The 115,343-nt window shown below is 62.8% G+C and carries 95 protein-coding genes and 1 pseudogene (1 of these 96 running past the window's edge); 56 read left to right on the forward strand and 40 right to left on the reverse strand.

Annotated features, from left to right (window positions below; all coding sequences use genetic code 11):
- The first annotated feature begins 539 nt into the window (after positions 1-539).
- On the forward strand, positions 540-2,147 hold the full coding sequence (locus VFZ97_06190) for a sialidase family protein (protein HEX6393012.1): 1,608 nt from the start codon (positions 540-542) through the stop codon (positions 2,145-2,147).
- 147 nt (positions 2,148-2,294) lie between these two features.
- On the opposite strand, the gene VFZ97_06195 is transcribed toward VFZ97_06190, so the two are convergent.
- Together VFZ97_06195 and VFZ97_06200 are read right to left on the reverse strand one after the other, a co-directional pair.
- On the reverse strand, positions 2,295-2,711 hold the full coding sequence (locus VFZ97_06195; protein HEX6393013.1) for a hypothetical protein: 417 nt from the start codon (positions 2,709-2,711) through the stop codon (positions 2,295-2,297).
- A complete protein-coding gene (locus VFZ97_06200) occupies positions 2,711-3,709 on the reverse strand; it encodes a hypothetical protein (GenBank protein HEX6393014.1) in 999 nt (332 codons plus the stop codon). The genes VFZ97_06195 and VFZ97_06200 overlap by 1 nt, the downstream gene beginning before the upstream one ends.
- Positions 3,710-3,909: 200 nt before the next feature.
- On the opposite strand from VFZ97_06200, the gene VFZ97_06205 reads away from it, so the two are divergent.
- The 4 genes from VFZ97_06205 to VFZ97_06220 all read left to right on the forward strand — a co-directional run bounded on the left by VFZ97_06205 (position 3,910) and on the right by VFZ97_06220 (position 8,558).
- Positions 3,910-5,178 carry a CocE/NonD family hydrolase gene (locus tag VFZ97_06205; GenBank protein ID HEX6393015.1) on the forward strand — a complete coding sequence of 423 codons (1,269 nt, stop codon included), beginning with the start codon at positions 3,910-3,912 and terminating at the stop codon, positions 5,176-5,178.
- Between the two features lie 43 nt (positions 5,179-5,221).
- Positions 5,222-5,491, forward strand: a complete 270-nt coding sequence (locus VFZ97_06210; GenBank protein ID HEX6393016.1) for an AraC family ligand binding domain-containing protein — start codon at positions 5,222-5,224, stop codon at positions 5,489-5,491.
- Positions 5,491-6,357: an LLM class F420-dependent oxidoreductase gene (locus tag VFZ97_06215; protein ID HEX6393017.1), complete on the forward strand. Its 867-nt coding sequence runs from the start codon at positions 5,491-5,493 to the stop codon at positions 6,355-6,357. Before VFZ97_06210 ends, VFZ97_06215 begins: the two co-directional genes overlap by 1 nt.
- Positions 6,358-7,166: 809 nt before the next feature.
- Positions 7,167-8,558 carry a hypothetical protein gene (locus tag VFZ97_06220; GenBank protein HEX6393018.1) on the forward strand — a complete coding sequence of 464 codons (1,392 nt, stop codon included), beginning with the start codon at positions 7,167-7,169 and terminating at the stop codon, positions 8,556-8,558.
- A gap of 385 nt (positions 8,559-8,943) precedes the next feature.
- Here the strand turns inward: VFZ97_06220 and VFZ97_06225 are convergent, their stop codons facing one another.
- The 3 genes from VFZ97_06225 to VFZ97_06235 all read right to left on the reverse strand — a co-directional run bounded on the left by VFZ97_06225 (position 8,944) and on the right by VFZ97_06235 (position 12,750).
- The gene (locus tag VFZ97_06225; protein HEX6393019.1) at positions 8,944-10,581 is read right to left on the reverse strand and encodes a hypothetical protein; all 1,638 of its coding nucleotides are present in this window, start codon (positions 10,579-10,581) and stop codon (positions 8,944-8,946) included.
- 178 nt (positions 10,582-10,759) lie between these two features.
- A complete protein-coding gene (locus tag VFZ97_06230; protein HEX6393020.1) occupies positions 10,760-11,656 on the reverse strand; it encodes a glycosyltransferase family 2 protein in 897 nt (298 codons plus the stop codon).
- A 149-nt stretch (positions 11,657-11,805) separates the two neighbouring features.
- Complete coding sequence (locus VFZ97_06235; protein HEX6393021.1) at positions 11,806-12,750, reverse strand: glycosyltransferase; 945 nt, start codon at positions 12,748-12,750, stop codon at positions 11,806-11,808.
- Between the two features lie 1,758 nt (positions 12,751-14,508).
- On the opposite strand from VFZ97_06235, the gene VFZ97_06240 reads away from it, so the two are divergent.
- From VFZ97_06240 to VFZ97_06255, 4 genes are all read left to right on the forward strand, one after another.
- On the forward strand, positions 14,509-15,342 hold the full coding sequence (locus VFZ97_06240; protein HEX6393022.1) for a sulfotransferase domain-containing protein: 834 nt from the start codon (positions 14,509-14,511) through the stop codon (positions 15,340-15,342).
- A gap of 758 nt (positions 15,343-16,100) precedes the next feature.
- On the forward strand, positions 16,101-16,637 hold the full coding sequence (locus tag VFZ97_06245) for a glycosyltransferase (GenBank protein HEX6393023.1): 537 nt from the start codon (positions 16,101-16,103) through the stop codon (positions 16,635-16,637).
- Between the two features lie 542 nt (positions 16,638-17,179).
- Positions 17,180-17,821: a glycosyltransferase gene (locus VFZ97_06250; GenBank protein ID HEX6393024.1), complete on the forward strand. Its 642-nt coding sequence runs from the start codon at positions 17,180-17,182 to the stop codon at positions 17,819-17,821.
- Positions 17,822-18,083: 262 nt separating this feature from the next.
- Positions 18,084-18,914, forward strand: coding sequence for a glycosyltransferase family 2 protein (locus VFZ97_06255; protein HEX6393025.1), 831 nt, complete (start codon positions 18,084-18,086; stop codon positions 18,912-18,914).
- Between the two features lie 45 nt (positions 18,915-18,959).
- On the opposite strand, the gene VFZ97_06260 is transcribed toward VFZ97_06255, so the two are convergent.
- A complete protein-coding gene (locus tag VFZ97_06260) occupies positions 18,960-20,051 on the reverse strand; it encodes a glycosyltransferase (protein ID HEX6393026.1) in 1,092 nt (363 codons plus the stop codon).
- Between the two features lie 385 nt (positions 20,052-20,436).
- Here VFZ97_06260 and VFZ97_06265 point away from each other — a divergent pair, with 385 nt between their 5' ends.
- The 3 genes from VFZ97_06265 (at position 20,437) to VFZ97_06275 (ending at position 23,624) form a co-directional block, all read left to right on the forward strand.
- Positions 20,437-21,453 (forward strand): ABC transporter ATP-binding protein, encoded by a 1,017-nt coding sequence (locus VFZ97_06265; GenBank protein HEX6393027.1) that lies wholly within the window; start codon positions 20,437-20,439, stop codon positions 21,451-21,453.
- On the forward strand, positions 21,450-22,295 hold the full coding sequence (locus VFZ97_06270) for an ABC transporter permease (GenBank protein HEX6393028.1): 846 nt from the start codon (positions 21,450-21,452) through the stop codon (positions 22,293-22,295). The genes VFZ97_06265 and VFZ97_06270 overlap by 4 nt, the downstream gene beginning before the upstream one ends.
- 72 nt (positions 22,296-22,367) lie before the next feature.
- Positions 22,368-23,624, forward strand: a complete 1,257-nt coding sequence (locus VFZ97_06275) for a nucleotide sugar dehydrogenase (GenBank protein ID HEX6393029.1) — start codon at positions 22,368-22,370, stop codon at positions 23,622-23,624.
- A 1-nt stretch (position 23,625) separates the two neighbouring features.
- Here the strand turns inward: VFZ97_06275 and VFZ97_06280 are convergent, their stop codons facing one another.
- The 3 genes from VFZ97_06280 to VFZ97_06290 form a co-directional block, all read right to left on the reverse strand.
- Positions 23,626-24,552: an NAD-dependent epimerase/dehydratase family protein gene (locus VFZ97_06280; GenBank protein ID HEX6393030.1), complete on the reverse strand. Its 927-nt coding sequence runs from the start codon at positions 24,550-24,552 to the stop codon at positions 23,626-23,628.
- Between the two features lie 184 nt (positions 24,553-24,736).
- On the reverse strand, positions 24,737-26,545 hold the full coding sequence (locus VFZ97_06285) for a hypothetical protein (protein HEX6393031.1): 1,809 nt from the start codon (positions 26,543-26,545) through the stop codon (positions 24,737-24,739).
- Between the two features lie 446 nt (positions 26,546-26,991).
- A complete protein-coding gene (locus VFZ97_06290) occupies positions 26,992-28,248 on the reverse strand; it encodes a hypothetical protein (GenBank protein HEX6393032.1) in 1,257 nt (418 codons plus the stop codon).
- A 159-nt stretch (positions 28,249-28,407) separates the two neighbouring features.
- On the opposite strand from VFZ97_06290, the gene asnB reads away from it, so the two are divergent.
- From asnB to VFZ97_06345, 11 genes are all read left to right on the forward strand, one after another.
- Positions 28,408-30,363, forward strand: a complete 1,956-nt coding sequence (gene asnB, locus VFZ97_06295) for an asparagine synthase (glutamine-hydrolyzing) (GenBank protein HEX6393033.1) — start codon at positions 28,408-28,410, stop codon at positions 30,361-30,363.
- Positions 30,364-30,373: 10 nt separating this feature from the next.
- Positions 30,374-31,645, forward strand: coding sequence for a glycosyltransferase family 4 protein (locus VFZ97_06300; GenBank protein HEX6393034.1), 1,272 nt, complete (start codon positions 30,374-30,376; stop codon positions 31,643-31,645).
- A gap of 935 nt (positions 31,646-32,580) precedes the next feature.
- On the forward strand, positions 32,581-33,483 hold the full coding sequence (locus VFZ97_06305) for a hypothetical protein (GenBank protein HEX6393035.1): 903 nt from the start codon (positions 32,581-32,583) through the stop codon (positions 33,481-33,483).
- A 211-nt stretch (positions 33,484-33,694) separates the two neighbouring features.
- Positions 33,695-34,384, forward strand: coding sequence for a response regulator transcription factor (locus VFZ97_06310; protein HEX6393036.1), 690 nt, complete (start codon positions 33,695-33,697; stop codon positions 34,382-34,384).
- Positions 34,385-34,387: 3 nt separating this feature from the next.
- Positions 34,388-35,098: a response regulator transcription factor gene (locus tag VFZ97_06315; protein HEX6393037.1), complete on the forward strand. Its 711-nt coding sequence runs from the start codon at positions 34,388-34,390 to the stop codon at positions 35,096-35,098.
- A complete protein-coding gene (locus VFZ97_06320; GenBank protein ID HEX6393038.1) occupies positions 35,095-35,436 on the forward strand; it encodes a PqqD family protein in 342 nt (113 codons plus the stop codon). The genes VFZ97_06315 and VFZ97_06320 overlap by 4 nt, the downstream gene beginning before the upstream one ends.
- Entirely contained in the window at positions 35,433-37,352 is a 1,920-nt protein-coding gene (locus tag VFZ97_06325; protein ID HEX6393039.1) for a hypothetical protein, read from the forward strand. The genes VFZ97_06320 and VFZ97_06325 overlap by 4 nt, the downstream gene beginning before the upstream one ends.
- A 34-nt stretch (positions 37,353-37,386) precedes the next feature.
- The gene (locus VFZ97_06330) at positions 37,387-37,668 is read left to right on the forward strand and encodes a PqqD family protein (GenBank protein HEX6393040.1); all 282 of its coding nucleotides are present in this window, start codon (positions 37,387-37,389) and stop codon (positions 37,666-37,668) included.
- A 50-nt stretch (positions 37,669-37,718) separates the two neighbouring features.
- A complete protein-coding gene (locus VFZ97_06335) occupies positions 37,719-38,819 on the forward strand; it encodes a nucleotidyltransferase family protein (protein HEX6393041.1) in 1,101 nt (366 codons plus the stop codon).
- A gap of 37 nt (positions 38,820-38,856) precedes the next feature.
- Positions 38,857-39,198, forward strand: coding sequence for a PqqD family protein (locus VFZ97_06340; protein ID HEX6393042.1), 342 nt, complete (start codon positions 38,857-38,859; stop codon positions 39,196-39,198).
- Positions 39,180-40,211: a hypothetical protein gene (locus VFZ97_06345; GenBank protein ID HEX6393043.1), complete on the forward strand. Its 1,032-nt coding sequence runs from the start codon at positions 39,180-39,182 to the stop codon at positions 40,209-40,211. The genes VFZ97_06340 and VFZ97_06345 overlap by 19 nt, the downstream gene beginning before the upstream one ends.
- 13 nt (positions 40,212-40,224) lie before the next feature.
- Here VFZ97_06345 and VFZ97_06350 read toward each other — a convergent pair whose 3' ends face one another.
- Genes VFZ97_06350 through VFZ97_06370 form a run of 5 tightly spaced genes read right to left on the reverse strand, consistent with a single transcriptional unit; the run spans position 40,225 to position 46,329 of the window.
- Positions 40,225-42,027, reverse strand: coding sequence for a PqqD family protein (locus VFZ97_06350; GenBank protein ID HEX6393044.1), 1,803 nt, complete (start codon positions 42,025-42,027; stop codon positions 40,225-40,227).
- A complete protein-coding gene (locus tag VFZ97_06355) occupies positions 42,020-42,670 on the reverse strand; it encodes a sugar transferase (GenBank protein HEX6393045.1) in 651 nt (216 codons plus the stop codon). Before VFZ97_06355 ends, VFZ97_06350 begins: the two co-directional genes overlap by 8 nt.
- Positions 42,667-43,779, reverse strand: coding sequence for a DegT/DnrJ/EryC1/StrS family aminotransferase (locus tag VFZ97_06360; protein ID HEX6393046.1), 1,113 nt, complete (start codon positions 43,777-43,779; stop codon positions 42,667-42,669). Before VFZ97_06360 ends, VFZ97_06355 begins: the two co-directional genes overlap by 4 nt.
- On the reverse strand, positions 43,776-44,429 hold the full coding sequence (locus tag VFZ97_06365) for an acetyltransferase (protein HEX6393047.1): 654 nt from the start codon (positions 44,427-44,429) through the stop codon (positions 43,776-43,778). Before VFZ97_06365 ends, VFZ97_06360 begins: the two co-directional genes overlap by 4 nt.
- A complete protein-coding gene (locus VFZ97_06370; protein HEX6393048.1) occupies positions 44,419-46,329 on the reverse strand; it encodes a nucleoside-diphosphate sugar epimerase/dehydratase in 1,911 nt (636 codons plus the stop codon). Before VFZ97_06370 ends, VFZ97_06365 begins: the two co-directional genes overlap by 11 nt.
- Before the next feature lie 1,114 nt (positions 46,330-47,443).
- Between VFZ97_06370 and VFZ97_06375 the strand changes: the two genes are divergently transcribed.
- From VFZ97_06375 to VFZ97_06385, 3 genes are all read left to right on the forward strand, one after another.
- The gene (locus VFZ97_06375) at positions 47,444-48,343 is read left to right on the forward strand and encodes a hypothetical protein (GenBank protein HEX6393049.1); all 900 of its coding nucleotides are present in this window, start codon (positions 47,444-47,446) and stop codon (positions 48,341-48,343) included.
- A gap of 112 nt (positions 48,344-48,455) precedes the next feature.
- Complete coding sequence (locus VFZ97_06380; GenBank protein ID HEX6393050.1) at positions 48,456-49,076, forward strand: PqqD family protein; 621 nt, start codon at positions 48,456-48,458, stop codon at positions 49,074-49,076.
- Between the two features lie 110 nt (positions 49,077-49,186).
- Positions 49,187-49,936 carry a hypothetical protein gene (locus tag VFZ97_06385; GenBank protein HEX6393051.1) on the forward strand — a complete coding sequence of 250 codons (750 nt, stop codon included), beginning with the start codon at positions 49,187-49,189 and terminating at the stop codon, positions 49,934-49,936.
- Here VFZ97_06385 and VFZ97_06390 read toward each other — a convergent pair.
- The 4 genes from VFZ97_06390 to VFZ97_06405 all read right to left on the reverse strand — a co-directional run bounded on the left by VFZ97_06390 (position 49,920) and on the right by VFZ97_06405 (position 52,989).
- Positions 49,920-50,258 carry a hypothetical protein gene (locus tag VFZ97_06390; GenBank protein HEX6393052.1) on the reverse strand — a complete coding sequence of 113 codons (339 nt, stop codon included), beginning with the start codon at positions 50,256-50,258 and terminating at the stop codon, positions 49,920-49,922. The genes VFZ97_06385 and VFZ97_06390 overlap by 17 nt on opposite strands.
- A gap of 85 nt (positions 50,259-50,343) precedes the next feature.
- The gene (locus VFZ97_06395) at positions 50,344-50,898 is read right to left on the reverse strand and encodes a hypothetical protein (protein HEX6393053.1); all 555 of its coding nucleotides are present in this window, start codon (positions 50,896-50,898) and stop codon (positions 50,344-50,346) included.
- Positions 50,895-51,206, reverse strand: coding sequence for a helix-turn-helix transcriptional regulator (locus VFZ97_06400; GenBank protein HEX6393054.1), 312 nt, complete (start codon positions 51,204-51,206; stop codon positions 50,895-50,897). Before VFZ97_06400 ends, VFZ97_06395 begins: the two co-directional genes overlap by 4 nt.
- 34 nt (positions 51,207-51,240) lie before the next feature.
- Complete coding sequence (locus VFZ97_06405; GenBank protein HEX6393055.1) at positions 51,241-52,989, reverse strand: AAA family ATPase; 1,749 nt, start codon at positions 52,987-52,989, stop codon at positions 51,241-51,243.
- A 205-nt stretch (positions 52,990-53,194) separates the two neighbouring features.
- Between VFZ97_06405 and VFZ97_06410 the strand changes: the two genes are divergently transcribed.
- Positions 53,195-53,770 carry a hypothetical protein gene (locus VFZ97_06410; GenBank protein ID HEX6393056.1) on the forward strand — a complete coding sequence of 192 codons (576 nt, stop codon included), beginning with the start codon at positions 53,195-53,197 and terminating at the stop codon, positions 53,768-53,770.
- A 12-nt stretch (positions 53,771-53,782) separates the two neighbouring features.
- Here VFZ97_06410 and VFZ97_06415 read toward each other — a convergent pair whose 3' ends face one another.
- Both VFZ97_06415 and VFZ97_06420 read right to left on the reverse strand, forming a co-directional pair.
- Positions 53,783-54,511, reverse strand: coding sequence for a DUF429 domain-containing protein (locus VFZ97_06415; protein HEX6393057.1), 729 nt, complete (start codon positions 54,509-54,511; stop codon positions 53,783-53,785).
- Positions 54,511-55,602 (reverse strand): PilT/PilU family type 4a pilus ATPase, encoded by a 1,092-nt coding sequence (locus tag VFZ97_06420; GenBank protein ID HEX6393058.1) that lies wholly within the window; start codon positions 55,600-55,602, stop codon positions 54,511-54,513. Before VFZ97_06420 ends, VFZ97_06415 begins: the two co-directional genes overlap by 1 nt.
- A 173-nt stretch (positions 55,603-55,775) precedes the next feature.
- Between VFZ97_06420 and VFZ97_06425 the strand changes: the two genes are divergently transcribed.
- A complete protein-coding gene (locus VFZ97_06425) occupies positions 55,776-57,398 on the forward strand; it encodes a trypsin-like peptidase domain-containing protein (protein HEX6393059.1) in 1,623 nt (540 codons plus the stop codon).
- Between the two features lie 129 nt (positions 57,399-57,527).
- Positions 57,528-58,565, forward strand: a complete 1,038-nt coding sequence (locus tag VFZ97_06430) for a cyclic nucleotide-binding domain-containing protein (GenBank protein HEX6393060.1) — start codon at positions 57,528-57,530, stop codon at positions 58,563-58,565.
- Positions 58,566-58,596: 31 nt separating this feature from the next.
- Here the strand turns inward: VFZ97_06430 and VFZ97_06435 are convergent, their stop codons facing one another.
- The 3 genes from VFZ97_06435 to treY form a co-directional block, all read right to left on the reverse strand.
- A complete protein-coding gene (locus VFZ97_06435; GenBank protein HEX6393061.1) occupies positions 58,597-61,137 on the reverse strand; it encodes a sensor domain-containing phosphodiesterase in 2,541 nt (846 codons plus the stop codon).
- 408 nt (positions 61,138-61,545) lie between these two features.
- A complete protein-coding gene (treZ, locus tag VFZ97_06440; protein ID HEX6393062.1) occupies positions 61,546-63,279 on the reverse strand; it encodes a malto-oligosyltrehalose trehalohydrolase in 1,734 nt (577 codons plus the stop codon).
- A 15-nt stretch (positions 63,280-63,294) separates the two neighbouring features.
- The gene (gene treY, locus VFZ97_06445) at positions 63,295-65,931 is read right to left on the reverse strand and encodes a malto-oligosyltrehalose synthase (GenBank protein HEX6393063.1); all 2,637 of its coding nucleotides are present in this window, start codon (positions 65,929-65,931) and stop codon (positions 63,295-63,297) included.
- Between the two features lie 41 nt (positions 65,932-65,972).
- Between treY and VFZ97_06450 the strand changes: the two genes are divergently transcribed.
- Both VFZ97_06450 and VFZ97_06455 read left to right on the forward strand, forming a co-directional pair.
- Complete coding sequence (locus VFZ97_06450) at positions 65,973-66,728, forward strand: 5-oxoprolinase subunit PxpA (GenBank protein ID HEX6393064.1); 756 nt, start codon at positions 65,973-65,975, stop codon at positions 66,726-66,728.
- 12 nt (positions 66,729-66,740) lie between these two features.
- Entirely contained in the window at positions 66,741-68,267 is a 1,527-nt protein-coding gene (locus VFZ97_06455) for an urea amidolyase family protein (GenBank protein HEX6393065.1), read from the forward strand.
- A gap of 22 nt (positions 68,268-68,289) precedes the next feature.
- Here the strand turns inward: VFZ97_06455 and VFZ97_06460 are convergent, their stop codons facing one another.
- Complete coding sequence (locus VFZ97_06460) at positions 68,290-69,402, reverse strand: C40 family peptidase (protein ID HEX6393066.1); 1,113 nt, start codon at positions 69,400-69,402, stop codon at positions 68,290-68,292.
- A 61-nt stretch (positions 69,403-69,463) separates the two neighbouring features.
- Between VFZ97_06460 and VFZ97_06465 the strand changes: the two genes are divergently transcribed.
- The 3 genes from VFZ97_06465 (at position 69,464) to VFZ97_06475 (ending at position 72,174) form a co-directional block, all read left to right on the forward strand.
- Positions 69,464-70,573 (forward strand): hypothetical protein, encoded by a 1,110-nt coding sequence (locus VFZ97_06465; GenBank protein ID HEX6393067.1) that lies wholly within the window; start codon positions 69,464-69,466, stop codon positions 70,571-70,573.
- A gap of 48 nt (positions 70,574-70,621) precedes the next feature.
- Entirely contained in the window at positions 70,622-71,815 is a 1,194-nt protein-coding gene (locus tag VFZ97_06470; protein HEX6393068.1) for a PP2C family protein-serine/threonine phosphatase, read from the forward strand.
- Between the two features lie 104 nt (positions 71,816-71,919).
- Complete coding sequence (locus VFZ97_06475; GenBank protein ID HEX6393069.1) at positions 71,920-72,174, forward strand: hypothetical protein; 255 nt, start codon at positions 71,920-71,922, stop codon at positions 72,172-72,174.
- Positions 72,175-72,178: 4 nt separating this feature from the next.
- Here the strand turns inward: VFZ97_06475 and VFZ97_06480 are convergent, their stop codons facing one another.
- From VFZ97_06480 to VFZ97_06490, 3 genes are all read right to left on the reverse strand, one after another.
- Positions 72,179-72,748 (reverse strand): GNAT family N-acetyltransferase, encoded by a 570-nt coding sequence (locus tag VFZ97_06480; GenBank protein HEX6393070.1) that lies wholly within the window; start codon positions 72,746-72,748, stop codon positions 72,179-72,181.
- A gap of 54 nt (positions 72,749-72,802) precedes the next feature.
- Positions 72,803-74,734 carry an ATP-dependent zinc metalloprotease FtsH gene (ftsH, locus tag VFZ97_06485; protein ID HEX6393071.1) on the reverse strand — a complete coding sequence of 644 codons (1,932 nt, stop codon included), beginning with the start codon at positions 74,732-74,734 and terminating at the stop codon, positions 72,803-72,805.
- Positions 74,735-74,843: 109 nt separating this feature from the next.
- Positions 74,844-76,241, reverse strand: a complete 1,398-nt coding sequence (locus tag VFZ97_06490) for an NADP-dependent succinic semialdehyde dehydrogenase (GenBank protein ID HEX6393072.1) — start codon at positions 76,239-76,241, stop codon at positions 74,844-74,846.
- A gap of 125 nt (positions 76,242-76,366) precedes the next feature.
- Here VFZ97_06490 and VFZ97_06495 point away from each other — a divergent pair, with 125 nt between their 5' ends.
- The 3 genes from VFZ97_06495 to VFZ97_06505 all read left to right on the forward strand — a co-directional run bounded on the left by VFZ97_06495 (position 76,367) and on the right by VFZ97_06505 (position 78,894).
- Positions 76,367-77,446: a hypothetical protein gene (locus tag VFZ97_06495; GenBank protein ID HEX6393073.1), complete on the forward strand. Its 1,080-nt coding sequence runs from the start codon at positions 76,367-76,369 to the stop codon at positions 77,444-77,446.
- 320 nt (positions 77,447-77,766) lie between these two features.
- A complete protein-coding gene (locus VFZ97_06500) occupies positions 77,767-78,102 on the forward strand; it encodes a hypothetical protein (protein ID HEX6393074.1) in 336 nt (111 codons plus the stop codon).
- Between the two features lie 171 nt (positions 78,103-78,273).
- Positions 78,274-78,894, forward strand: coding sequence for a GAF domain-containing protein (locus tag VFZ97_06505; GenBank protein ID HEX6393075.1), 621 nt, complete (start codon positions 78,274-78,276; stop codon positions 78,892-78,894).
- Between the two features lie 3 nt (positions 78,895-78,897).
- Here the strand turns inward: VFZ97_06505 and VFZ97_06510 are convergent, their stop codons facing one another.
- Together VFZ97_06510 and VFZ97_06515 are read right to left on the reverse strand one after the other, a co-directional pair.
- Positions 78,898-79,797, reverse strand: coding sequence for a polyphosphate kinase 2 family protein (locus VFZ97_06510; GenBank protein HEX6393076.1), 900 nt, complete (start codon positions 79,795-79,797; stop codon positions 78,898-78,900).
- A gap of 46 nt (positions 79,798-79,843) precedes the next feature.
- Positions 79,844-80,401, reverse strand: a complete 558-nt coding sequence (locus tag VFZ97_06515) for a YbaK/EbsC family protein (GenBank protein HEX6393077.1) — start codon at positions 80,399-80,401, stop codon at positions 79,844-79,846.
- Between the two features lie 70 nt (positions 80,402-80,471).
- On the opposite strand from VFZ97_06515, the gene VFZ97_06520 reads away from it, so the two are divergent.
- Positions 80,472-80,828 carry an STAS domain-containing protein gene (locus VFZ97_06520; protein ID HEX6393078.1) on the forward strand — a complete coding sequence of 119 codons (357 nt, stop codon included), beginning with the start codon at positions 80,472-80,474 and terminating at the stop codon, positions 80,826-80,828.
- A gap of 201 nt (positions 80,829-81,029) precedes the next feature.
- On the opposite strand, the gene VFZ97_06525 is transcribed toward VFZ97_06520, so the two are convergent.
- The gene (locus VFZ97_06525; protein HEX6393079.1) at positions 81,030-82,418 is read right to left on the reverse strand and encodes an NAD(P)/FAD-dependent oxidoreductase; all 1,389 of its coding nucleotides are present in this window, start codon (positions 82,416-82,418) and stop codon (positions 81,030-81,032) included.
- Between the two features lie 100 nt (positions 82,419-82,518).
- Here VFZ97_06525 and VFZ97_06530 point away from each other — a divergent pair, with 100 nt between their 5' ends.
- Positions 82,519-85,299 carry an AAA family ATPase gene (locus VFZ97_06530; protein HEX6393080.1) on the forward strand — a complete coding sequence of 927 codons (2,781 nt, stop codon included), beginning with the start codon at positions 82,519-82,521 and terminating at the stop codon, positions 85,297-85,299.
- Complete coding sequence (locus VFZ97_06535) at positions 85,296-86,333, forward strand: nitronate monooxygenase (protein HEX6393081.1); 1,038 nt, start codon at positions 85,296-85,298, stop codon at positions 86,331-86,333. The genes VFZ97_06530 and VFZ97_06535 overlap by 4 nt, the downstream gene beginning before the upstream one ends.
- Before the next feature lie 4 nt (positions 86,334-86,337).
- On the opposite strand, the gene VFZ97_06540 is transcribed toward VFZ97_06535, so the two are convergent.
- The gene (locus VFZ97_06540) at positions 86,338-87,570 is read right to left on the reverse strand and encodes an MFS transporter (protein ID HEX6393082.1); all 1,233 of its coding nucleotides are present in this window, start codon (positions 87,568-87,570) and stop codon (positions 86,338-86,340) included.
- 219 nt (positions 87,571-87,789) lie between these two features.
- Here VFZ97_06540 and VFZ97_06545 point away from each other — a divergent pair, with 219 nt between their 5' ends.
- Positions 87,790-88,611: an alpha/beta hydrolase gene (locus VFZ97_06545; protein HEX6393083.1), complete on the forward strand. Its 822-nt coding sequence runs from the start codon at positions 87,790-87,792 to the stop codon at positions 88,609-88,611.
- A gap of 423 nt (positions 88,612-89,034) precedes the next feature.
- Here the strand turns inward: VFZ97_06545 and VFZ97_06550 are convergent, their stop codons facing one another.
- Positions 89,035-89,256 (reverse strand): hypothetical protein, encoded by a 222-nt coding sequence (locus VFZ97_06550; protein HEX6393084.1) that lies wholly within the window; start codon positions 89,254-89,256, stop codon positions 89,035-89,037.
- Between the two features lie 983 nt (positions 89,257-90,239).
- Here VFZ97_06550 and VFZ97_06555 point away from each other — a divergent pair.
- Both VFZ97_06555 and VFZ97_06560 read left to right on the forward strand, forming a co-directional pair.
- The gene (locus tag VFZ97_06555; GenBank protein ID HEX6393085.1) at positions 90,240-90,923 is read left to right on the forward strand and encodes a hypothetical protein; all 684 of its coding nucleotides are present in this window, start codon (positions 90,240-90,242) and stop codon (positions 90,921-90,923) included.
- A 121-nt stretch (positions 90,924-91,044) separates the two neighbouring features.
- Positions 91,045-92,592: an alkaline phosphatase family protein gene (locus tag VFZ97_06560; GenBank protein ID HEX6393086.1), complete on the forward strand. Its 1,548-nt coding sequence runs from the start codon at positions 91,045-91,047 to the stop codon at positions 92,590-92,592.
- 1,086 nt (positions 92,593-93,678) lie between these two features.
- Here VFZ97_06560 and VFZ97_06565 read toward each other — a convergent pair.
- The gene (locus VFZ97_06565) at positions 93,679-93,885 is read right to left on the reverse strand and encodes a hypothetical protein (protein ID HEX6393087.1); all 207 of its coding nucleotides are present in this window, start codon (positions 93,883-93,885) and stop codon (positions 93,679-93,681) included.
- A gap of 137 nt (positions 93,886-94,022) precedes the next feature.
- Between VFZ97_06565 and VFZ97_06570 the strand changes: the two genes are divergently transcribed.
- A complete protein-coding gene (locus VFZ97_06570) occupies positions 94,023-95,852 on the forward strand; it encodes a serine/threonine-protein kinase (GenBank protein ID HEX6393088.1) in 1,830 nt (609 codons plus the stop codon).
- 16 nt (positions 95,853-95,868) lie between these two features.
- Here VFZ97_06570 and VFZ97_06575 read toward each other — a convergent pair whose 3' ends face one another.
- On the reverse strand, positions 95,869-96,468 hold the full coding sequence (locus VFZ97_06575; protein HEX6393089.1) for an FHA domain-containing protein: 600 nt from the start codon (positions 96,466-96,468) through the stop codon (positions 95,869-95,871).
- A 212-nt stretch (positions 96,469-96,680) separates the two neighbouring features.
- Here VFZ97_06575 and VFZ97_06580 point away from each other — a divergent pair, with 212 nt between their 5' ends.
- Positions 96,681-97,652 carry a hypothetical protein gene (locus VFZ97_06580; GenBank protein ID HEX6393090.1) on the forward strand — a complete coding sequence of 324 codons (972 nt, stop codon included), beginning with the start codon at positions 96,681-96,683 and terminating at the stop codon, positions 97,650-97,652.
- 791 nt (positions 97,653-98,443) lie between these two features.
- On the opposite strand, the gene VFZ97_06585 is transcribed toward VFZ97_06580, so the two are convergent.
- Entirely contained in the window at positions 98,444-98,938 is a 495-nt protein-coding gene (locus VFZ97_06585; protein ID HEX6393091.1) for a hypothetical protein, read from the reverse strand.
- Entirely contained in the window at positions 98,901-99,134 is a 234-nt protein-coding gene (locus tag VFZ97_06590) for a hypothetical protein (protein ID HEX6393092.1), read from the reverse strand. Before VFZ97_06590 ends, VFZ97_06585 begins: the two co-directional genes overlap by 38 nt.
- Positions 99,135-99,442: 308 nt before the next feature.
- On the opposite strand from VFZ97_06590, the gene VFZ97_06595 reads away from it, so the two are divergent.
- The 6 genes and pseudogenes from VFZ97_06595 to VFZ97_06620 all read left to right on the forward strand — a co-directional run bounded on the left by VFZ97_06595 (position 99,443) and on the right by VFZ97_06620 (position 103,478).
- On the forward strand, positions 99,443-99,766 hold the full coding sequence (locus VFZ97_06595) for a helix-turn-helix domain-containing protein (GenBank protein HEX6393093.1): 324 nt from the start codon (positions 99,443-99,445) through the stop codon (positions 99,764-99,766).
- On the forward strand, positions 99,763-100,251 hold the full coding sequence (locus VFZ97_06600; protein ID HEX6393094.1) for a hypothetical protein: 489 nt from the start codon (positions 99,763-99,765) through the stop codon (positions 100,249-100,251). Before VFZ97_06595 ends, VFZ97_06600 begins: the two co-directional genes overlap by 4 nt.
- A 404-nt stretch (positions 100,252-100,655) precedes the next feature.
- A pseudogene (locus tag VFZ97_06605) lies at positions 100,656-100,790 on the forward strand (helix-turn-helix domain-containing protein).
- A gap of 195 nt (positions 100,791-100,985) precedes the next feature.
- On the forward strand, positions 100,986-101,465 hold the full coding sequence (locus VFZ97_06610) for a sigma-70 family RNA polymerase sigma factor (protein ID HEX6393095.1): 480 nt from the start codon (positions 100,986-100,988) through the stop codon (positions 101,463-101,465).
- Entirely contained in the window at positions 101,452-102,417 is a 966-nt protein-coding gene (locus tag VFZ97_06615; GenBank protein HEX6393096.1) for a PASTA domain-containing protein, read from the forward strand. The genes VFZ97_06610 and VFZ97_06615 overlap by 14 nt, the downstream gene beginning before the upstream one ends.
- Positions 102,418-102,575: 158 nt before the next feature.
- A complete protein-coding gene (locus VFZ97_06620) occupies positions 102,576-103,478 on the forward strand; it encodes a hypothetical protein (protein HEX6393097.1) in 903 nt (300 codons plus the stop codon).
- Between the two features lie 393 nt (positions 103,479-103,871).
- On the opposite strand, the gene VFZ97_06625 is transcribed toward VFZ97_06620, so the two are convergent.
- From VFZ97_06625 to VFZ97_06635, 3 genes are all read right to left on the reverse strand, one after another.
- Complete coding sequence (locus VFZ97_06625) at positions 103,872-104,540, reverse strand: hypothetical protein (GenBank protein HEX6393098.1); 669 nt, start codon at positions 104,538-104,540, stop codon at positions 103,872-103,874.
- Positions 104,541-104,701: 161 nt separating this feature from the next.
- Positions 104,702-105,343, reverse strand: coding sequence for a hypothetical protein (locus tag VFZ97_06630; protein ID HEX6393099.1), 642 nt, complete (start codon positions 105,341-105,343; stop codon positions 104,702-104,704).
- 53 nt (positions 105,344-105,396) lie between these two features.
- Complete coding sequence (locus VFZ97_06635) at positions 105,397-105,663, reverse strand: helix-turn-helix transcriptional regulator (protein HEX6393100.1); 267 nt, start codon at positions 105,661-105,663, stop codon at positions 105,397-105,399.
- Between the two features lie 61 nt (positions 105,664-105,724).
- On the opposite strand from VFZ97_06635, the gene VFZ97_06640 reads away from it, so the two are divergent.
- Entirely contained in the window at positions 105,725-106,318 is a 594-nt protein-coding gene (locus tag VFZ97_06640) for a helix-turn-helix domain-containing protein (GenBank protein HEX6393101.1), read from the forward strand.
- Positions 106,319-106,336: 18 nt separating this feature from the next.
- Positions 106,337-106,996, forward strand: a complete 660-nt coding sequence (locus VFZ97_06645; protein ID HEX6393102.1) for a hypothetical protein — start codon at positions 106,337-106,339, stop codon at positions 106,994-106,996.
- 599 nt (positions 106,997-107,595) lie between these two features.
- Here the strand turns inward: VFZ97_06645 and VFZ97_06650 are convergent.
- A complete protein-coding gene (locus VFZ97_06650) occupies positions 107,596-108,495 on the reverse strand; it encodes a hypothetical protein (protein HEX6393103.1) in 900 nt (299 codons plus the stop codon).
- Positions 108,496-109,089: 594 nt separating this feature from the next.
- On the opposite strand from VFZ97_06650, the gene VFZ97_06655 reads away from it, so the two are divergent.
- The 3 genes from VFZ97_06655 to VFZ97_06665 all read left to right on the forward strand — a co-directional run.
- The gene (locus VFZ97_06655) at positions 109,090-109,605 is read left to right on the forward strand and encodes a hypothetical protein (protein HEX6393104.1); all 516 of its coding nucleotides are present in this window, start codon (positions 109,090-109,092) and stop codon (positions 109,603-109,605) included.
- 747 nt (positions 109,606-110,352) lie between these two features.
- Positions 110,353-113,736 (forward strand): helicase-related protein, encoded by a 3,384-nt coding sequence (locus VFZ97_06660; protein HEX6393105.1) that lies wholly within the window; start codon positions 110,353-110,355, stop codon positions 113,734-113,736.
- On the forward strand, positions 113,736-115,343 hold the 5' portion of the coding sequence (locus VFZ97_06665) for a DUF1156 domain-containing protein (protein ID HEX6393106.1). 1,125 nt of this gene lie beyond the right edge of the window; the window shows 1,608 of its 2,733 coding nt (coding positions 1-1,608); its start codon is at positions 113,736-113,738; the stop codon falls past the right edge of the window. The genes VFZ97_06660 and VFZ97_06665 overlap by 1 nt, the downstream gene beginning before the upstream one ends.

Below are 115,343 nucleotides of genomic sequence, written 5' to 3' on the forward strand. Positions count from 1 at the left end.
CATTCGCATCCTGGAGTGCGAGAATTTCTGGTTTTTCTCGCTGGAAGCTCGTTGTGGCTTCGTTGCGGTCGGATTGATTCTGACGGTTCATCCTCTGCTGTAGGTGAGTTAGATCGTCCCGCCCAAGGGGTGGGGGCAGACGATCTGCACCATCCGGACGGACCCGACCTTGCACCCCTCACCGCCAGGTCGGGTCCTTCCAAACATATAGATCCCTAAATCTCCTCTGCAGGCCTCGAGCAGGGACGAGAGGCCAGTCAAGACCGCAGGAGCGGCCACAAGACCCGTCCAACCTCCGGGTCAGGTGCGACTAGAGAGTCTTGACGGGCCGGGAACCGTAAGAAGACCAATAATCGATTCGCCCCGCCGCCAGGCGGGGCATGGTTGCCGGTCTGGCACGCTCGGCAGATTGCATTCCGGTGTCACGACGGTAAACCGCCGATAGCGAGAACTTCGCGCCCTTCCGCCAGCCGATGCGAGCCATGTGCCCTTCAACTATGTTCGGCCCCAACCTGAACCTAAGCCGATTGGGAGGAGACATGCGTTCACTAGCTGCGGCGGTAGCAGGACGCCGTACCCGGGTTTCGGCCGGCGCAGCCCTCTGCGCCTCACTGCTTGCAATGGCCGGCCCGTCTACGGGGTGGGCTGCGAATCCTCACCAGTCATCTATGTCACCGGGTCCAGAAACCCCTTACAGCGGGATCCGCGCACCCGAACGCGGAGGCAATGGGAACCGGCCGGCACCACCGACTTCGTCCGCCTTCCCTGCTGTCACCTCGTCGACAGCGACTCTCACCCCCGGCACCAACGTGGACGCCATCGGCAACAACGACGTCATCACTCAAGCGACCATCAACGACACCAGCGTGTTCACGTGCACACCCGGAAAGCCCACCCCGCAGAACGAGACCACCATCGCGGTCAACCCCACCGATGACAAGAACCTGGTCGGCGGGGCGAACGACTATCGCCTGTACCAACCGACCGAGAACCGTTACGACGGCGCCGGCGGGTTCTACCAATCAACCGACGGCGGATCGAAGTGGACCGTCGGGTTTCTCCCGGACCTGGTCACTAACAATTCCTCGGACCCCGGACCGTACGACACGGCGGGCGACCCTTCTATCTCCGCTGGACCGGACAACACATTCTGGTACTCGAACCTCGCGTTCAATCGCACCGACCCTGCCAGCGGGGTCGCGGTGAGCCGGTCGACCGACGGCGGGTCGACCTGGACGACGAGCTTCGTCGTGCAGACACCTGCCACGGCTGGAGTGACCCTCTCCAACGACAAGGACTGGATCGCCGCCGACCCGGCCAACTCCAACACCGCCTACGTAACTTGGACCCAGTTCCACACGACTCGCTCGGGCCGCACGCAAAGCTCGCCAATCGTGATTTCGAAGACGACTAACGGTGGCTCGTCCTGGTCCGCTCCCGTCCAAATCTCCCCGCTCGACCAGGATCAGGCATCCACGGTCATTGTCGGTAGCGACGGGACGGTCTACGTCACATTCGAGGCTTTCCGGTTCCACAACCGCGACTGGGCGGCCGAGGCCACATCTACCGACGGGGGCAGCACCTTCACCACCAGACTGCTGTGGCCGATCAGCGACATTCCGAGCCCGCTCCCCGGTGACACATTCAGGGACAACAGCTTCCCCACCTTCGCGGTCGACGGCTCCAACCAGTACGTCGCATGGTCGAACTGGAACGGTCTCAACGCCGACGTCGTGATCATGAAGTCGACCGACGGCGGTACGACCTGGTCCGCTCCACAGACGCTCGCCGGCGGGGCAGGGAACCAGTTCTTCCCATGGCTGTCTGCCCGTGGAGGCACGGTCGCCGCCGCCTGGTACGACGACAACACCAGCGTCGCCGACAACTACGTCGATCGGGCCTCGATGTCCTTCGACGGCGGTTCGAGCTGGGCGCCTCCTGTCACGGTGTCGAGCGCCGCCTCCGACGTTCCCGGCGGGAACCTGTTCGCGTACCCGAGCTGTACGGACGATTTCATCGGCGACTACAACGCGGTCGCACTCGACTCCACCGGAACCGCTCACGCCCTGTGGACCGACATCCGGGACCGGTCGACACCCTTGGCGACCAACCAGGATCCGTACACCGCAACGATCAAGCAGAGCTAAAGGAGCAGCGCCACCCGGCCGCCGGCAGGCGGACCCAGCGGCCGGGTAGGGCGAAGACATCCGAGGTTCAACCTGCCAGAGTTGAGGGCCCGGCCACCGTGGCTCGATCTGGGAACAAGCCGTATTACTGACATCCCTTGATTGGAGTCAAACGACTATGACGAGGGTGTTGGAGTTGAGTCCCGACTCGGGATCCCAGGTCACGGTGTGTGAGCCGGAACCAGACGAGAACGTGTAGGTAGTGACGGCGTAGTTGACGTCGACCGCCGGCCCCGCCAGCACCTCGCCGTCGTAGAGCGCAGGAGCGAGCTCCTCGCCCGCGGGGCCGGTCGGCGTGATCTGGCTGCCATCGACCGACTCGCCATAGACCGGCTTGGGACCCATCACGTATACGTCCACACCGGCCGTCGTTGCCTCGAACACGTGATAGACGTCGATCGGCGTGCCGCCGACAATCGTCTCCCCCGGAAGAGTCAGAACCGTCACGCGTCGCCCGCTGCCATCGGGCACGCCCTTGTCTGGCCACGCGGCGTAAGCGGCTCGCACGTCATCCAGGCTGGCCATCACACGTCCTGCGTCCTCGTGATGCCGCCGGCCGGCGTCGTTGCACCGGCGTTGGAGGTGGTGCCGTTGGCCGTCACGTTGGCACCCTGCTTCGTGGTGGTGATCTGGAAGCCCCCTCCCGCCTTGGCGATAACCGTACGCGTGACCGTATAACCCGAGTTGGTCATCGGGATGTCAGTGGAGATGGACCGCTTGTCTCGGAACTTGCACGTCTGGTTGACCACGCGTGTCCCTGTCGAGGTCAGGATCGCCGTCCCTGTGCTGTGGGTGTCCTTGCTCGGACTGTTCCCTGGCAGGTACCCCGAGGTGTCGGATGGCCCGACGCCGAAGCAGCCGGTCCCGCTGATCGGCTGGACCTCCTCGGAGATGTCGCATTGATCCAGGTCGGCGATGTTGCCACTGTCGGAGGACCAGCCATCCTGCACAACGATGCCCCTTCTCGTACCGGTCACAAGGCTGTCGAACGACTCCGTGTAGTTCAGCGGGATGGCCGACACGGCGAATGGCGGAGTCATGGCGCACCGAGACCCGCCCTGCGAGGCGATCAGGATGAGTTTCGGCCCTCGACCTGCCTCGGTCTGTGTGACCCCGCGCAGATTGGGCATGAAGGTTCCGTTTGCCGCCAGAATCCTGGTGCCACCCCCGTCAATCGTCGCCGTACCGTCGCCTGCCCCTCCTACGATCGACAGGATTATCGGTGGATCCTGGGCATTAAGTCCATTGACGACAACGGTAACGGTGGTGTCGACCCGGGGCGGGATTCGATCGGCCATGGCCGCTGGCGACGCCGTCCCCCGGACGTGGTTGGGCAGCGTGACTGTCGCCGTGCAAGCTCGGACCGGTCCCGAGACGGCGGCGGCCGACAGGGTAAAGGACTCGACGACGGGCGTGACCCAAGCGGCGGTCGCTCCGACCCCCGCTGCCTTGAGGACGGTGCGCCGAGATAGTCCGCGGGAGGGCCCGACCCCTGTCGGCCCCCTTGCGACCCCCTTCGCCACCGTCGTTGACGGTAAGACGCCGCGAAGCCCGATTCAAGGGAAGAAGTCCATTCGGCCAAGTGGGGGTGATTGTCTGATCCGGGGAATTTGAGATGAGTCTTCATCTGAACTCTCGCGAGAGGCGCCGGCGTCCTCGAGGCGCTTCACTGCCCGAGCATGCCGTTCTATGACACCCGTGTCAGGGTAAGTTCTCAACCAGGATGTCCTTACCTCCGGCCGACCGATGGGCGCGAACCGCCTGGCGCGGATTGACCGACCCGCGGTTGGTCGGCATGGCCCAGGCGGTCCCACGGATGGTCGGCGTCCTTCGACGGACCGGCACCCGAACCGAAGACGGCTATCCGGAGCTCGGGCCATCGGCGGGCCTGGCGCTGCAGGTGCTCCTTGACGAGGTCCTCATATCGCTGATGCGCAACCCGGGTCTTTTCCCGAAAGAGGAGGATTACGAACGGGCGGGGCAGGACATCCTCGGCGCCTACGAGATGTGGAGAGAGAACGGTTGGCTGGACGATCCAGCCGCTTATCACGTGACGCCGCAAGCACCCCAAGCCGTCTCCGTTACCCAAGAGCGGACGTTCCGTCGCCAGTCGTACGAGCACCTGTCTTTCGGAAGCGGATACCGTCCCCACGACGGTGAGCCCGGTGGCGAGCGGTGGCTCTCGCACCTCGAGAATCGAACCGCCCACGCATACGTCGTCCGGTCCCCTGAACCGGGACGGCCATGGCTTGTCTGCCTGCACGGGTTCGGCATGGGGGTCCCTTCGATGGATCTCCCCGCGTTCCGGGCCGATCGGATGCAGCGTCATCTGAAGCTGAACCTGGCGCTGATCGTCCTTCCGATGCACGGGCCGCGCCAGACCCCCGGCACCGCCCGCGGCGAAGGCTTCATGTCGATAGACCTGATCGACAGCATCCACGGCATGGCCCAAGCCGCATACGACACCCGATCCGTGATCCGTTGGATCCGTCACCAACACGGCGAGGTGCCGATCGGGCTCTACGGACTGTCCCTCGGCGGTTACGTCGTTTCCCTCGTCGCTTCGCTCGAGGAGCGACTGGCCTGCGTGATCGCCGGTGTACCAGCGACGGATCTGCCCGACCTCTATCGCCGACACAGCCCTAACAGCGTCCGGCTGCGGGCCTACAGGACCGGGGCACTAGGACCCCAGGCAGACGGGGTCAACCGGGTCGTTTCCCCGCTTGCCCTGGCTCCCAAGGTTGCCGCCGAACGCCGCTACATTTTCGCCGGCGCAGGCGACCGTATGTCCACTGCCAGCCAGGCTCGACGGTTGTGGGAGCACTGGGACCGACCCAGCATCGCCTGGTACCCGGGCGGGCATGTTGGCTTCTTCCTGACCGGTTCCGTTCAACGCTTCGTTTCCGAGGCGCTCGAGGAATCCGGCCTGGTCAGCCAGCAGCGCCTAGACGTCGAGGCCTCCTCCGTGGCGCAGCTACCACCCGGGGCTTGAGCCCACTCCCCCTCTACCTCCCGCCCCGGTTAGTCTCGCCCCCGTGACCGAACCAGCAACGGGGTTCGTTGACGAGATGTCTGCCGCCGGCCACCAGGTGACGGAGTGGTCGAACTCCCCTGGCGACACGTACGCCCCACATAGCCACGGCTACCGGAAAGTCCTCTGTTGTCTCGAGGGTTCGATCGTGTTCCACCTTCCCGATGGCGACGTCCAGCTTTCTCGTGGTGAGCGGATGGACCTTCGCCCTGGAGTTGTCCACTCGGCCACCGTCGGACCTACCGGCGTCCAGTGCGCGGAGGCGCACCTTTGATGAAGGTCAGGGGAACCGGAATCTGGAGCGCCGGACTCCGCTACGGGGATGCAGGAGAGTCCTCCGAGGCGGCGGCCGAACTGGAAGAGCTCGGATATACCGCCTTGTGGGTGCCCGATGTCGGAGGCAACCTGTTCGACGTCGTCGAGCGGCTCCTCAACGCGACAAAGAGCGCCATCGTCGCCACCGGGATCCTCAACCTCTGGATGCACGACGCGGGGGAGACGGCCGAATTCCACGCGCGCATGCGCAATCAACACGGCGACCGTTTCCTCGTGGGTATAGGAGTCAGCCATCAATTGCTCGTGGACTCCACCGAACCCGGCCGGTATCGCAAACCGCTGTCTGCGATGTCCGCCTACCTCGACGGCCTCGATTCCGCGGAAACTCCACTCAACCCGGACGACCGTGTCCTAGCGGCGCTCGGGCCGCGGATGCTGGGGCTCTCCCGTGATCGAGCGGCCGGCGCCCATCCATACAACGTCACCCCGGAGCACACGGCCATCGCCCGCGAAGCGGTCGGTCCAGGAAAGCTGGTATTACCGGAGCAGGCGGTCACACTTACCACTGACCCGGAAATCGCCCGACGCCGCGGTCGTCAGCACCTCGAGGTGTATCTGGGTCTGCCCAACTACACCAACAACATCCGCCGGCTCGGGTTCGGAGACGACGACTTCGCCGGCGGCGGAAGCGATCGTCTCATTGATGCGCTGGTCGCATGGGGCGACGAAGAACAGATCGCCGCTCGGATTCGCGAGCACCGAGACGCCGGCGCCGACCACGTGTGTGTCCAGGTAGTCAGCGACGAGGGGTCATTTCCCCGCGCTGAGTGGCGGGCTTTGGCGCCGGCACTGACGGCCCTTTAGCCCTGGCGGACTCCGACCGCCCCTCTTGCGACCTGACACCAGACCGATCCCAACGCCCTCGGCAACGGTGACAGCGACTTGGTACGCGGGCTCGTGGGAGGCAACGCCAGCTACCCTCGACTTTCGATAGTTATGCGAACCGCAGCTGGTTTGTCCGAAAGGACATTTTCCGCCGAGGCCCATCTCCTTCAGCCGCATCATCGGACGGTTCAGCTCAACTAGCAGGGTCCGGGGCGATGGCAGTCAGTTTCCGGACCTTCGCAATCGGAGTGTGGTCGCCACGACGGTCGGCTGAGAGGAAGGGGACGATCTTGGACGGTGACTGGCTGGACGATTCAGCCCGATCGTCGGCACTCCTGTCCCGTCGGGAGATGCTCAAAAAGGGCCTTGTCATCGGGGCTGGTGTCTACGCCCTAGAGTTGATCGGTCTTCGATCCGCAGCAGCCCGAGAGCATCACCCTCCCTCGACGACAACGACCGCGCCGCCCACCACGACGACAACGACAACAACCGTGCCGCCGACTACCACGACAACGACGGCGCCGACGACGACGACGACAACCACGCTGCCCCCTCCCCCACCTGGGTGGAATCCGTCGCAAATTTCCAACGCGATCGCTTATTGGAATGCGGACGACCTGACTGGTGTAAACGGTGCCCCTGTTCCATCGTGGACCGATCGGAAAGCAGGTATCACGCTGTCGCAACCAACCCGCAGCGCACAACCAACACTTGTCACGAACTCAAGCAACACGGGACACCAGGCAGCTCGGTTCAACAACGCCAACAGGCAGTTCCTGTCCTCGACGATGCTGGGCAATCTTCCTGCTAAAGGTCCGGCGTGGATCTGGGTGGTTATGAACGTCGTCGGTGATAGTGGTCAAACCGCGATCTTTGAAGTCGCCACCCCAGGCAACTCGGCGATTGGCTATGCGTTTGAGTGGAACACCCCTCTCGGCGTCGCCTGTTGGGGCGTCACCGAAATAACGGCCAACACGCAGGTCCCCGTGGGTTGCGCAATGTTCCAATGGACGTGGGATCCGGTAACGGCCAAGACAATCGTGACCGACTACAACAACCTGTCCGGCTCGACCTCAGCGGCAATGTCGTCCCAGCCGAACATCGGGGCCACAACAGTCACCATCGGCGGGTCACAGGCGTTCAACGGTTTCTTTCTCGACGCGGAGGTGATCCTGGTTATTGTCGGCACCGGGACGCCAGCAACCTCCGATCTGACGGCGATGTCGAACTGGTTGTGGGAGGTCTACAACATCATCACCGGGCCGAGCTATAACTCACCCAACCACACGACGATGCCCAGCAAGGATTACAACGGGAAATCGGTTACAGACGCAATTGAGCTGGGAGCCATCTACAACTCATCAGGAGTTTTCGGTCACAAGTATTGGATGGCGTCATCGCCCTTCGACAGCAACTTCCCATCCGAGAACCCCAATATCGCTTTCTCCGACGATGGGAATACGTGGTCAGCGACGGGAATCACCAACCCCGTTGTGCCCTATCCGGGGGGCGGTAACTCTGGAAACAACGCTGATCCGTGCCTGTTCGATAACACGGCACGCGACGGCACGCTCTATTGCCTTTATGTGCGAGAGAACGCGAACATCACCAATGGCGTCAGGTACGCCACGTCAACAAACGGCACAGCCTGGACGGACCAGGGCTTCACGCTCACCGGCAACAGCTCGATCGGTCCGTACTACGAGTGCCCGACGATGTTCTACGACTCGGCCAGCAATGAATACTGGCTTTACACGATGAGCATCCAAGTCCCCAGTTCCGCGGTTATCTATCGCCAAACCTCCTCCACGGTCTCTGGCTCATGGTCATCGCAGACCGCCTGCACTCTGACAATCCCAGGCGGCCGGAAACCTTGGCACATCTCGGCACCGATCAAAATCGGCAGCAAATATGTCATTGCGTTCTCGGATAGCGATATCCCACGCAACCTATGGCTGGCATCCTCGACTGATGGGCTGAACTGGACGTGCGCCACCAAACCGTTCGTAGTGCCAGCCACGTCGAACCAGTGGGACGCACCGGGCACAGAAGGATTGTACCGACCATCGATACAAAATGCCGGTGACGGTGTGAACATGCTTCTCTGGTATGTGAGCGACGGCAGCAACGTCAACTACATCAGCGATATGGTCACGGTGCCACAGTCGGTAATCCCATGACGATGGGATGAGCGACTGCGTTCGCCTCGATGGTACCGGCGCTGCCGACCCATTCGACCTCGGCCTTCGGAAGCCGCAGGTTGTAGTCCGAGAAGAACCGCGCCATAGATTCCCCGAGCAGACGCATCAGCTCCGAATGAGCCCAGATGGTTGGTACCGCTTGCCGTCGAGATCGTCGCCTGGAGAAGCCTTGTCGCAAGCTAACGCGCCAGCGGATCGCCACCCCGCCAGACAATATGGGCTAGGTGCGTCGGATACGAATCCATCGACGACACGGTGACAGGGACATTGAGTTCGTAGTTATCGGACCCCTCTGAACGACATCCCAAAACTGCTCACGCTGCCTGGACCCGTGATCCCGTCTACGGCTGCCCATAGGGGCGGGTCAGCTGTGCCAGCGTACCCTGGACTTCAGAAGGTCGATGACCTCATATCGCGCATCGAAGTTGTAGGTATGAGTTGCGGTAGCACCTACCTGATCCGCTTGCAGCCGTCCTACCGTCGCTTCCTTGTAATCATCCACCGTGAGCAGAGTCACAGCTTGGAAGTTGATGGCATGCCCGTATCGGCTAGCACTGTCTTGGGCAGGACGGATGAGAGTTCCGTCCATTAAATAGGGGCGACCTGCTGCGCGACCGGCTCGGACGTCATTGACGATCGGATTCATGGGATGGGCCTGCCATGGGCCCATCAGGTCGGTGGCGAAGTACAGGTGAAGTTCGTCAGACGGGTGCATGCCAGAACGGGCGAGCGTGACGAACAACCAGAGAAGACCAGCGTACTCAGCCACGGTGGCGTCAGATGCCCAGACTCTCGACAAGATGGGTCCGAGGGGCTCCCAGCGGTCAGGAAATGATGTGGATCGGTACAGCTCAATCGTTCCAGTCTGACCCGACTCGGGAATCATAAAGACTTCTCCTTGCCGGCGGAACACGAACGGGTAGGAGAGGTGATAGGGCTCGTCCAAAACTGGGACGATTTCTTGGCCACCGTTGTCGCTGAGCTCGAAGCAGACAAGGCGCGCTCTGTTGTTTGCGTACACATAGTCCTCAACGAATAGCCAGTGTTGCCCGGAATGTTCGATCAAGAAGGGGTCGGCATAGCTGTGACCGGGTGGCGCTTTGAGCAACCGATAGCCACCTCCTTGTCCGAAGTTCATGCGGGTGTTTCGAGCTCGGTACGCGATGCCCCATTGGTCTCGTGCGACAGTTCGGACCATGGCGTGAGCCGCTAGTCGGGTCACCTGACGGAGTGTGAAGGCGCGATTAGCCCTGCGAGACGGCGTTGATAGACCTACATCGCTGACGGTGAGCGGGAGATTGCACGACTCCGAGCAGGCAGTCCGATCCTGGACCTGTCGCAAAGCGTTCATGATCAGGTTTGCGGAGGACCACATTGCTTTGTTGCGGGTAAGGCTGGCCGACCAGGGGATGACTGCCGTCACGGTTCGACGGATCGCTCCAAGGAGCCGGGGTCTTGTGCTCGACTCTCGAAGTGTTATGACAACAAGGTGTTTCCCGGCTACGAGTTCCGGCACCGGTCCCGTCACCCACGAACTGTGTGCACGCCCTCCGATGTCCAATGACCACATCGACATGGTGGTCGGGCAAGTTGCCTCCAAGTTGGGCACACCGAGAGCGAGGACGACGTCAACTTGCTGTTCTTCGAGCCGCGACAGGACCTGCCGACCCAGGACGGTGTGATCGTCGGTCAGAAAGACGTCGCTCTGGTCGATATGCACACCGGACGGAAGGTCGGCCCGGGCAAACGCATCGGGTTTGGCCGGAAACAAGCGGTCGTCAAGACGTCTGTAAAAGTTCCCAGAGACCCTTGGTCGAGCTGACAACGCTCCACGGGCGATGGTGCCCGCGATCAGAATAGCGATGAGGCGACAAGCAGGAGAGGACAGGCAGTCTTCGATTACTCGTCGTATCCAAGCGTCGGGATGGTCGGAGCCCAAGACGAGGACGACCCTGACCGCGCCACCATCAGAAGCCGTGCTTTCCGTGCCCGAATCTGTCACATCCATCCTTGGCTATGACGTCGATCCCCAACGCGCATCACGTAACCTTCCGCAATAGGTTGAGACAGGTCTGACTAAGCGACGCGGCTACCAAGAACCCAGAAGTGGTGCACGGCTATACCGGTTGTCACCTTGCTTAGGACGCGGTTCGAACATCGGTCAGGGGGTCGGCCCGCCTTCATGAGGAGCGGCTACTTTGAGTCGGGTACCACCGCGATATTCGTGTGTGGACCGGAGGCACGAGATCCGTCCAGGGGCGGGGCTTCACGCCCAAAGGTACCCCCGGACTTCCCTGATGATCGACCTCGGACCAGCGATGCTGGTAGACGGCGTCCAAGTTGCGCCATCGCCGGGTGAGATCGGAGGCACCGACTTGCTGGTCGTAGAGAGCGATTCTTGGCGGATCCGCCGCCCCGAGTGGGACGCCACAGGCCGCTTCCAGGCGACCGCGGGTGACTGATTCCTGACGATACTGGAAATGGTGCAAAAAGATTCCCTGGCGCGGCTCCAGGAGCTGGAAATCGGCCTTAACGAAGTGAAACCCGACGGTCGGCAGAAGTGATGGAGCTCCGCGGTCCCAGCGAATAAGAGGATGCTTCCAGTGGTGTAGCCAGCAAATGTCAAACAGCGAAGGTAGCGGGCGCGCCGCGCAGAGCGGCTGAAAATCAAGGGGGTGGCGCCCCGACTCGTATTCGGGAACCGCATGCGGGAAATGGTCAAAAGCAGTAGCTCCAACGACTCTAAATGAACGATCTAGGCTGTCTAAGTACTCGCGCACGGTCAATCCATATGGACCATGGTGAAATTCGTCTGAATCCAAATAGAGCCACCAGATATGGTCGTCGCCGGACTGTTCTGAGATGGCTTGGACCGTCTCGTTCATAAGCCGTGTCTTGAGTACGTCGTCAAAGTATTCTGTAGCGTAGACACGCTCTATGACCGCGCCAGCAGATCGGGCGATCTGGACGGTGTCGTCGGGGCTGTCGTTGTCGAGGATGTACACCTCCTCGCAACCTTGAAGGAGGGCGTTCTTGACCGTAGCTTCGATGACGTCGGCATCGAACCAAGTCGTCATGATTCCAAAGAACCGAAAGGAGGAAAGCGGTGACGTTCGCCTTGGCCGCGGCCTATCTGTAATCCAGTAGCGGCGGACGAAGCTCGGTGGTCTCACCCCCGCCCGAACCAGTGGCTTGAGCGCCCGTTCAACAAGTCTCTTGAGTGCGCTCAATTTACCTCGAAGGTCCGAAGCGGCAGACGACGGGCTTCCATAGGCATCGTACAACCCATCCTGCCGGTCAAGCCGTCACGTAAGGCGCTTACATTGAGCTTAAGGTTTCTTACAGCATGGCGCGGTGCTATCGGGATATTGACTAACGGCTTGACGAGTCCGGAGATGAGCGCGACCCGAAAGGCTGCCAAGTAGTGCCCACGCTCAATGAGGATACGGATCAGGTTCCGGAGCGAGTAATAACGCCGCGACTCAGGCTCCTCTACCCGGATCCGTACGTGCTGAAATCCCGGCGTAGACATCTTCTCTCGGAGTTCGCTCCAAAGCGCCCCGTGCATGTAAAGAGCATGCCCGAGCTCACCAAGACGGAGGCAATATTCGGTGTCTTCCCATCCCCAGAAAAATCTGGGGTCGTCACTTCCGTGTCGGCGGATCACCGCCACGCGGAAAGTGGGAAAACGATTGCTGTATAGGGTGTCGACCCTCACTGGGCCTGTGAGCTCATGCGCAGCCGGCATCCGCACTCGGACGCGCCGCAGGTCGACGCGGGCTCCCGCAAGGCCCACGCCCGCGGTAGCGGGATCGTGGGCCAGCATTTGATCGGCAAAGTCGCCGAGTTCGCTCAGGGTTGAGGGTCTCGGAAGCGCTCTTCGATCGTCGAAGAACACGACCCAATCATCGTCTGAGGCCTCAGTCAGCAGATGCTGGGCCCCGAGCGCTCGGCCCCCGGCTGGTCCAATATTGTCCCGAGCGGGGAGGTAATCGACTGCAAGCCCGCGGTCGCTGAAGTCAGAAACGAGGTCGTGAGTGACCTGAGACCGCTCGTTGTCAACAACCACGAGCTTCTTGAGCTGTCGGGGGCTCTGGGTGTGGATCTGCTGGAGTGAGTATTCCAACGCATCGGGCCTCTGATAGGTGATCAGTACGCCGTAGAGATCCACTGTGACCGGATGATGAGCCTGGGGCCAAGGTATGCACTGTGCTGGAAGGAGCCGAGGTACTCGTCCCGAGACCGTATTGGAGCACAGGCAGGTGTCCTGTTGGTCAGACGTCCACCTCGAGCTTGATGAGGATGGCATTCCCGAATGGCAGCGACGAAGCCCGCCGATATACCAGGACCGTGGACACCCACGGTAGGATATTACATGGCGCGGACTGCACTCTCTACCTGGGTACTACGTCTGGCAGGCTAGGCGGGTATACCACTGGATACATGGTCTGCGGATTGGGAACCCTTGCGGATAATGGTGGGGTGATGGGTAGCAAGAAGCGCCCGTCCTGACTCGTGGAGGAGGCACAGCCAACGGGCTGAGGCATGGTGCTGCTGCGCCAGAAAGAACCAAAGTCGGTGTTGACTCCCGTTATTGTAATCTTTAGTGTGGAAAAGGGTCGGGTCGCAAGACAGCTATAACACTTCCGCGAACGTAACATATCCCAATGTCGTGATAATAAACCGAGGGTTCAGCCCAGCAACGGAGCACCAAATGATATATCCAATCGCTGTACCGTTCCTTTATGTGGAATGAACGGATGCCGTGTCAGACCTCCAAGATTCCCACTACTATGCGAGGACAAGCCATGTGTGGATGTATTGGGAAACGCTACCCGGTGAGCGAAAGCCACCGTACTTAGATGTTTGTCTTGAGACGATCAAGGCGAATCTAGATGATGACATGCTTCTTCACGAACTCGACCAAGAGACCGTGTTCAGTTGGCTTCCAGATTGTTCTCCCATCATTTGGCGGGGGCTTGGGAACCCGGTCCGGCGCAGCGACTATGCACGGGTCCGGCTAATTGAGCGGTATGGCGGAACATGGATCGACGCAGACACCGTTCTGATGATGCCGCTGCGTATCTTCGTCGAACCTCTCGCCCGGGATAGCGTCGTATCTGCTGAGCGTTTTAGCCTCGGCATGTTCGCCGCCCGCCCCAATGCCCCGTTGATACGCGCTTGGCGTCGAGCTCAGGACGAGGTACTGGCGTCGTCTGACGATTGGACGACTTTGCCTTGGGCGGCTCTTGGCTCAGACAGCCTATGCGAACATCTTGATCATTTCGATTACTACAGGTTTCCACGAAAACGAATGGTGCCGATTGAGTGGTATGAATGGCGTCGTCTCCTCTCCCGTTTGGAGCCACCCGCAGCGATCATGCAGTCTTCACCGATAAGTGTCTTCCTCTTTAATGGAACAATGAGCGGCCCCTTGGCGAACATGACCAGAGCGGACATATTGAGCGACAACATGTTGCTAAGCCGGCTCCTGCGCCTAGCTTTAGGCATATCGACCCTTTCAGATGAGACGAAGGCGTTAATGTGTTTGGCGCCGGTGTCCCGTCTCCGTGTTACGAAATTGGGACGCCATGTAGAAGAGGGATTGCGATCTATTTTGAGGAACCGCTGATCGTAACCTGGAACTGGGGAAAGAATCCCGAGTCGCGTTGCTCGAGCAACGGATAAGCCTTCAAGGATCAGTGCGCACACTACATAGCGTCATCGATCGGTTGCCGTTTTAGACACTCTGGCTTGGGCCGCGGCCTGGAAGCCGCTACGCTGTGGTGAGCTGACGAGGGCAAAGAAAGATAACGACTTACGGATTTCGGGGGCTAGTTCAGGGTCGCCTGGGGGTAAACGGTCAACGCGGAATTGGACCATGCGGAGTGACGATCTTTGGGGCATCTTGCGTTCGAGGACTAGAGAAATGTTGCCGAACTTTCTGCTGATCGGCGCCATGAAGGCAGGCACGGACAGCCTCTGGGAGTACCTGCGCGCCCATCCCCAGGTCTTCATGTCGGTTCCGAAGGAGATTGACTTCTTCGTCAAGGAGCTCAATTGGCCTAGAGGTATTGAGTGGTACGAAAGTCACTTCGCTCGGACGGGGGCCGCGCAGGTGATCGGCGAGGCATCTACGAGCTATTCCAAATGGCCCGTTCACCAAGGTGTGCCTGAGCGTATTGCCTCTGTGGTCCCGGACGTCCGCATCGTGTACCTCGTGAGACACCCAATTGATCGAATCCACTCACAGTACCTGCATCAGCGACTTCTGGGCCTCGAACGTCGCTCCCTCAGCGGAGCTGTGCTCTCTGATCCTTCCTATCTGAACTTCAGTCGGTATGGCTTGCAACTGCGGCAATACCTCGACTACTTCGATCGTTCACAAATCCTCGTATTGAAATCTGAAGATCTCCGCCACGATCGCCGAGCTACCGCGGAGTGCATGGCCAATTTTCTACATATTGACAATTCGTGGCCACATGAGGTGCTCAATCAGGAATTCCACTCCACGAGCGAGAAACGGGTCTTACGACACGGCTTCACCATCGCGCAGAAGATCCCGGGCCACGATGCTATCGCCCGTCGAGTCCCAGATCGGATCAAAGACAAGACGCTCCCGCTGCGAACACGTGGAGTCAATCCATCACACTTCGTAATGACTGATGACATATGCCAGCGACTGGCTGAGAGACTCGCCGAGGACGCGCTTGAGCTGCGTGAGCTCCTTGGCGCATCCTTCGAATATTGGGATATCACGTGACCGGCGTTGGACGTGGAACGATAGCGGAGGCGAGTCCGGATGGAGATGAACTTCGCGATAGCACGGTTCAGGCTGGCGTTATCTTCGTCTCCCAGGTACCGACTAGCGGGGATTCGGGTCCCGTCGCGCTGTGGATCACCTGCGCGTCGTGGGCGACCGCCGCCCAGTCTATTTGGGGTCGAGCTTGGATCCTCACTCCCGAGGGAAGCTTTACGCCGGAGGAGGCGCTTCTGCATGCCTCACGGCAAGGCCTGACCTCCAACCCCACGCGCTGGTGGCGTCCGTGGATCCCCGAGGTCGCGATTACCGCGTACAAGGACGTCCGGGAATTGGCGCGCGCAGTCAAATTTCGTCGCGCGATCCGTCGGTTACCCCCAGTGACAGGAGACGTTAAGTTTGTCTGGCAGCATCACGGTCTCTTCAGTTCGTCCGGCCTGGAGATCGCCAGCGCGGTTCAACGACCGCTCGTCTTGTTCGTCGACGCTCCAATCGTGTGGGAAGACCGCAAGTCGGGCGTACACAGGCCAGGATGGGGCAAAGTCGTGGAGCAATTCGCCGAGAGGCCACAGTTTCGATCAGCTGATCTTGTTGCATGTGTCTCTGACCACGTGGCTCATGAAGTGTGTCGAAGAGGTGCCGCCGAGAATCGCGTGATTGTCACGCCGACGGGTGTAGATCCCGACCGGTTTAGTCCGACAATTTCAGGTGACCGGGTCCGCGAAGAGGCCCACCTTGCTGGGTGCTTCGTTGTGGGCTGGATGGGAAGTTTCAGACCATTCCACGGTCTTGATTTGACGATAAGAGCGGTGGCGAGGTTGCAGGATGCAATTCCGTGTTTAGCCCTTCTTCTCGTGGGGGACGGACAGGAGCGGCACCGGATCCAGAAACTGGCAGAAGATCTGGGTATTCGCCGCGTGTATTTCAGCGGGACGGTTCCTCATGCGAAGGTCCCTCAATACATTGCCGCTATGGACGTCGCTGTCGTCGCAAGCGAGTCTCACGACGAGTTCCATTACTCTCCGATCAAGCTGCGTGAGTACATGGCGTGCGCCCGGCCAATCGTCGCCCCACGTATTGGCGAGATTGAGCGATTGCTGATTCATGGTCAGGATGCGCTCCTTGTCACTCCCGGCGATTCCGGAGCGCTGGCGAAAGGAATCGACCGGCTCTATCGGGACGAAGGCCTTCGGTCTGAACTCGGGCAGAGGGCGCGAGAGAAGGTTCGCACAGTGTCGTGGGAGCACCAAGTGATGCGCGTTTGGGATCAACTCCAAGCCCGAGGTTCGAAGCGCTGACCGATATGAAGATGCGGTTGCTGCACATTGTCGACTCGAATGGACGGCGCGGCGCCGAGGTCTTCGCATCGGAGCTCATGTCTGTACTGAACAAGCACCTTGTCGAGCAGCACGTCGTCATCTTGGGCTCAACGATCGAAGGCGGGGTTGACTTTCCAGTTCCAACGTCAGCACTTCCGCGCCGTGGTCCACTCTTACCACTGCTCAAAGTCGACTTACGGATCCTGTTCGGTCTTTGGCGGCTAGTGCGGCGGACAGACCCAGACATAATTCAAGGTCACGGAGGAGACACGCTGAAGTACACGGCAGCGGCGACAATTGGGTATCCGGCTCCAGTCGTGCAACGAGCGATAGGCTCACCTCCAAGTTGGATCAGGAGGGGCCCGCGTCGGTGGGCTTATGCCTTCATACTCTCAAGATCGGCACGGATCATCGCAGTTGCGGAGAGTGTTCAGACTGAGATTGTCAGCCTTTACGGGATCCCTGCTGACCGAGTTGTCATGATTCCGAGTGCGTGCGAACCAGGACGGGTGGCCCCACGATTGGATCGTGACGTGATCCGTGCAAGGCTCGGCATACCTGTCAACGCACCGGTGATTATCTCCTTGGGTGCCTTGACCTGGGAGAAAGACCCGCTTGAACACGTGGAGGTCACCGCCTGTCTCATCCACGACGAGCCCGAATGTCGTCATCTGATTGTCGGAGATGGTCCGCTTCGCGCCGAAGTCGAAGCCCGTATCCGTGATCTTGCAATCGGAGACCGCGTATTGATGCTTGGCTCACGTGAGGATGTCGGTGATCTTCTTGCGGCAAGTGATGTCATGCTGCTCGCAAGCCGCATAGAAGGGATGCCAGCTTCAGTCATCGAGGCCGGATTCGCTGGTGTACCCGTCGTCGCCTTCTCCGTGGCCGGCGTTAGTGAAGTCGTCCTAGATCGTGTGACGGGCTACCTGGTCCCGCCCGGCGACAGGAAGGGACTCGTATCGGGCATCAGCCGACTAATTGGCGACCGAAGACTCAGGCAGACCATGAGTGAGTCGGCTCGGCGCTGGATCTCGGCTCGCTACGACATCGGAGCGATCGGGCCGAAATATCTCGAGCAATATGAGTACCTTCTTGAACAGCAACGGAAAGATTCCACTATTCGTAAAGGAGACCGAAGTGGTGGGCGTGCGGAGTCGTGATCAGCGATTGTCGCTCAGCAAAATCCGCCGGGCGCTTTTGCCGACCGACAGCAGTGATGGACAGAGCTCGATACCTGTCGCCCTAAGCCCGCGCCCGAAGGATATCCCTAGGCATACGATCGAACTGGTGAGCGCCCACCTCCGTCGTCGTAATGCGCCTCATCACCCCGCACGGCGTCGATGTATCGATGAATGGCAACTGCAGGGTCCAGGCCCAGGCCCGACAACGCCCGGGCGCACGCGCCCGCTGATCTTCGGCATCATGGCCGTCTGGAATGAAGAGGATGTGATTTATGCAGGAGTCCGTAACCTCCTGGACCAGGGGGTAGATCGCGTCTTTGTAGTCGATGACGGTAGCGACGACGCGACCGTAAGCGAGGCACTCGAGGCCGGTGCGGAAGTCACGAGGGACCCTCACGAAACGTTTCGTGAAACGGGAATGACTGCAAAGATTGCGACGCAAATATGGCAGCAGACCTACGATGAAGGTCGAGATGTATGGTGGGTAATCGCAGACGGCGACGAGTTTCCGCGCGGTCCTAATGGGGCAACGATCAGAGAGCTCGTGGAGGAACTTCCGGACTGGGTGGACGTGGTGGGAAGTCGAGTTCTCGAGCACTATCCCAGAGGTCCGCGAGACTACGAGGTTCGCGAGCACCCGTTGCTTTCCTTGCCCTTGGCGACGTGGTACCGAAACCCGTACTGCAGCATGGGCCACTGGAAACATCAGCTCATACGGGTGCGTGAGCCCGGTGATGTCGTGCCGCTTCACGGGCATCACACGGTCAAGACGAAAGACGGACGGCGAGCACGAGAGTTCTCGGCGAGCCTCCTTATGCATCATTTCCCATTTCGCAACCGCGACCACACGGAGGCAAGGCTGCGTCGGCTGGGGTCAAGAGGTGGTCGCTATGCCATGAGTCCCGATGCCTTCCTTATGGCACGACTCGAAGTGAGGCTGCGCATGCTCGATCACATCTACGAAGGTCGATTCGAACTACTGCCGAACCCATTCCCCGGCGAACGGAAGGTCGGCTTGGATGTCAAAGATTGGCGAGAGTTGATATCGACCGACGAGCGTCGAATGATGTGATCCACGAAGCATGGTGCGTGTGCGGCGGTGCCAAGATTAGCTGAGTCACGGATCGGCCAGACTCCGGTAGAGCGTCTCGATGCGACGGACGGCCACGGTCACATCGAATGCATCGCCTCGCGTCTTGGCACCCTCCGTCAAACGCCTCCTCAGATCTCCGTCCCGAACAACCCGCGCTATGGCGTCGGCCAGAAGGTCCGCCCGTCGGGGTGGCACGACCAGACCATCCACCCCGTCCCGGAGCGCCTCTAGCACCCCGCCGACGTCAGTCGTCACGACTGGTAGACCCATGACAAGCGCTTCCATGATTGAGACAGGAAATCCCTCGTGAAGAGACGACAGCACGTACACGTCCGAGGCAGCTAGGACCCGGAAAACATCGCGTCGAAGTCCGAGCAGTTGTACGCGGTCACCTAGTCCGAGACGGCTATGGAGTGCTCTCACCTCGTCTTCCAACGGCCCGTGGCCGATAAGCGCGAACCGTACCGGAAGGCCGCGGCCGATGACCTCTTGGGCCGCCGCGAGCAACAAGGTGTGTCCTTTTTCGGGTCGGAAGTTCGCGACTGAGGTGACTAGCACCTCGTCGTCTGCCACCCTCAACTCTGCTCTCACAGCCTGGCGGAACTCCTTCGCGGATCGTGCCTCGGCTACTGGGACCCCATGGATGACGACCTCGGCCCTATCACGAAGTGTTCGCGGCATGGCGTCACGGGCCGTATTGGACACCGCGATAATCGAATCGTTGAGCCCCAGGGTGATCCGGTTAGCCCAACGGCTAGGCCACCTAGTCCCATGCCAAATGTTGTGTTGCGTGTAGACGAGTTGTGGTCGTTCGGCTCGCGGGAGCGTCCGTGCCACAAGGCTGCCGATCGGCTGCACGTATGGCAGATGGGTGTGGAGTATGTCGATGGACTCTGAGCGGAGAAGCGCACGAAGGCGGGCCGCCCATCTCAAATCGAGATGACGGTCGCTGCCGAGGCATTTGGTGACGACTCCAGCCGACTCCAAGTCCGCCACGGCGCCGGCCCGCGATGGAAGGACGTATGCAGCGGAATATCTGAATCTCTCGTGGTCAGCGACCTTTGCAACGGAGGTGAGCAAACGCTCCGCGCCACCAAGGTCAAGTCCCTTGATCAACCACAGAACTCGAATCGGCCGAGGCACTGGATAGCTCAGGAGGACGAAGGCCGAGCCGGCAGGCCCTCATCCACGAAGAATGGCGCTGAGGCACGTGACGGATGACGTCCGCGCCGACTTGGTCCCCTAACCAGCCTAACCCCTTGCTCTCCATGCCCGATCGGTCTGTCAGCCAGACAGATTGTCCATGCCGAGAGTAACAGGCTGGCGAAGGGCTTTGTGGCCGCAGCCAACAACCTTGGGCGAAGCCAGAAGGGATATGGGCCGTAATCGGCACATCGCAGGGCCGACCAAGGTCTTCCCGCCTGATGGGTTCCGATCGTTCTCGTGTGTCTATCGGTCCAGCGGTTGCGTGCGGTGGCTCCCGTCGTGGGACAATATGCATGTGGAGTGGGCGGTGGACGTTCGGAACCTGACAAAGGTCTACCTTCCCTCCCCTGGGTGGATGCGGATCCTTCTGAGATCGGCTATCTCCTCCCCGGTCACTGCCCTTGGAGGCATCTCACTTGCTGTGGCACCAGGAAAGATCTGTGCCATCGTTGGGCCCAACGGTGCCGGCAAGTCGACTCTGTTCAGAGTGCTCACCGGTTTGACGTCGCCTACGTCAGGCCTCGTTCGGGTGTACGGAATCGACGTGTCATCGGCTCCTCGCTCGGCTCGGGCTCTGATCGGGTTCGTCCCCTCCGGCGACCAGACTCTGTATCTTCGTCTCTCCTCGGTCGACAACCTGCTCTTCCACGGTCAGTTGGCAGGCCTGAGCGGTCGTCCATTGCGCCAACGAATCGACGAAGTCCTCGAGATCGTCGGTCTAAGCGGCGCCGCGGAGAGGGTCGGATTCGCGCTGTCAGCGGGTATGCGAGCCCGTCTCCAACTGGCCCGTGCGCTCCTTCACCGCCCCCGCGTCCTGATCCTCGATGAGCCCACCGCGGCCGTTGATCCGGTGGGCTCGTATGAACTCCTCCAGGTCATCGAGAAGGTCGCCGCCGACGATGGCATCGCCGTTCTGCTTAGTTCACATCGGCTGGATGAGATCGAAGCGCTTCGCGGCCGCGTCGTCCTTATGCTCGGTGGAAACATCATCTTCGACGGCGACCTCGAGACGCTGATGACTCAGACGCGACGGCGAACGATCAACCTTCGCTTCGCGACTGTCGGCCAAAAGGATCAGGCTGAACGGCAGCTATCACTCCTTCCTGAACTGGAGATCGTCTGGAACCCGGACCTCGGGCCAACCGAGTTCTCGGCCTTGACCGAAATGACGGTCGGCACCGTTGTATCCCGGCTAGACGGTCTGCTCGAAGGCATGTTGGCGATCGAGGAAGCCCGACTCCCGCTGCGGGATCTCATCCTGGACCTACTGCAGCGCGTCGGCGGTCGCGAGAGGGATGTCAACGCGCCGTGACCGCAACGTTGACGTCGGCATTCGTCCCGTCTCGTGTCCAGAGAGCCGGGACCGTCACTTGGGCGTTCCTGAGGATGGGTGCCCGCGCCACGTTCAGCTATCCGTTGTCGTTCGTTCTGCTACAGCTCGGCGCCCTGTTCCAGCTCGTCGGATTCTTGTTTCTTTCCCATTTCACCGTTAGCTCGGCGAGTCTCGGTTCGGGTTATCTTGCCTTCTCAGCCATCGGCCTCGCCGCAAGCCAAATCACTAGCGGTGGCATCCTCGGTCTGGGCCAGGAGTTGGAATGGGCGATCGAGCAAGGACGGCTCGAGATGCTGCTCATTGAGCCAATCTCTTGGCGCCTGATTCCGGTCGCCCTTGCGGCCTGGCCCATGCTGTACCGGCTCGCGAATGGCCTGGTGATCCTGCTGGCGGCCTGGGGATTCGGCGCAGCGATAGGCATACATGACCTGGCTGCTCTGACCGGGCTCCTGGTTCTCGCGATGGGAAGCAGCCTCGTGATTGGAGTCGCAGCAGGAGCGCTGCGTGTTCTGGCCAAGCGAGGTGACCCTATAGCCACCGTTTACGGGATGTCGGCGCAAATTCTCAGCGGGGTCTTCGTGCCCATCAACGTCTTCCCGCTGCCTCTGCGGGTGATCGCCTGGTTCTTTCCAAATACTTACCTGAATGCCGGTATGAGGAAGGTGTTGATGGCTCATTCAAGCCACGTCTATGGGCCGACCTCCGGCGAAGCCATCCTGCTGCTGTTTGGGTTCTGTGTAGTTTTGCTGCCCTTGAGCATGTGGATCTTCGGGCGCAGCCTCGAGACCGGTCGCAAATACGGAGTCCTGGCGGGCTACTGATCGGACTCGACGCTTGCGAACTACGAGGGTCGGTCTATTCTGTTGGATACGGGGATCTAAGGGGGCTGGGGCATGCCGCTCGTGGTAATCGTTGGACAAGGGTACGTGGGGCTACCACTATCTATGCGGGCAGTGGCGGTGGGACACAACGTCGTCGGCTTCGATGTCGATGAGCAGCGGGTAAAACGACTTGCAGCGGGGGACTCGTACGTGGAGGACGTGCGGTCAGAGGTGCTCAACTTGGCTCTGGCCAGCGGGCGGTACCTCCCGACGACCGATGGCCAAGCTTGCGGGGGCTTCGATGTCGGCGTGATCACCGTGCCCACGCCACTGAGAGAAGGGGTGCCCGACCTCTCCTTCATAGAAAGCGCGGGCGAGCTGCTTGGTCGCAACCTTCGCCGGGGATCTACAGTCGTACTCGAGTCGACCACCTACCCCGGAACGACGGTCGAGCTGCTGGTACCGATTCTCGAGGAGACCTCCGGATTGACGGCGGGAGAGGCATTCCACGTCGGCTACAGCCCAGAGCGCATCGACCCTGGCAACCGGGTTTGGTCGCTGATGAACACACCAAAAGTGGTATCGGGGATCGATGATGAGTCCCTTGCCAGCGTGAGAGCGTTCTACGACAGCCTGGTGGGATCGACTGTCCCCGTGAGCCGCACCCAGGAAGCCGAGCTCGTCAAACTCATCGAGAACACGTTCCGTCACGTCAACGTCGCGTTGGTCAATGAAATTGCGATGTTTGCAGCCGATCTCGGCATCGACGTGTGGGAGGCACTCGAGGCGGCCAAAACGAAACCCTTCGGCTTCATGGGGTTCACGCCCGGTCCAGGGGTCGGCGGACACTGCCTCCCCGTGGACCCGAGCTACTTGTCGTGGAGGGTGAAAAGGAGGGCCGGCGAGACCTTCCGATTTGTTGAGCTTGCCAACGACGTGAACGACCATATGCCTCGTTATGTGGTACGGCGGGTAACACTTTCGTTGAACCGGCGCCGGCTACCTGTCAACGGCACGCGACTCCTTCTGCTGGGCCTCGCTTACAAATCAAACACAGGCGACTCCAGGGAATCGCCGGCTCTGGTGGTAGCCGACCAACTTGTTGGACTCGGTGCCGAAGTCCGTGCGGTCGACCCCTATGTCGAGCCAAGTCGAATTGATCCCCGAATGACCCTTGTTGACCTCACCGCGGAGGAGCTTTGCTGGGCTGATTGCGTGATCGTTCTGACCGATCATGATGTGTTCGACTGGCAGATAGTGAAAGGCCACGCGAAGTTCATTTTTGACACCCGCCATCGTTTGGACGGTGCGAACGTCGAGCACCTGTGAGCTATCGCTCGGTGAACCAGGCGACTGTGCGTGCGAGGCCTTCTTCGAATCCAACGGCCGGGGACCATCCGAGATCCGCTGCTGCAGCCGCCAGGTCGGCCCGGCTGCGGCGAATGTCGCCAGCTCGGGGCTCGACGTGTCTCAGCGACGCCTGCGTCTCCGTCAACCGTTCGAGTATGGTGACGATCTCCAACAGGTTGTGTTCGCTGCCTCCCGCGATGTTGTAGACGTGGCCCGCGCATATCTCCGAGGGTGTCTGCGCCGCCGAGACGATGCCGGCTACTGCGTCATCGACGTACGTGAAGTCACGGCTCTGTAAACCATCACCGTGAACCTCTATTTCCGAGCGAGCGCGGAGCGCCGCAATGAAGATGGGAATCACCGCAGCGTATGCGCTATCGGGGCGCTGGCGGGGTCCGAACACATTGAAGAACCGAATAGATACGGTCTCAACACCGTGCAGCTCCCAGTAGACACGGGCGTAGTGCTCGCCCGCCATCTTGGAGACTGCATACGGCGAGCGGGGCATCAGAGGTGCTGATTCCGGGGTCGGCGTTATCGACGCGCCTCCGTAGACAGACGACGACGAAGCGCAGATGACCCGTCGTACCCCGTTCTGCCTTGCAGCCTCCAGTACCGAGAGGGTTCCCCGTGTGTTGGAACGGTCGGTCGAGAGTGGGTCTTGAACGGATCGCAACACCGCACGCGCGGCAGCTAGGTGGAAGACCACCTCCGCACCCCTCGTGGCTTCGAGTGCGGCGTCGGCATCGGCGACGTCTACCGTGAGCAGCCTGGCGTCGGCGTTGACGTGCTCGGCATATCCGGTGCTGAGGTTGTCTAGCACCGTCACCTCGTGGCCGGCCGCTAAGAGCACGTCGACCAGGTTGGATCCGATGAACCCTGCCCCGCCTGACACCGCTGTTCGCATCCCTACATCTTGGCGCGTGTCCCTTGATCTCGCCCGGATACTTGATTCGCGACGAACCTCAAATCGCAGCGGAGACGCCACAGTCGACGGCCCCTACATCAGAGGCTTCCCCCGACCGCGTCGATCAGGCGATCGCGAGTTCTGTCGTAGCGCGAAGGCTTGCAGCGTCACGAGCACGGTCTGACTAGCAGACCGTCTCTCTTTGAGGTGCCGCGTTGGATCCATAGCTGTTGCCGCACTGGGAGATCCCCGACGACGGAGGCCCGGACCAGACTCCCTGACCGTTGCTGCTGCTGTCTATCTCGAGCACCTGGGCGGCGTCCTCGACGTTGTTGTTCTGCACGGACACGTTGGTCGAGCCTTGGATGCTGATGGCAACAGGCTGCTGATAGACATGCGGGGGTGTCGGGTTGCATAAGAGGGTGCCGTTGATGTCCTGGTCGTAACAGTTTTGCGGCATGGTGTTCCCGGCGATCAGCCCACCGGTCACGAGCTGGAAGTCGACCGAATCGACATAGGAGGATTGGAATGGCGTGTCCCAGGTGTTGTTCGTAACCCGAATGTTCTGGACGTAAGGGTCGGGGTTCAGTCCGTTGACCGTGACCTCCGGTCCAGCCTGGCTATCGTAGCTGTTGTGGTCAAACGTGATGTTCTCGGCGGTGCAGTCGGGTCCGCACTGGACCGCTATTGAGAAGAAAGCCACTCCAGAGTAGGTGTCGCCGTGCTCGGTGACGTTCGCCCACCCGGCCCCAGAGCAGCCCGTCGTACAACCAACTGGGTCGGTCGGCGAGTTACCGTCATCCTCCATGTCCATCGCGTCGTAAGCGACCTGTGAGAAGGTGTTACCGGATAAAGCGAAATGTTCGCCACCGTTGGACGACCAGCCGTGCCGTGCCAGATGGTCGCAATGGTTGCCGGTGAATGTCCAACCGTTGAGCCAACCGTGTACCCCTGAGTCTGCGGTGAAGCCCCCGACTTGGGCGCAGTCACCCCACACATGGCTGATCGTGCTCCCTTTAATCGTGATGTTTGAGCCACTGGACACAATGAATCCGGCTTGGCTTTCAAGAGCCGAGTCGTAGCAGTTGTAGTAGGGCGTGTCGGTGCAGTTTTGCGGCCCGGTGAAGTTCACATCGTTGACGGTGATATTCGTCGAATCATCGATGAGCATGAACGCTCTGCTGTTGTTGTTTCCGCTGCCAACGAGGTTAGGCACCATATAGTACGGATAGTGCGGACCATCAGGCTCGCCGTAATCGATCCCTATATAGGGCGCGCCCGTGCCGTTGGTTAGGGCTTCAAACTTTGCGCCATTCCCTTGAACAGTGACCCAGGACTGCTGCCAGATCGGGATCGTCTCTTCCACTTCGTAACACGCGGTTGACGGGAACGACACGACCGTTGGACTGGTGCTCGTTCCGTTCGGAAGGCTGGCAATCCACGCGTCAAGCGCTGGGGCTACATCGGTCGAGCAATTGGCAGCAATGGACTCTGGCGGGATGTAGACGACGCCGGGTGTCGTGATCTGGATGCCTGCGCTAGGACTGAAGGTGAAGATGCCACCGTCCGAAGCCACCAACCAATAACCACCACCGCCCGGCACCGCCGCCATACCCACAACCGGCTTGTTAAGCGGAGTCGCGCCAGTCGAGCCGTAGAAGCCTGCACCGGGCCCAAAAGTAAAGATGCCACCGTCCGAAGCCACCAACCAATAACCACCACCGCCCGGCACCGCCGCCATACCCACAACCGGCTTATTTAGGTGGACACCGCCCATCGATCCGTAGAAGGGTGCGTTGAACGCGAAGACCCCTCCGTCTGAGGCGACCATCCAGTACCCGCCGGTAGCCGTATCGGCGGCGATCCCGACGATCGGCGCGTTCAGATGCGTGGCCCCCAGCGAGCCGAAGAAGTTGGCACCTGGCCCGAACGAAAACAGACCACCGTCAGATCCGACAATCCAGTATCCGGTTCCGTCTGCAGCTGCTGCCATCCCCACGATGGGACTGTTCAGTCGAATGGCACCGGTCGAACCGTAGAAGTTTGCTCCCATCGGGGCGCCCGATGGCGCCGAAGAACTGGAGATCTGGGGTGAACCGGGGTTTGACGGACCTGGCTGTGCCTGTACCGGGACGTCACCGTGAGATACCCCGATGATCAGGCCGCAGAGAAACAGCGCAACGAGGAGGAGGATTCTCCGCGTCAAAGACGTGCGCAGAGACCCTGTCTCGGGGAGCCTGTTCCCCTTTAACCGCATTTCTCCTGTATCTGTCGAATACAGGAGGGACTTGAGGCCTCTTCCGCTATTTCCAGCGGTGTATCAAAGCAGCGTGCGCTGACCCGGTGGCGGGTAATCCGGCTGCGGGAGCTTGGCTCTGAAGGACCAGATTCAGGTGGGCGCTGGCCCCTCGCTCACCTGGCCCATGCTGGTTCCTCGAGTCATCGGAGATGGGTAGTCAGAGCCGCCTGAGTTCGGCCTGTCGCCACAGCGTGATTTCTGCCTTTTCTCGGCGGCAAAGCGAAAAGCACGAAGAAGAACGGGAGGAGCTGTATCCGCTCCCGGTCTAACAGCCCGAAATTAGCGAGACTCGAGTAGGCATAGATGAAGGCAGCGGAGTAGAGGACGACTAGTGGGATATACGGTCGTCGCCTGATCAGCCGGATCGCGCCTCCGATGCTCGGGAGGGAGCTCAAAAAGAGAATGAGGATCGCAAGTCCTTCGGCCGAAGAGGCAAGCTCCTGGTTATTGTGAGCTTCGTAGGGGAATGGCCTGAACAGCACGGTCACTGCGTCCTTTGGAAAATCGGACGGCGAGGTAGAGAGATTTCCCTGGAAGCTTGAGCCGGTTGCGTCCTCGCCGCCGCCGGACTGAAGGTTGGCCTGATTGCTGTTCAGTACCTGCTGAACGCTGCTGCTGTCCAGCTTGCTGACGTGTAGGAAGGATGCCGTCCTGGTTGCCAGAAATAGACCGCCGCCGACGATGATGACGATCCCGAGGATCTTGCTGAAGGGGCTGAGCGGCGTCCGTCGTCCGCTACGGCGAAGAACGAATGCGACCCCAACCGCAGACAACAGGATCAGAGCGATCGGCGGCCGGATGGCCATAGCGATCCCCAAGCCGGCAAGCAGCATCCAGGCGGATCCGCGACGGAAGCTCAGCAGCTTCGCTGCGCCCAGAGCCGCCAGCCCGAGCGCCAACGTCATGATCGCTTCCTTGCTGAAGGTGGCGGACCAAAAGACGATAGAGGGAAAGAAGAAGACGAGCCAGCCATATCGGCGGTGCTTGCCCTCCGGGACACAGATCGTGAAGGCTCGATAGAAGCAGCACAAACCAATGAACGCGAGGCCCGAGAAAGCGAGTGCTGCTCCGAGCTTCGTGGTCCCGATGACCGCCAAGATCACGGCTACCGAGATGATGGTCGCTCCGTCGCCGACGAGGCTGCCGTGATAGGTGAAGTGGCCCGACCTGAGCGAATTCGCCAGGTGAACGCCCTGGTTGTAGTAGCCGTTGGCATCGGCGACTCCGCCGTAGAGATGCTTTACCAGGTAGAACTCCACCGGCACGGCCAGGAGCTTGACGGCGAGCGCCGGCTTCACCAACCTTCTTATGCGCGGATCGTCACGCGGCACGATCCGGTGGGCTAGGCCACCGACCAGAAACCACACCACAAGCCCCACCACAACGGCGTGGACCAACTGCACCCTTCCCCGCGGCCTCCCTCTATACCCGGCCCGAGTCTGCCCGACTCGGCGGCTTGTCCCATCTTCCCACAGAATGTCCCGATGTGTACCCCGTCGAGCCGGACGGCCTCCTATCCTGGGATCGTGGATAGGCCGGGGCGGGGCTAGCGGGCGGTGTGCGGCATCGCGGGTTTGCTGCGCCTCGATGACAGCGGCGCCGACGACTGGCTCGCTTCAGTCAAGGAGATGGCCGATGCGCTCAGCCACCGAGGACCGGACGATGCCGGAATCTGGCTCGACCAGCAAGCAGGAATCGCTCTCGGCCATCGCCGGCTATCCATCCTCGATTTGTCGGCCAACGGGCACCAGCCGATGGTCTCACCGAGCGGCCGGTATGTGGTCACCTATAACGGCGAGCTGTACAACTTTCGCGCCCTGCGTGTCGACCTTAACGGGTCGAGCCGAGAGGGATGGAAGGGCCACTCGGACACCGAGGTCCTGCTGGCCGCGCTGGATCGCTGGGGGCTCGAGGCAACCTTGCCGCGCCTCAACGGCATGTTCGCTTTTGCTCTCTGGGATCGTGCCAAGCGCAGGCTCCACCTGGTCCGCGACCGGATGGGTGAGAAGCCGCTTTACTTCGGCTGGTTCGGCCGGACCCTTCTGTTCGGCTCAGAGCTGAAGGCACTCAAAAAGCATCCCGCCTTCACCGCACGCATCAATCGGGATGCGCTGGCGCTCTATCTGCGCCACAACTGCGTTCCCGCGCCCTACTCGATCTATGAAGGAGTTTGGAAGCTTCCGCCGGCAGCCATTGTGACGATCCGCGCCGACGGCGAGCCCGAGAGACCACCCCGGTTCGAGAAGTACTGGTCCCTCCACGACGTGGCGGAGAAGGGCATCATCGCACGGAGCCAAGACCTCGCAAGCCTTGTCGACCAGTTCGAGGAGCTCCTCGAAGACGCCGTGCGCCTCCGGCTCGAGTCTGACGTTCCTCTGGGCGCCTTCCTGTCCGGTGGCATCGACTCATCCACCGTCGTAGCGCTAATGCAGCGACAGAGCGGCCTGCCCGTCAGGACCTTCACGGTCGGATTCGACGACCCCGCTTATGACGAGTCAAGCGCTGCTGCTGCCGTGGCTGGTCACCTTGGCACCGAGCACGTCGAACTCCGGGTCACCCCGAAGGACACCCTCGACGTCGTTCCCCGTCTCTCCGAGATCTACGACGAGCCGTTCGCGGACTCCTCCCAAATCCCGACCGTCCTGATAAGCGAACTCACTCGCGAGCACGTCACTGTTTCGCTTTCAGGTGATGGCGGCGACGAGTTGTTCGGCGGCTACAACCGCTACGTCTGGTGCCCGAGCATCTGGCGCAAGGTCCGGCCCCTCCCCCAGCCCTTACGCCGCGCTGTCGCAGCGGCCACGCGAAAAGTGCCCCAACGGACCTGGGACAACATCTTCGACCTGGTCCGGCCTGTCCTGCCTGATCGCTTCGATATCCGCGTCCCCGGGCTCAAGGTCCATAAGTTGGCCCAGGTTCTCCCTGCTGCAGACATCACCGAGATGTACCGAAGCGTGACCTCTCATTGGACCGAGCCATCCCTCCTCGTGCTCGGCAGCCACGAACCGTCGTCCGCTCTCACCGATACTGGTTCCTGGCCCAACCTCGCTGACCCGGTCTCCCTGATGATGTACCTCGACGGCGTGACCTACCTGCCCGACGACATACTCGTAAAGGTTGACCGGGCCAGCATGTCGGTCGGCCTCGAAGCCCGGGTCCCGTTCTTGGACCATCGGGTCGTCGAGTTCGCCTGGTCAGTGCCGCTGCACGCGAAGCTGAACGCGGGTCAGGGCAAGTGGCTGATCCGTCAGGTACTGGCACGCCACGTGCCGGCGGTCTTGACCGACCGCCCGAAGATGGGCTTCGGCCTGCCGCTAGGCAACTGGCTCCGCGGACCCTTACGGGAATGGGCCGAGGAGCTCCTCGGAGAGGACAGGCTCCGCCGTGAGGACTTCTTCGACCCGGCCCCGATCCGGCGACTCTGGTCCGAGCATGTATCCGGGAGGGGCGAGTGGCCGTTCCACCTTTGGGATGTGCTGATGTTCGAGTCCTGGCTGTCCGGGCAACACTGACCGCAGCGACATGAGCCGCCCACCGGGACAGGCCCGGACAACGAAGCGTCACCGCCTGCTGCACGTGACGACCACTGACATCAGTCTCGCCCTTCTACTCGGCCCGCAGCTGAAAGCATTCCTTCAGTCCGGCTACGAGGTGATAGGCACCTCTGCCCCCGGTCCGTTCGTTGAACAGCTCGAAGCCGACGGCATACGCCACGTCCCGCTCTCACACTCGACCCGCAGCTTCGCACCCCTCCACGACGCTCTCGCAGGCCCCGAGTTTTACCGCCTCTTGCGGGACCTAAGGCCCGACATCGTGCACACCCACAACCCCAAGCCCGGAATCTATGGACGTATCGCCGCCCGCGCGGCCGGCGTGCCGGTAGTGGTCAACACCGTGCACGGGCTCTATGCGACCTCCGACGACAGTCTCCGGAAGCGAGCCGTCGTCTACGGCCTCGAACGGATAGCGGCCTGCTTTTCCGACGCCGAACTGGTCCAGAATCCGGAGGACATCGAGACTCTGGCGGCGCTTCGCATACCTCGCGAGCGGCTCCGGCTTCTCGGCAACGGGATAGACCTGGACCGGTTCTCTCCCGCCGCCAAGAACGACGCCCGCCGGCGGATCCGAGCCGAGATCGGCGCGCGAGACGACAACGTCGTCGTCGGCGCCATCGGCCGCCTGGTGTGGGAGAAGGGTTATGGAGAACTGTTCGCCGCCGCCGCGGAACTACGCGAGCAGTTCCCGAATGTCATGATCCTGGTAGCCGGACCAGCCGAACCCACCAAGAGTGACGGCATCGACGCGGCCTCAATCGCCCGTGCCGAGGGGGTAGGAGTCCGTTTCCTCGGCTACCGCTCCGACGTCGAAGACATCTACGCCGCGCTAGACGTCTACGTGCTGGCTTCACACCGCGAGGGCTTTCCACGCTCGGCCATGGAAGCCGCGGCGATGTCTCTCCCGATCGTGGCCACCAACATCCGCGGATGTCGGCAAGTCGTCAACGACGGCGTCACCGGTCTGCTGGTCGAGCCACACGATGCTCGGGCTCTGGCGGGCGCAATTGGTCGACTCGCGTCCGATCTCCAACTGAGGAAATCAATGGCGAGAGCGGCTCGGGCTAAAGCGCTTCTCGATTTCGACCAGCGCCGGGTGATCGATATCACTCTCAAGCTTTATGCAGAACTTCTGAAAAAGAAGGATCGCTCGTTGGTACGCGACCCCTCTACGAGTATCCGTCCCCACCCAGAGTGCCTTGGCGGGGGTGTTCCGAGCGGCGAACCTCCGGGTACGTAGAAAAATTACGTCGGTTGGGCGATGTGTCGCTCGGCTCCGGTATGCGACGCTAACTCCTGACCGAATCGTGCCAAAGGGGAAGAAGGGGTCAAACCGTGGACCAAAGCAGACGCGATTTCCTGAAGAAGAGCGCCATCGTCGGTGGGGCGGTATGGGTGGCACCCTCGATCGTCACAGTCGGCTCCGCCGCCGGCGCCTCGCCGGTCTGCAACTGTCCGAGCTGTCATGCCAATGCCACGGCGGTTGGGCTACTTCCTGACTCCGCCATCCCCCTCGGCCAGACGACGAGTACTAGCGGCTCAGCGTGCGCCAACAACTGCCTTGTCCCTGCGAGCCCTCTAATCGCGGTGGCGTGCAGTAAAGCGGACAGCGGTTCGTGCAGCTCAAGCGCATTTGTGGCCGGTGTCGGACCGTTGCCGCTGGGAACTCTAGGAACCCTCTCGGCTGACGTGATCTCTACCTGCGTGTGCTGCGGGCAGGGCGGGACCACCTTCGTGAATGTCTCGTTCACCCCGGTTACAGGTGGTACTCCCCTGACCTTGACTCCGAACTGCAATGGCGCGGTCGGTGTTGTGCCTGGCCTGCTCACGATCCACACCAACGAACAGACGTGCACTAACGGCGTTCTCACGGTCACCGGCCTGAGAGTGAATCTCGGTGGGTCCGACATTGTTGTTTTGGCGCAATCCACCGCTGGCGCGACAGGCTGCGCCTGCCACGCATGCACGACCGGATCGGTGTCTACCCCGCCGTGCACGACCCCGGGGCCCGCACAAACGAGCTGCACTCCCGCAACCTCCTGCTGAGAAGCACGGCCAGGTAGAGGCTCAGGGCGAGGTGTGAGACGTCTCTGCCCAAGTGGCAGGGACGTCTTGCTCGCGACTGGCTTGCCGCGTAGCGTTTTCGTTGCAACGGGGAAGGCCACCGGAGGGGCATTGGAAAGTACGGCAAGTGCGGAGGCGGCACGGCAGCTGAACGCGCGGGTCTATGTCACGAGCCGCTTCGTCGCACTCGGATACGACTTCGAGATCGAGACCGGTGACCCCGTCCTCGGCCGGTATCTGGACTCGGTGCTGTCGCCGTTTGCCCGGACGGGTCGTGGAGCGCACCGATATGCGGTCGTCCGTAGGTCAGACCCCGATGAGCACTTCGCGCTGTACTTCGAAGGTGAGCGGCAACGGCGGTCAAACGACGGGGGTACCGTCCTCGCCTATCTGTTCTGGCACATCAACTCGCAGGTCATCAGTCAATCGAACCACTCCCTGCTGCTCCATGCCGCCGGCGCCGAGCTCGGAGGCCGGGCCGTCGTGCTGCCGGGACCCTCCGGGGCGGGTAAGAGCACGCTTGTCGCGGGACTGATCCGGGCAGGGTTCCGTTATTTGACCGACGAGGCCGTTGCTCTCGATTCTGCTACTGGCGACGTCGTTCCCTTTCCCAAACCATTGAAACTCGACACTGGATCGCAGTCTTTGTTGCCTGAGTTGCGTCCGGAGCTCGACCCGAAGATCGATCGATACGAGACGAACGATTGGATCGTGGACGTCCGGTCGATCGGACCGGACCGACTTGCCCCGCCGGCCCCTCCAGCATTCGTTGTCGGCCCGGCCTACCGTCGAGGGAGCGAAACACGGCTCATTCCTCTTCGGCCGGCAGAAACCGCGATGCTAATGATCCAGAACGCATTGAACCTGCCCACGCACGGAAGGGCCGGTTTGGACCTCGTCGCGGCGACCGCCCGACGGGTGCCCGGCTTCCGACTTGAGGTCGGCGACCTCGACGCAGCCTGCTCCCTGATCACCGAACTCATGATCGGCGTTTCCCCCGATTTGATGCCCTGACGGAGGTCATCCAACCACTGGACTCACCGGTCGTGGGTTCTTGCACGCTAAGCGTAGTCGCCTCAATCGGTGTATCAAGGAGGGATTGCCCCTTTCGGGCCGATGGGTCTAGCATCCAGGCTTGGACTTCGCTTGAGCTGAGTAGAGGTTCGATGTTGCTTGGGGCTAAGGGCTGATTGGGGGCGTGGCCGTGGTGGAGCAAGGGGCGGCGGTGAACTGGATCGTGGGTACCGCCCGCGACGGTTCGGTCCGATCGACGTCAGAAGCGAGACGGATCGTGCTCGCGGGTGAACCACGGCTGTATCTGGAGGCGCTGTCCGAACTCTTGGACAGTATCCCTGGAGTTTCCGCATCGCTCTTCCCGCCTGGAAATGGCCATTCTCTAGGGGAGCATGCCCCAGAACTCATTCTGCTGGGGTGTCCAGCCAGCACCGACACGCCTGCAGAGCTCTCCGGGTTCCTCCAGGAGTCGTATCCCGGCGTGCCCCTGGTCTTTCTCGACTCCGGACCCACCCGCGACGGCTCCGAGAGGGCGGCCCCCCCGGACGCAACGGCCCGGATCAGCACGGGCATTCCCCTCGGCGAGTTGGTCAAGCGGCTATGCGACCCGGCGAACCCGATCGGTTCGGGGAAAAGACGTCCGGCTTCGCGCGCAAGAGCTCGCCGAGAGTGGCCATTGTCGTCCCTGAGTGACCGGGAGCTGTCGGTACTGCGACTTGTCGTTGGCGGGCGCACGAATGACGAGGCCGCCGAGGCGCTCGGCATCTCTCGCCATACGGTGAGGACTCATCTGCAGAACATCATGGCCAAGATGCAGGCACGGTCCAGGACCGAGCTTGTAAGCGTCGCGATGCGGTCGGGCATGCGTACGGGAGCCGCCCCCGTCACGCGGGACCGTTGAGCTGTGGAGGCCGTCGATGTCACGGTCTTGCTGGGTGCGGGGATGCCAGCAGAGCTCGAGGTACTCGAATATGCGCTCGGGCGTAGGCGCAGCGTGAGCACCTTGGGTTGGGACCCGACCGTCAGCGGGACGGTCGACAAGGTTGCAACTCGAAAGCCGGACGTCGCCCTCGTATGTGCCGATTTTCCCGACGGGGACGGCATAACTGCGTGTTCGGAGATCAAACGTCATTTCCCTCCGACCCGGGTAATAGTCATCGGGCCCTCACGGGATGACAGCGTTCTGATTTCAGCAGTGAAGGCCGGCGCCGACGGATTCGTCACCACCAACGACTCGATCGATGATCTGGTCGACGCAGTGCATGAGGTCAGCCGGGGCGCCTCGCACATACCGCCGATGATGCTCGGCGGGCTTTTGCGAGGTCTGATCGAGTTCAGGCGGGAGGACGACGGGGCCTTTGAGCGGTTCGCCAGCCTCGGCAAACGCGAGCGGGAAGTCCTGGTAGGTATCTGTGCCGGGCTCGGCGACCAGGCGATAGCTGCGAGGCTCCACCTCTCACCCCACACCACCCGCACTCACGCGCAGAACATCTTGGGCAAGCTAGGCGTACATTCCCGCGTGGAAGCGACGCGGATGGTGTTCGAGCACGACTTGTTCGCTCGCTTCGGCATTGATGTCGATGGACTGGCGGAAGAAGGAGGGGGTGCGAAGTGAGCAACCAGAGTTTCAAGCCCGGGCTACGTCCTTTCCAACGACCCGGAATCCGCATCGAACATCGCGGCGCGCAGGCCCTGATCTCCGATGCCGAACGGACCAAAGTCCTCTCCCTCAACGAGTCGGCGGCAGCAGTGCTGGAGTTGTGCGACGGACGGACGACGATCGACGAGATGGTGATGGCTATTTGCCAGGTGGCTTCCGTTCGACCCGATCAAGCCCGGGAGGACGTCGAACTGACGATAGCGAAATTGGAGGGGGCAGGTTTCGTGGCTTTTGACCCAGGAGTGGGCCGCAAGCGCAGCCCGAGACCAAGCGTTAGCGGGAGCGATCTGTGACAGAGACCAGGATGGACGAGGCAGCGGGCGCTCAGATGGAGGTCCTGGACTACCTGAGGATCATCCGTCGGCGGTGGCCGATAGTCATCCTCTGCGCGCTTGTGGGTCTAGCTGTCGGGTATCTGACGGCCAAGTCGAGTACGTCGGGGCCCGTCAGCACTGGTTCTACGACGACCACGTACCAAGCGACCGCCATCCTCGGTACGGCTTCGAGCACTACGAGTGACCCGAGTGGCCTCTCGTTGGACGCAATGGCCTTCCTCGCCCAGTCCGGGCCCGTGCCTGCCATGACGGAAAAGGCCTTGGGCGACAAGTCGGGCGCATTGGATATCGCCGGGCGGGTCCAGGTCACTCCTAAGGACCCTTTGAATCTGATGCAGGTTACGGCTTCTGAACCCTCCCGGGACCAGGCGGCACAGGTGGCTAATGCGTTCGCCAGTCAAGTCATCACCTACATCAACGATCAGCTTCAGGTGACCCACGATGCGACCGTTACCAGCGACCGCGCCCAGCTTGATTCGCTGACGGCGGTTACGGCGAAACTGCAAGCACAACCCCCCTCGCCCACGACTCAAAGTGAGCTTGGTGTCGCACAGGGTCAGTACGCGCAGCTGTACGTCTCCTATCAGGAACTGCTCCTGGCTGGTCCCCAACACACCGGGTTGCACGTAATCAATCCCGCCGCTCCGAACGTCGCCTCTTCTGTGAGCGGGGGATTCACACATGTGATCGCAACGACAAGCAAGAGAACGCGCACTGCTTTGGGCGGCCTCATCGGCCTGATCATCGGAATCGGCTTGGCGCTCGTCCGGGATCGGCTCGATACCAAGATCAACAGCCGCGAGCAGGCGGAGCGAATATTCAGGCTTCCAGTCCTTGGAGAGATCCCGAGAATTCCCCGCGACTCCAAGAGGCGTGGTTTGGTCGTCGCTGAAGCGCCTTCCTCGAGGGCAGCAGAATCAATCCGGATGCTTCGAACCGTACTCGCCTTGTCGCGTCCTCCTGGTGGTCGCAAGGGTGGATTAGGTAACGGCCCGTCGCGAGCGATTCTCATCTCCTCTCCAACGCGGATGATGGGGAAGGGTGAGCTGATCGCCAACCTGGCTGCCAGCTTCTCAGAAGCGGGCAGCACGGTAGCGCTGGTGGCAGTGGACCCATTCGATCTCTCGATCGGTCCGCTTGACGGGGCCGCATCGGCCATGCTCCGCAACGGCGACCGAGTCGGTGCTCCCTGGCCAGCTTCCGATCCGACCGGTGATCCTGCGGGTTCGATCACTGGCTTCGAGGGTGTCTCGTTGGTCATGAACGGCCACGGCCCGGCGAATAATGGCAAGGTCCATGGACGAGGCCACGCAGACCTCGTGGCCGAGGCTCGTCGCTCAGCGGAATTGGTTTTGGTGGACGTCCCGCCGGCGCTGATCACTCACGAAGCTGGCCGGCTTTCGGCGGTTGTCGACTCGGTCGTCTTGGTGTGCGAGAAGGGTCGTGTGACCGCCCGGGAAGCCGCCCTAACGGTGGATCTATTGCACCGAGTCGGGGCCCCTCTCCACGGGATCGTCCTCGTGGCCAAGAGAGACTGGACAAGCAGATTGCCCACTCTGAGCCGCCGTAGGACGCATCGGCACCAACCTCAACATGCCATGTCCACGCCTGCGCCCATACTCGAAGAAGGGAGCACAGAAGGGTCTCTTTTGGAGACCCAGGATGCCCCACCTCAACGGGTCGTATCCCTCCCTGAGCCAACCTCGGAAGGGACGAGCAACGAGGCTTCGGCAGCCGAAACCCAGGATGCCCCACCTCAACAGGTCATATCCCTCGCTGAGCCGACCCCTGAGCCGACTCCGGAAGAGACGAGCAGCGAAGCCTCGCCTGCCGAAACCCAGGATGCCCCGAGCGACGCGAGCCTTGAGCATTAGCCGATTGCCCCAGGGCGTCACGGCAGGTTCTCGGGTGTCACATGAACACCGCTGGGTCCGATCGCCCGGGACGCTCTGGCGCTCCTCCAGCGGCACCCTGGTCGTACTGCCTCAGGAAGGAGACGATCCAACCCCATTGGTGGTGTCTGGATCGGCGGCGCTGGTTTGGGGCCTCCTTGCCACACCCGTCACGCTCGTGGAACTGGCAGACCGACTATCCCAACTGTGCGATGCCAGTGCCGACGTGATCGCCAGAGACCTGGCTCCAGTGCTCGACCAATTAAACGCGGCTGCGGCTGTGCAACGGGTGCCATGAATCTCGGCGTCCCTTCCTTTCCCACACTCGGGACTCACGTTTCATCGTTATTGCGCTCTGTCGCCGCGCACGGCCTCGTCGGCAAGCACGGCGAGAGCCAGGACGCGTTTGCCCTTGTCTCGGAGCCGTTGAGCCAGCCCGACTGGCGCAGCCTGCTTTCGACGGCGCGCCACGAACGCCTACTCGGGTTGCTTTCCCGCGCGATGGCCGATGGCGCCCTACCTTGCAGTCTCGAGCAAGCCGAGGAGCTCCATCAGGCGCACTTGGCCGAACTGTGCCGGGACCTAACGTGCGAAAGGCAACTCATCGAGGTCGTACGGGCACTACGGCAGGCCGATCTGGATCACCGTGTTCTCAAGGGCTCAGCCGTGGCGCATCTTGACTATCCAGAGCCTGCGCTCCGCTCCTTCGCCGATGTCGACCTCCTCGTACGCGCCGACCAGTGGGACGATGCGGTCGCGGTCCTGGCCGAAGCCGGGTGGCAGCGTCAGTTCGGTGAACCCCGGCCGGGCTTCGATCGCCGCTTCGTGAAGGGGGTAGTGCTTACTCGGACCACAGGAGAGACCCCGATGGAATTGGACCTTCATCGGACCCTAGCGCTCGGTCCGTTCGGGCTCACCGTCCGACTCGAGGACCTTTGGGACGGATATGACGTGCTTCGGATCGGTGGAGAAGAGCTGCACTGTCTCCAAGCTCAGGAGCGTTTCCTACACGCGTGCTTCCACGCGGTGCTCGGAGATTTTCCTTCCCGGCTTGTCCCGCTACGTGACATCGCCGAGATGATTCTGAATAAGGATCTTGATCTAGACCTCGTCATCGATCTTTCGCGATCGTGGCACGCCGAAGCCGTGTTGCTTCACGCCGTACAAGTCTCTTGCGCAACCCTCCAATTGGATTCATCCGAGGAACCTTGGAACCGCATCAACTCGTTAAGGCCGCCACGTCGCGAGCTGACAGCGTTGAGGCCGTATCTGACGCCCAAGCGCTCCTACGTAGGGCTGTGCTTGGCCGCAACCCGAGCGATCCGTAAGCCGTCGGACAAGGCTCGCTATCTCGCCGCAATGGCGTTCCCTAGGCGGCAGTTTGTTGGGGCCCGCTACCGCAGCCGCGTCGACCGGTGGCGAGCAGCGGCACAGGTGCTTCGCTCGTGACGAACCCACGAAGCCGAGCCGGCCGGTACCGCGCAGGGTGACGGACGACGCACAAGTCCCGCAGCACGTCGGACCCGACTTCGTCGCGACCCGGCGGCAGGACATGATTACGGTCGAGATCGAAGCGGAGGCGATCGTTTACGACGAGCAGCAAGAGGTCGCGCACCTGCTCAGTCCTACAGCAGCAATCGTATGGGAGCTGCTCGACGGCCGAAGTCGGCTCGACGAGGTGGCCGTCGACCTCGCACAGGCTTTTGACGTAGCCGCCGAGCTGGTTCTACAGGACGTCGTGACGCTCGTCCAGGAATTCTCTCGGCAAGGTTTGCTCGCGAGGAGTTCGACAACTTCGGCGGAGACCAAGTGCACATCGCCGCCCTGATCACGGCCTCAATCGATCCGCACCTTTTTCTTCGCCATCGGCCGCCCTGCAACACAAGACTTGCCTGCGACCTTCAGGCATTCACCCTCCCGGAATTCAGGGACCCTCTTCTATTTGGGTTCGTCGCCGTCGGTGCAGGCGCGGTTGTGTCTTGGGGACGGCGGGCTGTTCGAGGGGCGCGCGGCATCAAGTCGTCCCTGCCGGTACCGATAGCGGGCCTGCTGTTCGCGGCGGCGGCCCTCGCTGGATATCAGCGCACCGGCCATCTCGTTCCCGGGTTCGCGTTATCCATCGCTCTCCTCCTTACGGGCGGTCTGATTGGAGATATTGCGAGTCTTCCAGCGGTTCCTCGCATGCTGCTGTCTGCCCCGGGCGCCGTCGTTCTGGCCACCGAGTCAGCGCTCCCGGACCCGCTATGGGCGCGAGTTTTCGCTGGGGCGATCACGGTCGTCGGAGCCGGTCTTATCGACAGTCTTGACCGCCGCTGTTGCAGGCTCGGGCTCGGCCCGCTGCTGCTCGCTGTCACGACGGTTGGTCTCTACGAGACCGTTCCTGACCCGGATTTCGCGCTGCTTCTCGTCGGTGCGGCGTTACCTATGGCCCTGCTCGGTTGGCCGATCCCGCTTGCTCGGTTGGGCGGCGCTGGTGCCGCAGCGGCAGCTGGCTTTCTCGCTTGGGCAGATGCTGTTGGCGGCCGAGGAAGGTTGGGAACGGTGGTCGCGGGCGGAGTATGCCTTGGTCTGTTCGCCATAGAGCCGCCCGTTCACTGGTTGCTGCGCGATGGACAGACCGTCGTAGAGCGACTGGCCCCCCACCTGCGAACACCGGTTGTGGTCTCGTTCATCCAGCTGGCACTTGCCGCTGCGTGCACCCGGATCGCGTTGGACAACAGAACCCCCGTCGAGGCTGGCGAGATCGCCGGAATTGCCCTACTGCTCGCGATAATCGCCACGTATGCGCTCAGCCAGCGTCGGATTCATCTCACCGCACGGTTGTGGCGAGCGGATAGATAGCCCGAGCGGTGGTTTATTCCGACTCGTTCCTTATTGACGGCAACTGTTTCTCGATGCTTTGCATGAGCTCGCGCTCCGACGCTGAATTCAGGGGAATGACCCTGACCTGCTGCACGATTCGCTCGAGGTGCTCGATCACCTTGCCCAGCTGGTCGGGTGAACCTTCTACGGCGGGCAGAAGGGCCGCAATGGCGCCGGCCCGGCTGGACCGCTCGTTCTCGGCGGACTGATCGCATTCGAAGCCCCACGCCCCCAGCCGGTAGCGGCCCGGCTCCATCGGAAGGAGTTCGCTCCGCGACGACGGAACTTCGCCGAGCTCTTCAAGCACATCGTGTGCCACCTCGATCGCCGGTTCGGGTATCACCAACTCCCCCGTCGCGGGATCGACCAGGGCCCCGGGCGCGTCGCTGAGGCGCACGCCTAGCCGAGCCAGCCGGGGCTGCAAGTACTCCATCCCGCGGATTGCAGCCGGTGGCAACAGAAACGCACGATCGCCGGCCAACGCAGCCACGGCGACAGTGCGGACCAGACCGTCGGTGTCGGGTCTGTCGAGCAGGCCAGACAGCCTTGCCTGAAGCGCTCGCACGACCCGGCGAGAGGACCGGCTTCGTAGCACGGTGGCATCCGCGGCGAGGAGCAGGCTCAGGGCTTTGGCGTCTCCTGAGTCGGCGCCGCCGAGAACGACCGAGAAGTTGGCCGCCGCCGGCGGGCCATCCTGAACCAGGTAGGCGCCGAACACTCTGGCGAGAAGTTCCTCGGTCCGGATCGAATCAGCCCTGACACCGACCCGGTAGTCGCCGATGTCGAAGCCCAATGTGGACGCCCACTGTCGGGGAGCCTTCCCTCCTGTGTGGGGGGACGGCCCGCACATTCCCCCGGCCGCGGGCAATACCGGTCGCTGAGCATGAACGTGCTCCACGCCGCCCTGGTCTGCGTCCGGCTGCGACGTGACCTCGGTCGGCTCGGGCTGGAGCCCGGCGGCCTCGCGGGCCAGATTCGGCACTTGGTCCGCGCCCAAAGCGGCGGGATGCTCTATTACCCCGTCGACGCCCAGAAGGTAAGCGACAGGAGTCCCGAGAGAACCGAACGGATTGGCCGAGCCGGGATGATCCCCGTCTTCGGCGTGCTTCCGGTAGAAAGCTGCGTCGCTCAGCCCGGCTGGATCAAGCACCCGCCGGTTGTCCTCGTCCGACCCGACTGTCAGGAGCACCAGATCGATGCCGCGCTCGACCAACCCGGGTCTGCACTGCTCCAGATCCCCGACGATCTTCGAGCAGTAACCGCACGACGGGCTCCAGTTGATCAAGAGGGTGCCCTTGCTTTCGGGCCGCGGAACAGTCACCAAATCCCCGCTGGACGTCGTCACCTGAAGCACTCCGATCGACTCTCCAACCTCCCGGACGCCTGGCGCCGGCGGGGGCCCCGGAACGAAGAGGGCGACGCCGGCGAGTAGTCCGAGCTCGCCTAGCTGGCGGGTCATCCCCAGGATGTCAGCAATGACGACCTCCACCGGAGCTTCGAAGACTTCGGCCAGCTCCTGAGCCAGTTCACCCAAGGTGACCGTGCCGTCGAAGCACTCCCATACGATCGCCGCGATCGAGTTGAGCACATGGATTCGGCCCGTCCGATCGTCGACGACCAGCACCTCATCGTCGAAGCGGTATGAAACGGAAGACTCTCGGGGATTGGGAGCGAAACTGGCGTCGATGTCCTCCGGCTTTTTCGCGATGCTTACCGACACCGGTGGCATCGGGCTATGCGACCCGTTAGTACCCGCCATCGACAATGACTCCGATTCCACCCCGTGCTCAGCCACCCTGCGCCCCTTCTTCCACGAGCTGCCCGACTCCTGACGTGAGCGTAACATCCGCTTTGTCCGGTTCGCCACGGGAATCGCCCTTGAAAACGGGCATGGTCGCGTGGCCAGAATGAGAGATACCACGTGCCCGTGTGACGGTCAGCGGCGTTTCCACCAGCAAGCGCAGATCTAAACGCCACGAGCGGTGTTCGACGTACCAACTGTCGAGCCGGAACTTCTCATCCCATGTGAGAGCGTTGCGGCCACGAACCTGGACCAGACCGGTCAGTCCCGGCTTGACCTCCAGCCTGCGCGCCTGCTCGGGTGAGTAGCGCGAGTTGTAATCCGTAGGAAGCGGCCGGGGTCCCACCAGCCGCATGTCGCCCCGGACGACGTTCCACAAGCTCGGAAGCTCGTCGAGGCTGGCCCGGCGCAGGGCGCGCCCGAGGCCCGTCATCCTCAGCTCATCACCCTCGCCGAATGCTCCACCCGGACGCATCGTCCTGAACTTGTACAGGACAAAGGGAAGGCCTCCCTTCCCAGCGCGCTGCTGCCGGAAGAGGACCGGGGATCCGTCGAGAACCCGGATCAGCACAGCCACCGCCGCCATCACTGGGGTCAGCGCCGCGCATAGGACGCCGGCAACGATCCGGTCGATCATCTAGCTACCTGACACACCGCTCCGACCGACTCGGCAAGAGCGCCGGCGATCTCCTCAACCTCACCGAACGTCAACCGCGAGTGAATCGGCAAGGACAGGATGCTCCCGGCCACATCGTCGGTGACGGGAAGCTTCGCGGCCGAGTCGGCGAAGATCGGTTGGCGGTGCACAGGTGGGAAGTACACGCGGGTCTCGATCCCTTTCCACCTCATCTCCTCCACAACCGCGTCACGGGCTGCTGCTTGTGACTCCAACTTCACTGTGTAGAGCATGTGCACGTGGTCCCGGTCCGGTCGCGTCGCCGGCGGCTGTACGCCCGGCAAGTCTTCGAGCAGCCGGTCCATTTCGGCAGCGAGGGCAAGTTTGCGCGCCAGGATCCCGCTGAGCTTGCCCAGTTGCGCCCTTCCCATCGCCGCCTGCATCTCGGTGATGCGCCAGTTGCAACCGATCAACGAGTGCACGTAGGGCTCGGTCTGGCCGTGATTGCGAATCAATCGCAGCCGCTCAGCCAACTCGACATCGTTGGTGAGGACCATTCCACCCTCGCCGGTGGTGATGTTCTTTGTAGGGGTGAAGCTGAACATACCGGCCAGCCCCCAAGTGCCCACGTACCGGCCGCGGTAGCGCGCACCGTGCGCCTCGGCGGCGTCCTCGAGAAGCAACACGCCTGCATCTGCGGCCACCTCGGCGAGTTCGGCTAGATCCGCCGGCTGCCCGCCGTAGTGCACCGCCAGGATCGCCTTCACCCTTGGCCCCAGACGACGGACCACATCGGCTGGGTCGATGTTGAACGTCTCGGGGTCGATGTCGGCGAAAACGGGCGTGGCGCCGGAGTAGACGACCGAGGTGGCGGAAGACACGAACGTCAGAGACGGGACGATGACTTCGTCACCTGGACCGATTCCGAGCGCCGCATACATGGCTATGAGCGCTACCGTCCCGTTGGCGAACGCAACGCCGTGCTGCGCGCCGTGGTAGGCGGCGAACTCACTCTCGAACGCCTCGGTCTCGGGTCCGGCAGTGAGGACCGGGCCGCGCAGGACACGTGAGACCGCGGCGATCTCCTCGTCGCCGACATCGGGCCGAGCCAGTCCGATGCGCCGGGTCATTCCTGCCATCCCGGTTGCCGAGTCGCGATCGCCCGGGCCGGGCAACCGACGACCGTCGTGTTCGGCTCGACGTCGTCGATGACCACCGCGCCTGCACCGACCACAGACCACTCGCCGACCTTCCTGCCCTGAACGACCGAGGCGCCGATGCCGATCTCGGCGCCTTCCCCTACATGGACGTTCCCCGCCAGGTGGGCTCCCGGAGCGATGGTGGCGAAGTCTGAGAGGCGGCAGTTGTGGCTCACCGTGGCAGCGGTGTTGACGATGGCGAACCGTCCGACGGTCACATCGGCGGTGAGCACCGCTTGCGCGGCAACGATCGCTCCTTCGCCCAGCGAACTTCCCAACCCGACATGGGCGGTGGGATGAACCAGGGAGGGCGCCGAACAGCTTCCTGCGTGGTGGATGGCCTTCGAGGCACGCAGACGTGCTGATGGCGCACCAAAAGCGATCGCGACCGCGACTGGGCGATGCGCCAGCCATTCGACGCGCCCCAGAACGGGCAACCCGAGCACGTCGGCTCCTAAGAGGTCGGCATCGTCGTCGATGAATCCGGCCAGTTTCCATTGGCCACCACCGAGCGACAGGACCAGGTCCGCCACCTCCTGACCCATGCCACCGGCGCCATAGATCGCGAGATCAGAGGTCAACTGCGTCCTTCAGCCGTGGCTCGGCCAGCTCCAGGACATCCAACTGCAAGTCGGAGGAGCCCAGGCACGGCGCGCGGCACAGCTCGTCCAGCCGACACCTGATCAGAACGTCTGAGCCAGACGGCTTGAGGACCGTCAACGCGGCCGGGGAGAGAGGGTCCGCCTGTACGTGAGATATCAGCGGGTGCACCCTCCGCTCGATCGCCTCTCCATCCCCGAGCAGCTCCTCTTCAAGCTTTTCCCCCTGCCTCAGCCCGGTGTAGACGATGTCTATCGGTTGGCAGGCCGCAGCAGCCATCGCCGACGCCACCTTGGCGATCTTCACCGGCTCCCCCATGTCCAACACGAGGACCTCCCCACCTTTGCCGAGAGCTCCCGCCTGTATGACGAGCTCGACCGCTTCCTCCACGGTCATGAAGTACCGGGTGACATCCGGGTGGGTGACGGTCAGCGGGCCTCCGGCGTCGATTTGAGCCTGGAACGTCGGCAGCACCGAACCCCTGCTGCCTAAAACGTTGCCGAAGCGGACGCTCAGGTAAGTCCCACCTGCGCCGAGGGCGGCGTGGGCGGTGAGCCGCTCGCCGATGCGTTTGCTGTACCCGAGCACACAGACGGGATTGACTGCCTTGTCGGTCGAGATGTTGACGAAGCGTTCGACACCGTAGGCCTTGGCGACATCGAGCACGTTCTGGGTGCCCTGCACGTTGGTCTTGACTGCCTCGGCAGGCCAGGTTTCAAGCAACGGAAGGTGTTTGAGAGCCGCAGTATGGAAGACCACTTGCGGTCTGTGCTCTGCGAAGACCTCGTCGAGTGCATCCGGATCCCTGATGTCGCAGAGCGCCAGGTGCCTTCCGTCGAGGAGAGCTCTACCTTCGAGAGACAGCTGCACCTGGTGAAGAGCCGACTCGTCGCGGTCGAGCATGATCAGCTCGGCCGGGCCGTGAGCGTAAATTTGCCGGCACAACTCCGAACCGATCGAGCCGCCGGCTCCGGTCACCAGTACCCGCCTTCCATTCAGGTAACCGGCGATGGCCGCCACGTCGGTCCGGATAACCCTGCGCCCTAGCAGGTCGGCGGGGGTAACCGGACGGATGTCCTGAGCTTTCAATGTGGAGGTGAGCATCTCCGACACGGTCGGCAGCACCCTCACCTTTAGTCCCTCCGCGGTTGCTATCTCCGTTATGTCGCGGACCAACTCGGACGGAGCACTCGGGATCGCGATGATCACCGAGTCGGCGAGAAGGCGAGCCGCGACGGCAGGCAGATCGTCGCGTGTTCCGCTGACCTTCAGGAGTCGCAGGCGCAGGTTTCGCTTGACCGGATCGTCGTCGAGGAGCGCAACCGGGAGATACCCGCTCGTCGGATCTCGCAGCAACACTTCGATGAGTTGGACTCCGGCGTCGCCGGCCCCGAAGATGATCGCTCTCTCCGCGCGATCCACAGGTCGGCGGTTGCGCTCCCAGTTGAGACGCCATCCCACTCGTAAACTCGCAGCTCCAATAAGAGCGAGAGCGGTGCCGCCGACTACTACAGTAGCGGGCACCACGTGATGCGCTGGAGCGAGGCTCACAGCGCCGATGGCAAAGCCGACGGCGGTGACAGTCGGAGCCAACCAGAGCAGCTCCTCCAGGCTTCCAACCCTCCAGGTTGCCCGGTAGAGAGGGGTCGTCAACCCGAGCAAGGCTTGAAGTCCTACCGCCGCCGCTACGACGATCCCCAGCCGAATCGAAAAAGCGTGCACGACGGCGTTGCTCCCGTGAAACTGGAAGCGGAGTACGTTGAGGGTCGCGATTGAAGCGGCCCATACCGCCCCGTCGGCAGCCACCATGACGGCTCGACGGTGCCTGCTGATCGCGAAGTAACCGGGCGGGAGTCCGGAAGGCCCGCCCGCCTCAAACATCTCTTGTCTGTGTTCCGCGCCCCTTACCCTCATCCAGCCCCTCCGTGTCGCTCCAGCAAGCCCCACGCTGTTCGGACCCTCGGCGCAACGAAGTCCCACACGTATACGGAGTAAACGCGCCGACGAACAAATACACCGAAAGTCCCGCGAGGACTTCGCTCCGCGCGCTTACCAGCGATGGCCACCGGCCATCGGATTAGCGGCCGCCAATACAGTCCCCAGCACGCTGCCGCAGTTAGCCCTTTAGGCAACCACCCCTTTTCCCCTTTTTCGAACAGACCCCAACCCTGCTGCAGGGCAAGCTATCACCCGGATTAACTAGTTCGCACGGGTCAAATAACCAAAAGTGCAGCTATTTCAATTCGCGCGCGTGCCCCGCCACATCCCGTGGCGACTCTGTAGTTGAGCAATCTTCCAATACGAGACTTTCAAGTACGACGTAGGAAAAATACGGCAAATGGGTGATACACCCACCACGTTCGGATGGCTAGAGTCGCCATACCTCTAGAACTGAACAGGGGGCGGAGGTGGAAGAGACCGAGGCGGTCATCTCCCGGCGTAGCGCGCTCAAGAAAATCGGTGTGGGGGCAGCGGTCGTCTGGACGGCGCCGATGGTGATGAGCTTCGAAACTCCCGCATTCGCCGCGTCTGAGGTATGCACGAACTGCGACACGACGTGTCCTCGAAGCGGGAACCAATGCGCACCGGGCCACTTCTGCCTGGTGCATGTGAATCGGGCCGGGTCGCGCTGCGTCTGCGTCTTCGCCAACTACTGTGCTGAGACGGCAAAGAATGGAAGCGGCAGCGACATCGTCTGTAGCAGCGATGCAAATTGCCCGCCGGGTTACGTTTGTGCGACGACCTGCTGTGGTAACGGGGGCCAAAGCATCAATCTGTGCGTGCGACCCTCGGGTCCCGCGAGCGCCCACAGGACCGGGTGGGATGTTGCCGGCCTCTACCACTGCATCCAAGACTCCGATTGCACCGGGGTTCACAATCCGTTCGGCACCGCGTTCACCCATTGCGCCACGGTTAACGGCCTGAGCGTCTGCCAGTAACTTCCAGCGCGACGAACTCCGCCCCCGCCGGGCTGAGTTGTGAAACACTCCAATCGATGTCCCGACGGGCCGGCGCGTCAGCAGACTGGCTGGGGGACGGTTACTTTCGCTGCCTGGGATACGTGTTCAACTTGCGATGGGATAACCCCGAAGCCGGCCGGACTATTCGCCGCATCCTCGGTCAGTTCGAAATCCCCGCCAATCGAGTCGAGAGGCGCACTCCCCCAACACCAAACGTGCCGCCGGTGTATTCGCTCAGCCAGACCACCGATGTGTGCGAGGTGCGGTATGGCAACGACCTCCTCTTCGGCCCGGAAACCTTCGACGAGGCGCTTTCCCATCTCTTGTGGCACATCAACGCCGAGGTGGGCAGGTCCACCGGTAGCTACCTCTTGATTCATGCGGGTGCGATTGCTGCGCCTTCCGGCGACGGGATGATCCTTCCGGGTGATTCGGGTTCAGGGAAGACCACGCTCGTTGCCGGCCTGGCTGAGAAAGGTTTCCAGTACCTCTCTGATGAGGCGGCCGCAATCGACCCGGTGAGCCGGCAGCTGTACCCGTACGCGAAGCCGCTGACCTTGAAACTCGGATCCCTTTCGCTCTTCCCAGGCCTGGAAGCTCACAAGACGGACAGCGTTGTGCGCCTTCAGGACCAGTGGTTCGTGCAGCCGGAAGCCTTTGGCGGCAAGACCGTCTCCGGCCCGTGCAGCGTGCGCTGGGTCGTCAGTGTTCGCTATCAGCCGGACGCGCCGACCCGGCTCGAGCCGATTTCGTCTGGAGAGGCAGTCATGGAACTCGGGCGCCGGATCATGAACCTGCCCCAGTACGGCGGTCGGGCGTTCCAGTTGCTGGCGGACGTCGCACGCGGCGCCGCTAGCTATCGCCTAGTAAGTGGCGACCTGCGTGAGGCTGTGGCGACGCTTGACGGTTTGGCGCGCAGCCAGGAGCGCAGCTGACATCTCACGCTTCCCAGCCGGGCAACGAGGCTCTTGCCTTGTATCAAAATCGAGGGCATACTGAGAACGCTGGACTCGGGGCGGTGCCTCGCTGGGGAAGAACAGGAACGAGTTGCCATACAAGCCGCGGCGGCGCGATGACGTGCTTTTCCGTCAGGTTGATCGAGGCGTGGTCGCGCTCGACCCGAAGACGCAGCAGGCTCATGCCCTCGAGCCGCCCGCCGCGCAGGTCTGGGCGGCATGCGACGGGGCCGATGATGTGGATGCACTGGCGGTCCGATTAGAGGTCCCGGTTGACACCGTGAGGCACATCCTCGGCTGCCTGGCCGACGCGGGATTGATGAACGGTGAGAACGACCGGAAGTTCTCGCGGCGTGCCGCCCTCGCCGGGTCCGCCGGCGTTGGCGTCGGGTTGGTGGCCACGATCGTGTTGCCGACCCCGGCGATGGCCGCCAGCAGGCCGAATCAGACGGGCATCTCACCCGAATCGGCTCAGGGCGAGCAAACGGCGTCAGCGGCGGAGACCCCGACCGGGCCCACCACGGCCGGTCCGACCACCACCGAGCCGAACACCACCACTTCGACCCCGAGAAATGGGGCTCATCAAACGGAGCCGGCGCAAGAACTCGCTTTCACCGGTGCAGACTTGACAGACGACGTCGCGATCGCTGCAGGCGCGATCGGGGCAGGTGCCGCGATTGTCGCCGCCTCCCGGAAAGCATCAGGCCGGTAAGAGAACCAGTTCGCGGTCGCGGAGCAGGGAGAGAGGCTGACCGAGTTCTGACCCGCGTGTGGCGTTGCTTCGGTCGCGCGGTCGGCCTGCGGGCGCCGGCATCTATGCAAATGGAGTTCGACCGGCTGATTCCATCCTCGCTGTGGCACCGGGCGATGTCGTCGACCCCGGAGCGGCTTTGGGAAGCAACCCGAACTGACCCGAGCCTCTACATAACCAGCGAGGGGTCCCCCATCGGTACCTGGGCCGAGCCCGCCGAGGCCGCGCGCGCGGTCCGCAGCGACATGGAGATATGGCTGGGAGCCAACGCTCGGGGAAGGGTCCTCGTGCATGCTTCCGTCGTGGCTGTCGGCAACGCCGCTCTGGTCCTTCCCGGGCCTTCGATGGCGGGAAAGACGACCCTTGCTGTCGCGCTCGTGCGGCAGGGCGCGGACTATCTGAGCGACGAGTTCGCCGTTCTGGACACCCAAGGTTTCGTGCATCCGTATCCGCGTCCGGTGTCCATCCGTGACGAGCAAGGAGTTCATCGACCGGCGGACGTGGACCTCCGCGACCGCGCATATGTCGGCGATGACGGCCTACGAGTAGGGATGATCGCAGAACTGGCCTTCGACCGAACTTGCGATGTTCTCAGCATGCGTGAGATCTCGCCTCCGGAGGCCGTGCTTGCATTGCTGCGCAACGCGGTTGGCGCGCGGACCCAGGGCAAGCAAGTACTCGAGTCAACAGTGGCCGCCGCCCAGGGTGCCCGCTCTTTCTCGGGCATCCGAGGGGAGGCCGCCGTCGTAGCCACGAGCCTTCTCGAGTTGATGAGGCGTGAGAACCGATCCCGATTGGGGTCCGTTAGTGCCGGCTCTTAGTTCCGTCTAGATCGAGCAGGACTCCTACACCAAGCCAAAACAGAAGCCCCGCCGGCCTGAGCCAGATCGATCGCCGGGCATGGACCGTCACTGGCTGGGTGGCCGGTACCTCGATCGCGAGCCGCTCGGACTGCACCGGGGACGGAGACGTCTGAGCCGAGGCCTTTGAAAGGCCCTTGCGCAGAGCGGCCTTTATGGCTGCATAGGGAAGGCAGACTGCCGCAATTACAACCCCAAACATCGCGGTGATGACAACCGCAAGAAGGGACGCGACCAGCAACGCCAAAACGATCCCCGCTACGACCGACAATACGAGCGTCACTGTGGAGCCTCTTACCCAAAATTGCCCTATCCCCAAAATTGATAGCAAAACAGGAACTCCCTTGCACGGGGTACTCCTCGATGAGCTACTGCCTTCGGCCGATCTCCTCTTGGATCTGTAGAAGGCGGTCGATCCGCGGGTCCTTCGGGGGGAGGAACTTCGAGATCGCAGCCACCACGACCTCGATGTCCAGGGTCCCAGCCAACAGCATCTCCTCCAAGTCAGCCCAATCTCGCCGCCGGTCAAAGAATGCTTTGAACACTGCCAGATCCGAGCAACTCAGGAAGGGCAGCGTCTTGCCGCCGAAAGGCTCGTATGAAACTCGGCCCGCGGCTTCTTGGTGAAAGGTCGAGCTGTTGAGGAAGAGGTCCACCGGGGTGTCGTCCCACGACAATCTCACCTGCCCGGTCGCCCTGAGCTCTCGTAGCTGCGACGGAGTTGCTCGAATCGCGGGGGGGAATGCTTCCACCACTCTCCGGACGGAGTTGGTCCGCGCGAACACGTTGACATCGATGTCGCTTGTCCCGCGAGGTTGGCGGGTGCACCACGCGAGAGCCAACGCTCCACCGAAGGCGTGTGGCAAACCGGCCGCTTCGAGCGAATCGTGGATGGCGACCACCTTGTCGGCCAGAGTCGTCAACGGGCAGGGAACCGATACGCGATAGGGGCCAATCGTCTGCTCGGGAACTGATCAGCGAGGTCCAGAACCTCGAGAAGCTGGCGTCCCCGCTGCTGTCTGTCCTCGAATGGACCACTAGGCCGCAACTCGGCCTCGAGCTCAAATCCGCATGCCCCGACAAGGCGGACCAAGGTCGCGGTCGTCGGCTGCTTGGTTCCGTTCTCGTAAGCGGCGATGGTCGAATGGGAGGTTCGAGCGCGGCGGGCAAGCTGACGGAGGGTCAGCCCAGAACGGCGACGAGCCTCGGACAGGATCGCTGATGCGTCCATACCTTTGGTATCTTATCGGATACCACATCGAGCCTTAAGCCGGCAGCGGAACCGCTCCCCGGATCACCTCGATGATCCGGTCGCCGACGAGTTCGTCGTGCTCGAGCAGCCCGTCGCGCAAGGCCTCGACGATGTGACGGTTCGTCTGGAGCAGTTTGGTCACCTCGGCGCGAGCCTCATCGAGCACTGCGGCGACCGCAGCGCGTCCCTCGTCCATCGAGAGCACCTTCCCGGGCAGGTTGGCCATGCCGGCCTGTACCGCTTCGTAGGAGACAAGGGTGTCGCCCATGCCCATGCTGCCGACCATGGTCGCTGCGAGGGTGGTCGCGTACTTGAGGTCGCCCGCCACCCCAGAGCTTCGCTCGCCGAAGAAGAGCTGCTCCGCGACGAGACCGCCGAGCGAGATCTGCACCAGTGAATGCAGCTCCGATTCGGTCTGGGTGAAGCGCTCTTCGAGATCCGAGTGAGCGAGCAGTCCGAGCGCGGCGCTCCGCTTGATGATCGAGAGCACCTCGAGCTTCCTGGACTTTCCGACGAGGTACGCGATCGTCGCGTGACCCGCCTCGTGGGTTGCGATCGTGCGGCGCTCCGCCTCAGTGTACTCGACCGGCTGGGCGAGCCCTATCTCCTCGGTCATCTTCGCCTTCTGAATGTCGTCCCAGGACATTTCTCCAGCGCCTCTGCGGAGCGCCCACACGAGCGCTTCGTCGAGAAGGTGCACCAGCATCGCCGGGCTGTACCCGAACGTCGACGCCGCAATTTGGTCGGTCCGCTCCACGATCTCAGGCTCGTGTGCCCGCCGAATCAGCTCGTGATCGAGGATCTCCTTGCGGCCCGAGCGGCTCGGCAGGTCGAAGGTAAGCGTGCGGTCGAAGCGACCAGGGCGAAGAAGAGCGGGATCCAGGTCGGATGCGCGGTTGGTTGCACCGATAACGAGAATATTCGCCGGCGCAAGGACCGGCTTGCGCAGAGCCTTGTCGGGGGGGAGCAGCGCGTTGATGATCTCTATAACTCCTGAGAACCAGCGGACTCGAAGCGGCGGCTGATCGAAGGACTGCAGCTGGATCAGCAGTTCGTTAACCACGCCGGCAATGCCCTCGCGGCCCCCGCCGGGTCCCATCCCCTGCCGTGTGGCCCCGATCGCGTCGATCTCCTCGATGAAGCCGATCGCACCGCCCTCGCGGCGGGCGGCTTCGCGCAGGGTCGTGAAGAACGAGCGGATCTTGCGGTTGGTTTGCCCGTAGAACATCGACTGGAAAGCCGACGAAGAGACGAAATAGAAGGGCACGCCGGCCTCGCGCGCCAACGCCTTGGCCAGGTGAGTCTTCCCTGTGCCAGGTGGACCCTCGAAGAGGATCCCCCTCCTCGGGGAACCGCCCATCTCCTCCCGGAATGTTGCGTGAGCGAGGAAGAGGTTGAGGGTACGGACCGCCTCCTCGACAACGACCGGAATTCCCTTCACGTCGTCCAGGGTGACGTCGAGGTCTTCCGGGCGGTAACGGATGTGCGGGGAACGACCGGCGGCAATAAATGGGACGACCATGACCGCAGCGACCAGAATCAGAATGGCGAGCAGCGGGAGCAGCTGAGTCTCGGTTCTGGTGAGGTGCGGCTTTCCGATCAGATGACCGACGACGACCGACCCCCACAGCCATCCACCAACGATGAGCCCAAATAGGACGATCTTTTCGAGACGCCGGCGGCGAGTCATCTCGCGGGCGATTCCTACGTCTGCCACGCGGACCGGGAGCACCCTCCCGTCCCGCAGCTGATCAACATTCATGAGATCGCCCTCCTCCAACCCCAGCATGCCAGGCCAGACGGAGTTATGAGTGGAGAACCCCATTTTTCGGACGTCGGCACATTCCGACCGGCTCTTGATGCGTTTCTATGACACAGGTCATCAGCGTCACACGTCGCATCCATCGCCGTCGCTAGGCGCTCCGTGGTTGTCCGCATCGTTGTCGGCCACGTTGCCTTGAGGAATTGTGCAAGGGGTGGTCGGCGGCGCGGTTGTTGGCGGGGCGGTGGTTACCGGTGCAGGTCGAGTTGTGGGCGCCGGCGGGTTGGTGGGTGCCGGCGGGTTGGTCGGCGCGGGAGGCGGGGTTGTGGCTCTCGAGCCTCCCACCGGCGGACTCGTCGTGTGCAACGTCGGAGGCGTCGTCGCGACTCCTCCGACTGTGGTCGGGGCAAGCGTGCTCGGACCCGAAGGACCGGTCGACGAGGTGGAGCTGGACGACGACGTGGTGCCGTTTCCAGCTCCAGGAAGAGTGTGGGTTGCCTTTGTTGTCCCGCCGCAAGCCACAAAGGCCAGAGCGGCCACCGCCAAAAGCGCTCTGAAGGTCAGCTTGCTATTTCTCATCACCCGGTTTCCTTTTTCCGACCGGGCGTACATACGGCAAAAAGCTCCATGCGGATTGCACTGGTCAATCCAACCGAACCCAGAAAACGGTTCGGGCCGGCCTGCTGGTATTGCAGACCGGCCCGTTTACCGGAGCAAATCCGACCCTCGCCTACGGTCGGATCTGAGGGCTGCCCCCTCAGGCTTGTTGAGAACTAGGTGAGCCGACTTCTTCTCAGAAAACGATGTCCATTCGCACGCCTTCCTCGTCCCATACGGGCGGGTCGGCCGAGCGGGTGATTGCGTGTGCGCAGATGCGCCGAGCTGTCCAAAGATCGGCGAGAGCGTCGACGAGCTTCTCCTCGCGCACCCTGGGCGGGCGCTCGCGGAGGATCCGCTCGGAGCCGGGGAGCTTCCTCTCGAGCAGGGAGATCCGCTCCTTGCGGCCGAGCTGTGTGCGGCGGCCGTAATTCAGGTTGTCGCCGTCGTTCATCTGGCGGAACGCAAGCTCCGGGTTGACCTCCCACACCATCCGCTGCCTCCACGACTGGCACTCACGGATGGATTCGGCGGCCTTGCGAAGAGACCGCCAACGAACGATGTCGAGGCTCCGATCGATGGCCTGGGCCTCTTCAAAAGTGGCGGCGTCGAGCAGGGCCCGGGAAGGAGCTCGGACGACCGCGCCCCTGCGGCGGCCGAGGATCTCCCGTGCGGAGGCGTCGCAAGTCCTCATCTCCCCCGGCTTCTCCTCGGTGCCGACGGGCGCGTGCAGAGCCACCACGGAAAACGACGGGCGGTAGTCCAGCACGTCCGCCAAAGTGGTGAGCACGTAGGCGGGCTGGGGAGCGAGGGTTATGCCCTGCAAGTTGCCCGGAGCGACCAACCAGCCGCCGGGCACCGGCTCGACGCCGGCGAGGATCTGGTAGGGCAGCGCAGAGCGCTGCCCTACCTGCCCGCTGGACATCACGCGACGCCGCCGACCGGCACCGGCTGCGGTCTCGGCTTTGGGATGTCTTGCGGGTAAAGACTGGCGTCGACTGCGGTTTGATAGTCGATGACGCCAGCCTCGATCAGGTCGATGAGCGCCCCTTCCAGCGTCTGCATGCCGTCGGCCCTGTGAGTGGCGACGACGTTGCGCAGCTGGCGGGTCTTGCCTTCACGGACCAGGTTGCGGACGGCCGGGATGCCGACCATGAGCTCGTAAGCGGCGACGAGGCCGCTGTTGAGCCTCGGGACCAGCCGCTGGTAGAGGACGGCGAGAAGGGTGCCGGCGAGCTGGATCTGGATCTGCGGGCGGCGCTCGGCGGGGAACACGTCGATGATGCGGTCGATCGCCTGGGCTGAGTCGTTGGTGTGGAGGGTGGTGATGACCAGGTGGCCGGTCTCGGCGATGGTCAGGGCTGCGGCGATCGACTCGAGGTCGCGCATCTCACCCACGAGCACAACGTCGGGGTCCTCGCGAAGGACCGACTTGAGTGCCGAATCGAACGACTCGGTGTCGGTGCCCACCTCGCGCTGGGAAACAGCCGACTGGTGGTTGGAGTGCAAGTACTCGATCGGGTCTTCGACGGTGACGATGTGGCACGCCCGGTTGCGGTTCAGAACGTCGATCATCGACGCCATCGACGTCGACTTACCGGAGCCGGTCGGGCCGGTCACGAGGATCAGGCCGCTCGGGTTGCGGAGGATGCCTGACAGGACCGGCGGCAGGCCGAGCTCGACGGGTGTGGGGATCTGCATAGGGATCCGCCGGAGGGACAACGAGCACGCCCCCCGCTGATAGAAGGCATTCGCCCTGATTCGAGCCTTGTTGCGCCAGGAGAAGGAGAAGTCGACCTCACGGCCCATGTGGATCCGGTCTCCGTACTGGTCCTTGATCTGGGTCCGGGCCATCACCTCGATCTCCTCACCGGACAGCGGCTCGGCACCGTCCAGAGGGGTAAGGCGCCCGTCGACACGCAGAAGGGGCGCCGATCCATCCGTAAGCAGGATGTCGGTCCCGTCGCGTTCGTCAAGCACCGCGAGCCAGGCGTCCAAGCGGGGTTCCACGGCCATGCCGCATATCTTTCAGCGGCCCCGTCACACCCCCCGCAACGTCAACACAACCGACTCACAACAACCCAAACCGGATCACCTGCCGAAGTCTCAGGGCCCTCTCATACAATGCTCAGACAGGCCCCGTTTACTGGTGGCGGACAGACCTGAAGCCTGCAGGTCTACGAGGACTAATGGACGAGACGAACCAAAACCCCCCGGCCCCCAACTCGAACGGCACGTCTGAGCCGGATAACGCCGACGAGGCCCATCAGACCGACGAGAACCCGTACGACGCCTGGGTGCCGACGGCTGCGAACCAGCCGTTGCCGCACGACACGGCCCAGTATCCGCCCGGCACGGGCCAGTGGAGCCCTCCTCCCCCGGCGGATTGGGGCGGCCCAAACCAATGGCCGGGCCAACAGCCCGCCGGGCCGCCCCAGGGTTGGGCGCAGGGAGACCCCTACCGAGGGAGCGGCGGCTGGAACCCCCCTCCCCCGCCACCGCAACACGGTTGGGGTTCCGGACAACCAGGACAGCCAGGTCACCCAGGTCAACCGGGTCAACCGGGTCAGCCGCAATACCCCGGATACCCGGGCCAAGGCGGAGGATGGGGCGGCTGGGGCGGAGGTCCCGGCGGGCCGGGTTCGCAACCGGGAGGCTGGGCGACGCCATGGAGCCCCGAGTACCGGCCACCTCGCCCTCCTCGAACTCTGCCCAGCACGGTCATCGCCCTTCTTCTGGTCGCTGCGGTCCTGGTCGGCCTGGGCATCGGCCACGGCGTCTGGAAGTCGTCCCTCAATCCGAACAACGGAAATGCCTCCGGGCCTTCGTTCAACCCTTTCGGCGGCAACTCGGGCAACTCCGGTTCTGGGGGCTCGAGCGCCGACACGTCCGCCATCGTTTCCAAAGTCGCCCCGGCGTTGGTCGACATCAACACTTCGCTCAGCTACCAACACGGGCAGGCCGCGGGCACCGGGATCGTGCTGACGCCTGACGGCATCGTCCTCACCAACAACCACGTCATCTCCGGCGCGACCTCGATCCAGGCAACCGACATTGGCAACGGCAAGACCTACGTCGGCGACGTCCTGGGTTACGACCGGACCCACGACGTCGCGGTCGTCAAGCTTCGCGACGCGTCGGGACTCCAGACTGCGGTGATAGCCAGCTCGGACAAAGTCTCGGTCGGTGACTTCGTAGTCGGCATCGGCAACGCCGGCGGTGTGGGCGGAACCCCGAGCAGCGCCCCTGGGACGGTCACAGCGCTCAACCAATCGATCACCGCCAATGACGACAGCAACGGAACCACCGAGCAACTGACCGGGCTGATCCAGACCAACGCCAACATCCAGCCCGGGGACTCCGGCGGTGCTCTCGCAAACAACAAGGGGCAGGTAATCGGGATCGACACGGCTGCGTCAGCTGGCTTCTCGTTCCAGACCCAGGGCAACCAGGGCTTCGCCATCCCGATCAACCAGGCTCAGACCATCGCATCCCAGATCCGCAACGGGCAGGCGAGTAGCTCGGTGCATATCGGTCCGACCGCGTTTCTCGGCGTTCTTGTCGACACCACCGGAAGCGCTTCGGGCGCAACCCTGAGCGGAGTGGTCACCGGAGGCCCAGCCTCACAGGCCGGCCTTCAAAGCGGTGACACGATCGTGACCCTCGGCGGCAAGTCGATCGAGAACCCCAACGCCCTCACCACCCTCATCGGCCAGTACCACCCGGGAGACAAAGTTCCGGTCGGCTGGGTCGATCCCTCCGGCCAGTCGCACCAAGCCACCGTGGAGCTCGGTACCGGCCCTGCGGCATAGCCGTCAATTCTGATGCCGAGTGCCGATGGCATTCGAGACGTCTGCGAAGCAGGCCGACCCGGGCGCGGGTTGCGGCCGACGCTCGAGCAAGCCGTTTCTGCGACGCTTCGGCATACGCTTCGGTCTGGGATGACAGGCACGATCGAAGGAAAGCAACTGGCGTGCTTGTCGCTGCTGGAGGGCGCGTCCCAGCCGGAACTCGACGCGGTCGCGGCCAGGATGTGGTGCAGAAACGCCCTTCCTGGCGACGTGCTGGCGCGGGAGGGCGAGCCCGGCGAGACGTTCGGTCTTGTGCTCGAGGGCACGGTGTCGGTGAGCCGGGGGTCGCCCGCCAGCGAGAGAATCCTGGACGTAGTCGGACCCGGGTCGATCCTTGGCGAGCTGGCCGTCCTGCGCGGCCTGCCGCGCACCGCGACGTTGACCGCGGTGGACCCCGTCGTGCTGGCTGTCGGCGACCGGGAGGCTCTTGAACTCCTGCTGCACATACCGCCGGTCTACGAACGTGTCCGGCGGCTGGCGAGCGCCAGGCTGGCCCGTGACCTGCGACCTGTTGCGGCTTTTTTGAAAGACGGAACGGCGGTGCTTCTCCGCCCTCTGCTGCCGATCGACCGACACGCGTTCGGTGAGGAGGTTCACCGTTTGTCCGAGGGTTCGCTTCGCCGGCGCTTCTTCAGCCCTCAGCCACCGAGCGAGAAGATGATCGACTATCTCATCGACATCGACTATGTCGACCATTTCGCTTGGCTCGCCGTCGACGCAGTCGATCACCACAAGGGTCTCGCCACCGCGCGTTTCGTGCGGCTCGCCGATCGCTCCTCGGCGGAGGTGGCGTTCGGCACTTCGGAGGGCTATCACCGGCGTGGTCTCGGCACTCTCCTGCTCGGCGCGCTTGGGGTCGCCGCCGCCGAGGGCGGGATCGAAACTCTCGTCGGTCATGTTCTCGAGGAGAACGCACCGATGCGTGCGGTGTTCGCCAAAGCAAACCCGAAGTCGTTTTTCGACGAGCCCGGAGTTCTTCGCGTGACCGTCCCGAGCCGGTCCGCCGCCGAGATCCTCAGTCCCGACTTGAGGTCTGAGCTGGCCGCCGCGGTTCACGACATAGTCACGGCCGCGTCGCTTGCGCTGTCCGACCCGACCGACGCCGGGAGTGCCAGATCAAGCGGCTGACGCGTCGGTATTGAAGTGAGGGGCGACGCCCTTAGGCGCCGGCGACCGGGCGCAGGTGGCGTACCGGTGCGAGCCGGGCGGGCTGGCGGTTGCGCACCCACAGCCGGCATTGCTCGGCGGGGATGGGCGCCGAAAGGTAGTAGCCCTGGACCTCGTCGCAGCCGAGCTCGGTGAGCCTCTCCCAGGTAGTCAAGTCCTCGACGCCTTCGGCGATCACCCGCTGGCCGAGGGTGTGCGCGAGGTAGATCGTCGCTCGCACGATCTTCTCGTCTCGATCGTTGGAGCACATGTGCATCACGAACGAGCGGTCGATCTTCACGGTGGTCACCGGCAGCCGCTGCAAGCGGGAAAGCGACGAGTACTCCGTGCCGTAGTCGTCGATCGCCAGCTCGACGCCCAGGTCGGCGAGCTCCTGGAGGACCTTCTCCGAGCGGTCGGGGTCAACCATGATCGAGCTCTCGGTGATCTCGAGCTGCACGCTGCCTGGACGAACGCCGATGTCCTCGATCTGGAGACGCAGGCGGCCAACGAGGTCCTTGTCCATCAAGCTGCGCGCGGAGAGGTTCACTGCCATGCTGAACTCGTAGCCGTCGTCCTGCCAACGGCGAAGCTCCCGAAGCGCCCTCCCGAGAACCCACCAGGTCAGCTCATTGATCAGACCGGTCTTCTCCGCGACGGGAATGAACTCGGAGGGCGAGACGCTGCCGTAATGCTCATGGCGCCAGCGAAGCAGGGCTTCGAAGCCTCTGATTTCACCTGTGCGCAGGTCGGCGACCGGCTGGTAGTAGACCTCGAGCTCGTCGGCAGACATAGCGCGTCGAAGCTCGGTCGCCAGGAGGAGTTTGCGCGTCGTGTTGTGGTCGATCGCCTGGTCGTAGGTGACGATCCCGCCGTGCGACCTCTTCGCCTCGTACATGGCGACCTCCGCGCACTTCAGCGGGTCGTCGCGGTGAAGGGGAACGATTGCCACTCCGACGCTCGCCCGGAGGTCGAGAACCAGGCCCTTCTCCCGGATCGGGCGGGAAACAGCGTCTCTGGCCATCTCGGCGGCGCGCAGAACGCCGTCGATGCTTTCGGCTTGCGGGATCAGAAGAGCGAATTCGTCGCCACCGAGCCGGGCGACGACGTCCTTGTCACCGGCAACCTCCCGCAGCCGGATCGCCGTCTGCTGCAACACCACGTCGCCGATGTCGTGGCCGACGGTGTCGTTGATCTCCTTGAAGCCGTCCAGGTCCATGAGAACGACGGCCATCATTTCGGACTGCTGCCTCTTGGCCAGCGCTCCAGACAGCTGGCTGGAGAACTCGGACCGGTTCGGCAGCCCGGTCAGGTCGTCGTGGCGGAGGTCGAACTCCCGCCGGATGCGCGATTCCTGCAGAGCGTCGTGGCGCCGCACGCTCGTGAGCGCCGTGCCCATGTTGGCCGCGAGCGCTTCTGCGAAGAGCCGGTCGTCGTTGTCAAAGGTGGCCCGGCTGCCTTCTCGCTCCCCGATCACGAGGACACCGAGGCGTTCGATGCCGACATCTATAGGAGCAGCGATGAGGTCGGACAGGCCGACATCGGCGAGCATCGCAGGGTGCTTACCCCTGGCAATGACGATGGATCCTTCGTTCTTGGCGACCTTCCTGAGCGACTGGGGCAGCTCCTGGTGCGAGGCTTTGACCTCACCTTCGGCGTCGAGTTGGTAGAGGACCATCCCGGTCTTGCCGGGCAGATAGACGCCGACTGACATCGCGTGAAGCAGGTTGCGGGCCTCCGTCAAGGCCGTCGTGATCAGGTCCGCGCCCTCCGACTGCTCCGCGAGTTTGACCGTGAAGCCGTAGAGCTTTTGCAGGTCCGAGTAACGGCTGCGGATCTTGTCGGCACGGCGGTACCAGGCGGTCAGCAAAACCGCTGTACCGGTCAACGGGAGCAGAGCCCAGGGCTGAGTCGAGGCAACTGTCGCTGCGACGATGGCGAGGGCGGCGTTGAGGGGCAGAACGAGTCCGTACCCTGTGAACCAACTCCTCAAATACGCCCACCCCGGAAACCCCCCGCTGATGGTAATTACGCCGAATACCACCAGACTGGTAATGAACCCATAGATGACCGGCATCATCACCAGCGCCGGCCAAGTGCTGGGGCCGATGGCCGCAGAGCCCTCCATAAGGGAGTAGAAGACGGCCAGGCTCACAGCCACCGAAAGTGACGACGCCGCGGTATTGAGCACCAACCGGTCGGGGCGCCACTTGTATTGAGGCAACGAAGCCACCTGGAAGCAAAGAAGGGCGAGAAGCACCCCGCCAGGGCTCGCGCTGACAGCGGCGGCCACGAACGCTAGCTCGAAGAGGTCGAACTGTACGGTCTGCCGCCGAACGTGAAACTTCATCGGGAAGGCTGAGGTCGCCACGAAGCTCACGGCCAGCAGAGGCCATGGAATGTGATGAGCAAACCGCGGAGGACTCGAGCTCACCACCACGATGACCCCGACGGTGAGTGCAGCGACCGAGGCCGCGCCGATGTAGCTCCAAACACGAAGAGTGTTCGATCGCTTGACGGCGGTAGTTGATTTATCGCGTCGTTCGATTGCCACGTGCAGCCCCTCCCGCGTACAGCGGAGTCAGGGTTCTAAATCGGCCAAATCCAACAGGGCCTTGACCAAAATCCTAACAACGGCGGGACAACAATCCCTTTCACGCAATTTTTTTGCCTTTGCCCACTGGAAAAACCGGAAATTACCCCTTACTCTCCGTGGTGATGGCAGGCAACAAGCGAGAGGAGGTGGCTCGATACCATGACCCGCGTTACGCGCGGTGCTGCTTGGAATTGAGGCCCGCCTTAAACGGCAGACCCCAATTCCTGCATTGATCACCGGTCCGACGCTGGCAGGCAACTGACCGAGTGCTCTTCGCAGTAAGCATCGGCCCGATCGGTGCAGACCTTGAGAGAAAAAACAACAGGTCGACGTACCGGTCGGGCCGGCACCCTTTAGATGTGTTTGTTAGCTTTTGAGTGTGTCCGGTGGATCCTTGAGGATCACAACGGAGTCCGGCGGGAGAACCAGCTGACCCTGTTCGGTCCGGATCGATGGTGCTGAAGACGCGAGCGTCTCGCAGTCCGGGGGCAGGTCGAAGGCGCGGTCGCCGGCGGACAAGTTGACAGCCACTCGGATTGATCCTCTTCGCACGGTGACCGTTCCGAGCTCATCGCTCGCTTCAACTACCGTGGATCCCGGGAGCGGATCACTGAGCTCGGCGTGGCAGCGGCGCAGCTCGATGAGCGTCCGGTACCAGTCCAGGATGTTGTCGTGTGGCTCCTTGTCAAGCTCCTGCCAATCGAGCTTCGAGCGTCGGAAGGTGTCGTGGGACTGAGGATCCGGCACTTCGGAGGGGTCCCAGCCGAAACTGGTGAACTCGTTGCGACGCCCCTCGCTAACCGCCCGGGCCAGCTTCGGGTCGTCGTGGTCGGTGAAGTACTGAAACGGCGAGCTCGCAGCCCACTCCTCGCCCTGGAAGATCATCGGGGTGAACGGCGCGGTCAAGAGCAGAGCCGCAGCTATCTTCTGGCGCCCCTCGCCCACTAGCGCGGCCAACCTGTCGCCGGCGGCTCGGTTACCCACCTGGTCGTGGTTCTGGGTGAACACGACGAACCGGTGGCCCGCAAGTCCCACCGGCGAGCGCCCGTGCCGGCGGCCGCGGTGCTCCGACCAAATCCCGTCGTACACCCAGGCCTGGCGAAGCGCCTTCGCGAGGGGGCCGAGCGAACCGAAGTCGGAGTAGTAGCCGACGCGGTCGCCGGTGAGGACGGCGTGGAGTGCGTGGTGCCAATCGTCGGCCCAAACGCCGTCGAGGCCGTACCCGCCGGCGCCCCGGCTCCGAGCGAGACGCGGATCGTTCCGGTCGCTTTCCGCGATGACGAACAGCGGCCGCCCGAGATGTGTCGCCAACGCGTCGACCTCCACCGCGAGCTCTTCCAGTATGTGACAGGCGGACTCGTCGACGATCGCGTGGACCGCGTCGAGCCGCAGGCCGTCGAAGTGGTATTCCTCGAGCCAGTACTTCGCGTTGTCGATGACGAACCGCCTGACCTCGTCGCTCCCAGGTCCGTCGAAGTTGACCGCTGCACCCCAGTTGGTCTGGTACCGGCCGGAGAAGTACGGGCCGAACTCGCGCAAGTAGTTCCCCGACGGCCCGAGATGGTTGTAGACGACGTCGAGCACCGCGCCCATGCCTTTGCAGTGACAAGCATCCACGAACCGCTTGAGACCGTCCGGCCCGCCATAACCGTGATGCGGGGCGAACAGGTCTACTCCGTCGTACCCCCATCCACGCGTTCCGGGGAACTCCGCGACAGGCATCAGCTCGACGGCGCTCACGCCGAGAGCGACAAGGTGATCGAGCCGCTGGATCGCCGCATCGAACGTTCCCTCGGGTGTGAAGGTTCCAATATGCAGCTCGTAGAGAAGCAGCCCGCGCGCCGAGATGCCTTTCCACATTTGGTCCGTCCAGGGGAAGCCGTCGGCGTCAACCAGCGCCGACGGCGCGTGAACCCCATCAGGTTGGGACCGCGATCTGGGATCGGGCCGCACCGGGCCACCATCAAGGCTGAACCCGTATCGTGTCCCTGGCCCTGCGTAGTCAACTTTCGTCCGCCACCAATCGCCGGGTGCGCGGCGCATCCCATGACAAGACCCGTCGATGACCAGGTTTACCTGTTGAGCGAACGGCGCCCACACCGAGAACTCGTGCAATCAGCTGTCCTCCCGTGCGAGCACCGCGACAGGAAAGCGGGCCCACAGAGATCCAACGTCGTTCGTCCCACCGCTCCAACGGTCTCCGGTCAGCAGGTGTCGCCACTCGCCGATTGGTATGTCAACGGTCGTGCGTGCGACGTCGGACGTCGCGCGTACGGGCGCAATCACCGCAACGCCTCCACGGTCGTACGCCACTACCGCTTCTGACGACGGCCCCTCGCATCGGAGCGGCTCGTACATCGTGGACTGGAAGCGGTCGGGGTTGTCGCGCCGGTACTGGAGCAGCCGGTGGATCATCCCGAGCTTCGAAGCGCCGGCTCCTTCATTAAGGGCTAGCTCCCCGATCGCGCCCGACTTGATCTCGCTCAGTAGCCGGATTCGCGAGTCGAAGTCCACCACACGCCGGTTGTCCGGGTCGACGAGGCTGAGGTCCCACAGTTCGGTTCCCTGGTAGATGTCGGGGACACCCGGGCACGTGAGGAGAAAGGCGGTTTGCGCAAGGGAGTTTCGGCGCCCTCTTTCTATGAGGGCGTGGGTGTCCAGAAAGCGTGCGACGTCCGATCGAAAGCGCCCATCTCCTAGCAAGCCCCTGACTACGGTTTCGAGACCTGTCTCGTACTCCGAATCCGGGTCGCTCCAAGACGTGCGCACCTTCGCCTCGCGTTCCGCCTTCAGCATGAACGACACCGCCCGGTCAACGTCCAGCGGCCACGCGCCTACCAGTGTTTGGTAGAGCAGGTACTCAGCGTTCCTGTCGCTCCAACCGTCCCTGCGGTATCCGTCCGCAATTTCCGCCCACCGCCATACCGCTTGGCTCCACTCGCCAGGGATCTCCGAGATCACGTTCAACCTGGCGCGGACATCACCGCTTCTCTTGGTGTCGTGGGTGGAGAGTGTCAGCATCGTCTCTGGCCAAGCTCTCGCCAATCGGGCAGTGGTCTCGTGGAACTCCGCGACAGGCCGCCCGAACGCACCCGGGTCGCCTCCCACCTCGTTCAACGACACCAGCCGGTTGTACCGGTAGAAGGCGGTGTCCTCGACCCCCTTGGCCATCACCGGAGTCGTGAGCTGCTGCAGACGCTCGCAGAACTCGTGTTCCGCGTCTCCGTCGTGCAGCCCGAGAGCCAGTTCACTGAGGAAGACCAGCAGCTCACCGTCGAGGTCGGGCCGGCGTTCTCTCGTTTCGTCCAACGCGCGCCCGACCTGACGTCGATCCTCATGACGCACCGGGTGTCCCGGTCGTACGTAAGTCCGGTAGACGCTGTAGTGGGACACCATTTCCCGCACGGCGTCGCGCAGCTCCCGGCGGGTGTGGTCGCGGTCGCGGCGGTGCCGCTCGCAGATTTGCGCAAGGAGCGTTGTCTGGCGCTCTACTTCTGCGGCGAGATCCTCCCGCATGACATGCATCTTCGCGGCGTGCACGACCTCTGGCCACGGCTCGATCTCGCCGGCGAAGTCGTGGTAGGCGGTTGTCATGGCCGCCTCGTTCTCGGTCGCGACGAACAGGTTGTTGATCCGGATGAGGAAGTCGTATCCGGAAGTGCCCGCCACGGGCCAGGCACGGGGCACCTCCTCGTCGGTTTGGAGGATCTTTTCAACGACGGTGTAGACGCCGCCGGTCCTTTCCCTGAGTCGAACGGTGTAGCCCTCGGGATCTCGCAATCCGTCCACGTGGTCCACTCTCAACCCATCCAGCGTTCCGTCTTCGACGAGTTGGATGATCAGCCTGTGCGTGTCGGCGAACACGTCCGGATCGTCGACCCGGACGCCTATCAGAGATTCGATATTGAAGAACCGCCGGTAGTCGATCTCTTCGCTCGCGATCCGCCAGTAAGCGACCCGGTAGTTCTGCCGGCGCAGCAGCTCGTCAAGGCGGTCGGGGTCGGAGTTCACCTCCCGGACCTCATCCTCCACCGCTCGCGCCACTCCGGTGTCGCGCTCGCAAAGCTCAGACAGTTGCCGGGCGAGTTCGATCTTCCGATCGTGACGCTCTTGGACACCTGCGCGGTCGGTAACCCGGGCGGGGGGCAGCGACCTCACGCCCTCCGAGATGTCCGCCAACTTGGCGGACCCCGATAACCGAGCCGCTCGACCGAGGACCTCGTCGACCGTCTTGGGTGAGACCGGCAGCTCGTGTTCGAAGTAGCGCACGACGAACGTTCCACCGGTGCGGACGATCGTGAGCTCGCCTTTCTCCAGCGCCCGACCGTACTGGTCGCCCAGTATCGGCACGAGAACTGTGTAGGACGAGCGCTCGTCGGCGGCTTCCCAGTCGATGTCGAAGTAGCGGGCGTAGGGGCTCGACGGGCCGTTCTCGAGAACGTCCCACCACCATCGGTTCGACTTTGCGTCTGCGGCCATGTGGTTAGGGACGATGTCGAGCACCTGTCCCAGGCCGGCTTGCCTCAAAGCCCCGACCAAAGAGGCGTGGGCCGCCGCTCCTCCGAGCTCCTCGTTGAACCGGTGAGGGTCCGCCACGTCATACCCGTGGGTGCTTCCCGGAACCGCCTGGAAATAGGGAGAGCAGTACAGGTGCGAAACTCCCAGTGAGGACAGGTACTCCGCGATCCGAGCAGCGTCCTCAAAGGTGAAGCCCTTGTTCAGCTGTACCCGGTAGGTCGAGCTCGGGACCACCGCTGAAGTCTTACCCGCGCCGCAGCTGTAATACTGCGGTCGTGGGCAGGTCGATCGATCTGAACGCGGATCTCGGGGAGGGCTACCCGACGGACGAGGCCGTGCTGGACGTTGTCAGCAGCGCCTCCATCGCCTGCGGCTTTCACGCAGGCACTCCGCTCGAGATGTTGAACACCGCCCGATCGGCTGCGTCGAGGGGGGTTGCGCTTGGGGCACATCCGTCGTACTTCGACCGGGAGGGTTTCGGCCGCCGCGACATGGACGTCCCTCCCGACCAGCTGCTGGCGATCCTGGCGTACCAGATTGGCGCGATGAGTTCTATCGCGGCGGCGGCCGGGAGCGCGTTGACGTTCGTGAAGCCTCACGGCGGGTTGTACAACCGCGCCGCCGTTGATCCCTCCACCGCCGAGTCAGTCGTCGACGCGGTTCGTCTCGCCGGAAGAGGGAGCCTCGCGCTCTTGTGCCCGGGAGGGTCCACGTTGGCGCAGAAGGCGGAGTCGGAGGGCCTGCCCTTCTTCCTGGAATCGTTCGCTGACCGCGCATACCGGCCTGACGGAACATTGCTCAGCCGTTCGGAACCCGGATCGGTGTTGACTGACCCAGATCTGGTCGCCGAGCGAGCGGTGAGGATCGCAACGGAAGGCGCGGTGACCGCTTGCGACGGTACGGTCCTCCCGATGAAGAGCGACTCCATTTGCGTGCATGGCGACACTCCGGGCGCGCCGACGCTTGCACGCACGATCCGCATGGCACTCGAACAGGCCGGAGTCGCGGTCAGGTCCTTCACGGCGAGCTGATCAAGAACGCATATGGAAATCGAGGCTGTCGGCGATCGCGCTCTCCTCGTGTACGTCGGACACCTGGATGCAGTTCACCGTCTTTGGCGCCTCCTGCGGGCCAATCCCCCGCCCGGAACCGAGGAGATAGTCGCAGGCGCAGAGACGGTCCTTGTAATTATGCGAGGAGCCTCGGACGTGAGTGCGGCGGTGGCGCCGATCACTTCTACTCCAGCAGCCGCGAACGAGACGCTGAAACCGAACCGCTTCGAGATTCCCGTGGCGTACGGAGGGTTCGACACAGGCGACGTAAGCGCCATCGGCCATCTCACATCCGAGGACGTTGCGCGAAGGCACTCAGAAGTCGAGTACAAGGTCGCATTCCTGGGATTCTCCCCCGGCTTCGCTTATCTGGCGGGCGGTGACCCGGCGCTTCGGGTGCCGCGCCTGGCGACCCCGCGGACGTCGGTCCCGGCCGGGTCGGTCGCTCTGGCGTCGGAATTCACGGCGGTATACCCGCAGTCAACGCCCGGCGGGTGGCGCATCATCGGGCGAACTGACGTGAGCATGTTCGATCCCAGCTGTCCCGAGCCGGCACTTCTCTCACCCGGTGATCTTGTGAGGTTCCAGCCGGTCGACGAGGTAGGACCGCCGCCCGGCTGGCGTTCGCCCGCCCAGCCCTCTGAACGGGATCGCTACGTGCGCGTTCTCGAGGCAGGTCCACTTGCCACGATCCAGGACGACGGCCGGATCGGGTGGGCACACGTCGGGGTCCCTCGCGCCGGGGTTGCCGACCGACGCTCGGCCCGGCTTGCCAACCGGTTAGTGGGCAACGATCCCTCGGCCCCGCTTCTGGAAGCGACGCTCTCCGGTCCGAACCTCCGCATGGGATGCGATCGTGCGGTGGCAGTGACCGGAGCCAGGGCCGTCGTAACCGTGGATGGAATGCCGGCCCGACTCGACACCGCGCTACAGCTGCGCTCGGGCAGCGAACTACGGATCGGGCGTTACGACGCCGGGGCGCGGATCTACGTTGCGTTTTCAGGCGGGATAGCGATGGATCCGGTCCTCGGCAGCGCATCGACCGACACGTTGTCCTGGCTGGGCCCGCCTCCGCTTCAGGACGGGGACCAATTGGCGTTGGGCGACGATCACGGCGCACGGCCCGTCGGGCCGTCGGGCGATCGCGAACCGACACCGGTGCCGCGTCCGGGCGAGGTCATCACCATCCCGGCCCGCAGGGGCCCGGGCGACAAGCGGGTCGGAGAGGCGGGACTCGAGGCGCTCGGGAACTCGGTGTTCGACGTGGCCGCCACGAGCGACCGGACCGGAGTTCGCCTCAGCGGACCGCTGGTCTCCGTCGACGTTCGCGACGAGCTGCCATCGCAAGGAATGCTGGCTGGGGCGGTTCAGCTACCACCCAACGGCTCGCCGATCGTGCTTCTGCGCAACCATCCGACAACCGGCGGTTATCCGGTCGCCGCCATCGTGACCGACGACGGAGTCGACCGGCTGGCGCAGTGCCGGCCCGGTGTACGGATCCGGTTCGCGCTCCAATGACCTCGCCCGGCTACCCGGACGGTCAGCTGCTGATATACCTCCGGGCGCCGGCGTACTGAGCCGAGAGGTAGGAGTTCCACAGCGGCACCAACTCCACCCGCCCGCCGGTCTGGGGCGCATCGAGCATCATGCCGGAGCCCGCATAGACCGCGACATGGTGAACCAACCCACCGGCGGCGAAGAAAACGAGATCCCCTGGTCGAAGGGCGTTCTTCGCAACGGGCGTCCCTTGCTGCGCCTGGTCGGCTGCGTCGCGCGCCAGCGTCACCCCGAACAGGCGGTAGACCGCGTAGGTCAGGCCGGAGCAGTCGTAGCCGTAAGCCGATGTGCCGGCCCAGAGATATGGCAATCCCAGAAACTGCTCGGCCTGTCTCAGGACGGGTACGCCGCCGGACGTCACCGGCCCGGTCGAAACATCGGACTTTGATACCTCGAGCAATCCCTCCGGGGTCGAAACCTCGAACGAGGTCGCCGACGAGCCGACCACCGGGAGCCGGGTGCCATAGGAAAGGCTCAGGTTCCCTGCCCGCGCGAAAGGAACCTTGATCGTGGCCGTCAGGCCGGATGTCGATGGCCGAGAGAATGTGATCTGGGCGGTGGGAACCCACCCCTCGATCCCGTGGGTGTACACGCTTCCGGTTTGGTCATTTACAAGAACGTGTGCCCAATCCCCTTCGACATCGAGAACGGTTAGGGGGTCGTCGAGCAGCGCCTGGGTCGCCATCCGCGGCCCCAGATCGAGCTTCTGGCTGTAGCTCATCGACGCGATCCACTTACCGACCGCCGGTGCGGCTTGAAGCAAGGGCGAGTCGACCGGTCTTACGAAGTCGGGGCGCTCCCATACGGTCAGCACGGGCACAGCAACCCAAGCCGGTTGCGGGATGCCCGCGGTCTCCGTCTCCGGAATTCGGTCGGCGCCCGGTCGCGTGGCCGTGCCATCGGGTTGGTTCGGCACGGAAGACCCGGGTGGTGCGACCGGACTCGGCTGGGCAATCGTGCTCGTTCGAACATCCGGGACCGCGGCGACGCCAACGCCGGCGCGCGCCAAGCCGTGCGGTGCGACAGCTGCACCGCACGCGGTGAGGGCAGTGAGCAGCACGCCCAAGAAACCGCCTATCGCCCCGCGCCCCCGCATTTGGTTGCCAACGGTACATGCTGGAAGGACTTTTCGCCGAGCAACAGAAATTGTTCACATCGTGGATCGGAGGGAGCATCCGAATACGACCAAACGGCGCAAGCCCCGGATTCGACCAGGTCTTTTCCTGGTCGCCGCTGCCGGGCTGCTCGGGCTCTTCGCAGGACCAGCGCTCGCTTCCAGCGGGGCTGCTTCGCCGTCCGCCCCTCCGCCACCTCAGGTTCCGGTTCCTCCGCCGGGGACCGGGGCGTTGAAAGGCTTCGCCACCGAGATCGGCCAGAACGACAACGGCATGCCCCCGGGGATCGTCAACGCACCGTGCACGCCGGCCGTTGCCCACCCGTATCCCGTGGTTCTGGTGCACGGCACGTTCGCCAACGAGAACCTGACCTGGCAAACGCTCGCTCCCCTGCTCTCCGACGCCGGCTACTGCGTCTTCGGGCTGAACTACGGGGCCAACTCGATGACGACTACCTATGGCGACCACTCGTACGGACTCGACTACATCGAGAACTCTGCCGGTGAGCTCAAGGGGTTCATATCCGACAAGGTGATTCCCGACACGTTCGAGCAGTCCGGAAACGCCGCCGGGTACCCAGCCGGATCCCATCCGCTCAAGGTCGACGTCGTCGGGCACTCTCAGGGAGGGATGATGCCCAGGTACCTGATCGACAGCACGTCGGACCAGCGTTATCCAGGACTCGGGGACGCTGCCCAGGTCCACACCCTCGTCGGCCTTGCCCCTTCGAACCACGGCAGCGCAGCGGAAGGACTCGTACCGATCTTCACCGGGCTTTTCGGGCCCGGCGTGTACAGCTTCCCGACCTCGTTGGGTTGCCCAGCGTGCTCTGAACAGGAAGCGGGGTCGGCGTTTCTCAATGCCCTGAACGGCTATTCGGACGCATCCGGCGTCAATTACTACGTCATAGAGACGTCCCACGACGAGGTCGTTACGCCCTACCAGTCGGCGTTTCTTCCGGCGACCGAGAACGTGGAGAACGTGACGTTACAAGCCCAGTGTCCGACCGATCTCACCGACCACGTCGGAGTCATCTACGATCCCGTCGCTCTTCAAGACGTCATGGCGGCCCTGTCGAACAACGGCTCAGCCGCAAGTGCTCTGCCCAGACCGACCTGCCCGGCTACCGTGCTACCGGTCCTGAGCGGCTAATTGGTGAGATTCCGTAGGATTTCACCAGGCGCAGGCCTGACTTAGAATATGCCAACCACCAACCCGAGCCTCGCGGCATTACCCCAGCTGGTCAGAATCCTCTCCCCGCTCGAGTCGATGGGTGATCGCGGTGAGCTGGCCAGATCGGTTGCTGAATGGATCCTCGAGACCGTCGCCCTGGGTTGCCGCATACACCTCCGGGAAGGTGACGCGAATCACCTTGTTGTCGACATGGGCGATCGGCCGTCGCTCGCTGACGAAGTCGTTGACCTGGCCGTCCAGTCCGGCACAACCCAAGTGGTGCCGGTGGGCGAAAAGACGTGGGTCGTACTGCCCCTGAGCAGTGGGGACAATGTCTTGGGCGCCCTGAGCATCGCCATCGACGGGCCTGCGGAGCGGGTCGAAGCCCGGCAGGTACGAGACCTCGGGCGGGTAGCAGCCGGGCTCGCGTCGGCGATTACGGAAGCAGCAGCGCACGAGCGGGCAACCCAGATCTCGCAGGCGCTTCAGAAATCTTTGCTTCCGACCGCCCTCGCCGTCGGCAGCTGGTTCGACCTGGCTGCTCGCTACGTAGCAGGCACTGCCGACCTGCGAATCGGCGGCGACTGGTACGACTCGAAGGCAATGACCGACGGGACGGTAGCCCTTGCAGTCGGCGACGTGGCCGGGCACGGGGTGGAAGCAGCTGCCCAGATGGGCGAGCTTCGGACCGCCATGGCGGCGCTGCGGCTCGTTCGCAGCGCCCCGGACGACCTGATCTCCGTCGTGCACACGTTGACAGCCGAGATGGGGTACTTCGCCACCGCCCTATGCGCGCGCCTTGATTCCACCGGGAATCTCCTCTGGGCGTCGGCGGGGCACCTCCCGCCGCTGGTGATCCACGACGACGGGCAGTCGGAGTTTCTCGACATGGAGCAGTCCCCGCCCCTCGGGGCCGGATATGTCAAGTCCGTGCCGATCAACCGGCACCGGCTGGACCTTGGCGACACAGTCCTGCTGTACACGGACGGGCTGGTCGAGAGACGCGACGTGCCTATCGACACGAGTCTGGAGATGCTCGTCGAGCGGATCGGAGGTCGGGACTGGTCGTCTACCGCCGAATTGATCGACGAGGTTGTCCGAAACCGGGACCAGGCCGAGACCACGGGTGACGACATCGCCGTGTTGGCTGCTCGCTGGCGAGATCACGAATATGCCACCCGGCAAAGCGCCGACGCTCGAGCGCTGACAGCCAGCGGCTGACCAGACGGGTGGCGCGCTCCGAATTCCGGACGATTTTTCCGATCTGTCCGCTTTCCCGAGGCCGTATCCTCCCAGATGTCCCCCCGGCTGCCGATCAACCGGGTGTGTTGAGAGCCAAGTCCCGTCCGGTCGCCGAAGACGCGACGCTCACCGACTCGAAGGGCCTCACACGCGAGGAGGACGACGAGCTGCGCAGGCTCAACTACTTCTTAGAGGTCGGCAGCCTGTCCGATTCCATGCTGGAGCGGATGGTCGAACTGAGGTTGCGCGACCGACGGAAATCCGTGAGACCACCTCGCGAGTTCGGAGAGGACGACTCGCCGCCCGACGCCGGCCACCGGCTCCGGTGGATCGATTAGGCCGCTAGAGCTCTGGGCTTGCCCGCTGAGCCATTCCCACGCATTCCCCTTCTAGCACGAGGAATTCGAGGCCCAGCTGGCGCGGACGGCCGAACCGATCGTCCCCGTACGGGAAAGGCTCCGTCCGGCCCGTCGGGTTGAACCCGAGCCTTCGGTACCAGGCGATCAGGTCGGTCCGCTGCTTGATTACCGCCATCTCGAGCCTTTCCGCTCCCCACGACGCGGCCAACCGGCAGGCCTCAGAAAGCAGCAAGCGCCCCACCCCTGCCCCTTGCAGTTCCGGCCTGACTGCGAACATGCCGAATCGCGCCCGGTCGGAGCGGACGTGCTCGAGGTGGCAGCAGCCGCACAGTGCCGCGTGCCGTTCGGCAAGGACTATGACGGATCCGGTTCTCCGGACCATGTCCCCCACCTGTTCTGCATCAGTGCGCTGCCCGTCGAGCAGATCCGCCTCGGTCGTCCATCCCGCCCTGCTCGAGTCGCCTCTGTAGGCAGACTCCACCAGGCGGACCACAGCATCGACGTCGTCAACCGACGCGAAACGAAAGGCGATCTCAGCGCCTGAATCAGGCATGGCTCCACCGTATTCGGAAGCGCGAAATCCCCGGCTGTCCCGGGTCGGACCTACTCAGGTGGCCGTAGGGATCTTCTCTGCCGGGGCACGGTCACCAGATCCACCCAGGATCTCCAGCAACTGGCTGCCGTCGATGGTCTCCTTCTCGAGAAGGAGCTGCACCACTTTGTCGAGTTCCTCGCGGTGCGCCGACAGCAGCGTCGTCGCCCGGTCCTGCGCATCCCTGAGCAGTCGGGCGACTTCTTCGTCGATGGCACGTTGGGTCGACTCGGCGTACGGGCGGGCGGTAAGGCCGCTCTCACCGAGATAACCGGGACCGTCCGACGAGTATCCGATGGGCCCCACCCGGTCGGACAGGCCCCACTCCCTGACCATTCGCAAAGCCAGCTGCGTGGCGCCGGCCAGGTCGTTCGACGCTCCTGTCGAGGCCTCGCCGATCACAATCAGTTCGGCGGATCTTCCGCCGAGTCTCACGGCCAGCGAATCGGTCAGGTAGCTCTCGGGATAGAGATGGCGCTCGGATTCAGGGAGTTGCTCCGTCACCCCGAGCGCCTGACCAGCCGGAAGGATGGTCACCTTGGCGACCGGATCCGCGTGCGGCGACAGCGCGGCGACGATCGCGTGGCCTGTTTCGTGGACGGCCACCGAATACTTCTCCTCGGGAAGCAGCGCGTTGGAGCTGTCCCTCCGGCCGAGGAGCACCCGGTCCCTCGCGGCGTCGAAGTCCGCCGCGCTGAGAACGGTCCGGGTGTCGCGTACGGCGTTGATCGCCGCCTCGTTGATCAGGTTCGCCAGATCGGCACCCGAGAAGCCGGGCGTCCCTCTGGCCACCACGTCGAGATCGACGTCCGGGCCGACGTGCTTGCCTTTGATGTGGACGTCGAGGATGGCTCGCCTCTCGGCAAGGTTCGGCAAAGGTATCTCGACTGTCCGGTCGAATCGCCCCGGCCTAAGCAAGGCGGGGTCCAGCGTCTCCGGCCGGTTCGTAGCCGCTATCACCACTACTCCGGTTGCGGGATCGAAGCCGTCCATCTCGGCGAGCAACTGGTTTAGCGTCTGCTCCCTCTCGTCGTTGGACGCGAAAACGCCACCGCCGCGCTTTCCTCCTATCGCGTCTATCTCGTCGATGAAGATGATCGAGGGAGCTCGTTTGCGAGCGTCTGCGAACAGGTCACGAACGCGCGACGCCCCAACTCCGACGAACAACTCGACGAAGCTCGATCCGGTTAGCGCGAGGAATGGGACTCCCGCTTCGCCCGCGACGGCGCGTGCGATCAACGTCTTACCGGTACCGGGCGGGCCCACCATCAAGACGCCCTTGGGACCGACGGCTCCCGCCTGCTCGTATCTCCCCGGGTTCTGAAGGAAGTCCACCACCTCACGCACTTCGTTCTTGGCGCTCCCGTAGCCGGCGACGTCGGCGAAGGTGGTGGTCGGCTTCTCTTCGTCGTAGACCTTGGCCCGAGACTGCCCGACACCCATGATCCCGCCGATACCCCCGGAGCCGCCGAGCGCGCTCCTAGTTCGTCGCCCTATCCACACGAAGAAGGCGATGAAGAGGACAAAGGGAAGCAGGTCGAGGATTATCGTCGCCGCCGACACACCGTTCGATGCTGTCGTAGCGCTGACGTTGACGTTGTGAGCGGCCAGCAACTGGGATAGATCGTTCTGTGGCGGAACCACAGGAATCTCCGACTTGTACTTCTGGCCGTTCGTGAGGGTTCCCGTCACTCCGCCGGACGCGTTGATGGTGGCGGTCTTGACCTGGTTCGAGGTCACGTGGGTGACGAAGTCCGTGTAGGTCAGCTTCTGCACGGAAGAAGATCTCGATGCCATCGTGTTGCTGATGAGCACCAGGGTGATGAACAACCCGATGAGGATGAGCCACGGTCTCCACCTGGGCGGAGGCGGGGGCGCAGGGGCGGGTCGGCGGTCCTGGGGTGGTCCGGAGCGGGCAGGGCTCGATCGGTGCCTGATCTTCGACACGCCGGAAGGCTACGCCGCCCGGGGGGCTAACGACGAAAGATCATCCGCTCGGGGCGAACCCCGCCGGTCGCCCGCCGGCGAAACTCGCTTATCCCCGGGTTCCCCAAATTCACTCGCTGGAGAAAGACGACCCTCGGCCCACCCACACCGTCTTGGCGTTGCAGAACTCCTTGATCCCGTGAGCCGACAGCTCACGTCCGTAGCCTGAGGTTCGAACGCCGCCAAAAGGAAGCTCCGGAAAGGACGTGGTGTTCCCGTTGACGAACACCATGCCGGAGTCGATGTCGCGCACAAAACGAGAGCGCTCTTCCTCGTCTTCGGTCCACAGGTTCGAGCCGAGACCGAAGTCGGTCCCGTTGGAAAGTGCGATGGCCTCGTCGATGCTCGCAACCCGGTAGAGGGTGGCCACGGGGCCGAACACCTCCTCCTGGTGCACGCGCATTTCCGGGGTTATGTCCCCGAGAACCGTCGGCGGGTAGTAGTAGCCGGCCCCCTTGAGGGCTTTCCCGCCACAGAGAACCGATGCGCCCTTTCCAATGGCGTCGTCGACCAGCTCGGAGATGTCCGATAGCTGCTGCTCGGACGCGAGCGGGCCGACGTCTGTCTTCTCGTCCATCGGGTCTCCGACAACCTTCGACGACATCTGCTCGACGAAAAGGTCGCGGAACTCCTCGAACACTGCAGCGTGCACGATGAACCTCTTTGCATTGATGCACGACTGACCGTTGTTGAGAAGCCGGGCCGTGGTCGCCACTTCCGCCGCACGCCGGATGTCTGCGGACGGCATTACCACGAAGGGGTCGCTCCCGCCGAGTTCCAACACGGTCTTCTTGACGTTCCGTCCGGCCGCCGAGGCGACCGCAGAACCGGCGGGTCCCGAACCGGTGAGCGTTGCCGCGACCACCCGCCGGTCGTCAAGGAGCGGGCCGACGCGCCTTGCGCTGATCAGAAGGGTCTGAAAGACGCCGTCCGGGAACCCGGCCCTCTCGAACAGATCCTGCATGAACAGAGCGGTCTGCGGAACGTTCGAGGCGTGCTTCAAAAGCCCGACGTTCCCCGCCATGAGGGCCGGAACAGCGAAGCGCATCGCTTGCCAAAGCGGGAAGTTCCAGGGCATCACCGCCAACACTGGACCGAGAGGCTGGTAGGTCACGTAGGCCCGCACCGCGCCGGTGGCCTCCGAGTCTGCGGGCTCGTCTGCGAGGAAGCCCTGTGCGTGATCGGCATAAAACCGGCACGTCCTGGCGCACTTTTGGACCTCCTGACGCGCAGCCACGAGGGTCTTCCCCATCTCCTGCGTCATCGTGATCGCGACCGCCTCGAGCTCCGAGTCGAGGATGTCGGCTGCCGCTCGCATCCACCTCGCCCGATCGGAGAAGTCGGTCAGCCTGTAACCCTCGAAAGCCTTGGCAGCGGCGGTAAGGCGGCGGTCGAGCTCGTCGTCGCTGATCTCGTCGAAGGTCTTGATGACCTCGCCGGTCGCGGGGTTGATGGACGCGATCGCCATGTCTTCACTCTCCCATCCTGAATTCGTGGCCCATGCTGGATTCTTGGTCGTACGGCCGGTCGGGGGACCCCGCGCGATCACCCTACGTGAAGGCAGTATTAATGCGAAGGGAGGTGCGTCCCGTCATGGCCGGAAGACTGACCACCTATCTCGGAACGGCCCCAGGCGTCGGCAAGACCTACGCGATGCTGAGGGACGCCCGGCTTCGTTCGGATTCCGGTCAGCGGGTCGTAGTCGGATGGATCGAGCGACACGGTCGGAGCGAGACAACGGACCAAGGCGCCGACCTCGAGATGATCCAGCCGATGACGACCACCTACCGGGATCACGAGTTCGCCGAACTCGACACCGATGCTGTCATCTCGGCGAGGCCGGACCTGGCCGTCGTGGACGAACTCGCGCACAGCTGGCCCGACGGGAGCCGCAAGCGCTGGATGGATGTCGCGAACCTGCTGGACGCTGGGATCGACGTCTTCACGAGCCTCAACGTAGCCAACCTGCTTTCGGCCAGGGATTACGTGGCACGGATCACCGGAGCCGGCTCTGTCGAGTCGGTACCGGACGACATCATCAGGTCTGGCGACGTCGTGCTCATCGATCTGCCGCCCGACGCTCTCAGGCGGAGGCTCGCCTCGGGAAAAGTCTTCTCAGCCGAGCAGGTGGGCGGCGCACTCGGCCAGTACTTTCAGGCCTCGAACCTGGAAGCGCTGAGCGAGCTCGGACGCGCGTGGGTCTCCGGAAACCTCGAGGAGGTGGCCGGCGATCTGCTGTCTCGGCGAGGGCTGGCGCCGCTCGTGCAGCGCCCCGTCGTCGTAGCCGGCGTTTCCGGATCCTCGTGGGGTGAGACGGTGATCCTTCATGCTTCGGAGCTTGCCGCCGACAATCAATCGGATCTTCTGGTGGTGCACGCCAACCTGGCAGATGGAACGCCCAGCCGGCATCCCGAGCTGCTCGCCTACTACCGCCAGCTGACTGAAGGCCTCGACGGCACCTACGTCGAAGTCCACGGGGAATCTGCCGCTGGTACCCTCGCCGAACAGACAAAGACACGCGACGTTGCAGCGTTCGTTGTCGCGAGGCATCGATCGAGGCTCGGCGAGACTCTCCGCGGTTCGGTGGCACGGCGCCTGCGAAGAATGGTTCCCGACGTTCCGGTAGAAGAGGTCACGGAAAGGGCCGAGACGGCGAACGGTCCCGACGCCTAGAGGTCCAGATCAGTCACGCTCAGTCAGAATTACTACAGAAAGTGGCTTGATTATTACTTTGAGCGCGATTATGATGCAGGTCAAACAGCGATCCGCCCGCGGGCCGGGTACACCCCAGCCCCTTCTCCGGCCCGCCGGGCGGATCTTTTTCGCGTTCGGGTTTCAATAACTGGCGACGCCCCGTTATACCAGTTGGTATCGATTTGGGCGTCTATTGGAGCGGTTGTTAGCTCGGGGGTCGATGCTTCGAATATCTCCATTGGGAAGGAGAGATATTCATGAGCATCGGCCATCCTCGACAAGATCAGCCTCGACAAGAAATGCCACCGGCGGTTTGCCTGCATCCTTCGGTCGGCACGTGGGTGGTACCCGAGCGCATGAGCCCGCGCCAGAAAGTCGCGGCGGTCGCCAAGGTCCGGTGCCTTGAACATCAACTTCTCGAGGGAAATCGGGTCAATCGATCTCTTACACGAATAGCGGCGGAATCGATGGTCGCAGAGATCAACGAACTTCGAACGTCTCTCGGATGGCTGGAGATCGATATCAACGGACAGTGGCGCTGGCCTCACGATCGGGGCGGTCAGCGCGAGGTTGATGGCCTCGCTCAACTCGTCGCGGTTGCTGCTTCCGACATTCCGCCGCTCGACGTCGCGTAAACGAACTCTATTTTGCCCAACATTATCGCCGCTATCTAGTTGCGGATTGGCCGTCGATCCGGTAGAGATTTAACGGCGAATGCATCAAGGGTCGTTCCGTCTGGGCACCGGCAGCTCAGGCCAAACCGGGCAGGAGAGCGAGTTATGCGGGGTTCGGTGCAATCCGGGTGGATGGCGAGGGCGCACGACCGGCCCGAGCATGAAAATGCTCTCGCCTACGTCGAGCGCGTTGTCACCGACCCTCGTAGGGTGGCCGCAGTCCGCCGGATGGTGCCTCTCTATCGCCCCCCGAGCGATCGCTTCGACCGTCTGACTCGGCTCGCGGCCCACCTTCTTGTGGCTCCGGTGTCGCTTCTCACGCTCGTGGACGCCGATCGCGAGTTCTTCGTCAGCTCGTACGGACTCGACGATCCGATCCGTTCGGAGCGTGAGGCACCTTTGGAGTATTCGCTTTGTCCTCTGGCCGTCGCGACGGCCCGCCCCGTGATCGTCGGAGATTTCGCTGCCGACCCGGCTCTCGCCAAACACCCGGCCGCCCTCAAGTTCGGAATTCGGGCGTACGCAGCCATCCCGTTGCTCACACCGGACAACTGGGGCGTGGGCACGCTGTCTGTAATCGACTTCGTACCGAGAGACTGGACGGACGACCAACTGGCGAACCTGGACATGCTTGCTTCGATCTGCATGGACGAGATCCGATTTTCTTGCCTTGATCGTCAGTCGGAGCTGAACAGCCGCTGGGGTGCGAGCGTGGGCAGTCAAGCGGGGCGTTCGCCGACCAACTGGAGTTAACCCTCAACCGTTCATATCCTTGGCGAGGGCGTCTCGGACCGATGCCATGTCTTGGCGAACCTCGTCCGCCACCTCCGGGTAGCGCGGGTCGATGTCCGCAAGGGTGCTGATCAGCACCGCCGCAGTCGCAAGCCGTGTGAACCACTTATGGTCGGCCGGCACCACGTACCACGGAGCCCACTCAGTGCTTGTGTGGTTCAGCATCTCCCCGAAGGCACGCTGGTAGTCGTCCCAAAAATGACGTTCGCGAACGTCGCTGGGTGAGAACTTCCAGTTCTTAGACGGATCGTCTATCCGTCTCAAGAAGCGCTCGGCCTGCTCCTCCTTGGACAGATTGAGGAATACCTTGATGACCCGGATGCCGTTATCGACCAGATGACGTTCCCAGTCGTTGATCTGGCGAAAGCGGCGCTTCCAGATCGTCTCGTCGATGCCGGAGTCCGGCAATCGCTCCGATTTCAGCAGCTCGGGGTGAACTCGAACGACGAGGACTTCCTCGTAATGCGAGCGATTGAAGATCCCGATCCGACCGCGTTCGGGAAGCTTCGCCTGATAACGCCACAAGAAGTCCCGGTTCAGTTCCTCCGCCGACGGCTCCTTGAAGCCGCGCACCTCGACACCTTGAGGATTGACGCCGCTCATCACATGCTTGATCGTGCTGTCCTTTCCTGCTGCGTCGAGCCCTTGCAGGACGAGGAGCACGCCGAAGACGTCTTGGGCAGCCAGTCGGTCTTGGTAGTCGACGAGTAGCGCAAGGCCCTCCCCCATGCGTGAGGCCCCGTCCTCGGCAACCATCCCTCCGGTGTAACGAGGGTCATAGTCCCTCTGAAGCTGAACACGGCTTCCCGGGTCGACTCTCAACTGTTTTACGAGGTCGAATATGAACTCCAGCTCTGGCTTCATGGCACACTCTGCCACCGGGTGCGCGCCGTAGAAAGATGCTCGCTAGCTACCCACCGCCGGTCGGGATGCCAAGGCGTTCGATCACTTCGGCGTTTGGGAGGTCGGCGAGCAGTCGACCTGGTAGGAGAAGCTTCGAGCGGCGGAGGCCCGATCCAGTCAGCACCACCTCGGTTTCGACGACGCTGCGGTCAACCAGAACCGGCCAATGCTTAGGCAGCCCGATCGGGTTGATGCCTCCGTACTCCATGCCCGAGATCTCCACCGCCCTATCCATCGGCAGAAAGGACGCCTTACGCACATCGAGCCGACGCCGGACAACGTTGTTGATATCGGCCCGGGAAGTGAACAGAACCACGCACGCAGCGAAGCGCTCTATCCCTTCGCGCTTTCCGGCGACGATCACACAGTTGGCCAGGGTGTTCGGCGGGAGTGCATAAGCCTGCTGCGAGTTGGCGGTATCCGACAGGTCAGGGTCGATCTCAACGACGCCGACCTGCCCGAGCAAGCCGAGCTCTCCGAGAGCCGAAAGCGTAGGCTCAGCGAGTAGGTCCGGGCGCTGGGAGGCCGGCGTTGTAGTCAGGTTGCCGAGGCGGAAAGCACCCATTTAGATCAGGATTGCATGACGGACCCGGTTCGTTCCAATGCTCGAATCCCCCACGTGAAAGAATCGGCGGGTGCCGTCCGGCTGCGCCGACCAAGATCCCCCTCCGAGCACCGAAGGAATCGTTAAGTCGTGCGAGATGCACGAATCCGCAGCGACCGTCGTGCTCGAGGGTCAGGTGGACCTGGTTTCCGCGGAAGAATTCGAGGAGTGCCTCAAGCGGTGCCACGACGCCGGGTGCTCGTTCATCACTGTCGACATGAGCTTGGTCACTTTCCTTGACTCCGTCGGGTTGCGCGTCCTGCTATCCCCGCTCCGCTACCTCCCGTTGGAAAGCCTCGTGGTGCGGGCACCCTCTCCGCAGGTGAAACGGCTGCTGCAGCTGACCGGACTGGAATACCTCATCGCCAGCGGGCCGCCCAATGACTAACCGAATGGGGTACGACGAGTAGAACCCGGCCCCACCCCTGGACCGGGTTCTCCCGCTGTTGAGTCTGGAACTGCTTCAGATGAACGCTCTCCATTGAGCGACCCATCGATGTCCATTCGACCATGCGTACCTAAAGCGCCAAGCAACCGGGTCTCAAACGATTCGCTACCGATTATCAACGGCACATCATCCGCTGCCAGCTCATGCGGTCGTCATGACCTGGGGCGGCTGAGCTGAAGATTCGTTGGCCGCTATGTGGCGACGGAGAGTCTTGAGCGTGGTCGCGTAGATCTCGGAGAAGCTGGGAAAGGGTTGGATCGTGTCTCGGAGCACCGCGAGTGGCACTTTGGCGCGGATCGCCAAGGTGGCCTGTTGCATCCATTCACCGGCCTCAGGTCCGAGCGCATAGGCACCGGTCAGGCGAACACCATCGCTGAGCAAGGTCATAAAGCCGTTGGACTCCGCATACCGGTGCGTATATGTAGCGGTCCTGGACACCTCAGAAACGGGAGAGGTGGCGTTGAAGGGCGCCTCGACGGCACCTGTCGCTGCGGCCTGCGGATCCGTATACGTCACACGTGGCACAGCGTCGTAATTGGCGTCTCGAGGCTCGCCCAGGATGTTCGAGGCGACGACCTCGCCTTGGTACTCGCCGACATGCGTGAACGGGAAGATTCCCACGACGTCACCGATGGCCCACACCCGATCGGCTGCTTGCAAGCGGCTGTCCACCTTGATTCCTTGCGGACTGGTCTTCACGCCGACGTTCTCGAGCCCGATTCCGTCCAATCGTGGGCGTCTTCCTGTAGCGACGAGGAGCCGATCACCGATCAGCTCGCGGCCGTCGCCAAGCTGGAGAACGTAGTCGTCGCCATCCCGGCGGGCCCCAATCGTGTTTACGCCCGTGAGTACTCCGATTCCGTCCCGTCGCAGTACTTCACCGAGTCCCTGGCCCAACGGTGCGGGCTCGCGGGGCAGCAGGTGGTCTGCGGATTCGACCAAGTCAACCTCGCCTCCAAGCCGCCGAACGGCCTGGGCGAGTTCCACTCCAGCCGACCCACCCCCAAGCACGAGCAGCCTGCGTGGTACCTCTTTCATGCCTGTCGCATCCCGGGTACCCCACAAGCCGTCCAGGTCGCGAAGACCAGGGATAGGCGGGATCGCGGGATCGGATCCGGTCGCCACGACCAGGTGATGCGCCGTATGCAGGACCCCGTCCACCTCGATCTGGCCGAGTCCCGTGATCAGTCCGGTTCCGCGTAGCAAGTCGATGCCCCGGTCAGCCAGCCAGCGCTCTTGGCCGGCGTCTGAGTAATTCGAGACCATGAAGTCGCGCCAGTCCAACGCCGCGTTGACGTCAATCGAAGCCTTTTGATCCAGGTCGAGGGCTGCCTGGACTGCCTCTCCAGGGCGCAGCAGGGTCTTCGACGGGATGCATGCCCAATACGAGCATTCACCGCCGACCAAGTCACGCTCGACTACAGCGACGCGAAGACCGCCGTCCGCCAGCGCGCCCGCGCAATGCTCGCCCGGAGCGCCCCCGCCGAGGACGATCACGTCGTAGTCGTATCTCGCGTTCCCGCCGGTCATGGGCGTCCTCCGGGTATCAACGTGTAGTTACGGTCGCACTCGGGGCGGGGGGGTCGCACCCGTCGGTCACCCTGGTCCTCCCCGGGTTCGGGATAAATCCGTGGGCGCCGTAGAGTTGCCCAGGGGAACGGGTGATCATGTGACCGGCATAACTCCGATCTTTGGCAGGGGCGGAGAACTGGCGTCGCTGAACCATCTCCTCGACCAGGTGCGGAACGGTCGAAGCGCCGCCCTAGTGGTTCGGGGCGAGCCAGGAATCGGAAAGACTGCATTGCTCGCGCGGCTCGTCGAGAATGCGTCCGACTTTCGTATCCTGCGAGCCGTCGGGGTGGAATCGGAGATGGAGCTGCCCTTCGCCGGTCTGCACGAGCTGTGCGGTTCGATGTTGGGACGGTTGGAGCTGCTCCCGGGGCCGCAACGGGAGGCTCTCAGTGTCGCGTTCGGCCTCAGCTGGGGACCTAGCCCGGACCGGTTCTTGGTAGCACTCGGCGCGCTGAGCCTGTTGTCGGACGCCTCTGAAGGGAAGCCCCTTCTCTGCGTCGTCGACGATGCACATTGGCTCGACCAAGCTTCGGCTCAGGTACTCGGATTCGTTGGCCGGCGACTCGTTGCAGAACCGATAGTGATCGTTTTTGCTGCCGGGACACCTTTCCCACGGCCAGACCACCTGGCCGGCCTGCCGGAGCTGTTCATCCCAGGTCTGGATGCTGAAGCTGCGCACGCCCTCTTGACGACGGTTACCTCGGTGACGCTCGACGACAAGGTCGAAACAAGAATCATCGAGGAGACACACGGAAACCCTCTTGCCCTAATCGAGCTGTGTCGGGGGCTGAGTGAAGCGGAGCTCCGAGGCGGATTCGCACTCCCCCATAGCGTCGACCTTCCCCAGAGGATTCAGGAGCAGTATTTGGGGCGCCTTCTGGAGCTTCCCGACCAGGCGCAGCTTGTCGTTCTGCTGGCGGCCGCGGATCCGCTTGGCGACTCGGGCTTGGTTCTCCGGGCCGCTCAGGCGCTCGCTCTGAATTCCAAGATGGTCAGTCTCGCAACTGACTCGGGCCTGCTCGAAATCGGTTCCAGCGTCCGGTTCCACCATCCGCTGGTGCGCTCGGCCGTGTACGGAGCTGCCGACGACGGCGCTCGCAGGATCGCGCACCGGGCACTTGCATCGGCGACGGATCCAGCCGTCGATCCTGATCGGCGCGCCTGGCATCGATCGCTCGCCGCTGAAGGACCCGATGAAGACATCGCCGAAGAGCTGATCAGTTCGGCTGATCGCGCGATGCGCCGCGGCGGAGTATCTGTCGCTGCCGCCTTTTGGGAACGAGCCGCTTCCCTAACCCCGGACGTTGCACAGCGGGCGTACCGATCCTTGGCAGCCGGAGAAGCTAAGTACGCGGCTGGAGATTTCGACGCAGTCCAGTCCCTCTTGGTCGCGGCCGACATAGGGCCTGACGACAAGTTTCGCAACGCGCTTGTTCAACGCTTACGAGCAGAGATCGCGTTTACCCTCAAGAGGCGCAGCGATGCACCCCCGTTACTGTTGGCTGCAGCCCAGGAACTGGAGACGATGGACCAGGGACTGGCCGAGCGCACCTACTTGGAAGCTCTGGTAGCCGCGATATACGCCGGCCGGTTCGGTGGGACGGAAGTGATCGAGGTAATCGCGCGACGCATGGCGGCTGCACCGACCGAGCCAAGTTCTACCGACCACACGCGAACACTACTTCGAGGTCTGGGCTTGCGACTCTCGGAAGGTTACGCCGCCGGTGCACCAGCCCTTCGGGAGGCGCTCGATTCGTTCAAGGATCATCCGAAGCAACTTGACTGGCACTTTGTCGCCTACAACCTCGTCTCGATGGATCTCTGGGACGATCAGGCGTGGTGGGACGTCGCGGGCGGACAGATCGAACTGGCCAGGACGAACGGCACGTTGAGTTGGCTTCCCTTCGCGCTGGACTATCTCGCCGAGCTGAACGTGCAGGCGGGTGAATTGGCCCAGGCCGAAGCCCTGCTCGCGGAGGCAGAGCGCATACAGCCGGGCATCCGAGCAACCACGCTTCCACGTGTCCCGTTGCTCTTGTCCGCATGGCGAGGGGATCTCCAAGGGGTGGAGGCATCGTCGAATGTGATAACCGCCGACGCGCCCGCTCGGGGCGACGGAAGTGCGCTGACATACGTCGACTACGCCACTGCTGTCCTCCACAACGGCCTGGGCAACTATCAGCTCGCAGCATCGGCCGCTGAAGGCGCTCGAGCAGTTCAAGAACTCGTCGTTTCGCCTTGGGCTCTGGTTGAACTGGTAGAGGCGGCGTCGCGGAGCGGTCAAAGGGCCAATGCCACCGTGGCTGCAAGGGGTTTAACGAAGATGGCGGAAGCGACTGGAAGCGACTGGGCACGGGGTGTAGCGGCACGTTGTGCGGCCCTGGTCTCCGACGCCAGCCGGGCTGAGACGCTATTCCGCGAAGCGTTAGAACTTCTCAGCAGAACCCGCATGCGATCGCACCTTGCCCGTGCTCAGCTCAACTATGGAGAATGGCTTCGGCGGGCCAACCGGAGGATCGACGCTCGCGATCAGCTTCGCCCGGCCTTTGAAACGTTTGCTTCGATCGGTGCGCAAGGGTTCGCAGAGCGAGCTCGCCGCGAGATGCTCGCCACGGGCGAGAAGGTTCGCAAGCGCAATGGTGTCACATCCAACAATCTGACCCCGCAAGAGGAACAGATCGCCGAACTGGCAAGGCAAGGAAAGACAAACCCAGAGATCGGCGCACAGATGTTCATCGGAGCGCGAACTGTCGAGTGGCACCTCCGTAAGATCTTCGCCAAGCTCGCTATCAGCTCGCGACGGGAGTTGGATGAGGCCTTGAAGCATCGGCCCACGTGACCCCGTCGACTCCATTCGAATACCTGAAAGTGAGCAACCCGGTTCTGGCCGCTCCCATGTCCGGCGGTCCTAGCAGCCCCGCTCTCGTGGAGGCGGCATTCTCTGCAGGAAGCCTCGGATTCTTGGCCGCTGGATACAAGACAGCCGAAGAACTCGCCGAGCAGATCGCGACTCTTCGGTCTCGTTCGGTTCCATTCGGAGTAAACCTGTTCGTGCCTAACGTCGTGCCGGTCGATCGGGTCGAGTTCCGTCGCTACGCCGAGGTCGTTCAACCCGAGGCCGACCGGTATGGTCTCGACTTGACCGGGGCGACGCCCGTCGAGGACGACGACTTCTGGCAGGCGAAGATCGACCTGCTCACCAGCAAACCGGTTCCGGTGGTCGGATTCACATTCGGCATGCCTAGTCGGGCAGTGATCGATGCCCTCCATCGGGCAGGAAGCACTCTCGTCCAGACCGTGACCTCAGTGCAGGAGGCGCAAATGGCGGGCGATTCTGGGATCGACATCCTTACCGTTCAGAGCTTCGAAGCGGGAGGCCACTGGGGGACGCTGACGCCGCAGCAACCACCCCCTACGATCCAGCTAGTCGACCTGGTTCGCCAGGTTCGCTCGACGGTTGCGTTGCCGTTCCTTGCTGCCGGTGGCATCGCGACGGCTGCCGGGGCCGCAGCGGTCCTTGCTGCGGGAGCCGCAGGCGTCCTTGTGGGCACCGTGCTTCTCGGAACCGAAGAAAGCTCCGCTTCCCCATTGCAGAAGGCTGCTCTGCTCGGAACCGGAGGCCCGCAGACGGTTGTTACCAAGGCCTTCACTGGGCGACCGGCTCGAGCCCTGCCGAACCTTTTTACCGATCGTTACGACACACTTGCGCCTTCGGGTTACCCAGCCATTCATCACTTGACCAGCCCGATTCGCCGCGCCGCGACCGCTGCTCAGGACCCGGATCGGGTCAACCTGTGGGCTGGAACCGGCCATACCCACGCCCGGTCCGAATCAGCGAGAGTGACCCTCGCGCGGCTTGCCGAGCTCACCTAGCCAATCAGAGCGCGTTGCGGTGACTCGGTTGCTGGTCCGCTCGACTCCGACCGCCGTTCCCCGCAGCAAACCGGGGGATGCTCGCGACAACTCCTCCTGCAACCGCGAGGAAGGCAAGGCCCAAACGCAATCCGAGACCCTCGGATACAGTGCCGACAACCGCCGGCCCGGCAACCAATCCCAGATACCCGATCGCCGACATCGCCCCCACGCGCGGACCCGGGCGATCGGTGCCGCTGGCGGCGCGAGCGACAAAGAGTGGCCAGCACATTGATATGCCTCCAGCGGCTGCAATCAGTCCGACCGCTGCCATGCCAGGGCTGCCGCTAGCTGCCATCAGAGCCGCCCCTGCTGCAGCTGTACCAGCCCCGACCGAGATCCCGCGCATCGGCCCCTGGCGTCCCACCCTTTCCCCCAAGGTCAGCCTCGCGGAAGCAGCGACAAGGTAGGCGGTAGCAGCTCCGCCGGCACCAACAAGAAGCCCAGAGTGAAGGCGGGTCCGCAGAAACAGCACTCCCCACAGCTCAACCCCTCCCTCCACCATCGCGGCGACAGCGAAGCCGATCGCCAGTAGAACCAGACCGTTGCGGCGCAACACAGCAATTGCCCCGGTCAGCGGAACGACCTCACCTCGGTCAGATGCCGGAAGGGTCGCACGCCAGCACCAAAGAGCAAGGGTTGAAGCGAGAAGCCCACTGCCCACCCACAGAGGGCGCCAGCCGAACCCGCTGCCAAGCAGGGCGCCCGCTGCGACGGCGCCAATCGCCGCGCCCGCGTTGAACCGGCCGTGGAACCGGACCAAGTAGCCGGGTGTGCCCGCGAGAGTCGACGACGCGGCGACATTCATGACGACATCCACCAGGCCCCCTGCGCATACGACTGCTGCCAGGGCTGCAGCCAGTTGGACGGTGCCATGCAAGAAAGCACCGACGATCAGCAGTGAGCCCCAGGAAACCAAGGCTCCTGCCAGGACCGGTGACGTGCCCCAGCGCTCGGCGGCCGGTCCCCCAGCGGCATTGCCAAGGGCGCCGCCGAGAAGCGAGAGTGAAAGAAGGGCTCCGAATGCACCGTTGCCGAGTTTCAGGGACCGCTCGAAGTCGGCAGCTGTCACAGCCCAGCCGCCCCAAAACCCACCGAAGAGCAGAAACGCTGCTGTTACCGGCGCAAGTTGACCCTCGCCCGGCACGAGCAACGGTCTGGCATGGGAACTCTGAGAATTCAACTGGGAGGACGCCATCTCAGTTCACGTTCGTCTGTCACGGTGCCGATTGACCACACCCTAACGATGACTCTGACCCGGCCATCCATTCCGGGACGACAATTTCCAGACGGTGACGGACGTTCACCGCAGACAACCCGGGGACTGCCCCGGGAGTCCCACTGGGGCGATCAAACGCTGCGATCGTCAACATGCAGACATCGGGCACGATCGAGGTGCCCCGAAAGGAGTTGGCGAATGAGTTTCATCAAGACCCCGGACGGCACCGAGATCTACTACAAGGACTGGGGCTCCGGACCGGTTGTAACCTTCTCGCACGGCTGGCCTTTGAGCGCCGATGCGTGGGACGGTCAGATGCTGTTCTTGGTTCAGAACGGCTGCCGGGTAGTCGCCCACGACCGTCGCGGCCACGGTCGATCGAGCCAACCCTCGACCGGCAATGACATGGACACTTACGCTGACGATCTGGCCGCAGTCATCGAGGCACTGAACCTACGAGACGCCACCCTGATTGGCCACTCGACGGGAGGAGGGGAAGTAGCGCGTTACATCGGCAGGCACGGCACAGGCCGCGTAGCGAAGGCCGTGCTTCTCTCAGCAGTTCCGCCGCTCATGTTGAAAACCGACGCCAACCCTGAGGGACTTCCCATGAAGGTCTTCGATGACATTCGCTCGGGTGTCGCTTCTGATCGGTCCCAGTTCTACAAAGAGCTCGCGGTCCAGTTCTATGGCGCCAATCGCAGCGGCTCAAACGTTTCCCAAGGCATCCTGGATCAGTTCTGGCTATGGAGCATGCAAGCCGGAGCCATCAACGCCTACGAGTGCGTCAAAGCATTCTCGGAGACCGACTTCACAGAGGACCTCAAGAAGTTCGACGTACCTGCGCTGGTGATGCACGGAGAAGACGACCAGATAGTCCCGGTCCACGACTCCGCGCGTAAATCGGCCCGACTGATTCCCGGAGCGAAGGAGATCTACTACCCGGGAGCTCCTCACGGCTTGACCGCCACCCTTCAAGACCAGGTCAACGCCGACCTTCTGGCGTTCATCCGAAGCTAGGCCGCTCGGCCGACTCGGAGATCTGACCCGCTCGAGCCCGGTTACGCGAAAGAACCCGGCCCGCCCCTGGACCGGGTTCTAACTTCCTGCAGCCCCCTGGTTCGGTCGACTCCATCAATCCGAGACGACCAACTCCCAGCTATTAGACCAGGCCTAGGTCAAACGCACGGCAATCGATACCCAACCGTTACACAACGTGATACATGCCCTAACCGCGCCCGGACGCGAAGGAACCCGGCCCCCCTTGGCGAACTGGGAACCGGGTACCTCGCACCGAACCCGATATCGGTAACTGTCGGCATGCTACGGCCGATAACGCGCGCATTTTGTCGAGATTCTCGGAATTCGCATGCAATGTCCGTTTAGGACGAGTGATGCGCTTGGCGGCCGGTCGCATCGCTCCGCCGACCTAGGTCCTGGGAACTAGGGCCGGTTTGCCTGGTGGAGAGCGTCCTTCACAGCGAGGATGTGCTCTCTCATCTGGGTCGCCACATCGTCAGCGGTGTCCGAACTCAAAAGATCCTTGGCAGCGCCGATAGCGGACGCCGCCACCATATCGGCGAGGGTCTCGACGATCAGTGTCAGCTCGAACACCGCCCGGCGGAGGGTGTTGACCCGTTCTGTTAGATCAGTCGTGCCGTCCATGGTTCTCCGAGCCTAGGTTCTGGGCCGGGGGTCGGTGCCCAGACACCAGGCGAGGAAAAATCTGAAAAGAGCTAAAGCCCGGCGGCAAACCCGCCGACAACCATGACAGCTTGCAGTCTGCTCGCTTCGAAGAGCCCCTCCCTCCCCTCACAGCTGGGAGGGGTTTTTCGCGCCCGGGACTCGTTAACGCAAACGCTGCGATCCGCGATTACGGGAGGGGCGATGCTAGAAGTACCCGCCGAGGAAGGGGCTGAGGCGGATTTCGCAGCCCGGTCGCCCCGGACCTGGTCTCCCCTTCGCCTGGGGAGGCCGGGTCCATGTTGCCGACCACAAGATGCGTGGGAGGCCTTCTCTAGTCCTCGCCGGCATCTGGTTGAACTCTCATTCATCCATTTTCTGCGGCTGCACAGATAAGCCCCACCGCGGTGGAGCCCCGGTACCCAGGGCAATTGGGAAACCGGGACTCCGTCGCCGCTCGGCGCGGCACACCTCACGGTAAAAGTCCTCGTGCCAATGCGGCCGAAATAATGACCCTCCGGACAGAAGAGGGACTGCATCCGGCCCCACCTTCACACGACTAGGACTTTTGTCCCAAAAGGTGTATTCTCCGCGTTCACAGATGTAACGCAACAACAAACCTGGGCTGAAGGCGGTGATGTCCGTGCCGGTGAGGACGGAAACCCGTTTGGGTGAGTTGGCGGCAGTACGTCGGCAGCTCGAATCGATGGTCCATTCACGGCTCCTCGTGCCGTTTAGCGAACAGGACGAGCAGAGGTACCGAGAGCTAACAGCCCGTGAGAAGGATCTCTTGAACGGTTCTTCGCGAACTGAATAGCCGGCACTGACCTTCGTAACTCGGATTCATCGTTGGTTGGTGTGGTTAAAGGCTAGGGCTCGGTCGTCGCCCGGGCCCACCACGACCAACGTGCGCCGTCCCCCGGCGATTGTGCGGGCGGGGCCGTGAGCTGGAGTACCGTGCCTCCGTGACTCAGGTCGAAGACCGGGTGACCTTGGAGCCGAACGAGATCATGCTGCTCGGCCAGGTGATCGCGTGGGTCCGGGATGTGGTCGGCGGCCCTCACCCACGCAAGCCGTCCAAGCCGATCTGCCCGCTGGCAGAGCGTTCAGTGTCGGAAGACCTGATGCGCGTCGAGTGGCATCGGGGCGTCGTCGACGCAACTTCGTCGGCATCGGCTGTCCATGCGGCGGTCTCTATGCTCAGCCAGCAAGTGGCGGCTGACCACTACCGATCGGTGATGCTCGTTTTCCCCAACCTGACCGACGTGAGCGTCGACGAGGTTAGAACTGCTACTCACGATGCAGTTGTCACCGAAGGACTGATGCAGGGGTATTTCGGGTGGCCGGACAGTCCTTATGACGACACGGGCTACCCGTGTCCTCCGGTGCCTTGCGTTGTGCTGCGTCCCCTCGACGTCCATGACGTCGCGCTGTTCATGCGCCCCGACGCGTACCGCCCGGCTCGACTGCGCGGCTACGTGAAGCTCTTCGCCGGTGACTTCATCTCTGGTGCCGTCGCTGACACCAAGCTGCGGCGGGTTCTGGCCGCCGCAGCGGTTAACAAGGCGGATGTGGTCGCAGCCGGCTGCGAGGACGCGGGAGCTGATTACGAAGCGCTGCTCGGGGCGCTCGGGGTCACCCCCCGATAAGAAGCCATCGGGGACACCACGTCGGCACAAGAGCCGAGCCCCGTCAGCGTTCACGGCTGCGACACCCCTTGTTCATGGTTCGGGATAGGCGTTGCCCATGCCGCCGTCGTATTAGTTAGCTATGAATCGCCGCTCGTTCTTGCGAGGTGCCGCCGCCCTTGGCGGGTTGACCTCGATCGGTGCTCTGTCACCCGTGTTAGCCGATACCAGGCGGACGCAACGCACAGCCAGCTCTGAGCCCGAACCGTTGCTGTCCCTGCCGCCGGCCGAGGCTCCGATCGACACCATCGTCATTCTGATGATGGAGAACAGGTCTTTCGACCACTACTTCGGCTGGCTTCCCCTAGACGAAGCGTATATGGAGGCAGGTCGTAGTCGTTACGGCACCGGGTTCTCGGTGGCCGGCAACAACCTTCAGTCGTATGTCGCGCCCGACGGCAAGACGTACCGGACTTATCACCTCGGACCACAGCAGCCGCTCGACGACCCGGCCCGTGGTTGTGGCCATCCAGATCCTGGGCACGGCTGGTATGAGGGACGCGTCCAGAGGGACCAGGGATTCCTAGCCCATAACACCGGTAACGACATTTTCGCCATCGGTTACTTCCAGGCGACCGACTTGCCCGTGTACACAGCGCTGGTGCGCGCCTTCACCACCTTTGACCACTATCACGCTGCGATCATGAGCTCGACATATCCGAACCGGCTCTACTTGTTGTCGGCCCAGACTGATGGCCTCAAAGACCCACCCCTGCCGATCCAACAGCTCGGATTTCATTGGCCGTGCATAATGGACCGGCTTACGACCGCCGGAGTCTCTTGGCGCAACTACGCCCAAGATCTTCCTACCGCTGCATTCTTCGGGACGCGCCAACTACCAAACGTTCGCCCCCTCGGAGCCTTTCTGGACGATGCGGCCGCTGCCACACTGCCGCAGGTGTCCTTTGTCGACCCGGGATTTATGAGCGGTTATCGGACGGACGACCACCCCCTCGGTGATCACCGCGTCGCCCAAGCGTTCGTTGGCACGATATTCTCGGCGTTCCATGCTTCCCCACAATGGCGGCGGGGGGCGATGTTCGTTACCTACGACGAGTGGGGCGGCTTCTTCGATCACGTTCCGCCCCCATCTGTATATGACGACCGAGCCAGCACGGTTGACGCCGAGAACTTCGGACAGCTCGGATTCCGGGTTCCAATGCTTCTACTCTCGCCTTATGCGCGTCCGGGTTTCGTCGACCACCGACTGTATGAGCACACTTCAGTGTTGCGTTTTCTCGAGTGGCGATTCCTGGGCGCACCTCCAGAAGGGCCGGGTACAGCCGATGGGCGGTCACGGTGGTGGCTTACTGGACGGGACCGTTACGCGAACAACATCGGTGCGTCGATGGTTGCTACGCCGGACACCGACGCCCGCCTCGATCCCGCGAGCATCATCCCCGACGTGTCCGCAGCTTGCGTAGGACGGACCTTCCAGGACGTCCCCGTTGCCGACCAGATCGAGCAGATGGTCATCCCGCAACCGAAGCCTGACTCCCCGACAACTTCATCGGAGTTCGGCGTTACCGGCGTGTCAGCGATGCAGCGCGCCCTTGAGGCTGGGTACTTTGATCGTCTCGGGTACCAGGTCAAGCCATCGTTGACTTTGGCCCAGCTCACTGGCCGGTAGTTGCTACTTGGCGACACTCGCGCTCCAGCCCGGAGTTCGCTCAAAGTCGTCTCCGAGCGCCTCGGTCACGCCAGCATCTCGGTGCTGCGGACATCTGCAGCAGATGCTCGCGGGATGCAGACCGACACTGCTGAGCATCGCATGGACATTCCCGGAGGCGGTGGTATAGCCGGTCCACTGGTAGCCATCCCACCAGCGCAGATCACGCGTTTCCGCCGGGGTCGTCGTACCATCCCGGCCACTGGGGGAACCTGGGCCTGCCGAGTTGATCGCTGTGCCCCCCACCCCTCCAGTCGCCGGCGCGTTCTCCCGGTCGGCATCCGGCACCGGAGTTCCCGGGCCTGCTTGGCGTCACGCGGGTTAGGGGCTGCCCCTGTCCGCCATGACGCGATTCCCCCATTCCTACTGCCGCAGTTGGAACTGGTCCAAACCCGGGTGGAAGGCCAGCGCCAAAGGGCCACGAACCGTTGACCCCCAGAACTCTCAGCCGTACATTACGACCTTCGGGACACAAAAGGTGCCGAGCTCCGTGTTCGGGATGGGGTGGAACGTGGGTCGGATCGCAGGGCTGGTTGCCATCGTTTTGTTCGGAGGTGCAGCATCGGGCTTCTCCCCACCACTAAAGGCTTTAGACGACGCCACGTCGACCGGCAGTCCATCGATCGCCCAGGCGCCGTCCACGACCACCAGTCAGCCACCTACACCCGCCGACCAGTCCCCCACCGCGCCCCCACTGTTGACGACGACCACAACTCAGCCGCCCAGCGCTGACCTATCGATCAGCGTGTCCCAGCCCGAGGACGACTTGTACACCTTCGTTGTCAATAACTCGGGATCTTCGACAGCAGCCGCTCCGGTGAAGTTGTCGATTCAATTCCAACCGAGCGAGTCGTTCTTCGCCGGCTCCGGAGACGGCTGGTCGTGCGACAGTTCGAGCGGCAGTCAGGCCACTTGTACCCACCCGGCGCTGGCCACCCAAACGTCGTCCCAGGTCAATATCGCAGTGACCCGGGGCGAGAAGTGCTCCCCGTACATTGTCATTGCCACGGTCTCGAGTCCCACCCCTGACCCGACTTCACAGGACAATCAGGCGAGCACCAACCCGTGCGCGCAGGGCCCTGGAGTTACTCCGGTCAGTCCCAACGCCCTCAAGACGCCGACCGGCGGGCCAGCCAGCTCCGTGCCGCCTTCGCCGACGACTGCCACCGCGCCCGCGCATATCGATGCGCAGACGTTGGCGACACGCTCTTCGGCAGCGACGACTCGCTCGTTGGCGGCGACCGGATCCGACAACCGAGCTCTCCTCGTCGGTCTCGGCCTCATCATCGTCGGCATCTCCGCAGTCGGATTCTCAAACTGCTTCCCACTCAGGCGAACACAAAGGACAGCCGGGCGCTGACACCGGGAAGAAGTTGACCAGGTTTGCACAGGTGAACTCCGACTACGAACTCCTGGTCGAAGCCTTGCCCGCGTACGACGTGGGTGGCGAGCTTGGGCGCGGGGCTTGGGGGAGAGTCTTCGCCGGCCGGCACCGCCATCTTGATCGGAACGTCGCAATCAAGCAGTTGCCGCCGGCGTTCGGTGCCGACCCCACCATTCGGGCTCGCTTTCTGGCCGAGGCGCGCCTGCTCGCCTCGCTCGATCACCCGCACATCGTCCCGATCTACGACTACGTCGAGTTCAGAGGCCTCTGCGTCCTCGTCATGGAACGTCTGAGCCTGGGCACCGTCGTGCAGCGGGCCCAGATGAACGGCTTCACCCAGCCGGCGTCAGTGGCCATTGGCCTCGCAACCGCAGCGGGCCTGCACCACGCCCATCAGCGCGGCGTCCTGCACCGAGACGTCAAACCCCAGAACCTCATGTTCTCTAGCACGAGTACCGTCAAGGTCACCGACTTCGGTATTGCCAAGGTCATCGGCGGTGCCAACACCGTAGCGACACGGGCCGGCTACGTCATGGGTACCCCTGCGTACATCGCGCCGGAACAGGCCCAAGCGAAGCAGTTAACGCCGGCCACCGACGTCTACGCAGCCGCCACGGTGGTCTACGAGCTCCTCTCCGGTCGGCTGCCCTACTCCGACGAAGGTGACGCTGTAACCATGCTCTACCGCCACGTCCACGAGGATCCTGAGCCCCTCGGCGCCGCGAACCCCGATGTCCCCGGGCAGCTAGCCGGGGCGGTCGATCGGGCACTGGTCCGGGATCCCCGTGATCGCTATGCATCGGCCGAGGAATTCGGTATAGCGATAGCCCGTGCGGCGTCCTCGTCGTGGGGCCCCAGTTGGCTGGACACCAGCGGTATCACGGTTGTGGTAGCGCGATCAATGCTCGCCGAAGTGGCCGGCTCGAGCCCGGCCGAAGCAGCACCAGAAACGCGCCGAAAGCTAGGGGCGATAACGGTACTCAACCGTCGACCCGCACGTCGCGAATCACGGCAGCCGGTCGACGTCGCCCTCACCGATCTTGTACCCGCCGGCGAGCTGATCGCCGACCGCGCCCGGCCGGGACGACGCATCTCAAGGTGGCAGGTCATTGGCGCGGTCACAACAGTGGCGATTGGAGCGCTCGTGGTCGCGCTAGTCGTCGTTGGTCGAACGGACCGTCCTTCCAGGACAGCCCAAACTCACACGGCGTCGATCATCTTTTCGGACAATTTCACGGACCGCAACAGCGGGTGGGGAACGCTCAACAGTCCGGCCGAGGTCACCCAGTACACGACCGATCATCACTACCGGATTGACGCGAGGGTTCCCGAGCAGGTGGTTTATGTCGACAGCGAATTCTCCGGCGGCGCTGTCCGGCCGCAGCTAACTGACATTGGCGACGCCTCAGTCGAGGTGGGCGCGCGCCAGGTATCGGGGGGGCAGGGGGTGTTCGGATTGCTCTGCCGCGGCCGAGGTCTGGGACAGCCGTACTACTTCGGCGCTGCGGGCACCGACGGCTTCTGGGGGTTGTACAAGTACACGTACGACACGCAGGGGACGGGCGACGCCACGACGCTCAACAAGGGGGACATCCCATCTCTGGCGACGCCGCCAGGCGCAACGCCCCGTCTCGATCGACTCCGGCTCGATTGCGCCGGGCGAGCCGGCGCCACCGTCACGCTGCGGCTCTACGAGAACGGCGTGCTCGTCGGGGAGGCCCAGGACCCGAATGGCCTGCCGACGGGCCGCGTCGGGATGCTTGTCGATTCCGAATCATCAGGAGACCTCGCCGTGGATTTCGACTCGTTCACCGTCCGCCGGCTGGTCAGTGGGTGACCATGACGTACGAGAATCACCGGTTCGTCTGAACATCGTGGGCGGTAACGGCGCGCATCCGGAGGGCCTCCTGGGCCAGCCGGACCCGTCGCGACCCGGCGGAGGTGTCGATCCCGAATTTGTCGTAGAGGTTGAGGAGGTGCGATTTGACCGCCGCCTCACTGACGACGAGCTCTTGGGCAATCTCGCGAACGCTGGCAGGCTGAGCAAACTCAGCACCGCTCAACAGCGAACGGCATAGCGCGATCAGAACGTCGCGTTCACGTCCCGTCAGGTTCGGTGGACGCTCCGGGGCCAGCGTCTCCCGTCCGCTGAGTGGCGAATCGCCCCGCAGAACCAAACGCGACGAGCCAACCAAGATCTCGTCACCGGGCTGCACCGCCCGTTCTCCGGCTATGCGCTGACCGTTGATAAAAGTCCCGTTAGCGGACCCGAGGTCACGCACGCACCAGCCGCTCGCGTAACGAACTATCGCTGCATGGACCCGAGACACTGTGCTGTCGGAGCTGAGCACCACGTCGTTCGAGTTGGCCCGCCCTACTACAACCGGACGATCGCCATCGAGCGGCAGGAGCTCGGCTCGATGGGCGACCCACACCTCAAGGTACGCACCCAATCCCCTCTCACCTCCGAGAGGAGCATATTTGCCGAGCACCGTCGAGTGCGCTGTGTCTACGTCGACGGGTGACGAAATGGCGGGGAAATCCCCACCTCGAGGGTGGCCAATCTCCGCTACCAGAGAGATTCCGGCTGAGCCCGCCCGAGCGGATCATAAGACGAGTCCGACGATCGTCGGAACCAAGAAATCCAAACGAAAGGATCAGTCCAGTGAACTTCAAGAAGATCAATCGCGCTCTCGCCGGCGGCTTGGTCACCCTCGCAGGGTTCGGAACCCTGTTCGCTGCGGAGGCCGGTGCCGCTCATGCGGCCGTGCCTTATCCCGTTTACAGGTACGTCGGGCCTACGATCAACGTCGATCAGAGCCCCGGCAGCGTGCCCTACGAGCAGGCCAGGATCTCCGGCTCCAACTTCACACCCAACAACCCGATCTGGTTTGGTGTCAAAGACACGGTAACCGGAACCTGGTACGGCGGCTGGACGAGCTCTGACAGCAACGGGTCGTTCGTCGCCACTACCACCAACGTGCCCCCGAGCAGCCGATGCCATCAGATGGTCGCTCACGCCGACATCGGCCAGGGCTATACGACGGGCGCGGCGCGAGATGTCACCTTCACCGACATCTGCCCCAACGTCGCCGTCAACCCCAATCCCTCGGCGCAGTCGAGTCCGATCGGCTTTGGCCAGGTCGAGCTGAGCGGCACGGGATACACGCCCGGTGGCTGGGTGTGGTGGGGCGTTCAGGACACGACCAACGGTACCTGGTACGACAGCGCTTGGACTACCGCTACCAGCGTCGGTTACTTCCAGATCGTCACCTCGAAGCTCCCAGCAACGAGCTGCGGGCATCAGATGACGGCAGACGCCGCCGACTGGAGCACTAACTTCACCAACGGCCTCAACACTCCTAAGGACCAGTACTTCACGCTGTCGTGCGCTCCGACTCTCTCCGTCGACAACAGCGGAGTCGTGACCGGGACGCACTACACAACCAACGGTGGCGTCGAGATCTTTTTGACGGGCTTGGACGGCCAGTCGCCGTCTGGTCCGTACTACACGGCGTCGCCCGATGGGACGATTTCCTACCACCTCGGCTTCTACCCGGAGTGCGAAACCGTCCAGGCCAAAGATCTGGTCACCGGCAGGATGTCGCAGGTGTACACCGCAGCTTGCATTCCGTAACCGACGGCGAAGTTGAATCAAACAAACGGGGACCGGACCACAACGTGGTGGTCCGGTCTCTCGCGTCCCGATTGACATCTGACCGCGATCTTGGGAACCGCCGCGCGACAGGCGTCGCTACACAACTACGCTTGGGGAAGTCGGACTCTCCCGAAGTCGGTGACAGCTGGAAATACTCAATCCAAGAAATCGGCCTTGAAGAGCACTCATGACGACTTGTGTCTCCGTTCCTGGCGTCATGCTGCCCTTTCTCGCCCTCCAACAGGCAGTATTTGATCAAGTTGTGATCACGAAGACCGCTCCTCCGTCGCTGGCGGACCGAATTTCGACCTGGGCTGCTCCTTCGTCATTCGCCCCAGACGTTCTCCGTCCAAAGCTTCTCGAGTTCATCGGGGTCCGGTGATTCCGAGGACTCGAACGTCACGTAACCCTTAGTCCTCAGACCTGAATCTGAAAGGGTTTCTCGTTTTCTGGAGCCCTTTGAAATGACTTGACAGGGCTTCAGCGAGTTGGCGGATGGTCGTGGGCACCTGCAACAGCGTGGTCTTCCCATTCCAGTCCGCAACTCGGCCCACCGGTCATGGATCTAGGCACCGCGGAGCAAGTTGGAGACCTCATAGCCAAAGGCTTCGCCGGAAATGTCTTTCTTGTCACCGACGATTGCCGGAAGTGCTACGGGGAACTCACATCGCGGGGCTACCCCCCGGGGAACAGCATTCGACTCACCGAAGTACGACAACTCGCTTAGGCGACCAGGCCCCTAGTCGACGCGTCTTACTTCCTTACAACTCTCACCACAGTTTCGCTTGAGCCCATCGGTCACCGACCTGCCACTCGCTGGCCCAGTGCTCGATGTACGCCTCATCGAGGTCGTGGCCAGCCATGAGAATGGAAGCGATGTCGGCACGGTCACGGGCACGCCACGCGAGCAGCTTGAAAACGATCACATCTTCTGCAGTTATGGTGCCGTCGATAGCTCGGTCGAGCGCCGATCGCTGGAACTCCGTCTGGGCCGCCATGATGTCAACCCGAACTCCCTTCCCCCTTACGAGAACAAGGTATGGTTCCGAATCACGTGGCTCGGCCATGGCCTTAACCTCATAGCCGTCGGCCTCGAGCCGGCCGGGTATGTCCCCCATCTCGCGAATCAGAAAGTCGACATCGGTAGTTTCGCGGGGCCGGCTCCGATATCGGAGAGCCGCCAGCGCACCGATCAGGGCGACCTCCCCGCCAAGGGACCTCAGGTAGTCAGCGAACTCGGCGGAGTAGTCCGAGGGCTCGCGCACGTTCGTAAAACTCCGGCTCCGTTTCCTCCTCCCACCATTCCTTCAATGGAGGGATCCCGTGATCAACCCGCCACTGGTTGGCCGCGCCTTCTACCGACTCGCGCCACTCGGGCGTCCCCTCGTCGTTATTCTCAATGCGGCGTAGCCCGGCCACCTGGCGCTGCCATCTCTGGCGGTCCTCGACCGAAACGGTCATGATTCCAAGATTACGGGACGTGGTCACTCCCCCACGCGAACCCGAGACATCCAAGTCCCTAATCGATGCATCAAGGGCGCAAGTTCCGGTGAGCAGATTTGTGGTCGGGGTTTCTGCGCCAAACCTACGGCCTGCGGCTCACTTACAGTTCTAGGACCTAGGAGACACAGCCCTCAATCCGGGCCTGCGGCCATGCGCGGTCTGCTCCTCGCTCGACTGGCATTCTCACCGATTCAGCCATCGAAATCAGATTATAGCACTTCAGCTATAATCGCATTTCTGCTATACTTACAGCCGAGGTGTCGTGCGTGCTTGCTAGTCAGTTGATTCGTGAGGCGCGCCGTCGTGGCGGCCTGTCTCAGGCCGAGATGGCCCGTCGCCTAGCCACTACCCAGTCCGTTATCGCCCGACTCGAGGCGGGGAAGACGGAGCCAAGTCTTGAACGGGTTCGTGAAATTGTCGAGGCAGCGGGACTAACTCTTCGGTTCGAACTCGTGAACGCAGACGTCAACTCAGCTGATTGGGCTGCGATAGCCCGCAACCTGACACTTGGCCCAGAGGAGCGCTGGGATAAGGCTGTCGCTTCTGCTCGGTTCGTCCAAGCGGGCAGGCGGGCGCCGTCCCGGCGATGACTTTCGATCCAACCGAGATCATCCGTGTCCTGGATTCCCACGGCGTACGTTACGTGCTGATAGGGGGCATGGCAGCCGCGCTGCATGGAGCGGACTACGTCACAAGCGACTTAGACATCACACCCGCTCAGGAGATCGAGAACCTTGAGCGGCTATCTGCCGCTCTCACCGACCTTGAGGCGCGAATCCGCGTCGACGAACATCCCGAAGGTTTGCCATTCGCCCACGATGGACAGACCCTCGCCGCCGCAGGGGTCTTGAATCTCGTGACGCGCGCTGGCGACCTCGACATCTCCTTCGTTCCGTCGGGAACGTCTGGCTACACAGACCTACGTCGGGATGCTGTCAACGTCACGATCCACGGAACCACGCTGGCGGTTGCAAGTCTCGCCGACGTCGTCCGCTCGAAAGAAGCCGCAGGCCGCAGCAAGGACCGAGCTGCCCTCCCGATGCTCCGGAAGCTCCTGGAACAACTCGGTCGCTGACGGGTCCCCCACGTTGCGATAACTCGTGTCGGAGGGGGACTTGTCCGTTATCGACAGGCGAGACCGTGTTCCAACTGGGGTGATCCTCGCTCCGCTACCCACCACCGCGCTGCTGTTTGACGTGACTGGCTCGACCGCGGCCCGCGGCCTTCGGAGCCCGAACTGGGCCTGACCCGGTTTGACGGACATCCACTAAGTGGGGCGTGGCCCCGGAAAGGATGTCCAAAATGGAGACGGTGGAACGGAAGAGTCCTCGCCCCCGACGGTCCTTCACTGACGAGTGTCGACGGCACGTGAAAACTGACCCCCTATCGGATTCGAAGACTGACCCCCTGGTGGGTCCACCAACTAGATGGTTTGGACTTCGAGCCTGGCGTCATGGTCGAAGCCGGGGGTCAGGACTGGTGATTGCTGTGGGGGATTGGGCTGAGATCCGCCGACTGCATCGGGCGGAAGGCATGGGTATCAAGGCGATCTGTCGCCATTTGGGTTTGGCGAGGAACACGGTGCGCGAGGCGCTGCGCTCGGACGCCCCGCCGCATACTGCGTCAGGTGCTCGCCTCGCCTGCGGAGACACTCCCGATTCGTCCAGGAGAAATGACCGCACCAACGGACCTTCTGGACCCCTGACTACCTCAGGCTCGCGGCCGAACCCAGCGGGCGGAAGGTACCCACGGTGGATTACGGACTAAACCTTCTGGTGGTGTGGCGACTTAATCCTGAGTAGGTGCGCCGTGTCGGATTTCGAGGCTTTCTTCGCCCAGGAGTATCAGTCAGTGACCCGGGCGTTGGCGCTCGCGTTCGGTGACCGCCGGACGGCGGAGAACGCATCCCAAGAGGGGTTCAGTCGAGCATTAGCGCGATGGGGTCTCGTTCAGACGATGGAGCACCCCGCAGCCTGGGTCTACGTCGCTGCGCTCCGCTACGAACGCCGCCGAGCGTTCAGGGATCGGATACCGCTTCTCAGCGCTGCTCGACGCGAGCGGGACGAAGCCGAAGAAATCACTAACCGAATACTGGTCCTGACCCTCTTGAACCTTCTGACCCCTCGGCAGAGAAGGGCGGTCGTCTTGCGCTATCTCGCTGACCTATCGCTCGAGGACGTGGCAAAAGCTCTCGGCTGCAAGGTCGGAACGGTCAAAGCCACCTTGCACCAGTCGCTAGGCGTACTCGGCCAAGCAATCGGGAGGAGCCGGAGCGATGCAAACCTCTGATTTACGCACACTCCTCCAGCAAGGGGCCGATGCACTCGACGTTCCGACACAGGATTCCCGAGGCCGCGTAGCTGTTCGCGCTCGTCGGCTACGCAGGCGACGCCGGGCAGCCCAGATACTTCTGGCGGGCGTCCTTGCGGGTAGCGCTGCGGTCGGAGCGCTGGTCGCGCTCGGTCACGGTCGTACTGGCACGCAGACGGTGACGGTGACAGGCTCGATTAGCTCCGTTCCGCCTAAACCCTCCAACTTCTCGGCCAGTCCCACGGTTGTGAAAATGCTTCACAATTACGCCCACCCGGGTAGCTGGATTTCGGGGGTCTCGAGGGTGCAGCTAAAGGAGACCGCGTTCGGTGCCTACGCTTCTTGGGCGGCGTCGCAGGGGTATCCGCCGGGAACCATGAAGATCGGGAGCCCACCCGATATCCCTGTCTTCAACTCCGACACTCCCATCTACGTCATCTTCCAGGTCGGCCCCAACAACTGCGCGGTCATCCACGGGTGCACCAACGGCCATACCGACTGGGTGGTCACCGTCTTGTTGGTGAGCGATCTTCGAGGTCCTGAAGAACTGATCGCCTCCGGCCCCACCGCCCCGATGCTCGAGTCGTTCTCGTCAATGCCAGGCCCCGAAGCGGATCTCGACACCGCGACGGGTCAGATCACCAGCAGCCCATCGCCAGTAGGACCGCTCCCCACCACCGTCACTCCGCCGACCAGCTCGTCGCTGGTCAGTATCCCGCGCCTCGTCGACGAGTCGGTGGGGACTGCCCGAACGACGCTGGAATCCTTGGGATTCGTAGTGGCGGTCGAATACTCGACAACCACCGTGGCGCCCCAGGGCGACGTGATTGCTGAAACCCCGGCCGCAGGAACGATCGCTCCGGCGGGCGCCCACGTGTCACTTACCGTTTCGGCGGGGCCGCCTCCGGTGTCCACCACATCGGCTCGTTAGTGGCGCGGTCGAGGTTATGGGACACTCGCTCCTTGTGGACCACCGTGAGCCTGGAGCCGAACAAGCCGTCAAGAGGTCGGCGCGATAGCGGGTGTCGTCCGTGTGGTAACAATCTGCTTAGCCGAGAGACGGTTCGTCGGCTGGAAAGGGGCAGTCGCATGAGCTTCGTGACCACCTCAACGTTCTTCTCGCCGATCCTGGGGATCTTGTTGGCCGTGGCCGTCCTGACTGTGATCGTTGTGGTTATCGCCTCCGCGGTCCGCGCTGGCCGGGCCCATGCGGTCGCGTACTTCGTCTTCGGCCTCAGCTTGGTCACCCTGGCAACAGCAGTCAGCATGGCAGGTGTCGTAACCCATTCCGTGAGCGAGTTGGTGGGGCCTGCGCCTCAGAGCATCGACACCGGCACCAGCGGCTTCCCTTGCCCGCCCCCTTCCGGTTCAACGTCACCTTCAACGCCTCCCCCGAACACCCTCCCATCGCCTGGTAGCGCCCTCCGACCGCCTGCCGCAGTCCCCGGATCGAACGGCGCGTCAGGTCTGAGCGCGTTCTGCCAATCCATTGAGAACGCACAAGCATCCTCTGGTGATGGCGGCATCGTCAGCGGCTCGACGACAGACTTGGTTGCGCCCACGGATGACACGAATCATTTCATTTCCGTTTCGGTCCTAGCGGGCCTATTCGGGGTGGCAGCAGCAATTGGTTACTTGCTGCTGTGGCGTCGAGGGCGGACCATGGTTATGGAAATCGGGTTAGATCAACCCCCGCTAGGTCGGCTACCCGTCACCTATGGGTACCTGATCGCCGGACTTGCCGTCCTGTCCCTGCTGGTATTCGCTCCCCTCGCAGCAGACAATATCTTTCGTGCGATCGCACCGGGGGTGAACGAAACCTCGGGCCACGCTGACGGAGTGAGAAACCTCATCACCTTCCTGGTGCTCAGCGGACTCACGGCCGTCATCCTCCTCTACCACCTTCGCTACCTCAGCTCGCTCGGCGTTACCTGGTCGCCCGGCCGGATCGAAGCGGAACCAGACGACCCCGAGTCGCGAACCGAATCCTGACCGCTCTCGCTGTCCTTATCGGCGATCGGCAGTGAACGACCGCGCGGATGGCGCTTCGTGAACATCAGGGCGAGCTTTCATCGCACGGCCCATTCCAGAACTCGAGCCAGCCGACCCGTACGGTAGGACAGCGTGGCAGATCGAAGCTCCATCGAGTGGACCCAGGCAACGTGGAATCCGACGACCGGCTGCGATCGCAGGTGGTGTCGGAGGGGGGACTTGAACCCCCACGGGATTGCTCCCACTAGCCCCTCAATCCGGCCCGGCTCATAAGGTCTGGGAGGGTTCAGAGAGTTTGGGCAGGTCAACTCAACTGAGAGTCTCGACCGTTTTAAGTCTGGTGAGGTTGTCAGAGGGTGCCGCGGTCAAGTTGCGTTGACAAATCCGTTGACATCACTCGCCAGACAATGGCCGAACGAACCGCCGTTGCTGGCTTGTATATGGCGGTCCGACCAGGGTCGATCCGCCGGACGGATAGCTGTCACCCTGAAGCGTTAGCAGGACCGTCCCGTCCCAGTGATGGTCGTCGCGGACCCCCGTATCGGCCGCCGCGGTCGAAGTGATGCGCACGCTCACGAAAGTCGAGTCCGGCTCGAAGCCCGCAACCTCGCTCCCTGGGCAGTAGTGGGTCCAGTCGGCGTTTCGGTGCTGGCCCTCGGGCACCATGATCGGCCCGGAGCGGCCAGAGAACGTGATGGACCCGCGCTCAGACTCGCGGAAAGCGTTGACCATCGCCGGTCCGGGTCCGTGGTTGAATATCGCGAATTGAACTGTCAGCCTCATTCCGGTCGCGTAAAAGTCCTCCCTGCTGAGATGACCAAGCCCTGTTCCATCTGACCGCACGAATGGTTGGGGCGTCACTTCGACTGTCAGGATTGGGGTGCGACCAACCGCGACTAGCTGCTGGTTGACGTCAATCTCTCGCTTGGTTGCCTCAACGAGCCCGCGCGTCAGGACCACATAGACAGCGGTCACAGCGACCAGCACGAGGGCGGCGAAGAACTGGAGCGCCCCTGAATGGACGTCCAGCCAGCGAAGGAACCCATGCCCGGCCGCGACCACCGATGCGATGGTAAATCGGGCGCGTGGACCAGCCGCGGATGGTTAGTTGGGTGTGCCTCTATAGAACGGTCCGAATCGCTGTCAGTCGCTCCGACAGTTCATTGACTGCACGGTGGGTCGGCTCCCACGCAGCTCGGGTCAGTGTCCCGTGGACCCAACCGCTAATTCCCACGACGAGGAGGATCAGGAGCCGATGGCGATCGCAACGACAGGAGCCTCATAATCGCCTGCTCGGCATTCGCCATATCGAGCGCGGTCTGCTTGGCAGTGCGCTGAACGACGGCCTCTGTTCCGGGTCCAGCCATTGCGAGGTAGGCGTTGAACCGCTCGCCCGAAAGAAATCCCTGCGTCAAGAGAGATTGCTCATCGACTCCTCTGATCCGCCCGGACGCCAGAAGTCGGTGAGTGAACTCGGTTGAGAGTGCGAACAGGGGTGTCCGTTGGAGCGCCTCGACGTTGACTCTCAACTCCTGTCGCGCCGACTCCATCATGTCGAGGTCGGCTGCCTCGCTCTCCTGTTGCTGGGCCTTTCTCTGTGCGGCGAGCTGTCCTTGAATCTCCCGAGCGCTGGCTTTTACCTGTCGGTCCGTGGCGAGCAGAACGGCTACGGCGCCGATTACTGCCGCACCGAATGGAACGGCAACCTGTGTCACCCAATCGAAGTCCTGATGTATCTGGATTATTTCGGAGTGCAAGCCGACATCGTGACAGACCAGCCGAAGCCCCAGACCCGCTACCCGGTCGCGGCCTGGTCCCTTCCAGTCGTCCGGTTGCCTGGCACCCGACATCGTCGCCAGCAGCACCCGGAATCAACGGGACAAGAGTGGTCAGTACGCGACAGACCTCGGACCGGATTTCAACAGCTGGGAGCTTCTCGCCCCGGCAGTGATTGGGTCCCCTTGACCAGATCAGCGGCGTCGCAGCCCAGCGCTTTGGCAAGGCGGGCGATGAGGTCGAGGCTGGGGTTGCGGTCGCCAGTCTCGAGGGAGCCGATGTAGGTCCGGTGCAGTCCAGCTTTGTGCGCAAGCCCTTCCTGGGACAGGTCGAGGGCGAGCCGCCGTTGCCGCACCCGATCACCGAATAATCGCTGACGAGGCGTGACGCCCTTCCCGGTTCCGGCCACCCAGACAGTCGAGAGGACCTCCTACTCGGGGTCGACAGAATCGGGGTAACATCCCCTGCCCATGCCCACTGGACCCATCCGACACCCCGGCGAAGGTCCGAAAACCGCCAAGGACACGCCTGACGTCGAACATATGGGGGTCATAAAAGCGCAGGTGGTGGAGAGGGAGCCCAGGATTACAGCTTTGAGGGAGGAACTGGAGCGGGAAACGCGCGATCAGGGCGTCGACATGGCGCTCCTTTCCTCCTGGGGCCTGAGCTACCGGCGAATCGCTGCCATAGCTGGCGTAGTTCCTCAGACCGTCATCAACCGCGTCACGGGCGTGCGACCAGAGCAAGTCTCCGCGGTTCAGTCAGCGGGGGTTGCCGCGACGGTCCGTGTCGAGCCTGTGCGGACAAAGACACATCGAACCATCGACATCAACGGGTCGGACAAGCGGCCCAAGTTCTTCACCGTCGGAGAGGTCGCTGAAGCCCTGAAAATGTCCACCAAGACAGTTCGACGGCGGATAGCCGACGGATCGCTCAAGGCTGCGCGGATCGGCAGCTCGATCCGAATAGCCGAGGCCGACCTGTTGGAGTTCATGGAAAAGTCCCGCGGCAGGCCCCATACGAATCCCAAGCTGCGGATCATCAAGAAGAGAAAGCAGCCGTAGGTACCAATCAGTGCCGCTGTGACGCAGCCACATGAGGTTCACAAGCCCGTTGGTGATCCCGCTCTCCCCCACGAACCGTCGAAGCGGGACATCCGACGGCAGCATGACGCCGAGAATGTGCGGGACTCGGTACGACGGATGCACTACCACCAGCACACGGTTGGAGAGCAAGCCGGGGCCTACATGTCGCATTGCCACGATGACGACGGTCCTGGTCATGTGCATCCTCCGCGCCAGGTCTTCCCCGTCAGAGCCGACGGTGGCTATCTCGAGGAGAGTGGCCCGTCACTGGGTCGAGAGGCGCCTGAGGAACTCAGGGCCCATGTCACCCGAGTTCTCCTACGGTTCCTAAGCGCATCGCGGACACCTGATCACCAGGTGATGCGGTGGAGCCTCCGGCTCTTCTGCGGGCACGTCGTGGAGGCGACCGCCCACATCAGCTACGAGACGGTCCAGCAGGCGTTCCATGGCAGCCACCGCTGTGCGGAGTGCGGACTCGATCCTGCCGTCATCGTTGCGGCGAAACCGGTCGGCCGGGTCGCTCAGCCACCCGTTCCCGTGAAGACCGGGCCGGACTCCCCCAGGTTGAGCCAGCTGCAAGCACGGCTCAAGACCGCCGAAGCGAAGGTTGCAGCGCTCAGTGAGGAGATCGAGCAACTGGAGCACCCGGAGCCCTAAGCCCTTTCCGGTCGAGCCGTGGCCGTCTCAGGCCATATGGATAATGGGGAGATGGCCCACCTTCTGATCACCCGCGTGCCGGGGCCGGCAAGTCGTTCTTCTGTCGCTGGCTAACTCGCGAACACGAATACCTTCATATTAAGACTGAGCACTCCCCGCGGGCACCGCAGTCCAAGCACTGCTCGATCCGACACCGGGAAATGTGAAGCCGGCGGCCGAGGCGCTCAAGAGTCGAGGGCCGAACGTCGTACTCGAGTGAGGATTCGCCCCGTCACAACTCGGTAAGGTTCGCAAGGTCATCCGCTCAGGGTTTGATCACTGGTGGTTCGGCGGGGATGGGGCCGCCGCAAGGCTCGCCTTCCTCCACCGCGGTGCACAACGCTCAGAAGCGAGCATCCAGGAGCTCGCCGACAGCGTCGTGGAGCGCCGGCGTCGAGCTGGCGAGGCGGGAGGTGTCGGAGGACGAGCTGCCTGCCTCCGCGTCGACACCGACAACAAGCGAGCCTGGATCATTGAGCTCTGCTGTTCGATCATGGTGGGGTCGGCCATCAAGAGCCGCAACTTCTGCATCCCGATCGCCTTGAGGTCGAGTTCATCGTCTAGGCGGATGGGCGCTGCCAGCGAGGTTTACCGTCCTCATCCCACGGGCTCCACATGTCCCGACCGTCATTCGACGGGCGTTCCTCAAGCCACATCTTCCCGTAGAAGCGATCGAGTTGGTAGCAGAGCCGGTCAAACCTGTCCCGGCTCTGTGTGGTGGACTTGAGGCTCACTGGTGCAGCCACAGGGACAAGGACGTCCGCTGCGGCGGTCTCCTGCGTTGCCTCAGACTTGAATGCCCCGAGGGCCGCCTTCTTGGCGAGTAACAGTTCGACGTCCGCCAGTTTCCGGTTCGGTACAGGGTCGCGGCCACGTCGAACGGCGAACTCCTGGGCGGTTTGTAGGAATAGGTCGCCGGGGCTCTTCCCGCTGGTCTCATCAGGGAACGCCTCCTTGACCGTCGGCCAGGGGCTCTCTGGAGGCCAGGCGTCGTCGAGGTGGGCGAGCTCCTCCCAAGGAGCGAACTCCGCGCCGTCGAGAGTCACCGCACCGCCGGCCGAGGCCGTACCTCGCTGGAGGAGGTAGAGCAGCTGCACGTAACGCTGTTCGGTGAGCTCTACCGGAGCGAAAGCCGTAGCAATCTTGTTCAGCGGCCAGAGTCGGAACGCCCACGGGTGGTTGGGGGGATGGGTGAACTGGATCGCCAAGGCCGGCAGCTTCTCGTGCACCGACCCAGCCACGACCTTGAACTGCAACCCGCTCAAGTCGAGCTCGCCGTCCTCGACCGACTTGTACTCGGCGGCGACGGACAAGTCCCCGCCCGGGGTCTCCAGCAGAAGCTTCCGACCTGTCGCGGTGCGTATCTCGTCCCGGTCGTAAACGTAGAGATTGCGCGGCCACTGGTCGCGATGGCGTTCCCTTAGCGCCCTCTCTGCCATAGCACCGGCGGCCCCTGCCATAGTGCTCCCCAAGTGTACGACTGGGGTGCGACGTGAGAGCGTTTGGTCGGTCCTGGTTTTGACGGGCAGCGAAAGTTGGGCTTGCAAAAGCGGAAAAACGAGCACCTCCGTTTGCAGAGGCTCTGAAGACCCCGGCAGTGGGGCCTACGGGCAGGCGATCCGGGAAGGAGTGCGGGGAAGGCCGACTTCTCCCTGGGCTCTGAGTTTGCGATTCAGAGTGCGAGAGGGCGGGTCCAGTCACTCGTCAGCAGCTGGACGACTCCCCAGCGTCCTGGATCTGGCGCAGCGGCTCCATCGAGGAAGACATTGCTTCTCGCGCCCACTCGGGCGGAGAAGTAGTAACTACTAGAGGCCGAATCCAAGACTGTTGGGTCCAGGAGATCATTGTCCCGAGCGGGGATTGAGGCACTTCCGAAAAGAGGATCAGGATCAACTAGGCCCAGCGATGCCGTCCTGACTGTTCGCAACTGCCCTCGTGCCTTGATGCAACTTTGGCCGTTATCAACTGTGCCTCTATTAGTAACTCGTTCACGCGTTCCTTGGGTACTGTCGCACCGCCCAGATGAGCAGCGCTCGGCTCGATATGGTCGAGTTGTGCTCGCTTACAACGCCGCGGGGGATCCGGTCCGCTCGAATGAGAATCCCAGGGTGTGGTCACCCTTTCGTGGCCACATGGTGCCGGACGCCAACGAAGACAGGAGGTCGAGAGCCACCGGCCAAGAAGAAAGAGCCAGCCCGCTCACACCAATTGAGACCGCGGGCGAAGGCGGGTGGCACGACGACCAACGCCTATTCCGTGACTATCTATTCTGTGACGAGACGGTCCGTCTCTACGGCATCGGTGCCTTGGCGGCGGCCACCGGCAAGAAGGCCTCAACGATTCGGAAGTGGATCGAGACGCGCGTCATCCTCGACAGCGGTTTCCGAACCCCGGGGATACGTGGAACCCTGGGTGACGCCGGTCGCCGCTTGTGGACCGGGGAGCAGATCGACGCCATCGTCAAGATCGGCTCCGACGAGGGCGTTGTGGGTGTCCGCCGGCCGAGGCGGATGTCGGACACAAACTTCCCCGAACGATTGCGCACTCTGTGGATCCAGAACAACTGGTAACCACCAGTTCGATGGGGGAGTTCTCCCTCCGCTTTAAACCCGTCCCCGTGATTTCGGAAAACAGCCCAGGCACGGTAGATGCCGTGAGCCGATAGCGACTTCCAGGTTCATTGGAACGATGTCGCCTCTGGATCCGCCTCGCTCCTCAACTTTGTCCTGCCCTCTAAGCAGCATTTCGCAAGACGGATGTGCATGGAATGCGGTTGACCCACTCGATACGTAAACGGTCGGGGGATAAGGCTTGGGCTTGCATCGTTGGCAGTAAGGCAGATTGTCGTCGTCACACAACCGACCCGCTGCCCACTCTTTCTCAGTCAGCATGGTTCACACGACTCGCCGCGCCAACAGACTGCCAAGCTCCAACCGAATGAACATCTGCCCCTCCAAATATCAACTGTCGCCTACTACCGGCGTCGACAGGTTGTCACCGCACCTTGAACTTCGGGTAGCAAGTACCTCCCATTTTGCTCAGCGGCCCTAGGGGCCGAACTCGCTCAGTCAGCTTTCCCAAAACCGGCGCAAAGGCGACAATCACCTCATTTTTCCTGCTTCCGTCGAACTGTCCCACCCTCCTGCAATACTGATCGTCGTGAGTGCGGGGCAGACGCGGTGCCGGCGAGGTTAGAGGAGCTCGTTCCTGACGCTGTCGTGAGGGGCCTGATTCCTGGCGAGGCCGTGACGGTTGTGGCTGTTCGGTGGGCCGGTACTCGCAGCCGCGTTGTCACCTATCGGACCACGAGCGGTCGGGTGGATGAACAGGTCGTCTACCGAGACCAGGAGGACTTTCTCGGACTCGAGGCCGGCGCTAGTCGCCAATGGTCATTTACGGGCGATCCGGCTTTGTTCCGGCTGGTCGCTGAAGCGCGACGGATTCGACTGGCCTACCTGTTCGATCCCAGGCTCGCGGTCCACCTCTCACTAATCGAGCCTCTCCCCCACCAGATCACCGCGGTCTACGGGGAGATGCTGCCGCGCCAGCCCTTGCGGTTCTGTCTCGCTGACGACCCCGGAGCCGGCAAGACGATCATGGCCGGCCTCTACATCAAGGAGCTCATGCTTCGAGGGGATCTCCAGAGGTGCCTGGTAGTTGCTCCCGGTGGTCTGGTAGCTCAGTGGCAGGACGAGTTGTATGAGAAGTTCGGCCTCAGCTTCGACATCTTGACCAAGGACCTAATTGAGGCGTCCCGTACCGGTGATCCGTTCTTCGAGCGACCGCTGCTTCTCGCGCGACTTGACCACCTATCTCGCCGGGACGATCTCGTCGAGCATCTGGCCGCGTCGGACTGGGACTTGGTGGTTGTCGACGAAGCTCATCGGATGGCCGCTCACTATTTCGGCAATGAGGTCAAAGAAACCAAGCGATACCGGCTCGGCAAAGCCCTGGGGGCCGTTGCTCGCCACTTGTTGCTTATGACCGCCACTCCCCATGCAGGGAAAGAGGAAGATTTCCAGTTGTTCATGGCCCTCCTCGACGCTGACCGCTTCGAGGGCAAACAGCGAGACGGAGTCCACACGGCCGACACATCCGACCTGATGCGTCGGATGGTTAAGGAGAAGCTCCTCCGCTTCGATGGTCGGCCCCTGTTTCCCGAACGGAGGGCCTACACGGTCGACTACGAGCTGACGGACGCTGAAATGCTGCTCTACGCCGAGGTCACCGACTACGTGGCCGAGGAGATGGGCCGGGCGGATCGTCTGAAAGACGAAGGTGAGGGCCGGCGGGGTAACCGGGTCGGATTCGCGGTTACAGTTCTGCAACGTCGCTTGGCGTCGAGTCCCGAGGCGATCTACCAATCCTTGGCGCGGCGGCGGAAGCGGCTTGAGGACCGAGCGCGGGAGGCCAAGGCACAGACCAGGGTGGCGTCCATCCTCGCCAATCAGCAGCTGGCAGTAGATATAGAAGACCTTGACGAGGACATCGAAGATCTCGAAGGTGAAGAGCTCGAGGAGCTGGAGGAGCAGCTGGTTGACGAGGCAACGAGCGCCCGCACTCTCGCCGAACTGGAAGCTGAAATCGCCACGCTCACCCGGCTGGAGGGCCGAGCCGACGCCGTCAGGAAGTCCGGCGTGGACAAGAAGTGGACTCAGCTGCTGACGGTGCTGGGCGACGAACCGGAGATGTTCGACCACAGCGGTGCGCGCCGGAAGCTGATCGTGTTCACCGAGCACCGCGACACCCTCAACTACCTGGTCACCAAACTGAGCTCTTATCTCGGCAAGGCCGAAGCCGTGGTAGCGATTCACGGGGGAGTGCCCCGAGAACAGCGCCGTGTGATCCAGGAACGATTTACACAGGACCCCGACTGCACCATCCTCGTCGCGACAGATGCCGCGGGAGAAGGACTCAACCTTCAGCGCGCTCATCTGCTGGTCAACTACGACCTGCCCTGGAACCCGAACAGGATCGAGCAGCGATTCGGTCGGGTCCACCGCATCGGCCAGACCGAGGTCTGTCACCTCTGGAACCTGGTCGCCACCGAAACCCGTGAGGGTCAGGTGTATGCACGGCTCCTCGACAAGCTGAGCGAGATGCGTGAATCGCTCGGCAAGGACCAGGTCTTCGACGTACTCGGCGACGCCCTGCCCGGCAGCGAACTCAAGGACCTACTCATCCAGGCCATCCGCTACGGCGACCGCCCAGAAGTCAAAGCCCAACTCGACGAGGTTATCGACGGCAGGGTCGGTGAGGGACTGGCCGAACTGGTGCAGCAGCATGCCCTCAGCTCGGAAATCATCAGCACCGCCGATCTCGAACGAATACGAGCTGACATGCTCGAAGCCGAAGCCCGCAAACTTCAACCCGGATATGTCCACGCCTGGTTTGCACAAGCCTTCGGCAATCTCGGTGGTCGGATGTCAGACCGGGAGAGCAGCAGATATGAAGTCACCTTCGTTCCCGCCGAGATACGGCACCGCGACCGGCTCATCGGTAACACCGTTCCCGTGCTCCCCCGTTATCAGCGCGTCACTTTCGACAAGGCTCTCATTCGCCAAGAAGGCGTACCCCTAGCCGAGCTCGTCGCACCCGGCCATCCGCTACTAGAGGCCGTTCTCGACATCATCACCGAGCGCCACAGCATGCTTCTAGAGGAAGGAGCGGTACTGGTTGATCCCTCGGAGACTCGACGGGAACCTGCGGTGCTCGTCTTCCTTGAGCATGCGGTCACCGACGCTCGCACGGACCCTGGCGGTAATCGGCGTACCGTCTCGCGCCGGTTCCAATTCGTCGAGATAACTGATTCCGGTGAACTCCGGCCCGCTGGCTATGCCCCATACCTCGACGCGAGAGCACCCACAGAGGACGAGGCGAGCCGCATCAAGGAACTCCTCCCCAAAATGACCTGGCTAGGCGGCGACATCGAAAGCCGCGCCTTGGACTACGGCATAGACACCCTTGCCTCCGAACATCTTGCCGAGGTGCGCCAGAACACACTGGAGCGTGTCGAGAAGGTCAAGGCTGCTGTCCAGGCCCGCCTTACCAGGGAAATCACGTACTGGGACCACCGGGCTAGCGACCTCCAACTCCAAGCCGACGCCGGGAAAACGCCTCGGATGAATCCCGACCGGGCTGCTTCCCGAGCCGACGAACTACAACGTCGCAAACAGACGCGGCTGGGCGAACTCGACAGGGAGGCCCAGCTGGCCTCCCAACCCCCTGTTGTCGTTGGAGCAGCGCTGGTACTCCCTGCTCGACTCCTTGCGGGCGGCACTCCGGTCGGACATCGACCCCCGACCATTGACACCGAAGAAGTCGAGCGACGAGCCGTAGACGCCGTCCTACGGATCGAAGCAGAAGCTGGCAGGACCGCGAAGGAGATGCCGCATTTCAATCCGGGATACGACGTTCGGTCCACCGCGCAGGACGGAACGATCACCTTCCTCGAGGTGAAGGGCCGGGTGTCCAGCGCGAGGACCTTCGTCGTCACGCAGAACGAGCTCCGGTTCGCCGCGAACATCCCCGATGCTTACGTCCTCGCGATGGTCGATGTTTCCGAGGACGGGCCTGACCATGACCGAGTCAGGTATCTGATGAAGCCGTTTGGTGCCGATGTCAGACTGCCGTTCGATACCACCTCAACCACCCTCGCCTGGACGCCGTACTGGCAACGGGCCACACCGCAGGACATCTGATGGCCACCAAGCTCATAGAAGTCGCTCTGCCCCTCGACCTCATCAACAAAGAAGCAGCCCGCGAAAAGTCAATCCGCCAAGGGCACCCTTCCACACTGCACCTTTGGTGGGCCCGCAGACCCCTTGCCGCCTGTCGTGCCGTCCTATTCGCTCAGCTAGTGGACGATCCGTCGGCGCACCCCGAACGATTTCCAACAGAAGAAGCCCAAGACGCCGAACGGCAGCGCCTGTTTCGAATCATCGAGCGCCTCGTTCCTTGGGAGGCGTCTACTGACGAGAAGCTGCTTGAGGAAGCTCGGGCCGAGATAAGAAAGTGTTATCCAGAGGCTGTTCCTCGCATCATGGACCCTTTCTGCGGAGGTGGCTCCATCCCGCTTGAGGCCCAACGTCTAGGTGTTGAGGTAGACGCCAGCGATCTCAATCCCGTTGCGGTTCTGATCACTAAAGCCCTGACCGAGATTCCCAACCGGTTCTCTGGACGTGCTCCCGTCCATCCGATGGATCACGATCGCTTACGTTTGGAAGGCTGGACGGGTTCCGCCGGTCTAGCCGACGATGTTCGCTGGTACGGCAACTGGATGCGAGGCCAAGCAGAAGAGCGAATCGGTCATCTCTATCCCAAGGCCAACCTCCCAGACGGTAGACAAGCGAAGGTCATCGCCTGGCTTTGGGCTCGCACAGTTACTTGTCAGAACCCCGCCTGCGGAGCTCTGGTTCCTCTGGCCCGTTCCTTCTGGCTCAATACGAAAGCAGGAACCGAAACCTGGGTGAACCCTATTCGTGATGTCACCACCAACCGCATTCGCTTTGACATTGGTCACGGAAAGTCCGGTCCACCCGTTGAAGGGACAGTAACCCGAACTGGGGCGGTTTGCCTTTTCTGCAATAGTCCTACGTCGCTCCCTTACATACGCTCCGAAGGCAAGGCGGGACGCTTGGGAGCACAACTGATGGCTGTGGTCACTGAAGGCAATCGCAAGCGGGAGTATCTACCTCCGGATCCGAACCAAGAATCTGCGGGCTTACTAGACCGGCCGAATGGTGCTCCGGATACCGAGCTTCCAGAACAGGCTTTGGGCTTTAGGGTTCAGTTGTATGGGATGACAGGCCACTCGGACCTTTTCACGAACCGACAACTCACGACCCTTTGTACGCTGACCGACTTGGTTTCCGAGGCTCGGGCGCTAATTCTCACGGATTCCGGCGGAGACCACGACTATGCGAACGCTGTAGCTACATACCTGGCATTCGTATGCAGTTCCATTGCAGATGATTTGTCCACGATTGTGACCTGGCGGTCAGGGCACGGGACAGGCGCTACCCGTAGCACATTTGCACGCCAAGCCCTTCCTATGACATGGGACTTTGCGGAGGCGAATCCCTTTGCCTCCGCAGCTGGCGATTTAGGAACCTCCGCAGAAGCTCAGGCCAAAACGATCGAACGGCTTCCAGCCAAGGGATCCGTATGCGTAAGACAAGCGGACGCGATGTCGGTTGACTTCACCGGACATGTTCTGGCTACGGATCCCCCTTACTACGACAACATTGGTTATGCCGACCTAAGTGACTACTTCTATGTCTGGCTTCGGCGCTCGCTTCATACGGCT

This window comes from Acidimicrobiales bacterium, from assembly GCA_036378675.1.
In the GTDB taxonomy this organism is placed as follows: domain Bacteria; phylum Actinomycetota; class Acidimicrobiia; order Acidimicrobiales; family Palsa-688; genus DASUWA01.

Excerpts from the sequence above, each read along its gene's own strand:
- VFZ97_06640 (HEX6393101.1), top strand. The coding sequence starts at position 105,725 with ATGCCCACTGGACCCATCCGACACCCCGGCGAAGGTCCGAAAACCGCC.
- VFZ97_06275 (HEX6393029.1), top strand. The coding sequence starts at position 22,368 with ATGCCGCTCGTGGTAATCGTTGGACAAGGGTACGTGGGGCTACCACTA.
- VFZ97_06560 (HEX6393086.1), top strand. The coding sequence starts at position 91,045 with ATGAATCGCCGCTCGTTCTTGCGAGGTGCCGCCGCCCTTGGCGGGTTG.
- VFZ97_06205 (HEX6393015.1), top strand. The coding sequence starts at position 3,910 with ATGTCCTTACCTCCGGCCGACCGATGGGCGCGAACCGCCTGGCGCGGA.
- VFZ97_06430 (HEX6393060.1), top strand. The coding sequence starts at position 57,528 with ATGACAGGCACGATCGAAGGAAAGCAACTGGCGTGCTTGTCGCTGCTG.
- VFZ97_06300 (HEX6393034.1), top strand. The coding sequence starts at position 30,374 with ATGAGCCGCCCACCGGGACAGGCCCGGACAACGAAGCGTCACCGCCTG.
- VFZ97_06495 (HEX6393073.1), top strand. The coding sequence starts at position 76,367 with ATGGCCGGAAGACTGACCACCTATCTCGGAACGGCCCCAGGCGTCGGC.
- VFZ97_06515 (HEX6393077.1), bottom strand. The coding sequence starts at position 80,401 with ATGGGTGCTTTCCGCCTCGGCAACCTGACTACAACGCCGGCCTCCCAG.
- VFZ97_06650 (HEX6393103.1), bottom strand. The coding sequence starts at position 108,495 with ATGGCAGGGGCCGCCGGTGCTATGGCAGAGAGGGCGCTAAGGGAACGC.
- VFZ97_06505 (HEX6393075.1), top strand. The coding sequence starts at position 78,274 with ATGGCGAGGGCGCACGACCGGCCCGAGCATGAAAATGCTCTCGCCTAC.
- VFZ97_06215 (HEX6393017.1), top strand. The coding sequence starts at position 5,491 with ATGAAGGTCAGGGGAACCGGAATCTGGAGCGCCGGACTCCGCTACGGG.
- VFZ97_06460 (HEX6393066.1), bottom strand. The coding sequence starts at position 69,402 with ATGCGGGGGCGCGGGGCGATAGGCGGTTTCTTGGGCGTGCTGCTCACT.
- VFZ97_06190 (HEX6393012.1), top strand. The coding sequence starts at position 540 with ATGCGTTCACTAGCTGCGGCGGTAGCAGGACGCCGTACCCGGGTTTCG.
- VFZ97_06195 (HEX6393013.1), bottom strand. The coding sequence starts at position 2,711 with ATGGCCAGCCTGGATGACGTGCGAGCCGCTTACGCCGCGTGGCCAGAC.
- VFZ97_06360 (HEX6393046.1), bottom strand. The coding sequence starts at position 43,779 with ATGACCCGGCGCATCGGACTGGCTCGGCCCGATGTCGGCGACGAGGAG.
- VFZ97_06600 (HEX6393094.1), top strand. The coding sequence starts at position 99,763 with ATGACTTTCGATCCAACCGAGATCATCCGTGTCCTGGATTCCCACGGC.
- VFZ97_06400 (HEX6393054.1), bottom strand. The coding sequence starts at position 51,206 with ATGGACGCATCAGCGATCCTGTCCGAGGCTCGTCGCCGTTCTGGGCTG.
- VFZ97_06385 (HEX6393051.1), top strand. The coding sequence starts at position 49,187 with ATGGAGTTCGACCGGCTGATTCCATCCTCGCTGTGGCACCGGGCGATG.
- VFZ97_06370 (HEX6393048.1), bottom strand. The coding sequence starts at position 46,329 with ATGTTTGAGGCGGGCGGGCCTTCCGGACTCCCGCCCGGTTACTTCGCG.
- VFZ97_06240 (HEX6393022.1), top strand. The coding sequence starts at position 14,509 with ATGTTGCCGAACTTTCTGCTGATCGGCGCCATGAAGGCAGGCACGGAC.
- VFZ97_06490 (HEX6393072.1), bottom strand. The coding sequence starts at position 76,241 with ATGGCGATCGCGTCCATCAACCCCGCGACCGGCGAGGTCATCAAGACC.
- VFZ97_06510 (HEX6393076.1), bottom strand. The coding sequence starts at position 79,797 with ATGAAGCCAGAGCTGGAGTTCATATTCGACCTCGTAAAACAGTTGAGA.
- VFZ97_06285 (HEX6393031.1), bottom strand. The coding sequence starts at position 26,545 with ATGGCAGCAGCTGCAGACGGAACCGGATACTGGATTGTCGGATCTGAC.
- VFZ97_06355 (HEX6393045.1), bottom strand. The coding sequence starts at position 42,670 with ATGATCGACCGGATCGTTGCCGGCGTCCTATGCGCGGCGCTGACCCCA.
- VFZ97_06375 (HEX6393049.1), top strand. The coding sequence starts at position 47,444 with ATGTCCCGACGGGCCGGCGCGTCAGCAGACTGGCTGGGGGACGGTTAC.
- VFZ97_06620 (HEX6393097.1), top strand. The coding sequence starts at position 102,576 with ATGAGCTTCGTGACCACCTCAACGTTCTTCTCGCCGATCCTGGGGATC.
- VFZ97_06280 (HEX6393030.1), bottom strand. The coding sequence starts at position 24,552 with ATGCGAACAGCGGTGTCAGGCGGGGCAGGGTTCATCGGATCCAACCTG.
- VFZ97_06245 (HEX6393023.1), top strand. The coding sequence starts at position 16,101 with ATGGGAAGTTTCAGACCATTCCACGGTCTTGATTTGACGATAAGAGCG.
- VFZ97_06230 (HEX6393020.1), bottom strand. The coding sequence starts at position 11,656 with ATGACGACTTGGTTCGATGCCGACGTCATCGAAGCTACGGTCAAGAAC.
- VFZ97_06470 (HEX6393068.1), top strand. The coding sequence starts at position 70,622 with ATGCCAACCACCAACCCGAGCCTCGCGGCATTACCCCAGCTGGTCAGA.
- VFZ97_06415 (HEX6393057.1), bottom strand. The coding sequence starts at position 54,511 with ATGTCCAGCGGGCAGGTAGGGCAGCGCTCTGCGCTGCCCTACCAGATC.
- VFZ97_06550 (HEX6393084.1), bottom strand. The coding sequence starts at position 89,256 with ATGGACGGCACGACTGATCTAACAGAACGGGTCAACACCCTCCGCCGG.
- VFZ97_06590 (HEX6393092.1), bottom strand. The coding sequence starts at position 99,134 with ATGACCGTTTCGGTCGAGGACCGCCAGAGATGGCAGCGCCAGGTGGCC.
- VFZ97_06425 (HEX6393059.1), top strand. The coding sequence starts at position 55,776 with ATGGACGAGACGAACCAAAACCCCCCGGCCCCCAACTCGAACGGCACG.
- VFZ97_06480 (HEX6393070.1), bottom strand. The coding sequence starts at position 72,748 with ATGCCTGATTCAGGCGCTGAGATCGCCTTTCGTTTCGCGTCGGTTGAC.
- VFZ97_06255 (HEX6393025.1), top strand. The coding sequence starts at position 18,084 with ATGGCCGTCTGGAATGAAGAGGATGTGATTTATGCAGGAGTCCGTAAC.
- VFZ97_06220 (HEX6393018.1), top strand. The coding sequence starts at position 7,167 with ATGCTGGGCAATCTTCCTGCTAAAGGTCCGGCGTGGATCTGGGTGGTT.
- VFZ97_06500 (HEX6393074.1), top strand. The coding sequence starts at position 77,767 with ATGCCACCGGCGGTTTGCCTGCATCCTTCGGTCGGCACGTGGGTGGTA.
- VFZ97_06545 (HEX6393083.1), top strand. The coding sequence starts at position 87,790 with ATGAGTTTCATCAAGACCCCGGACGGCACCGAGATCTACTACAAGGAC.
- VFZ97_06525 (HEX6393079.1), bottom strand. The coding sequence starts at position 82,418 with ATGACCGGCGGGAACGCGAGATACGACTACGACGTGATCGTCCTCGGC.
- VFZ97_06615 (HEX6393096.1), top strand. The coding sequence starts at position 101,452 with ATGCAAACCTCTGATTTACGCACACTCCTCCAGCAAGGGGCCGATGCA.
- VFZ97_06420 (HEX6393058.1), bottom strand. The coding sequence starts at position 55,602 with ATGGCCGTGGAACCCCGCTTGGACGCCTGGCTCGCGGTGCTTGACGAA.
- VFZ97_06405 (HEX6393055.1), bottom strand. The coding sequence starts at position 52,989 with ATGAATGTTGATCAGCTGCGGGACGGGAGGGTGCTCCCGGTCCGCGTG.
- VFZ97_06540 (HEX6393082.1), bottom strand. The coding sequence starts at position 87,570 with ATGGCGTCCTCCCAGTTGAATTCTCAGAGTTCCCATGCCAGACCGTTG.
- VFZ97_06455 (HEX6393065.1), top strand. The coding sequence starts at position 66,741 with ATGGAAATCGAGGCTGTCGGCGATCGCGCTCTCCTCGTGTACGTCGGA.